General features: G+C 37.0%; 94 protein-coding genes, 3 tRNA genes and 3 rRNA genes (2 of these 100 cut by a window edge). 65 read left to right on the top strand and 35 right to left on the bottom strand.

Annotated features, from left to right (window positions below):
* Positions 1 to 934: the 5' portion of an ABC transporter ATP-binding protein gene (locus KUI_RS03460; protein WP_013522458.1), read on the bottom strand. It extends 806 nt beyond the left edge of the window; 934 of the gene's 1,740 nt are visible here — the first part of the coding sequence; its start codon is at positions 932 to 934; its stop codon lies off the left edge, out of view.
* A 585-nt stretch (positions 935 to 1,519) separates the two neighbouring features.
* Here KUI_RS03460 and KUI_RS03465 point away from each other — a divergent pair.
* Positions 1,520 to 2,725 carry a sodium/glutamate symporter gene (locus KUI_RS03465; RefSeq protein WP_013522460.1) on the top strand — a complete coding sequence of 402 codons (1,206 nt, stop codon included), beginning with the start codon at positions 1,520 to 1,522 and terminating at the stop codon, positions 2,723 to 2,725.
* Between the two features lie 82 nt (positions 2,726 to 2,807).
* On the opposite strand, the gene KUI_RS03470 is transcribed toward KUI_RS03465, so the two are convergent.
* The 3 genes from KUI_RS03470 to KUI_RS03480 form a co-directional block, all read right to left on the bottom strand.
* Positions 2,808 to 3,281, bottom strand: a complete 474-nt coding sequence (locus tag KUI_RS03470; RefSeq protein WP_013522461.1) for a type VI secretion system amidase immunity protein Tai4 — start codon at positions 3,279 to 3,281, stop codon at positions 2,808 to 2,810.
* A 116-nt stretch (positions 3,282 to 3,397) separates the two neighbouring features.
* Positions 3,398 to 3,793 carry a T6SS effector amidase Tae4 family protein gene (locus tag KUI_RS03475; RefSeq protein ID WP_014840321.1) on the bottom strand — a complete coding sequence of 132 codons (396 nt, stop codon included), beginning with the start codon at positions 3,791 to 3,793 and terminating at the stop codon, positions 3,398 to 3,400.
* A gap of 123 nt (positions 3,794 to 3,916) precedes the next feature.
* Entirely contained in the window at positions 3,917 to 6,193 is a 2,277-nt protein-coding gene (locus KUI_RS03480) for an NADP-dependent malic enzyme (RefSeq protein ID WP_013522463.1), read from the bottom strand.
* 167 nt (positions 6,194 to 6,360) lie between these two features.
* Between KUI_RS03480 and KUI_RS03485 the strand changes: the two genes are divergently transcribed.
* The 7 genes from KUI_RS03485 to KUI_RS03515 all read left to right on the top strand — a co-directional run bounded on the left by KUI_RS03485 (position 6,361) and on the right by KUI_RS03515 (position 17,115).
* Positions 6,361 to 9,204 carry a 2-oxoglutarate dehydrogenase E1 component gene (locus KUI_RS03485; RefSeq protein WP_014840322.1) on the top strand — a complete coding sequence of 948 codons (2,844 nt, stop codon included), beginning with the start codon at positions 6,361 to 6,363 and terminating at the stop codon, positions 9,202 to 9,204.
* 27 nt (positions 9,205 to 9,231) lie between these two features.
* Positions 9,232 to 10,476, top strand: a complete 1,245-nt coding sequence (gene odhB, locus KUI_RS03490; protein WP_014840323.1) for a 2-oxoglutarate dehydrogenase complex dihydrolipoyllysine-residue succinyltransferase — start codon at positions 9,232 to 9,234, stop codon at positions 10,474 to 10,476.
* A gap of 18 nt (positions 10,477 to 10,494) precedes the next feature.
* Positions 10,495 to 11,922 carry a dihydrolipoyl dehydrogenase gene (lpdA, locus tag KUI_RS03495; protein WP_014840324.1) on the top strand — a complete coding sequence of 476 codons (1,428 nt, stop codon included), beginning with the start codon at positions 10,495 to 10,497 and terminating at the stop codon, positions 11,920 to 11,922.
* A gap of 51 nt (positions 11,923 to 11,973) precedes the next feature.
* Positions 11,974 to 13,095 carry a cell division protein ZapE gene (gene zapE, locus KUI_RS03500; protein WP_013522467.1) on the top strand — a complete coding sequence of 374 codons (1,122 nt, stop codon included), beginning with the start codon at positions 11,974 to 11,976 and terminating at the stop codon, positions 13,093 to 13,095.
* A gap of 76 nt (positions 13,096 to 13,171) precedes the next feature.
* Positions 13,172 to 14,653: a YifB family Mg chelatase-like AAA ATPase gene (locus tag KUI_RS03505; protein WP_014840325.1), complete on the top strand. Its 1,482-nt coding sequence runs from the start codon at positions 13,172 to 13,174 to the stop codon at positions 14,651 to 14,653.
* A gap of 125 nt (positions 14,654 to 14,778) precedes the next feature.
* Positions 14,779 to 15,570, top strand: coding sequence for a MetQ/NlpA family ABC transporter substrate-binding protein (locus KUI_RS03510; protein WP_013522469.1), 792 nt, complete (start codon positions 14,779 to 14,781; stop codon positions 15,568 to 15,570).
* 93 nt (positions 15,571 to 15,663) lie between these two features.
* Complete coding sequence (locus KUI_RS03515) at positions 15,664 to 17,115, top strand: hypothetical protein (protein ID WP_014840326.1); 1,452 nt, start codon at positions 15,664 to 15,666, stop codon at positions 17,113 to 17,115.
* On the opposite strand, the gene KUI_RS03520 is transcribed toward KUI_RS03515, so the two are convergent.
* Genes KUI_RS03520 through KUI_RS03545 form a run of 6 tightly spaced genes read right to left on the bottom strand, consistent with a single transcriptional unit; the run spans position 17,105 to position 22,835 of the window.
* Positions 17,105 to 19,360 (bottom strand): RelA/SpoT family protein, encoded by a 2,256-nt coding sequence (locus KUI_RS03520; protein ID WP_014840327.1) that lies wholly within the window; start codon positions 19,358 to 19,360, stop codon positions 17,105 to 17,107. The genes KUI_RS03515 and KUI_RS03520 overlap by 11 nt on opposite strands.
* A gap of 15 nt (positions 19,361 to 19,375) precedes the next feature.
* Positions 19,376 to 19,582 carry a DNA-directed RNA polymerase subunit omega gene (gene rpoZ / locus KUI_RS03525; RefSeq protein ID WP_013522472.1) on the bottom strand — a complete coding sequence of 69 codons (207 nt, stop codon included), beginning with the start codon at positions 19,580 to 19,582 and terminating at the stop codon, positions 19,376 to 19,378.
* A 15-nt stretch (positions 19,583 to 19,597) separates the two neighbouring features.
* Entirely contained in the window at positions 19,598 to 20,230 is a 633-nt protein-coding gene (gene gmk, locus KUI_RS03530; protein ID WP_013522473.1) for a guanylate kinase, read from the bottom strand.
* A gap of 9 nt (positions 20,231 to 20,239) precedes the next feature.
* Positions 20,240 to 21,877, bottom strand: coding sequence for a PhoH family protein (locus KUI_RS03535; RefSeq protein ID WP_013522474.1), 1,638 nt, complete (start codon positions 21,875 to 21,877; stop codon positions 20,240 to 20,242).
* Positions 21,878 to 21,897: 20 nt separating this feature from the next.
* Entirely contained in the window at positions 21,898 to 22,392 is a 495-nt protein-coding gene (locus KUI_RS03540; protein ID WP_014840328.1) for a peroxiredoxin, read from the bottom strand.
* The gene (locus tag KUI_RS03545) at positions 22,392 to 22,835 is read right to left on the bottom strand and encodes an Mth938-like domain-containing protein (protein ID WP_013522476.1); all 444 of its coding nucleotides are present in this window, start codon (positions 22,833 to 22,835) and stop codon (positions 22,392 to 22,394) included. The genes KUI_RS03540 and KUI_RS03545 overlap by 1 nt, the downstream gene beginning before the upstream one ends.
* Positions 22,836 to 22,950: 115 nt before the next feature.
* Between KUI_RS03545 and KUI_RS03550 the strand changes: the two genes are divergently transcribed.
* Positions 22,951 to 24,264 (top strand): homoserine dehydrogenase, encoded by a 1,314-nt coding sequence (locus KUI_RS03550; RefSeq protein ID WP_013522477.1) that lies wholly within the window; start codon positions 22,951 to 22,953, stop codon positions 24,262 to 24,264.
* A gap of 15 nt (positions 24,265 to 24,279) precedes the next feature.
* Complete coding sequence (gene thrC / locus KUI_RS03555) at positions 24,280 to 25,770, top strand: threonine synthase (protein WP_014840329.1); 1,491 nt, start codon at positions 24,280 to 24,282, stop codon at positions 25,768 to 25,770.
* Here the strand turns inward: thrC and KUI_RS03560 are convergent.
* Complete coding sequence (locus tag KUI_RS03560; protein ID WP_013522479.1) at positions 25,765 to 26,625, bottom strand: phytoene/squalene synthase family protein; 861 nt, start codon at positions 26,623 to 26,625, stop codon at positions 25,765 to 25,767. The two genes, thrC and KUI_RS03560, sit on opposite strands and share 6 nt — an antisense overlap.
* 63 nt (positions 26,626 to 26,688) lie before the next feature.
* Here KUI_RS03560 and alr point away from each other — a divergent pair, with 63 nt between their 5' ends.
* From alr to phoU, 8 genes are all read left to right on the top strand, one after another.
* Positions 26,689 to 27,870, top strand: coding sequence for an alanine racemase (gene alr, locus KUI_RS03565; RefSeq protein ID WP_014840330.1), 1,182 nt, complete (start codon positions 26,689 to 26,691; stop codon positions 27,868 to 27,870).
* On the top strand, positions 27,857 to 29,224 hold the full coding sequence (radA, locus tag KUI_RS03570) for a DNA repair protein RadA (RefSeq protein WP_013522481.1): 1,368 nt from the start codon (positions 27,857 to 27,859) through the stop codon (positions 29,222 to 29,224). Before alr ends, radA begins: the two co-directional genes overlap by 14 nt.
* 184 nt (positions 29,225 to 29,408) lie before the next feature.
* Positions 29,409 to 30,512, top strand: a complete 1,104-nt coding sequence (locus KUI_RS03575) for a polyamine ABC transporter substrate-binding protein (protein ID WP_014840331.1) — start codon at positions 29,409 to 29,411, stop codon at positions 30,510 to 30,512.
* 37 nt (positions 30,513 to 30,549) lie between these two features.
* Positions 30,550 to 31,668, top strand: coding sequence for an ABC transporter ATP-binding protein (locus KUI_RS03580; RefSeq protein ID WP_013522483.1), 1,119 nt, complete (start codon positions 30,550 to 30,552; stop codon positions 31,666 to 31,668).
* A complete protein-coding gene (locus KUI_RS03585; protein WP_014840332.1) occupies positions 31,665 to 32,576 on the top strand; it encodes an ABC transporter permease subunit in 912 nt (303 codons plus the stop codon). Before KUI_RS03580 ends, KUI_RS03585 begins: the two co-directional genes overlap by 4 nt.
* Positions 32,576 to 33,382 (top strand): ABC transporter permease subunit, encoded by an 807-nt coding sequence (locus tag KUI_RS03590; protein WP_013522485.1) that lies wholly within the window; start codon positions 32,576 to 32,578, stop codon positions 33,380 to 33,382. Before KUI_RS03585 ends, KUI_RS03590 begins: the two co-directional genes overlap by 1 nt.
* Before the next feature lie 3 nt (positions 33,383 to 33,385).
* Positions 33,386 to 34,066, top strand: coding sequence for a ribose-5-phosphate isomerase RpiA (rpiA, locus tag KUI_RS03595; RefSeq protein ID WP_013522486.1), 681 nt, complete (start codon positions 33,386 to 33,388; stop codon positions 34,064 to 34,066).
* Between the two features lie 19 nt (positions 34,067 to 34,085).
* Positions 34,086 to 34,799 carry a phosphate signaling complex protein PhoU gene (gene phoU / locus KUI_RS03600; protein ID WP_013522487.1) on the top strand — a complete coding sequence of 238 codons (714 nt, stop codon included), beginning with the start codon at positions 34,086 to 34,088 and terminating at the stop codon, positions 34,797 to 34,799.
* An 81-nt stretch (positions 34,800 to 34,880) separates the two neighbouring features.
* Here the strand turns inward: phoU and KUI_RS03605 are convergent, their stop codons facing one another.
* A complete protein-coding gene (locus tag KUI_RS03605) occupies positions 34,881 to 35,153 on the bottom strand; it encodes an oxidative damage protection protein (RefSeq protein WP_013522488.1) in 273 nt (90 codons plus the stop codon).
* Between the two features lie 55 nt (positions 35,154 to 35,208).
* On the opposite strand from KUI_RS03605, the gene hrpA reads away from it, so the two are divergent.
* Complete coding sequence (gene hrpA / locus KUI_RS03610; protein ID WP_014840333.1) at positions 35,209 to 39,030, top strand: ATP-dependent RNA helicase HrpA; 3,822 nt, start codon at positions 35,209 to 35,211, stop codon at positions 39,028 to 39,030.
* Positions 39,031 to 39,033: 3 nt separating this feature from the next.
* A complete protein-coding gene (gene dnaE / locus KUI_RS03615) occupies positions 39,034 to 42,570 on the top strand; it encodes a DNA polymerase III subunit alpha (protein WP_013522490.1) in 3,537 nt (1,178 codons plus the stop codon).
* 10 nt (positions 42,571 to 42,580) lie between these two features.
* On the opposite strand, the gene KUI_RS03620 is transcribed toward dnaE, so the two are convergent.
* Positions 42,581 to 43,534: a glycosyltransferase family 9 protein gene (locus KUI_RS03620; RefSeq protein WP_013522491.1), complete on the bottom strand. Its 954-nt coding sequence runs from the start codon at positions 43,532 to 43,534 to the stop codon at positions 42,581 to 42,583.
* 54 nt (positions 43,535 to 43,588) lie between these two features.
* Here KUI_RS03620 and msbA point away from each other — a divergent pair, with 54 nt between their 5' ends.
* Complete coding sequence (msbA, locus tag KUI_RS03625) at positions 43,589 to 45,376, top strand: lipid A export permease/ATP-binding protein MsbA (RefSeq protein ID WP_013522492.1); 1,788 nt, start codon at positions 43,589 to 43,591, stop codon at positions 45,374 to 45,376.
* On the opposite strand, the gene KUI_RS03630 is transcribed toward msbA, so the two are convergent.
* Positions 45,373 to 46,836, bottom strand: coding sequence for an Rne/Rng family ribonuclease (locus tag KUI_RS03630; RefSeq protein WP_014840334.1), 1,464 nt, complete (start codon positions 46,834 to 46,836; stop codon positions 45,373 to 45,375). The genes msbA and KUI_RS03630 overlap by 4 nt on opposite strands.
* A 56-nt stretch (positions 46,837 to 46,892) precedes the next feature.
* On the opposite strand from KUI_RS03630, the gene folE reads away from it, so the two are divergent.
* The 11 genes from folE to KUI_RS03685 all read left to right on the top strand — a co-directional run bounded on the left by folE (position 46,893) and on the right by KUI_RS03685 (position 57,530).
* Positions 46,893 to 47,573: a GTP cyclohydrolase I gene (gene folE, locus KUI_RS03635; RefSeq protein ID WP_013522494.1), complete on the top strand. Its 681-nt coding sequence runs from the start codon at positions 46,893 to 46,895 to the stop codon at positions 47,571 to 47,573.
* Positions 47,574 to 47,967: 394 nt separating this feature from the next.
* Positions 47,968 to 49,511 (top strand): 16S ribosomal RNA (locus tag KUI_RS03640).
* A 69-nt stretch (positions 49,512 to 49,580) separates the two neighbouring features.
* Positions 49,581 to 49,657 (top strand) — tRNA-Ile (locus KUI_RS03645).
* A 29-nt stretch (positions 49,658 to 49,686) separates the two neighbouring features.
* Positions 49,687 to 49,762: transfer RNA gene (locus tag KUI_RS03650), tRNA-Ala, on the top strand.
* Positions 49,763 to 50,339: 577 nt separating this feature from the next.
* A 23S ribosomal RNA gene (locus KUI_RS03655) occupies positions 50,340 to 53,280 on the top strand.
* 178 nt (positions 53,281 to 53,458) lie between these two features.
* A 5S ribosomal RNA gene (gene rrf, locus KUI_RS03660) occupies positions 53,459 to 53,571 on the top strand.
* Together the 16S, 23S and 5S rRNA genes with 2 tRNA genes alongside form the textbook arrangement of a ribosomal RNA operon.
* 603 nt (positions 53,572 to 54,174) lie before the next feature.
* Positions 54,175 to 54,645: a thermonuclease family protein gene (locus KUI_RS03665; RefSeq protein ID WP_013522495.1), complete on the top strand. Its 471-nt coding sequence runs from the start codon at positions 54,175 to 54,177 to the stop codon at positions 54,643 to 54,645.
* A 47-nt stretch (positions 54,646 to 54,692) separates the two neighbouring features.
* On the top strand, positions 54,693 to 55,307 hold the full coding sequence (locus tag KUI_RS03670; RefSeq protein ID WP_013522496.1) for a nitroreductase family protein: 615 nt from the start codon (positions 54,693 to 54,695) through the stop codon (positions 55,305 to 55,307).
* 92 nt (positions 55,308 to 55,399) lie between these two features.
* Positions 55,400 to 56,329, top strand: a complete 930-nt coding sequence (locus KUI_RS03675; RefSeq protein ID WP_013522497.1) for an energy transducer TonB — start codon at positions 55,400 to 55,402, stop codon at positions 56,327 to 56,329.
* A gap of 18 nt (positions 56,330 to 56,347) precedes the next feature.
* Positions 56,348 to 57,067, top strand: coding sequence for a MotA/TolQ/ExbB proton channel family protein (locus tag KUI_RS03680; protein ID WP_014840336.1), 720 nt, complete (start codon positions 56,348 to 56,350; stop codon positions 57,065 to 57,067).
* Position 57,068: 1 nt separating this feature from the next.
* Positions 57,069 to 57,530 carry an ExbD/TolR family protein gene (locus tag KUI_RS03685; RefSeq protein WP_013522499.1) on the top strand — a complete coding sequence of 154 codons (462 nt, stop codon included), beginning with the start codon at positions 57,069 to 57,071 and terminating at the stop codon, positions 57,528 to 57,530.
* Here KUI_RS03685 and KUI_RS03690 read toward each other — a convergent pair.
* Positions 57,527 to 58,015: a TM2 domain-containing protein gene (locus KUI_RS03690; RefSeq protein ID WP_013522500.1), complete on the bottom strand. Its 489-nt coding sequence runs from the start codon at positions 58,013 to 58,015 to the stop codon at positions 57,527 to 57,529. The genes KUI_RS03685 and KUI_RS03690 overlap by 4 nt on opposite strands.
* A gap of 8 nt (positions 58,016 to 58,023) precedes the next feature.
* Positions 58,024 to 58,806, bottom strand: coding sequence for a ferritin-like domain-containing protein (locus KUI_RS03695; protein ID WP_013522501.1), 783 nt, complete (start codon positions 58,804 to 58,806; stop codon positions 58,024 to 58,026).
* 129 nt (positions 58,807 to 58,935) lie between these two features.
* Here KUI_RS03695 and KUI_RS03700 point away from each other — a divergent pair, with 129 nt between their 5' ends.
* Together KUI_RS03700 and KUI_RS03705 are read left to right on the top strand one after the other, a co-directional pair.
* Positions 58,936 to 60,747, top strand: a complete 1,812-nt coding sequence (locus KUI_RS03700; RefSeq protein ID WP_013522502.1) for an ABC transporter ATP-binding protein/permease — start codon at positions 58,936 to 58,938, stop codon at positions 60,745 to 60,747.
* A complete protein-coding gene (locus tag KUI_RS03705; RefSeq protein WP_013522503.1) occupies positions 60,714 to 61,166 on the top strand; it encodes a GNAT family N-acetyltransferase in 453 nt (150 codons plus the stop codon). Before KUI_RS03700 ends, KUI_RS03705 begins: the two co-directional genes overlap by 34 nt.
* On the opposite strand, the gene KUI_RS03710 is transcribed toward KUI_RS03705, so the two are convergent.
* Complete coding sequence (locus KUI_RS03710; protein WP_013522504.1) at positions 61,167 to 61,553, bottom strand: SirB2 family protein; 387 nt, start codon at positions 61,551 to 61,553, stop codon at positions 61,167 to 61,169.
* A 96-nt stretch (positions 61,554 to 61,649) separates the two neighbouring features.
* Here KUI_RS03710 and KUI_RS03715 point away from each other — a divergent pair, with 96 nt between their 5' ends.
* From KUI_RS03715 to KUI_RS03760, 10 genes are all read left to right on the top strand, one after another.
* The gene (locus tag KUI_RS03715; protein ID WP_225972114.1) at positions 61,650 to 62,393 is read left to right on the top strand and encodes a TSUP family transporter; all 744 of its coding nucleotides are present in this window, start codon (positions 61,650 to 61,652) and stop codon (positions 62,391 to 62,393) included.
* Positions 62,394 to 62,457: 64 nt separating this feature from the next.
* Complete coding sequence (gene rnr, locus KUI_RS03720) at positions 62,458 to 64,929, top strand: ribonuclease R (protein ID WP_014840337.1); 2,472 nt, start codon at positions 62,458 to 62,460, stop codon at positions 64,927 to 64,929.
* Positions 64,929 to 65,666, top strand: a complete 738-nt coding sequence (gene rlmB / locus KUI_RS03725) for a 23S rRNA (guanosine(2251)-2'-O)-methyltransferase RlmB (protein ID WP_014840338.1) — start codon at positions 64,929 to 64,931, stop codon at positions 65,664 to 65,666. The genes rnr and rlmB overlap by 1 nt, the downstream gene beginning before the upstream one ends.
* Positions 65,667 to 66,923, top strand: a complete 1,257-nt coding sequence (locus KUI_RS03730) for a cystathionine gamma-synthase family protein (RefSeq protein ID WP_014840339.1) — start codon at positions 65,667 to 65,669, stop codon at positions 66,921 to 66,923.
* A 58-nt stretch (positions 66,924 to 66,981) separates the two neighbouring features.
* Positions 66,982 to 67,263, top strand: coding sequence for an HU family DNA-binding protein (locus tag KUI_RS03735; protein ID WP_013522509.1), 282 nt, complete (start codon positions 66,982 to 66,984; stop codon positions 67,261 to 67,263).
* 75 nt (positions 67,264 to 67,338) lie between these two features.
* Positions 67,339 to 68,319 carry an HlyD family secretion protein gene (locus KUI_RS03740; RefSeq protein ID WP_014840340.1) on the top strand — a complete coding sequence of 327 codons (981 nt, stop codon included), beginning with the start codon at positions 67,339 to 67,341 and terminating at the stop codon, positions 68,317 to 68,319.
* Positions 68,320 to 68,331: 12 nt separating this feature from the next.
* Positions 68,332 to 71,064, top strand: a complete 2,733-nt coding sequence (gene rbbA, locus KUI_RS03745) for a ribosome-associated ATPase/putative transporter RbbA (protein ID WP_013522511.1) — start codon at positions 68,332 to 68,334, stop codon at positions 71,062 to 71,064.
* Positions 71,065 to 72,186, top strand: coding sequence for an ABC transporter permease (locus tag KUI_RS03750; RefSeq protein WP_044953954.1), 1,122 nt, complete (start codon positions 71,065 to 71,067; stop codon positions 72,184 to 72,186). It begins immediately after the preceding gene.
* Between the two features lie 4 nt (positions 72,187 to 72,190).
* The gene (locus KUI_RS03755; RefSeq protein ID WP_013522513.1) at positions 72,191 to 73,627 is read left to right on the top strand and encodes an efflux transporter outer membrane subunit; all 1,437 of its coding nucleotides are present in this window, start codon (positions 72,191 to 72,193) and stop codon (positions 73,625 to 73,627) included.
* A 132-nt stretch (positions 73,628 to 73,759) separates the two neighbouring features.
* Positions 73,760 to 73,835 (top strand) — tRNA-Val (locus KUI_RS03760).
* A gap of 221 nt (positions 73,836 to 74,056) precedes the next feature.
* Here the strand turns inward: KUI_RS03760 and KUI_RS03765 are convergent.
* Both KUI_RS03765 and argF read right to left on the bottom strand, forming a co-directional pair.
* A complete protein-coding gene (locus tag KUI_RS03765) occupies positions 74,057 to 75,277 on the bottom strand; it encodes an argininosuccinate synthase (protein WP_013522514.1) in 1,221 nt (406 codons plus the stop codon).
* 3 nt (positions 75,278 to 75,280) lie between these two features.
* Positions 75,281 to 76,216 (bottom strand): ornithine carbamoyltransferase, encoded by a 936-nt coding sequence (argF, locus tag KUI_RS03770; RefSeq protein WP_013522515.1) that lies wholly within the window; start codon positions 76,214 to 76,216, stop codon positions 75,281 to 75,283.
* A gap of 99 nt (positions 76,217 to 76,315) precedes the next feature.
* Between argF and KUI_RS03775 the strand changes: the two genes are divergently transcribed.
* Complete coding sequence (locus tag KUI_RS03775; RefSeq protein ID WP_014840341.1) at positions 76,316 to 76,624, top strand: DUF3579 domain-containing protein; 309 nt, start codon at positions 76,316 to 76,318, stop codon at positions 76,622 to 76,624.
* A 62-nt stretch (positions 76,625 to 76,686) separates the two neighbouring features.
* Here the strand turns inward: KUI_RS03775 and rpsT are convergent, their stop codons facing one another.
* From rpsT to lpxK, 6 genes are all read right to left on the bottom strand, one after another.
* The gene (gene rpsT / locus KUI_RS03780; protein ID WP_013522517.1) at positions 76,687 to 76,959 is read right to left on the bottom strand and encodes a 30S ribosomal protein S20; all 273 of its coding nucleotides are present in this window, start codon (positions 76,957 to 76,959) and stop codon (positions 76,687 to 76,689) included.
* Between the two features lie 93 nt (positions 76,960 to 77,052).
* The gene (gene murJ, locus KUI_RS03785; RefSeq protein ID WP_013522518.1) at positions 77,053 to 78,684 is read right to left on the bottom strand and encodes a murein biosynthesis integral membrane protein MurJ; all 1,632 of its coding nucleotides are present in this window, start codon (positions 78,682 to 78,684) and stop codon (positions 77,053 to 77,055) included.
* Entirely contained in the window at positions 78,681 to 79,331 is a 651-nt protein-coding gene (gene adk / locus KUI_RS03790; RefSeq protein WP_013522519.1) for an adenylate kinase, read from the bottom strand. Before adk ends, murJ begins: the two co-directional genes overlap by 4 nt.
* Positions 79,332 to 79,361: 30 nt before the next feature.
* The gene (gene kdsB, locus KUI_RS03795) at positions 79,362 to 80,123 is read right to left on the bottom strand and encodes a 3-deoxy-manno-octulosonate cytidylyltransferase (protein ID WP_013522520.1); all 762 of its coding nucleotides are present in this window, start codon (positions 80,121 to 80,123) and stop codon (positions 79,362 to 79,364) included.
* Positions 80,124 to 80,294, bottom strand: coding sequence for a Trm112 family protein (locus KUI_RS08120; protein ID WP_014840342.1), 171 nt, complete (start codon positions 80,292 to 80,294; stop codon positions 80,124 to 80,126).
* Positions 80,281 to 81,333, bottom strand: a complete 1,053-nt coding sequence (gene lpxK, locus KUI_RS03800) for a tetraacyldisaccharide 4'-kinase (RefSeq protein ID WP_225972115.1) — start codon at positions 81,331 to 81,333, stop codon at positions 80,281 to 80,283. Before lpxK ends, KUI_RS08120 begins: the two co-directional genes overlap by 14 nt.
* A 350-nt stretch (positions 81,334 to 81,683) precedes the next feature.
* Here lpxK and xseA point away from each other — a divergent pair, with 350 nt between their 5' ends.
* The 8 genes from xseA (at position 81,684) to KUI_RS03840 (ending at position 89,545) form a co-directional block, all read left to right on the top strand.
* On the top strand, positions 81,684 to 83,000 hold the full coding sequence (xseA, locus tag KUI_RS03805; RefSeq protein WP_014840344.1) for an exodeoxyribonuclease VII large subunit: 1,317 nt from the start codon (positions 81,684 to 81,686) through the stop codon (positions 82,998 to 83,000).
* A gap of 53 nt (positions 83,001 to 83,053) precedes the next feature.
* The gene (locus tag KUI_RS03810; RefSeq protein ID WP_044953957.1) at positions 83,054 to 83,638 is read left to right on the top strand and encodes a superoxide dismutase; all 585 of its coding nucleotides are present in this window, start codon (positions 83,054 to 83,056) and stop codon (positions 83,636 to 83,638) included.
* Positions 83,639 to 83,910: 272 nt separating this feature from the next.
* A complete protein-coding gene (locus KUI_RS03815; protein WP_014840346.1) occupies positions 83,911 to 85,017 on the top strand; it encodes a high-affinity branched-chain amino acid ABC transporter substrate-binding protein in 1,107 nt (368 codons plus the stop codon).
* Between the two features lie 97 nt (positions 85,018 to 85,114).
* Positions 85,115 to 85,921, top strand: a complete 807-nt coding sequence (gene proC, locus KUI_RS03820) for a pyrroline-5-carboxylate reductase (RefSeq protein ID WP_014840347.1) — start codon at positions 85,115 to 85,117, stop codon at positions 85,919 to 85,921.
* Positions 85,922 to 86,848, top strand: coding sequence for a high-affinity branched-chain amino acid ABC transporter permease LivH (gene livH, locus KUI_RS03825; RefSeq protein ID WP_013522527.1), 927 nt, complete (start codon positions 85,922 to 85,924; stop codon positions 86,846 to 86,848).
* Positions 86,845 to 88,077, top strand: a complete 1,233-nt coding sequence (gene livM, locus KUI_RS03830) for a high-affinity branched-chain amino acid ABC transporter permease LivM (protein ID WP_014840348.1) — start codon at positions 86,845 to 86,847, stop codon at positions 88,075 to 88,077. The genes livH and livM overlap by 4 nt, the downstream gene beginning before the upstream one ends.
* Positions 88,074 to 88,841: a high-affinity branched-chain amino acid ABC transporter ATP-binding protein LivG gene (gene livG, locus KUI_RS03835; protein WP_013522529.1), complete on the top strand. Its 768-nt coding sequence runs from the start codon at positions 88,074 to 88,076 to the stop codon at positions 88,839 to 88,841. Before livM ends, livG begins: the two co-directional genes overlap by 4 nt.
* A gap of 2 nt (positions 88,842 to 88,843) precedes the next feature.
* Positions 88,844 to 89,545 (top strand): ABC transporter ATP-binding protein, encoded by a 702-nt coding sequence (locus KUI_RS03840; protein WP_013522530.1) that lies wholly within the window; start codon positions 88,844 to 88,846, stop codon positions 89,543 to 89,545.
* Here the strand turns inward: KUI_RS03840 and KUI_RS03845 are convergent.
* From KUI_RS03845 to KUI_RS03865, 5 genes are read right to left on the bottom strand one after another with little or no spacing between them, the layout of a single operon-like run.
* Complete coding sequence (locus KUI_RS03845) at positions 89,542 to 90,162, bottom strand: SCO family protein (protein ID WP_225972116.1); 621 nt, start codon at positions 90,160 to 90,162, stop codon at positions 89,542 to 89,544. The two genes, KUI_RS03840 and KUI_RS03845, sit on opposite strands and share 4 nt — an antisense overlap.
* Before the next feature lie 5 nt (positions 90,163 to 90,167).
* Positions 90,168 to 92,234, bottom strand: coding sequence for a M3 family metallopeptidase (locus KUI_RS03850; protein ID WP_014840349.1), 2,067 nt, complete (start codon positions 92,232 to 92,234; stop codon positions 90,168 to 90,170).
* Positions 92,234 to 93,109 carry a bifunctional methylenetetrahydrofolate dehydrogenase/methenyltetrahydrofolate cyclohydrolase FolD gene (gene folD, locus KUI_RS03855; protein ID WP_013522533.1) on the bottom strand — a complete coding sequence of 292 codons (876 nt, stop codon included), beginning with the start codon at positions 93,107 to 93,109 and terminating at the stop codon, positions 92,234 to 92,236. Before folD ends, KUI_RS03850 begins: the two co-directional genes overlap by 1 nt.
* A gap of 2 nt (positions 93,110 to 93,111) precedes the next feature.
* On the bottom strand, positions 93,112 to 93,732 hold the full coding sequence (locus tag KUI_RS03860; RefSeq protein ID WP_013522534.1) for a response regulator transcription factor: 621 nt from the start codon (positions 93,730 to 93,732) through the stop codon (positions 93,112 to 93,114).
* A 3-nt stretch (positions 93,733 to 93,735) separates the two neighbouring features.
* Positions 93,736 to 95,400, bottom strand: a complete 1,665-nt coding sequence (locus tag KUI_RS03865) for a PAS domain-containing sensor histidine kinase (RefSeq protein WP_014840350.1) — start codon at positions 95,398 to 95,400, stop codon at positions 93,736 to 93,738.
* 232 nt (positions 95,401 to 95,632) lie between these two features.
* Between KUI_RS03865 and aceE the strand changes: the two genes are divergently transcribed.
* The 8 genes from aceE to purF are packed head-to-tail and all read left to right on the top strand — an operon-like array spanning position 95,633 to position 106,285.
* Positions 95,633 to 98,317, top strand: coding sequence for a pyruvate dehydrogenase (acetyl-transferring), homodimeric type (gene aceE / locus KUI_RS03870; RefSeq protein WP_013522536.1), 2,685 nt, complete (start codon positions 95,633 to 95,635; stop codon positions 98,315 to 98,317).
* A gap of 11 nt (positions 98,318 to 98,328) precedes the next feature.
* Entirely contained in the window at positions 98,329 to 99,774 is a 1,446-nt protein-coding gene (locus KUI_RS03875; protein WP_013522537.1) for a dihydrolipoyllysine-residue acetyltransferase, read from the top strand.
* Between the two features lie 9 nt (positions 99,775 to 99,783).
* Positions 99,784 to 101,571: a dihydrolipoyl dehydrogenase gene (gene lpdA / locus KUI_RS03880; RefSeq protein WP_014840351.1), complete on the top strand. Its 1,788-nt coding sequence runs from the start codon at positions 99,784 to 99,786 to the stop codon at positions 101,569 to 101,571.
* A gap of 47 nt (positions 101,572 to 101,618) precedes the next feature.
* A complete protein-coding gene (locus KUI_RS03885) occupies positions 101,619 to 102,182 on the top strand; it encodes a cytochrome b (RefSeq protein WP_013522539.1) in 564 nt (187 codons plus the stop codon).
* A gap of 34 nt (positions 102,183 to 102,216) precedes the next feature.
* Positions 102,217 to 103,497 carry a bifunctional tetrahydrofolate synthase/dihydrofolate synthase gene (gene folC, locus KUI_RS03890; RefSeq protein WP_013522540.1) on the top strand — a complete coding sequence of 427 codons (1,281 nt, stop codon included), beginning with the start codon at positions 102,217 to 102,219 and terminating at the stop codon, positions 103,495 to 103,497.
* 5 nt (positions 103,498 to 103,502) lie between these two features.
* The gene (locus tag KUI_RS03895) at positions 103,503 to 104,312 is read left to right on the top strand and encodes an SPOR domain-containing protein (RefSeq protein WP_014840352.1); all 810 of its coding nucleotides are present in this window, start codon (positions 103,503 to 103,505) and stop codon (positions 104,310 to 104,312) included.
* Entirely contained in the window at positions 104,312 to 104,821 is a 510-nt protein-coding gene (locus KUI_RS03900; RefSeq protein ID WP_013522542.1) for a CvpA family protein, read from the top strand. Before KUI_RS03895 ends, KUI_RS03900 begins: the two co-directional genes overlap by 1 nt.
* A gap of 6 nt (positions 104,822 to 104,827) precedes the next feature.
* Complete coding sequence (gene purF / locus KUI_RS03905) at positions 104,828 to 106,285, top strand: amidophosphoribosyltransferase (protein WP_013522543.1); 1,458 nt, start codon at positions 104,828 to 104,830, stop codon at positions 106,283 to 106,285.
* A gap of 80 nt (positions 106,286 to 106,365) precedes the next feature.
* Here purF and KUI_RS03910 read toward each other — a convergent pair whose 3' ends face one another.
* The 5 genes from KUI_RS03910 to map form a co-directional block, all read right to left on the bottom strand.
* Positions 106,366 to 107,460: an ornithine cyclodeaminase gene (locus tag KUI_RS03910; protein ID WP_013522544.1), complete on the bottom strand. Its 1,095-nt coding sequence runs from the start codon at positions 107,458 to 107,460 to the stop codon at positions 106,366 to 106,368.
* 112 nt (positions 107,461 to 107,572) lie between these two features.
* Positions 107,573 to 108,073 (bottom strand): disulfide bond formation protein B, encoded by a 501-nt coding sequence (locus tag KUI_RS03915; protein WP_014840353.1) that lies wholly within the window; start codon positions 108,071 to 108,073, stop codon positions 107,573 to 107,575.
* Positions 108,074 to 108,101: 28 nt separating this feature from the next.
* Positions 108,102 to 108,779, bottom strand: a complete 678-nt coding sequence (locus KUI_RS03920) for a MarC family protein (RefSeq protein WP_013522546.1) — start codon at positions 108,777 to 108,779, stop codon at positions 108,102 to 108,104.
* 16 nt (positions 108,780 to 108,795) lie between these two features.
* Positions 108,796 to 111,348: a [protein-PII] uridylyltransferase gene (gene glnD, locus KUI_RS03925; RefSeq protein WP_014840354.1), complete on the bottom strand. Its 2,553-nt coding sequence runs from the start codon at positions 111,346 to 111,348 to the stop codon at positions 108,796 to 108,798.
* Positions 111,349 to 111,351: 3 nt separating this feature from the next.
* Positions 111,352 to 112,152 (bottom strand): type I methionyl aminopeptidase, encoded by an 801-nt coding sequence (gene map / locus KUI_RS03930; RefSeq protein ID WP_013522548.1) that lies wholly within the window; start codon positions 112,150 to 112,152, stop codon positions 111,352 to 111,354.
* A 172-nt stretch (positions 112,153 to 112,324) separates the two neighbouring features.
* Here map and rpsB point away from each other — a divergent pair, with 172 nt between their 5' ends.
* The 4 genes from rpsB to frr form a co-directional block, all read left to right on the top strand.
* On the top strand, positions 112,325 to 113,107 hold the full coding sequence (rpsB, locus tag KUI_RS03935) for a 30S ribosomal protein S2 (protein ID WP_014840355.1): 783 nt from the start codon (positions 112,325 to 112,327) through the stop codon (positions 113,105 to 113,107).
* Positions 113,108 to 113,195: 88 nt separating this feature from the next.
* Positions 113,196 to 114,074, top strand: a complete 879-nt coding sequence (tsf, locus tag KUI_RS03940; RefSeq protein ID WP_013522550.1) for a translation elongation factor Ts — start codon at positions 113,196 to 113,198, stop codon at positions 114,072 to 114,074.
* Positions 114,075 to 114,179: 105 nt separating this feature from the next.
* Positions 114,180 to 114,893: a UMP kinase gene (gene pyrH, locus KUI_RS03945; protein ID WP_013522551.1), complete on the top strand. Its 714-nt coding sequence runs from the start codon at positions 114,180 to 114,182 to the stop codon at positions 114,891 to 114,893.
* Between the two features lie 12 nt (positions 114,894 to 114,905).
* Positions 114,906 to 115,343, top strand: the 5' portion of a protein-coding gene (frr, locus tag KUI_RS03950; protein WP_013522552.1) for a ribosome recycling factor. 123 nt of this gene lie beyond the right edge of the window; 438 of the gene's 561 nt are visible here — the first part of the coding sequence; the start codon lies at positions 114,906 to 114,908; the stop codon falls past the right edge of the window.

The raw sequence follows: 115,343 nt of genomic DNA on the forward strand, positions 1-115,343 counted from the left end.
CAAGAGAATCAAGGGCAAATTTTGCGTTGAACAGATGCATGTTCATCCACATGATTTTCATAAAAGAGACCATGATCACACCACTTAGAAATGTGATCATTATTAAATCAACAGCAATTTGAAGAGGGTTTGAAATATCATCAATAAATATAGATATGGGAATAATTAAAATTGCTACTAAACCCATTAATATAAGTTGATAGACTGTATAAGGAGTTTTGCAACTTTCTGAGTAGCTATATGCATAATTTGAATAATCAGTTATTGATTTATGTAAATCCTTAAGTGTATCTAGTTGAACAGAAAATATTTTAATAACAGGTATACCACGAACGAATTCAGTGGTTTCAGCACTCATTTTTTGAAGGGAGTCTTGGTATAGTTTCATGAAATGTCCGTCACCCATCATAAATTTGAGTAATAATCCGATAGTAATAGTTAAACCTAGAATTACTAATCCAGTTTCAAGGCTTACATAAAAAGCCAAAACTATGCTTGATATAGGAATGAGTAAAGCTTGAGATGTGTCAGGAATTAGATGGGCAACAGCATTGTGAGTATTACTAGCGTTATCGTCGATAGTTTTCCTAATTGTTCCAGATGGGTTCAAGTCAAAAAATCTAAAACTAGCATCAGTTAAATTTTCCAACCCCTTTTTGCGAAGATTGGACTCAAGTCTAAACCCTAGTTTATGTGAATAAAAACCAGAACCAAAATACGTAAATCCAGCAATAACAAGGGCAATTAAAAAATAGATGGCATATGTTTGTGCAACACTATATTCTGAATGAATAATAACTGAGTCTAGGAATTTATAAATATATAAATATCCAATAACCGTTATACATGCAGAGAGAATAGATAAAAAGATAGAGATATAGAGAAATAATTTATATTCTTGAACGTATCCAATCAGCCTTTTGTAAATACCCATTTTTGTCCTTTTAATCCATCCTGCTTTCTAAAAGTAGGGTAATAGTGATTTAAATGAAAATGATAATCATTCTCATTATAGCAAATAATTCAAATGTACATGACTTAAGTTATTGAGTTGTATATTTGATGCGTATTAACAGAGGGATAAATGAGAGCTTGAGATTGTATTATTTCTTATTAATCGGTATGAGTAGGTTTTGGTGGATAAGTTTTAAATTTATATGCGACTGTAAATAAGAGACTGTAAATAATTTTGTATTTTTTTTACTAACGCAATCCAAATTTTTCTTGATAATACTTAAATCAAATAAAGCTTCTTTAAGACTACTTTTCATAACGTTAGTATTTGCGTGCTTTTCAAGATCGTTTTCAATTATGTGATATTCGTTTTCAAGAATTAAATTGATATTTTCTCATCTATGCATGAGAGTAATTTATTAATGATAAATCTTCTAAAAAAGTTTAATTTTAAAAGAAAACAAGTCGTGTAAATTTGTCTAGTAAATTATCTAGGGAAATTACGAACTTAGTTTCCTGATTTGCTTTGATATCATTCCTCTATTAAAACTAAAGAGAAAATAATATGAACACATTAAATGTAGGGGTTTTTCAAACTTTAGCACTCGCTGTGATAAGTATTTATTTGGGTGAGTATCTACTTAAAAAATTTCCGATTTTTAGAAAATATTGTATTCCTGCGGCGGTGGTTGGTGGCACGATTATTGCCATCATTACTACAATTTTGCACTCACTTAATATTGTAAATTTTAATTTTGATTACAAAGCTATGAATACGTTTTTTTACAATGTGTTCTTTGCAGCTATGGGTTTGGCTGCTAGTTTATCTTTACTCAAAAAGGGAGGGAAGCTTGTACTGATATTTGCCATCTTAGCTGCTGTTTTGGCTATTCTACAAAATGTGCTTGCCCTATACGTGGGTGATGCCATGGGTATGAACCCAATTGTCGCTCTTATGGCTGGATCGACACCGCTAACTGGCGGTCACGGTAACTCCGCTAGTTTCGGTCCTGTAGCTGAAAGCATGGGTGGAGTTGGTGCCGTTGAGGTTGCGGTAGCAGCAGCTACTTTTGGCTTGGTTGCTGGATGTATAATGGGAGGTCCTATTGGGCGTCGTTTAATTGAGAAGAACGGATTGAAATCTTCAGATACTGCGATTATTACTCATACAGAAGCAGTGCAAAATTTTGTAAATTCTAAGAGAGCACATACGGCATTTTTTGCCCTTTTGATAGCCTGCGGTATTGGACAAACTTTGTTTTTTATATTTAAGGAATTATTGCCAGATGTAAAACTTCCTATTCACGTTATGTGTATGTTTGGGGGGATTATCGTGCGTTTCGTGCTCGATGCTAGAAAAGGTGACCATCAAGCATTGTATGAGAGCATAGACATAGTTGGAGCTATTGCACTTTCTGTATTCGTTTCTCTTTCTATTATCACGATGAAGCTATGGCAACTCGCAGATCTTGCCATACCACTAATTACGATTTTGGCTCTGCAACTAGTTTTGATTTATTTCTTTGTTATGTTTGTTACTTACAGAATGTGCGGTAAAAACTACGACAGTGCTATCATTTCCGTTGGGCATGTAGGTTTCGGTTTAGGTGCGGTTCCTGTATCTATGGCTACCATGACATCAGTCTGCTCTAAATATGGTAATTCTAAGATTGCTTATTTTATAGTTCCACTTATTGGTGGTTTTATTAGTAATATCACAAACGCAATTGCGATTACATTCTTCCTTAATGTAGCTAAAGGCATGATGTAAAAGTGATATCAAAATAAGTACCAAAATAAAAACCCAGTTCTTTCGTAGAGCTGGGTTTTTTATCACTTGTTATGCGTTAAATTTAAGGGTTTTGCTTTTTAGCTTCATCTAATAATGTATTTTCCTCTCTAAATGTTTTGTTTGGATGTATAACAAATTTTTTAGTCATTTCTTCTAAATCATTGCTATGATAAAGGTCAAGACATTTGAAAAAATTCCACTCAATACCTGGGGATTCAGTATCTGCAAATAAATTTGAGTAGTCAAGTGCAAGATATTTTTCAACAAGCTTAGTAGTTTCGATGGGAGCTTTTTCTAGATCAAAATAAGTCCATTCTATTAACGCATGATAACTACTAGCAATATCCCTTGTATATATAGGATTTTTTGGAAATGCTTTTACTAAACATTCAGCTAAAACCATATCTTTAAAATTTTGAGCATATGTACGACTGCCAGCTTTTGGTCCAGTTTTAAGGGTTTCCTGTGAGAATCCATTAGGAATTAATGTCAATTGAAAAAGAAATAGAGTTACTATAGATTGAATAGATTTCATTCAAGTTCCCAAAAGTAAACATAATCAACTATTCGATTGCTTAATGGGTCATGAAAGTAACATTTGTCATAACATGTCTCTCCATCAAAGAGAGTAATGTGACCCCTAGCATCCACCTAATTAGATACAATGAATAAAATAATTCCTTTTTTATTTTTTAAATCCAAAGCAGAAAGTGAAGCTCCTTTATAGGATTTAGGTGTACCAAGATTATCTTTCAAAAAATTATATAGATCGAGAATTCTAAAAAAATAATTGTTACCATCTGCTCCAGTTACTGTTTTACCAGCAACGGCTGGAATTTTCATTCCAGAATAGTTGATTATATAACTCATTCTAACTGCACAAGTATTTTTCCATCTATATTTTTCCTCAACCTTATTGATGTTGTAGTCAACTAGCCCTCCAATTAACATAGCAACAAATTTTTGAGGAAATACAGGGTTATAAATTATTTTTGAAAAAATAATAGCTTTACTAAAATCTAATTTTTTTTCATAAACGTCTCTCAAATAACCAATATTATGAGTGATTAATATTAAACTGTAATGAAAAGTGATATCAAAATAAGTTCCAAAATAAAAACCCAGTTCTTAATTAGAGCTGGGTTTTTTATCACTTGTTATGCGTTAAATTCAACTAGCTTTTTGGGCATCAATAACTGCTAGTGCCGATAAATTCACAATCCTTCGTGTAGTTGAGCTAGTAGTCATAATATGTACGGGCTTGCGTGCACCTAAAAGAATAGGTCCCATAGTGATACCATTACCACTAGTCATTTTGAGCAGGTTATAAGAGATATTTCCCGATTCTAAATTTGGCATAATCAGCAGATTAGCTGAACCTTTCAAAGTACTTTCAGGGCAAGCTTCTAACCGTATTCGCTGGCTTAGTGCTGCATCAGCATGCATCTCGCCGTCAATCTCAAGGTCAGGATTTTTAGTACGGACAATCTCAAGAGCTTCAGCCATTTTGCGAGCATTTTTGTTTGTGCGGCTTCCGAAGTTAGAAGTAGCAAGAAGGGCGACTTTAGGCACAATCCCAAATCGACGCATTTCTTCTGAAGCCATCAATGTAATCTCAGCCACAGTCTCTGCATCAGGATCAACGTTTACCTGAGTGTCAGCAAGGAATAGGGTGTCGTTTGGCATGATAATCACGTTCATGGTCGCAAAATGCTTACATCCATCTCGCAAACCAATAATATCGCGTACGTATGCTAGCTGGTTATCCCATCGTGACGATATACCGCAAATCATAGCATCAACTACTCCGAGATCTAGTAATAGAGTGCCTAGCAACGTATTATGCTTGCGTACAATTGCCTTAGCTATAGCTGGAGTCACACCTTTGCGATTATTAAGTTCTAAATATTTTTTCCATGCATCTTCATAATATGGATGATCATCAGGATTCACGATATGGAAGTTTTTACCATCCTCTAGTCGCAATCCGAGCTTGTCTATCTGTTCTTGAATTTTGTGAGGACGACCCACAATATATGGGATGGCAATGCCCTCATCAACAACAGTTTGAGCTGCACGAATCACTCTGTGATCTTCGCCGTCAGCATATACAATTTTTTTAGGTTCATCTTTTGCAAGTTTAAATAAAGGTTGCATTAAATGACCTGATCGATAAACATGCTCTAGCAATTTATCGCGATACTCTTCAAGATTGTCTATAGGCTTACGTGCAACGCCTGAATCCATGGCGGCCTTAGCTACAGCAGGGGCGACTTTAACAATAAGTCGTGGATCAAAGGGTTTAGGAATGATGTACTCGGGTCCGAAATTAAGATCCTGACCCTCGTAAGCAGTTGCAACCTCATCGCTTAGTTCAGCTTGTGCAAGGTCAGCAATTGCATGTACGCAGGCTAATTTCATCTCTTCGTTAATTGTAGTAGCCCCTACATCCAATGCACCGCGGAAAATAAATGGGAAACAAAGAACATTATTTACTTGATTGGGATAATCTGATCTACCTGTGGCAATAATCACATCTGATCGTGCTGCTTTAGCTTCTTCGGGAGTGATTTCAGGGTCTGGATTTGCTAATGCAAGTATTAGTGGGTTTTCAGCCATGGCTTTAACCATTTCAGGTTTGAGAACACCTTTAGCAGAACATCCCAAGAAGGCATCAGCACCTACAATTACATCCGCAAGAGTGCGTGCATCGGTAACTTGAGCATACCGTTGTTTTGAAGGATCCATTTTTTCATCACGACCTTCATATATAACACCTTTAGAATCGCACACGAAAATGTTTTCGCGTGTTAGACCAAGATTTACCATAAGGTCTAGACATGCTATGGCAGCAGCTCCAGCCCCAGAAACGACCATTTTAATTTTAGAAATGTCTTTGTTAACTAGTTTTAATCCATTAATAAGTGCAGCTGATGAAATAATGGCAGTACCATGTTGGTCATCGTGGAACACTGGTATCTTCATGCGTTCGCGGAGTTTCTTCTCTATGTAGAAACACTCTGGAGCTTTGATATCTTCTAGATTAACACCGCCTAGCGTAGGTTCTAGTGCCGCAATAATATCAACTAATTTATCAGGGTCATTTTCAGCAAGTTCAATGTCGAAAACATCAATATTAGCGAATTTCTTAAATAAACAACCTTTGCCTTCCATAACTGGTTTAGAAGCTAGAGGACCAATATTTCCCAAACCTAAAACAGCAGTCCCATTCGAAATTACACCAACTAAATTTGCTCTAGAAGTGTATTTTGCTGCAGCAGATTCCCCCTGATCAAATATCTCCATACATGCGTGTGCTACACCTGGAGAGTATGCAAGGGAAAGATCGTCCTGGTTGGCCATGCTTTTAGTAGGTACAACAGATATTTTTCCTGGGGTCGGAAATTCATGATAGAGTAGGGCTAATTTTTTTGAATCGGTCGACATTAATGGATCCTATGAATTTAAATTTTCATTGTCATAAATTACATGTATTTTAATTCTAAAATTACGTTGTTATGTAATTAGTAATATGTGTGAAGTATACTAATCGCAATTATTAGGGTTTTCCTTAGGGTATCCCTTCTTTTTAGTAACTAAATGTATGGTGTGATATGAAAACGATGAGTGAAAAACGAGAAAACTCGTATTTATTCGGCGGGAATATGTCTTATGTAGAAGAGCAATATGAGATGTACCTCGAGGATCCTTCTTCAGTTGATGAAAGTTGGAAGCAATATTTTGACAAACTATCAAAAGAACCTGCGGTAGACGGCAGCACAAGTTCTAAAGATCAAAACCACACTGCAGTTATTGAAAATCTGGCTCTTATGGCTAGAAATAATACTTTATATTCTCCAGCTCCATCGACAGGAGCTTCAAATTCTAAGCAACACTTAGTTGAAAGATTGATTTCAGCTTATCGCAGGCTTGGTGCTCTTCATGCTCAAGTTGATCCACTTAAACTTCAAGAGCACATGGATGTCCCTGAATTAGATCCTAAATATCATGGTTTAACAGAAGCGGACATGAATCAGACATTCTCGACTGGTGATACTTCATTCGGCAAAGACACTATGACACTTAAGGAATTGATTGATTCACTTAAGGCTACTTACTCAGGAACTGTTGGTGTTGAGTACATGTACATTGCCAACCATGAAGCTAAAAAATGGCTTCAAGATAAATTGGAATCAATTCAATCTAAACCAAGCTATAACAAAGCAGAAAAATTAAATATCCTACAACAACTCACAGAGGCGGAAGGATTAGAAAAATATCTTCATACAAAATATACAGGTCAAAAGCGTTTCTCACTTGAGGGAGGCGAAAGCTTTGTAGTTGGTATGGATGCTGTTGTTCAGCATGCAGCTAAGTTAGGCGTCAAGGAAGTTATAGTAGGCATGGCACACCGCGGTCGTCTAAATATGTTGATCAATATTATGGGTAAATCCCCTGCGATTTTATTTGATGAATTCGAAGGAAAATATGCTACTGACTTAAAAGCAGGTGACGTTAAATACCACAATGGTTTTAATTCTACTATTGATACTGAACACGGTCCTATATTTATCGATTTAGCATACAACCCTTCACACCTCGAAGTGGTAAACCCTGTAGTTGCAGGTACAGCATATGCTCGTCAAGTTCGCTACAACAGCAAAGCTGAAATATTGCCAGTGCTAGTTCATGGTGATGCTGCTGTTATCGGTCAGGGTGTAGTTCAAGAAACACTTAACCTATCACTAGCAAAACACTATAGTAATGCTGGTACTGTTCATATCATTATTAATAACCAGATTGGTTTCACAACTTCACTTAAAGAGGAAGCACGTTCTTCACAATTTTGTACTGATATTGCGAAGATGGTTGATTGTCCTATATTTCACGTAAATGCAGATGATCCAGAGGGCGTAGCATTTGTATGCCAATTAGCGGTAGATTACAGAGCAAAATTTGGCAATGATGTTTTTGTGGACATCGTGTGCTATCGTAAGCTTGGACACAATGAACAAGATACTCCTGCACTAACACAACCTGAAATGTATCGTGCGGTAGCTGCTCATCCTGGTTCTCGCAAAGTTTACGCTGATGCTCTTGCGGCTGAAGGTACATTTACCGCTCAAGAAAGTGACGAATTAGTTGCTAAGTATCGTGCCCTAATGGATAAGGGTGAAAATAATGAAAAAGTTAACAAAGATTATGAAATTGAAAATGCTCCTGATTGGAGTGCATATCAAGGTAATCCGTATATAGATTCTGCTGACACTAAAGTTTCTGCGGAAATTGTTAAAGAGCTAGCACAAAAAATCACTACATTGCCAAAAGATTTCCAACCTCATAAATTAGTTGAAAAACTCATGGCAGACCGCTCTGCTATGGGTAAAGGTGAAATGAACCTAGACTGGGGTATGGGTGAACATCTAGCTTATGCAACACTTGTAAATGAGGGCTATCCAGTTCGTCTAACAGGTGAGGATGCAGGTCGTGGTACATTTACGCACAGACATGCAATTCTACATGACCAAAATCCTGAAAAACATAACGAAGTTTATGTGCCTCTTAATAATCTATCTGATAAGCAAGCAAGATTTGAGGCTAATAACTCAGTGTTATCAGAAGAAGGTGCTTTGGGTTTTGAATACGGTTATGCAAGTTCTGAACCTAACGGTTTAACTCTATGGGAAGGTCAATTCGGAGACTTTGTAAATGGAGCCCAAGTCATTATCGACCAATTTATAGCATCTGGTGAAGCTAAGTGGGGCGTGCAGTGTGGTTTAGTTATGCTTTTACCACATGGCCAAGAAGGTCAAGGACCTGAACACTCATCAGCACGTATAGAGCGCTTTTTACAATTATGTGCTGATGAAAATATGGAGTGCATTCAACCTACAAATGGTGGTCAAATGTTCCATGCTTTACGTCGCCAAGTTTTACGTAATATACGTAAACCTCTAATTGTATTTACACCTAAATCTTTATTACGTAACAAGGATGCATCATTCCCACTATCTGATTTATCTGAAGGCTCATTTAAAACAGTAATTGGTGAAGTTGATCCTGAAATTAAAGCTGAAAATGTTAAACGTGTTTTAGTTTGCTCGGGTAAGGTTTACTATGACTTAGTAAATGGACGCAAAGAGCATAATAGAAAAGATGTAGCAATTCTACGTGTTGAGCAGTTATACCCATTCCCTAACGATGCATTCGCTGCTGAAATGGATAAGTATTCAAGTGCACCAGAAGTTGTTTGGGTTCAAGATGAGCCTCAAAACCAAGGTCCTTGGAATTATATTCTTCACCATGTTATCGATAATATGACTGAGAACCAAACTCTTTCTTATGCTGGTCGTGAGGCTTCTTCATCTCCAGCTACTGGTTATGCAGGTGTACACAAAGCTCAGCAAAAAGCTCTTGTTGAACAAGCATTTGCTGAAAAACTTGAAAACGTATTTTAAGATTTAAAAAATTATTAGGAGATTTAAATGTCAATTGTTAATGTTGTAGTACCTCAGCTTTCTGAGTCAGTGTCAGAGGGCACTCTTATTGAATGGAAATTTAAAGTAGGTGATCAAGTTTCTGTTGATGAAATTTTGGTTGAGATTGAAACTGATAAAGTTCTTCTTGAAGTTCCATCTCCATCTGCAGGTGTAATTACTGAGATTTTAGAGCAAGACGGTGCAACCGTAACTCCTGATCAAGTTTTAGCGAAAATTGATACTGAAGCTAAAGCTGAGGCTAAAGCTGAGGATACATCAAAACAATCAGAACCTAAGGAAGTTGCTCAATCTTCTAAAGAAACTACTGTAGAATCTGCTAAATCAGATAATTCATTAGCTCAAAAATCTGGTTCAAAAGGTGATGTAGCTTCTCCAGCTGCTCGTAATATTCTTGCTGAAAAAGATATGAAAGCCTCTGATGTTGCCGGTTCAGGTCGCGATGGTCGCGTAACTAAAGCTGATGCTCAAAAAGCATCTAAAGGCTCTTCTGTTTCTAAACCATCTGCACCTATGGCTACTAACACTGAAGGTCGTATCGAAGAACGTATTCCTATGACTCGTTTACGTGCTCGTGTCGCAGAAAGATTAATTCAATCACAACAACAAAACGCAATACTTACTACATTTAACGAAGTGAACATGAAACCTGTTATGGACCTTCGTAATAAGTACAAGGAGTCATTCGAAAAAGAACATGGAATTAAATTAGGCTTTATGTCTTTCTTTGTGAAAGCTGCTGTTCATGGACTTAAAAAATATCCAATTCTTAATGCTTCTGTTGATGGCAATGATATCGTTTACCACGGTTATTTTGATATTGGTGTTGCGGTTTCAAGCCCACGTGGTCTAGTAGTTCCTGTAATCCGTAATGCTGATCAACTAAGCTTTGCTGATATTGAAAAAACAATTGCTGAATTTGGTCAAAAAGCTAAAGAGGGTAAATTAGGTTTGGACGAATTAACAGGTGGTACTTTCACAGTTTCTAACGGTGGTGTATTCGGTTCTATGATGTCTACCCCAATCATCAATCCTCCACAATCAGCAATACTAGGTATCCATGCAACTCGCGAACGTGCAGTAGTTGAAAACGGTGAAATCGTTATTCGTCCTATGAACTACTTTGCACTTTCTTATGATCATAGAATTATCGACGGACGTGAGGCTGTACTTGGATTAGTTGCTATGAAAGAAGCACTTGAAGATCCACAACGTCTTCTTTTAAATCTGTAATAATCTTGGATAAAAATTATGGAAAATAAATTTGATGTTGTAGTTATCGGTGCTGGTCCTGGAGGCTATATCGCAGCGATTCGTGCTGCACAACTTGGTAAAAAAGTTGCCTGCGTTGATATGTGGACTGATGATGTAGGAAAACCAAAACCAGGTGGTACTTGCACTAATGTTGGATGCATACCTTCCAAAGCCCTTCTTCAGTCATCCGAACACTTTGAACAAGCTAACCATCATTTTGCTGAACATGGTATTTCTGTGTCAGACGTTAAGATGGATGTATCTAAAATGCTTTCTCGTAAAGAGACAGTTGTTAAGCAAAACAATGAAGGCATTCTTTTCTTATTTAAGAAAAATAAAGTCTCTTTCTTTTCTGGAAAAGCATCCTTTGCTGATAAGTCCGATAAAGGTTTCAAGATTAAAGTCGAAGGAAAAGATGCTACTGAACTTTTAGGTGACCAAGTAATTATCGCTACAGGTTCTGATCCTAGACCATTGCCAAACTTAGAATTTGATGAGAAAGTTGTCTTATCTAATGATGGGGCTTTAAGCATAGCTGAGGTACCAGCAAAATTAGGTGTAATAGGTGCAGGTGTTATCGGACTTGAAATGGGTAGCGTTTGGAGAAGACTAGGCTCAGAAGTAACTATCTTAGAAGCTGCTTCTGAATTCTTAGCCGCTGCAGACGAATCTATTGCCAAAGAAGCAAAAAAAGTTTTCGATAAACAGGGCCTTAAAATTGAAGTTGGAGTAAAAATTACTCAAACCACAAATAAGGGCGACTCTGTTCAAATTTCCTATGAAAATTCAAAAGGCGAGAAGCAAGAGCTAACGGTTGATAAATTAATCGTATCAATTGGTCGAGTTCCATTTACTAAGGGCCTTAATCTTGAAGCTGTTGGTGTTAAAGTTACTGATCGTGGCTTTATCGAAGTGGATGATGAATGCAAAACTTCTGTACCAAATATTTGGGCAATAGGTGATGTAGTTCGTGGTCCTATGCTTGCTCACAAGGCTGAAGAAGAGGGCGTTGCGGTTGCTGAAAGAATCGCTGGTATGCACGGGCATGTAGATTTTGCTACCATTCCATATGTAATTTATACCAGCCCAGAAATCTCATGGGTTGGCAAAACTGAAAAACAACTTAAAGACGAAGGTCGTAAAGTTAAAACAGGGCAATTCCCGTTTATGGCAAATGGTCGTGCACGTGCTATGGGTGATACTACTGGATTTGCAAAAATTATCGCTGATGCAGAAACCGATGAAGTGTTAGGTGCTCATATTATTGGACCTATGGCTTCTGAGCTTATATCTGAATTAGTGACTATTATGGAATTCAAAGGGGCGGCCGAGGATATAGCTCGTATCTGCCATGCACATCCTACATTATCAGAAACTGTAAAAGAAGCAGCTCTTGCAGTAGATAAGCGCACACTTAATCTATAATTAACAGTCATTTTGATTTGATGGCGGGCTAGAAGCCCGCCTATTTTTTGTATGAACGTAAAAGAACACTACATAAATGCTCTTGCAAAAAAAGGTTATAAAGCTGATGCATCTCAATTAAATGCCATCAGTAAACTTCAAAATTTAGCCGTGCAATTAAATTCCTACAGTATCAAAGAACCTAATGTATCCAGTGGTTTATTTTCGGGATTGCTTAAATCCTTTAAGACTAAACCTGTTAAGCCTACGCCAAAAGGACTATATATGTGGGGTGGGGTTGGTCGTGGCAAAAGCTTTGTTATGGATTCATTTTATGCCTGCATAAATATGGAAAATAAAACTCGTGTTCATTTTCATGAATTTATGCGAAGTATTCATAATAGGCTTCAGGAGATTAGTAAACAGGCCGATCCGTTAGATATTATTGCCACGAACATTGCCAATAAATATACGCTTATTTGCTTTGATGAATTTCATGTGTCCGATATCGCCGATGCCATGATACTTTATAGATTACTAAATAAATTTTTTGAAAAAGGTGTTGTTTTTGTTATGACTTCTAATTATGAACCTACAACACTATATCCAGATGGGTTACATAGGGATAGGTTGATACCAGCCATAAATCTTATTCTTGAGAGGATGGAAGTTATAAATGTGGATGTGGGAGTTGATTATAGGCTTCGTGAATTAGAGCAACTTGAGACTTATTACACACCTATCGACAGTGATACAAACTCTAAACTTCAAAATTGTTTTAGTAGGCTTAGTAGTGGGCAAGTAGATAAGGATTCTATTTCTGTACAAAATCGTGAACTAAAAGTTGTATGCAAGTCGGCTAATGTGTTGTGGGTGGACTTTTACGATATGTGTGTACTGCCTAGATCGCAAATTGATTACCTAGAAATAGCAAACGAATATCACACAATAATTCTTTCAAATGTCCCTAAAATGACCCCTCAAGATGCCTCTGCCGCTCGAAGATTTACGTGGATGGTAGATGTGTTTTATGACCATAAAGTAAAACTTGTAATTTCCGCACAAGTGCCTGCCGAAGAATTATTTATGGAAGGCATATTTGCAAACGAATTTTCTCGCACTGTATCTCGAATGATTGAAATGCGTTCTACTGAGTATATGCAGGATAAAACTAGAAAATCAGTTGATGTTTAAGTAGGATTAATTTATCCACCCCCGTTTAAAATTCTTTCTGATTTTGCCATACTAAATAAAATTATTTGGATTAAGTATGGCTATAACAATTACAAAAACCCTTTCAATTATTGCTCTTGAAGCTTATGAAGTTAACATTGAAGTTCATTCAAGCAAGGGCTTACCAACCTTTAAGGTAGTGGGTGTTCAGGATTCACTTGCACGTGAGAGCAGAGAGCGTGTTAGGTCGGCATTGCTAAATCAGGGATTTAAGTTTTCAGCCAGTAGATATACTGTGAACTTAGGTTTAAGTATGCAAAATAAGATAGAGGGTAATTATGATTTGGGAATAGCGATTGGATTGCTATTTAGTACTTCGCAAATAAACTTACATCCAAATTTAAAACTTCAAAATATTTATTTTGTTTCTGATTTGTCTCTTTCAGGAGAGTTAAATTCTATTAATCACTTAGAAGTTTTAGCCCTAAAAATTCATAGTATTAATCCAAATCCTACGTTAGTTATTTCTGCATCCCTTTCATGGATAGTAGAGTATGCACCGAATATAAATTTTGTTTTTGCGAAAAACCTTAAGCAAGTAGTTGAATATCTACAAACTGGTGAGCCTCCTAACTATGAAAAAAATATATCTTCGTATTTTTGTATACCTTCAAATGCAAATTGTCTTTCAGAAGTGGAGGGATTGCATGAGGCTTGTTACGCCCTAGAGGTTGCTTCTTCGGGTGGTCATAATATGGTCGTTGGAGGGGCAACTGGTATAGGAAAGACTATGTTATGTAGGCGAGCTACGGGAATATTGCCCCCATTTAATAATAGGGAGTTTTTGGAAGTTTTGTCTATTTATAAGCTTGCCCAAGTTAATCCACCTAATGATATACCATATAGAAATCCATTATCTACTATGAGTGTTTCTGTTTTAAGTGGTAATAATCAACAAAATTATGTGGGAGAATTTTCTCTTGCACATAATGGTGTCCTGCATATTGATGATCTTCAAAATGCAAATCTTGAATTTATGGAAACTATAAGGATGGCAACGATGCATAGGATAGTAAATCAATTCAGATCTAAGCAAAAAGTGGTGTTGCCAGCTAATTTTTTATTTCTCGGAACCTATCAGCCATGTGATTGTTCTTATCTTTACTCAAATAAATGTAGATGCACAAAAACTATCTTGATGAAATATGAAAAAAAGATGGAGACTCTTTTTAGGGAAGTTTTTGATATTCACGTAAGAATTAATGGTGGACTTGAAAGCATAATCCAACCGAACAATACTTCTGAAGAGGTGCGAAAAAGGGTGATTAAAGCTAGAGAGAGTCAAATTCAAAGGCAGGGTAGGTTAAATGCACATCTAGATGAAGAGGAATTACCTAAATATGCATATATCGATTCCAATTCTAATGAACTTATATTAAAACTAAAACAGGGTCGCAATATTTCTCAAAAATCCCTAATGCGAATTTTAAGAGTTGCCCGAACAATTGCCGATTTAGAAGAAAATAGACACATTAGCCCTTCAAATTTAAGCAAGGCAATTTATTTATATGGATATTAGTTATCGATTTAAATAACTGGCAGTTATAAAGAAATAAATATTTTGTATTGTTTCAGTATATGCAATATGTTCCTTCTTTGCTAATATTATTTAAACAAACATTTAAACAAAAGTGAGGATTCATTATGAAAAAATTTATAACTTCTACAGCTTTTGCTTTGGTCGCATCTGTTGCGAGCATTGCATCTGCAGAAAATTTAAAACTTTCGGTTGCGGCTACTCCAGTTCCTGCCGCAGAAGTATTAGAATTTATGAAACCTGCACTTGCTAAAAAAGGTGTTGATTTAACGGTTCATGTGTTTACTGACTATATCCAGCCTAATCAGCAAGTAGCTGATGGTGACATTGATATGAACTGTTTTCAGCACGTTCCACATTTAGATTCTTTTAATAAACGTAAAAATACTAATCTTGTACCAGTTGGTGGTATGTACCTTCCTCCTATGGCCGCTTACTCTAAAAAGATTAAAAACCTATCTGAATTAAAAGATGGGGCTAGAGTTTCTATACCAAATGACACTACCAACAGTACTCGTGCTCTTCTGATTCTTCAACAAGCAGGATTAATCAAGCTTAAAGACCCTAAAAATTTATTTTCAACAGCTAAAGATATAGCCGAGAATCCTAAAAAACTAAAATTTATAGAATTGGAAGCAGCTGGAGTGCCACGTTCATTGCCAGATGTGGACCTAGCGGTTATTAATACTAATTATGCACTTGAGGTTGGATTAAATCCTAAGTCAGACTCTATAATTCTAGAAGACGTTAATTCTCCATACGCTAATGTATGTGCCGCTCCTGAAAGTTTTAAAGATAATAAAGCACTTAAAATCTTAGTAGCTGAGTGGGGTAGTGAAGAAACTAAGAAATTCATTTTAGATAAGTACAAAGGAACCGTAATTCCACGTAAAGACTAAGCTTTATTTTGCATGTAACCTCTTTGAAACATATATTTTTTTGTAAAATTGTAAAATTGTTAGATTGTCATTTAAAGACGCAAGGGGGTTTACATGCGACTAGGACTTTTAGCATCCACTACAAATTTTAAAACAGCTACTTGGACATTAGTCGAAGGGCTAAGCAGTGGGGCTAATTATTTTGAGATTCCACAAGAATTTCTAACAGCACTTCCTCCTTCAGATTCTCCCGATACTTTTGATAACCCTATTATTTGTTTATCTAGAGAAAAACAAAAGTCCAATACAGACCATAAAACTAGGTATTCTATTGGTCTAACTTTGTATGTTTCTACTAGACAAATCGATAGTAACAAAAGCGGGATGTATTATGGAGCATTTTGGGAGGGACAGGAAGAGCAATTTTTTAGTCCTAAAAGATTGCCCATAGCTATAGAAACCCTTAAATCGATGGCAGCATATGTAAGAGATGCATATGTAGAATCTAACTCAAATAGTTTTTCAGAAAAACCATTTATCAAAGAGTTTCCTGATGAAATAGGAGATGATCTCAAGACCATGGATTCTAGGTTTCTTGAGTCCATTAAGTTTAGCGAATCTATATCTCCTAAAGATGCAGACCGCACATGTGTTATCGGATGCTCGAAAAAATCAAACATACCTGATGCTATTGAAACCATCATAGACTACAAGATGCTTGCTTTGTATAAAAGAATTTATTTTGTATCTAATCAGATTTTCGATAGATTTAAAAGAATTCAAAATTATTTCGAAAGTAAAAATTTTGAAGCAACTGTTGGTACGAATTTAACTTTACTTAGATATGAGGATCTAAAAGCAGTTAAAAATATTTACTTAGATAGCATAGGGTCAGTAGAGGCGGTTATAAGTACTTATACAAAAAGACTTCGTCAAAAAGATGAAGCATACCAGCTTCTTAAAAACAACCAAACTCAGCAGATTTCAAACCTTACTTCAGAATATGAATCCAAAATTAAGAATTTGGAATCTGACCTTGAAGCTTCAAAACAGGCTTTAGCAGACTCAGTTCCAGCCACTTCCAGCTCTAATATATCAGAAGATTCAGCTTGTGAGCTTACTTCTAATACGTCAGAAGATTCAGCTTGTGAATTAACTTCAAACATAAGCTCAACTGATTATTCTACTGGGGATTCAACCGTATCGGTACCAGATATTCATTCAGATACAGTTAGGGGACGGGAGCTTGAAGAGCATTTGTCCAGTGAGCAATGGAATCAATTGAGAAATTTATTTGGTTTAGAGCCGACGGATTCTTGTCAGGTACTTCATCAAAAGCTTATTAACTTTTCAAATGAATCAAATAAACATATTGATGAAATGGATGTAAAAATGTCAGAACTGTCTACAAAACTAGCAGACAGAGAATCTAGACTTCTTGAATTGGAAAATGCTCCCGCACCAGATCATATAGTTCAATCAGCACGTAGAGGATTTAATATATCAACGTTTTTACTAATGCTTTTAGTAATTGCATTAGTGGCTTATATTTTGATTAATCGCTAGATTGGGTGAGGTTAGGTCTAGTAACTGACATAACCTCAGGTATTCTTCTTATATCCGACATGATGGCTCTTAATTGAGCCAGGTCTTCAAGCTGAAGCGTTATATTGATATTAGCTGAATCACTATCTTCATCAATCATTGATAAATTCGAGATATTGGAATCATGTTTTGAAGCTTCGAGGGCTATAGAACCTAATACACCTTTGCTGTTCATAACTGAAATTAAAACTTTAGCTTTAAAACTTGCTTCTGAAGTGCTGTCCCAAACAACATTTACATATTTACTTTGATCTTTAGTTTTATAGGCTTCAAGTGTTGTGCAATTTTTGTGGTGAACAATTAAACCTGACCCAGGCTGAAGAACTCCAACTATAGGGTCTCCGTGTAATGGAGTACAACATCTAGCATACTGTATTGCCTGACCTTCATTTCCTCTAATAATCAAGTCAGTACGTTTCGCAGACACTAAGGTGTCGTAATCATTTGCACTTGTGTGGATAATAGGATTTTCTGCCATAAACCTTCTAGCTACTACAGAGGCGATGCGATTTCCAATTCCAATATCCATAAGAATCTCTTCAATTGAGTTCGCTCCAGATTCTAAAAGAATTTTTTGCCATTTAGGATCATTTGGCTCTGGCAATGTTAACTCCAACTCATCCAAAGACTGTACGAGTAATTTACGCCCCAAGTCTGTGGACTCCTTGCTTTTAACATTTTTAAGGTAGTGTCTAATGGCCGCCCTAGATCTACCTGTGCGTGCATAGTTAAGCCAACTTACATTAGGTTCAGTATTTGGATTAGAAACAATATCAACTGTATCTCCGCTAGAAATCACATGATTCATAGGAACAGCAACACCGTTTATTGTCGCACTAACTGCATGTAGACCAATATCAGTGTGTATCGCAAATGCAAAATCCAAAGCCGTAGCTTTACTAGGAAGAGAAATAATTTTTCCTTTTGGTGTAAGTGCATATACAGAATCTGGGAAAAGGTCAATCTTAATATCATCTATAAACTCTTCGGAATTTTTATTTATAGATTGAATTTCAACCAAGGATTGAAGCCAGTTGTGGGATTGCTCATCGAAATTAACAACACCAATATCCTGATCACGATTTCTCCAATGAGCAATAATCCCATATTCGTTATAGGCTTTCATAGATTCTGTATAGATGGCAACGTCGATATGGGTTCCAACAGGTCCTACCATTATCGTGTGCAAAGCACGGTACCCATTTACTTTAGGAATAGCGATGTAATCTGCAAAAGTCCCAGGAACTGGTCTGTAAATTTGATGTAAAGCACCAAGGACAATGTACGCATCTTTTAAAGTAGGTACTGTAATGTCGATATATTTCGTATCGTTAAAATTTGAAAAACTCTTTTTTTGAGCTTTCATCATCTCATGTACTTTGTAGGTACTAAAGACGGTCCAATTAAATTTAGCTTCCGAAGGAATAGCTTTAACTATATTGTTATGGATTGTTTTTTCAATTTTGCGATTAGATTTGCGCTCAGTTTCAATAGAATTTTTAAGCACACTATATCTATGTGGATAATTGATACTAAATGCTAAATCCTCAAATTCAGCTACTAGCTTAGTAAATCCCAGTCTATTTGCTATCGCTGCGTAAATTTCAAGTGTCTCTTTGGCAATGCGTCTAGCCTTCGATGCTTCAAGCCCTTCAAGAGTACGCATATTGTGCAATCGATCGGCTAGTTTAATCAAGATCACCCGAACATCCTTAGTTGTAGCAAGCAACATCTTTCTAAAACTCTCTGCTTGTTGCTGTGCTTTACTAGCAAATTGAATCCTCTCTAATTTAGTTAGCCCATCAACTAATTCTGCAACTGTAGGATTTATTTCGGTGGCAATTGTTTCTTTTGAAACTTGTTGATCCTCAATCACATCATGCAACAATGCAGCCATAATGGCATCGCAGTCAAGCTTCCAATCAGCACAAATAATTGCCGCTTCCACTGGATGGGTAATATAAGGATCACCACTTGATCTCATCTGACCATAATGTGCATTATCTGCAAAGGAATAAGCCACTTTAACCATATGTAGCTCAGATGGATTTAGATACTTAAGTTTGCTTAAAAGGGAAGGTAGATACTTTGGGTGAGGTGAAGACTTAATATCAGGTAATTCTGAATTATGAGGTTCAGCAACCCTTTTTTTTGAAGGAAAAGGATTTAAGTTAGAAAAGAGAGAGGATAAATTACTGAACCTCATAAAATCGCAAGAAAACTATGAAGGGATTTTTTTAAGCATCTCAATGCCAGTTTTGCCCTCTGCAATTTCACGTAAAGCTAATACTGTAGGCTTGTCGTTTTGAAGATCCACTTTAGGTGTATGACCAGTAGCAATTTCACGTGCTCTATAAGTAGCAACCAAAGTTAAATCAAAACGATTAGGGATATATTCTAAACAATCATCTATGGTAATACGAGCCATAAGTAACCTATATTTTTATTTTGGTAAGTACGAAATACCTAGATCTGCAAACAATGCTTGATGCTTATTTGCTTGACTTGCATACTTAAGTTTAGCGGCTTTTACTAAGGTATCAAGTTGATCTAAAGCACTCTCAAAGCAATCATTTATTATAACATAAGAGTACTCATCAGCATGACCAATTTCACTGCTAACTGTAAGCATTCTTTTGCGAATTACATCAGCTGTATCTTGACCTCGTTTTATAAGCCTTTTTTCTAATTCTTCTATAGAGGGTGGCAATATAAAAATATCTATGATTTCAGGAAATTTTTTGCGAATTTGACGGGCTCCTTGATAGTCAATTTCAAGCAATACATCCTGACCAGTTTCTATAACTGCTTCAACTTGAGACTTAGCAGTGCCATAGAAATTACCGTAAACTTCAGCCCATTCAAGCATATTTCCCTGTTCACGCCATTGAGAAAATTGCTCTTTTGAGATGAAATGATACTCGCGACCATCAATTTCTCCCTCACGAGGAGCTCTAGTCGTGTATGAAATAGATAAGTTTATAAATGGATTTTTTTCAATAAGAGCACTTACTAAACTCGATTTTCCTGCACCAGTAGGGGCGGAAACTAAAAAAACATTTCCAGGGAATTCCATATTTAAATATTACAAAGCATCACTTGCGTAATCTGATAATCTAGAGCGCTCGCCTTTTTGTAAAGTTACATGTCCTGAGTGTGGCCAACCCTTAAACCTGTCCACGACATATGTTAGACCAGAACTGCCCTCAGTCAAATAAGGAGTGTCTATTTGGGCAATATTCCCCAAACACACGATTTTAGTACCAGGACCTGCACGTGTAACCAATGTCTTCATTTGTTTTGGTGTAAGGTTTTGAGCTTCATCAATAATGATAAATTTATTCAAAAAAGTTCGACCGCGCATAAAGTTTAAGGATTTTACCTTAATGTGAGACTGAATTATCTCTTTACTTAAACTTCGCTCCCATTGAGCTCCACTATCTTGACGTGCCTTAGTGTTTAAAAACTCAAGATTATCTTCTAAGGCACCCATCCAAGGTTGCATTTTTTCTTCCTCTGTCCCTGGTAGAAATCCGATATCTTCACCTACAGGCACAGTTACACGGGTCATTATGATTTCTGTATATCTCTTTGTTTCAAGTACCTGCGTTAGACCAGAGGCTAGGGCTAGCAATGTTTTACCTGTACCAGCTTGCCCAAGTAATGACACAAAGTCTATTTCTGGATTCATTAAAAGGTTAAGTGCAAAATTTTGTTCACGATTTCTAGCTGTCACACCCCAAACATTATTTTTGGGGTGCGTGTAGTCACGTATGGTTGCTAGTACGGCATATTTACCAGAAACTTCTTTAACTTGAGCAAATAATGGTGAGTCTCCCTCTAAGTAAACGAATTCATTTACTAAGAATTCATTTACTAATGGACCGCGAACTTTATAATACGTGGTCCCTGCTTGTGTCCAAGATTCCATATCTTTTGAGTGTCTTTCCCAGAAATTATCGGGAAGTTGGATATTTCCGTCATATATTAAATCGGAATCCTCGACAGAATGGTCATTTAGATAATCTTCAGCGGCAAGACCTAAAGCCCTAGCTTTTAAGCGCATGTTTATATCTTTGGAAACAAGAACAACTTCGCGGTCAGGGTAGAGGTTAACCAAAGATTGAACCACACTTAATATTTGATTATCAGCCTTAAGGGTAGGGAGTTGTATTTTTAGTTCCGCATTTAACTCTTTAGTTTGAAAATACAAAATGCCAGTAGCTTCTTTGTTACCCAAACTATTAAGTGGCATGCCCTGAAGTAGATCTGGAGATTCTGCACAAAGATCATCTAAAGATCTACTTACTTGACGTGCATGTCGAGCAACTTCTGTAAGTCCCTTTTTATGGTGGTCAAGCTCTTCCAAAGTCATCATGGGTAAGAAAATATCGTGCTCTTCAAACCTAAATAAGCATGTAGGGTCGTGCAACATTACGTTAGTGTCTAGAACAAAGAGCTTACTTTTGCCAGTTGATTCTTTGGTTTTGTTTGTTATTGTTGATTCCTTACCTTGAACTTTTTTAGTAGCTTTAGATCTCTGCGTTTTCGATGTGGCTTGAGCATCTCTAGTTTCAATGGTCTGAGTAGATTTAGCCTCAAAAGATATCCCAGATTGTGTATTCTGTTCTTGATGAGTAATTTTTTTAGGAGCCCTTGGTTTGGGAGCAGTGTCCATATCAAGAAGATTTGCACGTTTAGTGGGAAGTTTAGGAAGAGGCATAAAAACTCCGTTTTGGTTAATTAATTTTGTGATTCAATAACATTAAGAACTTCTTCGATGTGGCCAGGAACTTTAACTCCTCTCCACTCTTTTATAAGTTTCCCTTTATCATCGAATATAAATGTTGATCTTTCGATACCATGAACTTGCTTTCCGTACATCATTTTTTGTTTCATAACTCCGAATAAGTTGCAGATTTCTTCTTCAGGGTCGGCAATAAGAGGGAAATTAAGTTCTTGTTTATCGATAAATTTTTTGTGCGAGTTAATGGTATCTCTGGAAATGCCTATGACTACGGCTTCTTGAGATTCAAACCTATCAAGTGCATCTCTAAAATCTTGTGATTCTGTAGTGCAACCTGGGGTGTTATCGCGTGGGTAAAAATAAAGTACAAATGATTTACCTTTTAGGTCAGAGGGGAATTTAAGGTTTTTTTCTATAAATTCATCACCTTCTTTATAAACTAAGTTTGCTGTAAATGCAGGACATTTTTTTAATTCAAGATTTTCTGCCATTAGGACTCCTTAAATTCTAAAATTAAACCTAATGCAACTTTACGACCTTCGGCCATTAATACATTATATGTACGAGCAGCTGCATCAGTTTTCATAAATTCAACTCCAATATTTGCTTTAATCAGAGGAGTTATTAAGGAAGGGTCAGGTAAATGTTGCTTTAAACCTGTTCCGATAATTATAAGTTCAGGTGCATTTTTATAGTTACAAGAGGAACTGTTAAGAAAGTCAATTGCGGAACTAGCTGCTTTTTCCAACATGCCTACAAGTTCCAATTGATTGATATCAATATCTTCAAATGATTTGATATCCCATGTGTGGATAGGACTTTCTGGCGTAAAGTAAACCGATTGAAAATATCTCTCTTTATTGATTTCGATGTAGGATTCATCGTAAGCAGTTACTGTGTTTAGTGTAGAGGTATTTTGTAAGTGTAATTTCACAATTACTCCGAAAACTTTGTTTATATTAAGTCAAATATATTACAAGTTCGTGATTTTAAAAAAGGTAAAATTGTGAATACTTATAACAATTTCTAAAGTTTTTTGTGGGTTTTAAATGAGTCAATTACAAGCTTTGAGAGTAGGATTGCTTGGTTTTGGTGTTGTTGGTAGTGGCACTTGGAATGTACTTAAGAGGAATTCCAACGAAATTGCTCGTCGAGCTGGGAGGCGTATTGAGATTGTGCGTATTGCCACCCGTACTATTTCTAAAGCTACTGATATAGTCGGGGATGCCGTTCCTGTTACTGCTAATCTTATGGATGTAGTTGACGATCCGTCTATAGATATTGTTGTAGAGCTTATTGGAGGCACAACTTTAGCTAAAGAGGTGGTTATTAGAGCCTTGAATAATGGGAAGCATGTAGTAACCGCTAATAAGGCTTTGCTTGCACATCATGGAAACGAAATTTTTAAAATTGCAAGTGATCATAAAGTTATGGTCGCCTTTGAAGCAGCTGTGGCTGGTGGAATTCCTATAATTAAATCTGTCCGAGAAGGGCTAACCGCAAATCGAATTCAAAGTTTGGCAGGAATTATTAATGGAACTAGTAATTTCATTCTCTCTGAGATGCGTAGCAAGGCACTTACATTTGATGTTGTTTTAAAAGATGCACAGAAACTAGGTTATGCAGAAGCAGATCCTACATTTGATATCGAGGGTGTGGATGTTGCTCACAAACTTACAATCTTAGCTTCCACTGCGTTTGGTATACCGATTCAATTTGACCGTGTCTACTCTGAGGGTATTACCAAAATAGAACAAGAAGATGTTGTTCAAGCCGAGAGATTGGGCTATAGGTTGAAATTATTAGGTATTGCCACTCGTAGAGATGAGGGGATTGAGTTACGCGTACATCCCACTTTGATACCAGCTACTAAGATGTTGGCAAATGTTGAAGGTGCTATGAATGCAGTGATGGTCAGAGGAGATGCTGTAGGAGAAACTTTGTTTTATGGTCCTGGAGCAGGTTCTGAACCTACGGCATCTGCAGTTGTTGCTGATTTGGTAGATGTTACACGTCTGCATACAGCAGATCCTGAACATCGTGTTCCGCACCTAGCATTTCAGGCTGATGCTCTAGAGGATTATCGCATTCTGCCTATCGATGAGGCGAGGACTGGGTACTATCTACGTATGACAGTGAGAGACCAAAAAGGTGTGCTGGCAGATGTTTCTCGAATTTTTGCAAATCATGAGATTTCAATTAATTCAATGATTCAGGATAATAAGGGAAATAATCTTGCATCTTTAATTTTCTTAATTCATCAAACCATTGAGTCCTCTATGCAAAAAGCCATTAAAGAGATTGAAGCACTTGATTCCGTGCAGTCAGATATTAAACTTATTAGATTGGAAAATCTTTGTTAATTTAGGGACAAGTTTATGAAGTATGTATCAACCAGAGGTGGAGTCGAACCAGCTGAATTTTGCGATATTTTAATTGAAGGTTTGGCTGCAGATGGTGGATTATATGTGCCAGAGTCTATTCCATATATAGATATAGAAGTGCTTGAAGGTTGGAGAAATCTTACATATAAGCAAGTAGCTCTACAGGTTTTAAGTTTATTAATAACTGATATTCCATATAACGACCTTAAAAACATTATCGATAAAACATACACATTAGATAATTTTGAAAGTAGTGAAATAGTTCCTCTTAAAAAATTTAAATTCGGACATGCAAAAGAATTTTATCTATTAGGATTGTCAGAGGGGCCGACTTTAGCTTTCAAGGATCTTCCTTTGCAGTTTTTGGGAAACCTTTATGAATATGTCCTAAATAAGAACCAAACATATGTAAATGTTTTGGGATCTACATCAGGAGATACTGGGTCTGCAGCTGAATATGCATTAAAAGGAAAAAAAGGCGTAAATGTCTTTATGCTCTCACCGCATGGTCGTATGAGTGATTTTCAGAAAGCCCAGATGTACACTTTAGATAATCCAAACATTCACAATTTAGCAGTCAAAGGTGTATTTGATGAATGTCAGGATATAGTAAAGGCTATTAATGGCGATTTAGAGTTTAAGAGAAAGCATCATATAGCGGCAGTGAATTCAATTAATTTTGCACGCATTGCAGCACAAGTTGTGTACTACTTTTGGGCTTGGTTACAGGTTAGTAAGCCAGTTGAGTCAAAATATAGAGATAGCAAAATTAATGATAATTTGAAGCACAAAAACATTGCCACTTACAAAGCTGAAGTTATAGACGTAACCGTACCTACAGGTAATTTTGGCAATATTCTGGCAGCCTTAATTGCATCTATGATGGGATGTCCTTTGGGTGATTTGATTGTAGCTACAAATGAAAATAACGTACTTGAAGAATTTTTTAAAACTGGCGTCTATAAACCACGTATTCCTGCTGAAACCATTGCCACATCAAGTCCATCTATGGATATTTCTAAGGCCTCAAATTTTGAGCGTTTCGTATATTTCTTATATGATTGTGATGCCTCTAAGGTTAAAGATCTTTGGAGCCGTTTAGCTGAAGATGGAAGTTTTGATCTTTCTGAGAGACTAAGTGAAATTGAGGGAACTGATCACTTCTTTACTTTTAAAGCGGGTCGTAGTACTCATGAAGATCGAATTAAAACAATCAAAGATTTCTACGATAAAACCGAATATATCCTAGATCCACATACTGCTGACGGTGTAAAAGTTTCATCTGAATTTCAATCAGAAAATAAGATTATGGTAGTCGCAGAAACAGCTCTATCTACTAAGTTTGCTATTACAGTTAAAGAATCTTTAGGATTTGAGCCTAAAGTTCCTGAGCGATTTAATGAAATGCTCAATAAACCTCGTCATGAAGTAGTTACGGAAAACTCAGTGGAAGAGGTGAAGGACTATATCCAAAAGCATTCATAACCATACACGGCTTGAAATCATAAGCATATGTAGTGGTGTCAGGGCGATTTCATTTTTAAATGGGTCGCCTTTTTTTATTTTTTTAAGTTTCGCTTCCCCCATTAATCTTAATGCCTTAAGAGGTCTTAAGTTTTTTTTCTCTTCTGGTGGCAATGCTTCATAAAGCTTTAAAACTTCATTTGATTTTGCACTGGCTTCTAAAATTAAAAAATCTTTTAATGGACTGTTAATAACTTTTGGTGTCGCTTTAAGAAAATCGCTGGCAGTAATTTCATGTTTTCTTAGGTATTCCATGGGTACATATATGCGACCTTGAGAAGCATCTATGCCCATCTCAGAAATCATATCCACGAAATGAAGAAATTCTCCTAAATTTTGAGCATGCTTAATAACATCTGGTTTAGTTGATCCTAATATTTGTGAAACGGCTGAGAAAATAGATCCGCTTTGTAAGGCATGAAATTTATTTAAACTTCTGAATTCTAGATAACGGTTATGTGTTAAATCCATCTCAACAGATTCAATAACATTAAGTAGAAATTGTAGATTGATGTTGTGTTTATTCTTAATAGAATTAAATGCGAAAAGTAATGGATGGTTAACTGAATTTGATTTTTCTAGATATAGCTTTTCAATCGCATCCTTCCACCAGGATAGTTTTATCCTAGCTATGTTGCTATCGGATTGCGTATAGAGTATGTTTTTTATATCGTTAAAAAGTGCATATAAAGTTCGAACTGAATTTTTTTTATCCTCAGCTAAATAAAGATAAGCAAAATGTTCGGGGCTTGAGGTGCTATAAGTCTTTTCATTTATGACTTGTTCAGAAGGCGTAAGACTAGGGTTTTTAGCCATTATTAGCGATTTAGTAAGATATATAATTATTAATTTTAAAGTTTAATATTAAAGGATTAAATCTTGGGACGTCCAATCAAAGCCATTTTACACACTAATAATTTGGCTAGTAATCTACATCAAATCACTTCAAGTGTTAGAAATTATCCAAAAAACACTAATAAAACTATAAAAACTCTTGCAGTAGTAAAGGCTAATGCATATGGTCATGGTTTAGGTGCGGCGATAGAAGGGTTCGCAGATGCTGATGGACTGGGTTTAATTGACTTAGTAGATGCAGAAGTATTAAGAAAAAAAGGAAATACTCAAGAAATTTTGTTGCTAGAGGGTTTTTTTCATAAGCAGGATATAGATGTATTGCTTGAAGGGGGTATATCTACTGCTTTGCATAGTCCCTATCAGATTGCCTACTTAAAGGAAAGATTGTCTGAAGTGGCAAAAGAAAGCATTGCCAAAGATTTAAAGAAAATAAATCTTTTTATTAAGTTTAATACTGGCATGAACCGACTAGGATTTAAACCATCTGAAGCTCACGAAATTTATGATCAGATAAAAACTTTGAAATCTACAGGATTGATTGGTACTGTCGGTACTATGATGCATTTTGCAAATGCAGATAGTGATGATCACGAAGTTCAAGTTCATACGATAGTAGATGATTTCAAAAAGAATTGTCTTGAATTTGAGGGACGTAAAGTTCCAGTAAGCATTTGTAATTCAGCGGCCTGCATGAGATTTCCAGAGTTAGCATCCATATCAGGAACTAACTGGATAAGACCTGGTTGCGTGTTATATGGTAGTCAATACTTTGACTACAGGGATTCAGAATTTACTAAGCTAGATTTGAAGCCTGGAATGTCTTTAGTTGCGGATGTTATTGCTATTCAAAATCTTAAAGTAGGCGATTCTGTAGGATATGGTTCTAAGTTTACTGCTACTAAACCTAGCAAAATCGCGATAATTGCCTGTGGTTATGCGGACGGATACCCTAGAAGTGCTGATAATAATACTGAGGTAGGCGTATTGGGAAAAAGGGCGAAACTTGCAGGTAGGGTGTCTATGGATATGATTGCCATTGATGTAACGCACATTCCTGAGGTTAATATTGGCACACCTGTTGTTTTGTGGGGCGAGGGAGGTCCATCTATAGATGAGGTCGCAAAGATGAGTGGTCGAATTGCATATGAGCTTATGTGCGGAATTGCACCTCGTGTCCCTAAGGGTATAGCAAATGGCCAAGCCTAAGACTCAGTATGTATGCCAGGAGTGTGGTGGAACCAGTATTCGTTGGCAGGGGCAGTGTCCGCATTGCCACATGTGGAATACGATGGTGGAATTTAAAGAGTCACCTGTTTCAAATTCATCTAACAGATACACTCATCTTGCCGGATTTGATGGTGTATCCAAAGTGCAGAATTTATCTGAAGTTGCTACTACTGATATTGTTCGTTATTCAACTGGAATATCTGAGTTTGATCGTGTTCTAGGCGGGGGGTTGGTGCCTGGTGGAGTTGTGTTGTTGGGCGGTGACCCTGGGATAGGTAAATCTACGCTTCTTATTCAAGCCGTTGCTAATTTATCAAGTAAGCAAAATGTTCTATATGTAAGCGGAGAGGAGTCCGCAGAGCAAGTTGCAATGCGGGCAAACAGACTTGAGTTACCTACGGAAAATATATCATTACTACCTGAAATTCAGCTTGAGCGTATAGTTGGAACTATAGAAAATAACAAGCCCACAGTTGTTGTTATAGATTCAATTCAGACTATTTTTTCCGCTGAACTAAATTCAGCTCCAGGGTCCGTTTCGCAAGTTAGAGAGTGTGCTGCTCAATTAACTAGGGTAGCAAAACAGGCGGGCATTGCTATGGTTCTTATTGGGCACGTTACAAAGGATGGCACATTAGCTGGTCCTAGAGTGCTTGAGCATATTGTTGATTCCGTTCTATATTTTGAAGGTGAGGCTGACTCTACTCATCGTTTGATTAGGGCTTTTAAAAATCGTTATGGTGCCGTCAATGAATTGGGTGTATTTGCTATGACGGATAAGGGGTTACGTGGTATATCCAATCCATCAGCTATATTTTTATCTCAACATAGTTCTGATGTGCCTGGATCGTGCGTTATGGTGACCCAAGAAGGTACGAGACCACTTTTAGTTGAAATTCAATCTCTTGTTAATACTGCTCATATTCCAAATCCGAGAAGACTTACGATTGGGTTAGATAGCAATCGCATTGCCATGTTATTGGCTATCTTAGCTCGTCATGCAAATATACCGACATACGACCAAGATGTATTTGTAAATGTTGTGGGGGGAGTTCGAATCAAGGAGACAGCTTCAGATTTGGCTGTAGTACTAGCGATAATTTCCTCAATGCGTAATAAGTCACTGCCAGAGGGCTTGGTCACATTCGGAGAAATTGGACTTGGTGGCGAGATTCGACCCGCTTCAAGAGGTCAGGAACGTCTAAAAGAAGCGGCTAAGCTTGGGTTTAGGGTGGCCATAATTCCTAAACATAATGAGCCCAAAAAAGAGATAAAAGGTATCAAAGTGTATCCTATGTCCCGACTATCTGAAGTGCTGGAATTTATTCGGTAATCGTTGATTTTTGTATACCCTAATTCCCTCAAGATATTGTAGGCATGCATATTAGAAAGAAATGTCTATTTGTGGTAAAAAAGACTAAAAAGGGCAATTAATTCAAAAAAAGGGTAGGGATTTCAGGTATTTGCCTTATTATTATGTTTCTTTTTACTAATCACTATTTTGGAGGGGTCACCCAATGAAAAAGAATTTCCTTGGCAAAATAGCGGTATCAGCGGCACTAGTAGTAGGTGCAATTGCTCCAGTCGCTGCGCAAAATAAAGTCGTAAACGTATATAACTGGGCTGAGTATTTGGCTGAAGATACATTACCTGGATTTGAGCGTACTACAGGTATTAAAGTTAGATACGACACCTTTGATACAAATGATATTGTTCAGGCTAAACTACTAGCAGGTAATTCTGGATACGACGTAGTTACTCCTTCAACTCACTATGCAGCTCGATATATTGAGGGTAAGCTATTACAACCATTTGATAAATCTAAAATCCCTAATTTTAAGCATTTAGATCCAGATATTATGGCTGTTGTTGCTCAAGTTGACCCTGGTAACAATTATTTGATTCCATGGGGCTTCGGCACAAATGGATTAGGTTATAACGTTACTAAGGTTAAAGAAATATTTGGTGCAGATGCGGATATTGCTAACTGGGACATGTTATTTAAACCAGAAAATGCTTCTAAGTTAAAAGAATGTGGTATTTCTTTACTAGATGAGCCTGCACAAGTATTGCCAGCTGTACTTCACTATATTGGGAAAGATCCAAATAGTAGTGATGAAAAAGATATTCGTGCAGCCTTTGATGTACTTAAAAAAATACGACCTTTTATTCGCCAATTTAGCTCTTCTGGATATATCAATGAGCTAGCAGCTGGGGACCTATGCATGGTGTATGGTTTCAATGGGGATGTGATGATTGCAGCTGACCGTGCAAAAGAAGCAAAAAAATCTTTCGAAGTAAATTACTTTATCCCTAAAGGTGGTGCTCCCGTATGGTTTGACACTATGGCTATACCAGCGGATGCTAAAAATGTAGATGAAGCTCATGCATTTATCAACTATATAGAAATGCCTGAAGTTCATGCGGCCATTACAAATAAAATGTTCTATCCAAATGCAAATAAATCAGCTAGGGAGTTTGTAAAAAAAGAAATTGCCGAAAATAAACAACTTTATCCTGATGAAGCTGTAAGCAAAACTTTATTTGTAATTAAACCTCAACCCCTAAAAATTCTTAGACTTGAAACTAGGTTGTGGGCTGATCTTAAAGCTGGTAAATAATCCTAAATAATTGTTTTTATAGGAGTTGGAACATTATATGGAAGATGGGCGTAATGTACCCGTTGATCAGGATGAGTTTGTAAAACTTGTAGATGTAGTAAAAATTTTTGGTGAAACTGTTGCCGTTCAATCTGTAAATCTTTCGGTCAAACGTCAAGAAATTTTTGCACTCTTAGGAAGTTCTGGAAGCGGAAAATCTACAATTCTTAGAATGCTTGCAGGATTTGAGCAGCCAACATCAGGTCAAATATATGTTGATGGGGTGGACATTTCTAATGTCCCACCTTATAAGCGTCCAGTTAATATGATGTTTCAATCATATGCATTGTTCCCGCATATGACAGTTGAGCAAAATGTTGCTTTTGGTTTGAAACAAGAAAAAGTCCCTAGAAATGAAATTCATGATAGAGTTTTTGAGGCTTTAGATTTGGTTCAAATGGCTAGTTTTGCTAGACGTAAACCAGCTCAACTTTCTGGTGGTCAGCAACAGAGGGTTGCTCTTGCTAGAAGTCTAGTAAAAAGACCTAAGCTTCTACTATTAGATGAGCCTATGTCTGCACTAGATAAAAAGATCCGCGAAAAGACTCAAATTGAATTAGTAAAAATTCTTGAAGAAGTGGGTGTGACTTGTATTATGGTTACTCACGATCAAGAAGAAGCTATGACTATGGCTCACAGAATTGCTGTGATGACTGATGGTTATATAGTTCAATCTGGAACACCACACGATGTTTATACATTCCCTAACTCTCAATTCGTAGCTAGCTTTATTGGATCTACAAATATATTTACAGGCGTGATTACAGTTGATGAACCAGATCATGTGGTTATAGAGTCTGAAGATTTGATGAAACCTATGTACGTTAGTCATGGTATTTCAGAGCCATTGGGTATGGAAGTTTTTGTGTCGGTTCGCCCAGAAAATATTCGCATCTTAGTTGAACATCCAGAAGATGACGTTAATGTGGGTCATGGAATTGTTAATCACGTAGCTTGGATGGGTTCATACTTACGGTATCAAATTCGATTAGACACAGGAAAAATGATTGACGTTAATATGCCTAATTCTCGTATTGGCAATGAGGAGCCACCAGGCATAGATGATGAGGTGTATGTTACTTGGGGACCAGATAGCGGTACGGTACTTCCATCATGAAAAAGAAATCTAAATATTCTATAAGTAAGCCTAAAAAGGACTACATTGCCATCATACCTCCATATGCTTGGCTTATTCTTTTTTTGCTTGTGCCATTTTTTATAGTGTTAAAGATTTCCTTTGCGGAATCGTTATTTGGACAGCCCCCATATTCTCCATTAATTAAATTTGAAGATTGGATATTAAATTTAACTCTCCATCTTGAGAGTTATAAAACTATTTTCACCGACAGTTTGTTTATAAGGGCTTATCTTAGTTCCTTAAAAATGGCTGCTATTACAACTGTTTTGTGTGTGTTGATTGGCTATCCTATGGCCTATTACATCGCACGCTCAAAAGAAAGTGTACGCAATGTTCTGATGCTACTTGTTATATTGCCATTTTGGACTTCGCTATTATTGCGAGTATATGCGTGGATTGGTATTTTGCGAAATGAAGGGCTACTAAATAATTTTTTAATTTGGTTGGGCGTTATTGATACTCCTTTGGAGATATATAGAACAGACATAGCGGTATATGTTGGTTTGGTTTATACGTATTTGCCTTTCTTTATTTTGCCTTTGTACACTAATTTATTAAAGCTTGATCAGAATCTTCTCGATGCTGCTTCAGATCTTGGTGCAAAACCATTTAATACGTTTTTAAATGTTACATTGCCTCTGTCCATGCCAGGAGTTATCTCAGGGGCGATGCTTGTGTTCATACCAACAGTAGGTGAATATGTAATACCAGAGCTTCTAGGTGGTACTGATACTTATATGATAGGTCGGGTTATGTGGGATCAGTACTTTACAGATGCAAATTGGCCAGCGGCCGCAGCGATTGCTGTAGTTATGATTTTGATACTTTTGATTCCTCTAGTTATTTATCAAATGAATCAAAACAAACTCTTTAAGGAGGCAAATTAATGTTTCCTTATAGATTATTTAAATGGATAGCTTTGGGATTAGGATTTGCTTTTTTGTATATCCCAATTGTTAGCCTAATTGTTTATTCGTTTAATGATTCAGCTTTAACTTCATCATGGGTGGGTTTTTCTCTTAGATGGTATAAAGACTTATATCACGATGAAGCATTACTAAGAGCTGCATGGTTATCAATAAAAATAGCTGTTTTTTCTGCAACCATGGCTACTTTGATAGGTACATGGGCAGGATATGTATTAGTACGCAAAGGTCCTTTTAAAGGTTTTGCACTTTATATTGGCATGCTTAATTTGCCGTTAGTTATACCTGATGTTATTTTGGGTATATCTGTATTGTTGATGGTTATAGAGTTGCGTAACTTAGTTGGCTTTCCAGAAGCAAATGGAGTATTTACAATATGGCTTGGTCACGTGACACTGTGTATAGCCTATGTTTCTGTGGTTATTTCTACTAGGGTGCGTGAGCTCGATACGTCTATAGAATATGCGGCTTTGGATTTAGGTGCGACTCCATTAAAAGTATTTTTTACTATTACATTACCTATGATTGCACCAGCGGTAGTGTCGGCATGGCTTTTGGCTTTTACACTTTCTCTTGATGATGTTGTGATTGCCTCATTCCTAAATGGACCAGGATATACAACTTTGCCTATTGAAATTTTTTCACGTGTGAGACTTGGTGTTAAACCTGAGGTTAATGCCTTAGCTACAATTTTAGTAGTTGGAATCGGGGCTATAGTAATTATTGCCAACCGAATTCAAATTAAAAAATCCTCTGCATTGGAGTAGATGATGGTAAAAACCCAAGACGAGTTAAAAAAAGAAGTTGCTACTGAGGCTATTAAGTATGTTTTAGAAATGGTGGGACCTAATGATACGATTGGTGTCGGTACGGGTTCTACGGCAAATTTTTTTATTGAATTATTATCTAATCATAAAGATAAATTTCGTGATACTGTTGCTAGTTCTGTAAAAAGCGAGGAGCTACTTACTAAATTCGGCATACCTGTAGTTGATTTAAATATGCGTGAAACAATAAAAGTGTATGTTGATGGTGCTGATGAAATTAATCCGAACTTACATCTTATTAAGGGTGGTGGTGGAGCTTTGCTACGTGAAAAAGTCGTGGCTTCAGCTTCAGATTATTTTATCTGCATAGCTGATGAGTCTAAATTAGTAGAAAAGCTTGGGGCTTTTAAATTACCCATAGAGGTAATTCCTATGGCAGTCTCTGTTGTATCTCGTAAGATTAAAGAGCTTGGAGGAGATGCTTTTTTACGTGAAGGCTTTTTAACTGATAATGGTAACCAAATTATCGATGTAGCTGGTTTTTCTGTATCTGATGCACGTGAGCTAGAAACTCAAATAAATCAGATACCAGGGGTAGTCTGTTGCGGTTTTTTTGCACTGAGACCACCAGAGTTGGCACTTGTTTCTAGTCAAAATGGTGTCCGAACTATAAAACTTAAATAAGTTTACTTAGGAGTTAAATATGACTGAGCATACTCTCAAAAAATTCGATCAAGACATCGAATCAATCCGTACTGGTTTTATCCGTATGGGCGGAATAGTTGAATCCATCGTCAAAGATGCATTAGTAGTAATTGATTCTGGAGATTTAGAAACTATTGAGCGCGTTTTACAATCAGAAAAAGAAGTTAACGCTCTTGAAAAACAATTAGACAAACAAATTGCAGAGGGCATTGCTGTTCATCAGCCTACAGCAATCGATTTACGTTTTATGGTTTCAAATCTTAAGATGATTACTGACTTAGAACGTATCGGAGATGAGGGCGAAAAAATCGTAAAAATTGCCCGCAAACTTCATGAAAGTGGTGTGAGATATGAACCGCTTGTAGATATGCGTCACATGGGAATACTAGTTCTTCAGATGATAGACAATGCATTTGAAGCATACTCTCGTAGTGATGTAGTTAAAGCTGCAGAAGTAGTACGTGCAGACAAAATGGTAGATAAAGAGTGGAAGAACTTACTTCGTACATTAAGTAGTTTCTTAATTGAAGACCCTCGTCGCACGACTGAGTTTATAGACCATATCTTTATTGCTCGTTCTCTTGAAAGAATTGGTGATCACGTTAAAAATATCGCTGAAAGAGTAATTTATCTAGTTCAAGGCGAAGACGTTCGTCATGAAGGTGCAAAATACGCAGAACTAGTAGCTAAAGGCGAAGCAGAGCAAGAGTAATTCTTTGCTTAGGCTTTTAATTTATATATTTGGGCTCATAATTGTGATTGCAATTGTGAGCCTACAATTTATATATCCAGCTTAAATGGGTGGAGCCACATATCCTTGTGCTTCTACATCAGCATCTTCAAATAAGTAACTTTCCATTTGAGCTTGTAGATATTTGCGAGCCCTAGCATCCGCTAGGTTTAGCCGGTTTTCGTTTACCAATCTAGTTTGAACATCCATCCAAGACTTCCAAGCATCAACAGATATCTCTTTATAAATACGTTTGCCAATTTCACCAGGATACGGTGGATAATCAAGTCCAGGGAGTTCCTGCTTTAATTTCACGCAATAAACAGTTCTACTCATATCGAAACCTCTATAATCTCTTATGAAAGAAACATTTTAATTCATATAGTTTTTAATGGATAATTCCCCTCAAGATATTGTGCTTAATGGGATTAAATTTAATTCCTCATTGCCAGTTAATCAAAAGCTAGAAGAACTATCAAAGCTTATAAAAAATCATCAAGTAATAATTGTTAGCGGAGAAACTGGGTCTGGTAAAACTACTCAATTACCAAAACTATGTTTAGCATTAGGACGTGGACGTAAGGGATTAATTGGGCATACGCAACCTAGGAGAATTGCAGCAATTTCTGTAGCTAAGCGAATATCCGAGGAGCTTGGACCTCAAAGAGCACCAGAGGTTGCATATCAAGTAAGGTTTCAAGATAAAAGTACTTCCAATACAAAAATAAAGTTAATGACCGATGGAATTTTGCTAGCCGAAACTCAATCGGACAAACTCCTTAAAAAATACGACACAATCATAATAGATGAGGCTCATGAGAGAAGCTTAAATATAGATTTTCTTCTAGGTTTATTAAAATCAATACTTCCAAAAAGACCTAATTTAAAGGTAATAATTACTTCTGCGACCATAGATGCAGTTAAATTTTCTGAGCACTTTAAAGCATTAAACGGAGTACCTGCACCAGTAATAGAAGTGTCAGGAAGGCTTTTCCCTGTTGAGATTAGATATAAACCATTAGGGGCAGATGAGGAAAATAATTCACAATTAGATTCATTGACAGATGGTGTAGTTAAGGCAGTTCACGATTTTACGTTTGAGGGAAGTGGAGATGTTTTAGTTTTCCTTCCTGGAGAGCGTGAAATTCGTGAATGTTCTGATGCATTATTAGATGCCGTAACACGTCGAGAAGTTGAAAGACTTGAAGTGCTTCCACTTTTCTCTAGACTGTCTCAGAATGATCAGGAGAAAATATTTAAACCTTCATCTTCATTAAGACGCGTAATATTAGCTACGAATGTTGCTGAAACATCATTAACTGTTCCAGGTATTAGATATGTTGTGGATTCTGGACTAGCACGTGTTAAACGATATTCTTGGCGCAATAAGGTTGAACAGTTACACATAGAGAAAATTTCTAAAGCATCTGCAAATCAAAGGGCTGGACGTTGTGGACGTGTTGCCTCTGGTGTATGTGTTAGGCTATATGATGAGGAGGATTTTGCACGACGTTCTGAATATACAGACCCCGAAATCTTGCGTTCATCGTTAGCCTCTGTGATATTGCAGATGAAGTCTTTGCGTATTGGAGATGTGGCAGCATTTCCTTTTCTAGAAAGTCCAACCTCCCGTGCAATAGCAGACGGATATCAAATACTACATGAATTAGGTGCGATTTCTGGTCAATACTCAGATAAAACTCATCTAACACGCATAGGTCAATCTCTCGCTCAGCTACCTCTTGATCCTAAAATTGCAAGAATAATATTGGCTGGTCATCAAAATAACTGCTTAAAAGAAATTTTAATTATCGCATCAGCGTTGAGTGTGGCTGATCCAAGAGAAAGGCCATTTGACCAAAAAAACAAAAGCGATCAGCTTCACGCAAAATTCAAAGATGAAAAATCTGAGTTCATATCTTATTTAAAACTGTGGCAATGGTACTGGGAGCTCTACTCTAAAAAAGTATCCAATCGTAAGTTTAACGATGAACTTAAGAAAAATATGATTTCTGTTCTTCGCATGAGAGAGTGGATTGATATTCATAATCAACTCACTTCAATTGTGAATGAAAAAAAATGGTCAATTCTTGAATCAGAAGCTACATATGAGCAAATACATAAATCATTACTTACTGGGCTTCTTGGTAATGTGGGTTCTAAAAGTGAGACAGAGCCTAATTTCTATCAAGGTACAAGAAATATTAAATTTTTGATTCATCCGCTTTCTGGTATGCAAAAGAAGGCAGGTAGATGGGTGATGGCGGCAGAGCTTGTTAATACAAGCAAGATATATGCGAGAGTGGTTGCACAAATTGATCCAAGATGGATTGAGAGCATTGCCACCCATTTAATTCAAAAAAATTGGAGTGATCCACGATGGGATGTTAAACGAGGTCAGGTCGTAGCAAATGAAAGAGCTACTTTGTATGGGCTACAAATTTATCAGGGACGGAAGGTGCATTATGGTCCAATAAATCCTGAGCATTCACGGGAGATTTTTATAAGAGAAGCCTTGGTATCCGGCGATTTAAATGTGGATCTGCCTTTTGTAGATCATAATTTGAAATTAATTGAGCAAATTGAACACATGGAACATAAATCTCGTAGAAGAGATATTCTAGTTGACGATGCCTTAATCTTTGCATTTTATTCGTCATTAATTCCTAATGACATTTGCCAAACCGCAAGCTTAGAAGCTTGGTATAAGAGGCTTTCTGAAGAAGTACGAAAAAAATTGCTTCTAAATAAAGATGGCTTAATGAAGCATAGTGCAGAAGGGATTACTACGGACTATTTTCCTAGAAAGGTACATAATTCAGGGCTTGAACTTGTTGCTTCTTATCATTTTGAACCTGGCTCTCCAAAGGATGGTGTTACTGTAACTGTTCCTGATTATGCACTAAGTCAAATCAATCCCTGCACGGTACAGTGGCTGGTACCTGGAATGTTAAAAGAGAAGGTTCAAGCACTTGTAAGGTCATTGCCACAGAAAATTAGGAGGCATTTAGTACCGATTCCTGATTATGCACGTGAATTTTATTTGGATCACGAGGCTGATTTAAAAGAGCCTAAAAAGGATTTAATTGAAGCCATTATCGATCATGCTTATAGTAGTCACAATGTAAAAATTGCTCGTGAAGATTTTAAAACGGAAAATCTTCCAGTCCATATGAGTATGATTTTTAAGGTGGTGGATTCTTATGGACGTATGCTATCTGCAGGTCGTAATTTAGCTCAATTGAAAGCAGAGCATGCGGATCAGTCTTTACATAGTTTTCAGAAATTGGCTCAACAGAATTTGTCTAAAATCAGCTTAAATACTGAGGATAAAATAACCGACTGGTCGTTTGGAGAACTTCCTGAAATAATGGAGATTCGTAAAAGTAACCAATCCTTAGTGGGTTATCCAGCTTTAGTTGATTCAAATACGTATTGTTCTATAGATGTTTTTGATACACCTGAGATGGCCTTAGATGTACATAGAAAAGGGCTTATGCGCCTATTTTATTTGGGCTTAAATGAGCAAATTAAGTATTGGAAAAAAAATATACCTGGCATTGAAAAATTAGGTCTTATGTATATGAATTTGGGTACACAGACCGAGTTAATTGAACAACTGATTGAGGGGGCTATAAATCAAAGTGCGATGCAGGAACCATTGCCACAGAATAAGGAAGAGTTTGAGGTTAGAAAGAATCAAGCAAAAGAGAAGTTGGGACTTATTATTAATGAAATAGTGCAATTGTCTTTACAGATTTTGGATTTGTACAAACAGCTTGATAAAAAACTTCAAGGACTTAAAAGTTCTATTAAAAAAAGTGTGAGCAATAATGATCAAAGGTATATTGATGAAGCATATTCTGATCTAAAGAATAACTTGGAATTTTTAATTCCTCCTAAATTTATAACTAAGCATAGTTTTAAAAATTTACAGAATTTTCCTCGCTACATTAAGTCGTCCATAGCTAGGATTGATAAGCTTCTTAGAGATATTGGTCGTGATGAAAAAAACTTAAATGAAATCCGAAAATTTCAGACTAAAATTAATAAAAAGTTGACCGAACTTCGTGGGCAACCTGATCCAAAACTAGATGAATTTATCTGGATGGTACAGGAGCTTCGAGTTGCATTGTTTTCTCAGGAACTCAAAACTCCGTATCCAGTATCTTCAAAACGCCTTGAAAAATCTTGGTCACAATTTAATTTATAAGCAATGACTACACTTAATCCTAAACAATTTGTACACCTAAGATGTCATACAGAGTTTTCTGTGTTTGACGGAACTATAAGAATCGAAGAGTTAATCAGCAAAGTGCAATCTGTTGGCATGCCAGCCATTGCTATTTCTGACTTAGCTAATCTTTTTGGCTTTGTTAAATTTTATAAGGGTGCACGTAAATTAGGTATTAAACCCATAGCTGCATGTGATTTTGTGCTTGATACACAGGGTGTCTCGGGAGAGGCACATAGAATAGAGATTATTGCTACAAACAATAAGGGCTATCTTAGATTGTGTGAGATTATCTCCAAAGTTTGGCTTGAAAATGAAGGATTAGATGTTGCTCGACTAAAAAAAGAGTGGCTAACTGACACTAGCGGATTGATCGCTTTATCAGGTGGTATCTACGGAGATATAGGACAAGCACTTTTTAATAAGCCCATTGAAGCTCCAAAATTACTTGAGGATTGGGTTGAGCGATTCCCCGATGGATTTTATATAGAACTTCAACGCGAACTACCTGACCAACATGGTAGGTATTCAAAATTTGGTCAACTGAGTAATGAATATTCTGAGATGGCTGTTCAATTAGCAGCCAAATTTGGTGTGCCTGTAGTTGCTACACATCCAATTCAGTTTTTGGAATCTGATGGTTTTGATTCACACGATGTACGTGTGTGCATTGCCGAAGGAGAGTTTTTAAGTGATCCTAAGCGAAAGCAGAGATTCTCTCGTGAGCAGTATTTTTATTCTCCTGAGCAAATGTGCAAATTGTTTGAGGATATACCATCTGCCATAACAAATACTTTTGAAATCGCTAAGCGATGCAATATAACTTTAAAGCTAGGAAAGCCTCAGCTTCCTATTTTTCCTACACCTGAGGGGGTTTCCGTAGATGAATATTTCGCTTATTTAGCAAAAGAAGGATTAGCAAAACGATTAGAATTTCTATTTCCTGATGAAGCTATCCGAAAGGAGAAGGCTCCCATTTATCAGGCTAGGCTCAATAAGGAGATTGAAGTCATTGAGTCTATGGGGTTTACAGGTTATTTCCTAATAGTCCAAGACTTTATTAACTGGGGTAAAAATAATGGTGTTCCTGTCGGTCCTGGTAGGGGATCGGGTGCAGGTTCCTTAGTGGCGTACTCGCTTGGTATTACTGGCTTAGACCCACTACAGTATGATTTGCTATTTGAGAGGTTCTTAAATCCTGAAAGGGTATCAATGCCCGATTTTGATGTTGACTTCTGTCAGGACAATCGTGAAAAAGTTATTGATTACGTTATCGATAAGTACGGCGAAGATTCAGTTAGTCAAATTGTGACCTTTGGTACATTGGGTGCTAGGGCTGTTGTAAAAGATGTGGGACGTGTTATGCAAGTTCCATATGCTGTATGCGATGAGCTATCAAAATTAATTCCAAACTCTCCAGTAGATCCCTATACCTTACAAAGGGCTTTAAATGAAATTAAAGATATTCAGGACCTTTATAACAACTCAGAAGGTGATAGTTCTGATATCAAGACCGTAGTTGACTACTCTTTAAAAATTGAGGGACTAACTAGAAACACAGGCACCCATGCAGGAGGCGTACTTATTGCCCCTGGAAAATTAACCGATTTTACACCTCTACATCGTCTGCCAGGTAGTACTACTGCGGTTTCACAATATGATAAAAATGATATTGAAGACGTAGGTTTAGTTAAGTTTGACTTTTTGGGTCTTCGAAATTTAACTATTTTGGATTGGACTGTGAGATATGTTAAGGAATTTAATGAGGCACAAAAAGATTTTGATTTAGATAGATTGCCATTAGACGATAAAGCCACTTACAAACTTCTTTCTGATGGCAATACCACCGCAGTTTTTCAACTCGAATCGGATGGTATGAAAAATCTTCTTATGAAACTTAAGCCTAGTACATTTGAAGACATTGTGGCTGTTCTTGCCTTGTATCGACCAGGTCCATTGAACTCTGGGATGGTTGATGATTTTGTAGATAGAAAGCACGGAAGGGCTAAAGTGGATTATTTCCACAAAGATCTTGAGTCTGTTCTTAAACCTACGTATGGCGTTATTGTTTATCAAGAACAGGTTATGCTTATCTCGCAAATTATAGGGGGATATTCATTAGGTGGAGCAGACATCTTACGTCGTGCCATGGGTAAGAAAAAATTAGAAGAGATGGCTAGACAGAGGGAGATTTTTCAAAAGGGTGCTATGGAGCGGGGTTATGATCCTAACTTAGCTACGAATTTATTTGATTTAATGGAGATGTTTGCTAGCTATGGATTTAATAAATCTCACTCTGTAGCGTACGCACTCATTGCCTATCAGACAGCATGGCTTAAGGCGTATCATCCAGCTGAATTTATGGCAGCGACTATGACTTCAGATATGAATGATACAGATAAAGTTCAGATATTTTGGGAGGACTGTATACATAACGGTCTTAAGCTTTTAGCACCAAATATCAACACATCATATTACAGATTCGAACCCGTAAAAGATGAGCAGTCGAATCTGGGATTGCCACCAAAAACAATTGGTTATGGACTAGGAGCTATTAAGGGTGTAGGGCAAAATGTTGTTGAAGAAATTGTTAAAGCACGTAACGAGGGTGGAGACTTTATTAGTCTTCAGGATTTAATTAAACGCGTAGATAGGACAATTGTCACTAAAAGATCTATTGAAGCACTTATTAAATCTGGTGCAATGGATGTACTAGATAAGAATAGAGCCTTACTTATGGCAATGGTAGACGATTGTTATATTGCTGCAAATCAAGCTGAAGAGAGTAAGGATCAATGGGATTTGTTTGCTGATGATGAGGGTGGTGCTATTGAGGTTTCAGTCCCTGAGGGAATTGAAGCATGGACTTTAAAAGAAGTGCTCGATGCTGAAAGGGAATCTATAGGTTTTTATTTTAGTAATGATTTGTTTGGTGTTTGGAGATCTGAAGTTAGGAAATTTATAAAAACTCCTATCAAAAATTTAGGTAGCAACCAGGGAGCACTTTCTATTGCAGGAGTTTTGACTAACTTAAGGATTAATATAAGTAAAAATTCAGATAAGGGAGATAACCGTTTAATCTTTTTAACTCTAGATGATGGTTCTGAAACTGTAGAAGTTTTTTGCCCCCCATCTATTTACGAAAGATATAAATCAAGGATAAAAAAAGACTCACTATTAGTAGTTCAGGTTCAAGCCAAATTTAACTCTTATATGAATAAAATGAGGTACACAGCTGAATGTTTATACGATTATCAAACAGCACGAGAAAGATGGGCTAGAACTTTCGAAGTTGATATTTCAAAAGACATTAATTTTGATGTTTTTAAATCTATATTTGCCCCATATAGGGGTGCCCCAGAAAATAATCTTCCAGGAGTAAGTGTTCAGTTAAATCTTTCACATGATGAAGATTACACCTGCAGTTTTAGGCTTGGAGATGACTGGTCTGTCCGTTTGGATGATGCACTATTTAAAAAATTAGAACAGGCTCAACTAAATTATAAAATTGTTTATTAATATGCAATTGTTAAGTACATAACTTGTCAACTGCACTTCTAACTTGCATAATTGATGGCCATTGACCTACTGTACCAAGTTTTATGGCTTCTTCAGACCAAGGACCTCCAACTGCTGGGTCCGTTACACCAAATAAAGAAATTTGTTTGTTAGTAGCTAAACTTGCAAGATGGGATGAGCCTGAATCGTTTGCGATTACACAATCTACCATTGAGCATAAAGCTACATATTCTGAAAGTTTGAGAGGTTCTAAAATTTCAGCAGAAGGTGCTGATTCGATAGCCTGATTTTTTTCAGATTCGGGAGGAGTCATAACTACTCTAAAGCCCAATTTTTGTAGTTCTTTAGTTAACTCTTCATAATGTGGCCAAACCTTTGGTTTACCGTTTATAAGACCAACTGCAGTAGGAGAAATTAAAATTACCTTTTGATTTTTGGCTCCCAAAACATCGCATGCTTTAGAAAGAGAAGAATCAGGTATTGAATAACTGATTTTGCTTGGAGGGTTTTTACAATCCGAAGTTAACCCCCATTTTCTGAGTGCATCTACAGTTAGATACCACCATTTCTGTACAAAATGAACATGGTGCGGATTTGGATGAAATTTCCACTTAAGTAATAGACTACGAGCATCGCCTGTATATCCTGCACTCCTAATTCCAGCCAACGAGAATGAAAGAGCACTACTTATCGACCTAGGATAAATCAAACCATAAATTTGTTTATGCTTAAACTGTTTTTTATGCTCGTTTACCTTTTTAGATTCGTCCTGCCATTTGCCTTCATAATCGATAAAATCAAAAATATCATATCCCTGCAACAAATCTTTTGCCCAAGGTCTTGCACATATAACTACCTGACATCCAGTACTAAGAAGCAAATCTAATGATGGTAGACACATGCATACATCGCCTACCCAATTTGGTAGACGCACATAAATAACTTCAGGTGGCAATGCCTTCATATTTCAACAGCTAAGAATATAATAAGGAAATATTTTATATTTGCGAGTAGGCTATTGGCATTTTTTAACAATAAAAAAGATATAAAAGATGGCTCACAAGCCGTAGACAAAACTCTCTGGGTGCGTTTATATAAGAGAGTGGGATTGTATTGGGGCTATTGGGTCACTGGTTTGATACTAATGCTCATAGGTTCAGGTACTCAACCCGTAATGGCTTACCTTATGAAACCACTTCTTGACGAAGGCTTTCTTGGGCACGAAGATGACTACATGGTTTTGATACCAGTTGCAGTAGTTGTATTAATGCTAATTCGAGGTGTAGCTAATTTCGGTGGTGGATATCTGATGGCTTATGTTGCAAACAAAGTCCTATTTAAACTCAGAAAAGATATGTTTAGTAGTCTGGTTTTATTGCCAGACACAGAGTTTAATAAGGGTGATACGGGACGGCTATTAAATAGATTCACAGTAGATGCGACACAAGTCACTCAGAATGCTACCGAGGTAATCACAACTTTTGTAAAAGAAATTTCTGTAATCGTAGGTATACTTTTCCTTCTTTTATTTCTATCTTGGAAGCTTACATTAATTATTATCGTGGTTTTTCCTCCATCAGTGCTTGTTGGTAGGTTTTTTGCTAGACGATTACGAAAAATCAACAGGCAAAATATTGATATCAATGCGGTGTTGACTCAAATTATCAGAGAGGGCATAGACGGTTCGCGTGTAATCAAGCTTTTTAATGGAGTTAAATCAGAAAATGAAAGGTTTGATCGTGTTAATTCAAGTCTTAGGCACCAGGCTATGAAGATAGCAACTGCTGAGGTTGCTATGTCTCCCTTAACGCAGTGGATACTTTCTATATCTGTTGCGTTTGTTATTGCCTTAGCCTTAAGTCAAAGTAAGGAGGGTAGTCTTACAGTTGGCACGTTTATCGCCTACATAACTGCCCTGGCTCAGGTTTTCGACCCAATTAAAAGGCTTACGCATATAACCGCAAAAGCACAACGCATGATGATGGCTACTGAAAGTGTGTTTAAGCTTATCGATTCACCTAAAGAGGTTTCAAATTCAAATAGGGAACTAATATTTACTCCTAATTCTAAAATTCAATTTCAAGATGTTAGCTTTAAATTCCCAGACTCAGAAAACAACACACTTGATGGTATAAATTTTGAAGTGAAATCAGGCCAAACAGTAGCTTTTGTAGGTCGCTCAGGGGCTGGCAAAACCACCTTGATGAATCTTATTCCACGTTTTATTGAACCTTCTAAAGGGCACGTAAAAATCGATGACATAGAACTGCCTGACTACAGTATTGAAAGTCTTCGTAGTCAAATGGCATTGGTAGGGCAGAACGTATTTTTGTTTGATGGAACCTTGGCTGAAAATATTGCCTACGGTAGTAATTCCAACGCTTCGATTGAAGATATTGAGAGAGTAGTAAAAGCTGCAAATTTAGATACCTTTGTTTCAAGCTTGCCCGTCGGATTACATACTATGATAGGGGAGAACGGTGCGTGGATTTCTGGGGGGCAACGACAACGCATTGCCATAGCAAGAGCCTTACTGAAAAATGTACCGATTTTACTTTTGGATGAAGCGACTTCCGCTTTAGATAATGAGTCTGAAAAACTTGTGCAAGCATCACTCGATTCGTTAATGCATGGGCGTACAACTTTAGTTATTGCTCATAGGCTATCTACAATAAAAAATGCGGATATTATTTACGTAATGGACAAGGGTCGCATAGTAGAATCAGGTACACATGAAGAGCTAATGGTCGCAGGCGGGGTGTATTCAAGTTTGGCTTCTCATGCTATGCTTACAAGCCCTAACTAGCACAGTATGATATCGTACATTTCTTGAGAATAGTGGTCATCAACTTCTAGTGATATTGGTTTACCTATTGCATCGCTTAGAGCTGTGAAGTATTGAGATTCCTCATCGAGAAACAAGTCTAAAACTTGAGAAGATAAGATTAAACGAAATTCCGTTGGGTTAAATAATTTCGCTTCTCTTTGAATTTCTCTCATAATTTGGTAGACGATAGTTTTTGCTGTTTTAACAGAGCCACGACCTTCGCAGGTAGGGCATTTTTCCATAAGCATGGAAGCAAGCGAACTATGAGCTCTTTTGCGAGTCATTTCAACTAGACCAAAACATGAAAAATCATTAACCGTAGTGCGAACACGGTCTCGAGAAAGAGCGTTTTTCAATGAGCACATTACCTGCTCTTTGTGTCCATTATCTACCATATCAATAAAATCAATAATAATTATTCCGCCAACATTTCTAAGCCTAAGTTGGCGGGCTATTTCTAATGAAGCCTCCAAATTTGTCTTCAGAATTGTGTCATTAAAATTTCTAGAACCTAGAAAACTTCCAGTGTTTACGTCAATCGATGTCAAGGCTTCAGTAGAATCAAATATCAGATACCCACCCGATGGTAGATTAACTCTTTGCGATAGAGCAATTTCAATATCCTCTTCAATATTATTAAGATCAAAAATAGGTCGGCTTGCTTTATATAAATTTAGTTTTTCCGTAACGGCTGGTGTATATTCAGTAGACCATGCCTTCATTCGCTCTAATTCTGGTTCCGAGTCAATTTCTATGTTTGTTGTGTTTGCATTTGCAAAATCCCTTAAAACTCTATGTGTTAGGCTTAATTCTTCATAAACAAGTTTAGGGGCTTTGGAATTTTTGGCACGCTTTTGTATTGCCTCCCATTGCAAGCGTAAATAATCCATATCCCGCTTTAGGTCGGACTCTTCGCAGGTTTCCGCAAAGGTCCTAATAATATATCCACCTACGTCATCAGAACCTCTCAAATTTTGAACCCAATCTCTTAACTTTTCACGTTCCTCTTCAATCTCAATACGCTGAGATATACCAATATGCTCATTAAACGGCATATATACCATAATCCTTCCAGCAATATTAATTTGATTGCTTAATCGAGCCCCTTTGTCATTTACTGGGTTCTTTATAACTTGAACGAGAAGCGTTTGCCCTTCGAAGAAAAGCTTTTCTATTTTTGGCAATGCTTCCGAATTCTGCCTTGCTACTCGACTTTCATACAAATCACCAACATGCATGAAGGCGTTTCTTTCTAGTCCAATATTGATAAACGCACTTTGAAGGTTTGGAAGTATGCGAGTAATTTTGCCTAGGTAAATATTGCCAACGACCCCTTTTTGGCTGTCGCGTTCTATATGCAACTCCTGCAAAACACCTTGATCAACCAGGGCTACTCGAGTTTCGAAATCGCTAGTATTGATAAAAATCTGTTCACTCATGGGGATGTATTAGTTCATAGCGTACAATTAATCAATTATAAGCATAAGGTCAAACAATGAGCGAAGAAAGCAAATACATTTCTGCAGTAATAAAAAAGCGTATACAGGCTGCAGGACAGCGTTTTCACGCCAATGACAATATTTCAGAATTTATTCTTGATGGAGAATTGGATTTGCTTCAGAAAGAAGTTGAGTCAAAGTTGAAAGAGGTTCTTGAAAGCCTTGTTATAGATATAGATTCTGACCACAATACGCTTGAGACGGCCAAACGTGTTTCTAAGATGTATATTCGAGAGATATTTTCAGGACGCTATGAGCCTATTCCTGATGTTACTGAGTTTCCAAATATAGAAAGCGTAAATGAACTTATTGTCGTAGGTCCAATTACTATTAGGAGTGCGTGTTCTCATCATTTGTGTCCAATTATGGGGCATTGTTATATTGGAGTTATGCCACATAAGGAATCTAATTTAATTGGGCTTTCTAAGTATGCGCGCATTGCACATTGGATTATGCAACGACCGCAAATTCAGGAAGAGGCTATTATGCAATTGGCAAATATTCTTGAGCAGAAATTAAAACCAAAGGGTATTGCAGTTATTATGAAAGCCGATCACTACTGCATGAAGTGGCGCGGCGTAAAAGACAACGACAGCAAGATGATAAATAGTGTTATGCGAGGTTGTTTTTTGACTGATTCAGATTTACGTAGAGAGTTTCTAGCTTTGATTTCTTAGTTCTGAAATTCGTCTAAAAAAAACTACAAATTATCTCGATTTTGGGGTGGCAATATTTCTTTTTTATTTTCTTATTGACAGGGTATAAATTTTTTTGCAATAATAGCAATCTTTCAGTTTTGCAGTGAAATTTACTGATTAAATTGAAATTGTTCTTTAAAAATATATACAGCCGATAAGTGTGGGTACTTGATGTAGTCTAAATGGGATTCACATTAAGTCTTACACTTATTTAGAAAGTGAAGTTTAAGTACAAGTAGATATGGTTTTTAAGTATTACGAAAGTGGTGTAATAAGAAATACAAAAGCGCTATTTGAGTAAGAGTGAAAAAACAGTGCATATCAGTAGTTAATTTACTTTGAATATATGTAAGCGATTTATTAAGCAGGAATTGAACTGAAGAGTTTGATCCTGGCTCAGATTGAACGCTAGCGGAATGCCTTACACATGCAAGTCGAACGGCAGCATAAGGAGAGCTTGCTTTTCTTGATGGCGAGTGGCGAACGGGTGAGTAAAGTATCGGAACGTGCCCAGTAGCGGGGGATAACTACGCGAAAGCGTAGCTAATACCGCATACGCCCTGAGGGGGAAAGAGGGGGATCAGAGATGACCTTTTACTATTGGAGCGGCCGATATCGGATTAGCTAGTTGGTGGGGTAAAGGCCTACCAAGGCGACGATCCGTAGCTGGTTTGAGAGGACGACCAGCCACACTGGGACTGAGACACGGCCCAGACTCCTACGGGAGGCAGCAGTGGGGAATTTTGGACATGGGGGCACCCTGATCCAGCCATTCCGCGTGTGCGATTGAAGGCCTTCGAGGTTGTAAAGCACTTTTGTCAGGGAAGAAAAGGTTTGTGTTAATACCATGGACTGCTGACGGTACCTGAAGAATAAGCACCGGCAAACTACGTGCCAGCAGCCGCGGTAATACGTAGGGTGCGAGCGTTAATCGGAATTACTGGGCGTAAAGCGTGCGCAGGCGGTTCGGAAAGAGAGATGTGAAATCCCAGGGCTCAACCTTGGAACTGCATTTCTAACTGTCGAGCTAGAGTATGTTAGAGGGGGGTAGAATTCCACGTGTAGCAGTGAAATGCGTAGAGATGTGGAGGAATACCGATGGCGAAGGCAGCCCCCTGGGATAATACTGACGCTGATGCACGAAAGCGTGGGGAGCAAACAGGATTAGATACCCTGGTAGTCCACGCCCTAAACGATGTCAACTAGCTGTTGGGACTTACGGGTCTTGGTAGCGAAGCCAACGCGTGAAGTTGACCGCCTGGGGAGTACGGTCGCAAGATTAAAACTCAAAGGAATTGACGGGGACCCGCACAAGCGGTGGATGATGTGGATTAATTCGATGCAACGCGAAAAACCTTACCTACCCTTGACATGTTTGGAATCCTGAAGAGATTTAGGAGTGCTCGCAAGAGAACCGAAACACAGGTGCTGCATGGCTGTCGTCAGCTCGTGTCGTGAGATGTTGGGTTAAGTCCCGCAACGAGCGCAACCCTTGTCATTAGTTGCTACAAGTAAGATGGGCACTCTAATGAGACTGCCGGTGATAAACCGGAGGAAGGTGGGGATGACGTCAAGTCCTCATGGCCCTTATGGGTAGGGCTTCACACGTCATACAATGGTCAGGACAGAGGGAAGCCAAACCGCGAGGGGAGCTAATCTCACAACCTGATCGTAGTCCGGATTGCAGGCTGCAACTCGCCTGCATGAAGTCGGAATCGCTAGTAATCGCGGATCAGCATGTCGCGGTGAATACGTTCCCGGGTCTTGTACACACCGCCCGTCACACCATGGGAGTGGGTTTTACCAGAAGTAGTTAGTCTAACCGCAAGGAGGGCGATTACCACGGTAGGATTCATGACTGGGGTGAAGTCGTAACAAGGTAGCCGTAGCGGAAGCTGTGGCTGGATCACCTCCTTTAAGAGAAATAATCCTATATTTAACTTCGTTACGTATCCACGCTTATCGGTTGTTGAACAGTTTCCATTAGGGTCAGTAGCTCAGTCGGTTAGAGCACCGTCTTGATAAGGCGGGGGTCGCTGGTTCGATTCCAGCTTGACCCACCATGAGATGACTTTGATCAATTAAGTATATGGGGGGATTAGCTCAGTTGGGAGAGCGCCTGCTTTGCACGCAGGAGGCCGTCGGTTCGATCCCGTCATCCTCCACCAACACTTTAAACTGATAGGACTCTGAAGGGTGTTTTATTAATCGTTCTCTTTAACTTAAAAGAGAGTGATTTAATAAAGTATCTTTAAGATGCTTTAAGGCTGTTCTTTAACAATTTGGAAGAAGCACAACAAGTAAAACAACGAAAAAGAGGTTGTGTAAGTGTGTGAAAGTGCCACTATATGGTGCTTGATAGTACTTACAATTACCCTTTTAAATTTTATGGGTTGTGATTGCATAATTAAGAAAACACAAACGAAAAATAAGCTTTTAATAAAAAGCTTAAGTGAGTTTTTTTAAGAAAGAAGAAAGTTCTCAAGTTTTAGAAATATTCTAAAAAGTGATGAGCGGCGTAAAAAAATAAATAAGACGCGATACTCAAAAAGAAGAAGATTACTGGAGAAGCTCTTGCTTTAATAAAAAGGTAGGGTGAGGGTTTTAAAGAAGGTAGTCGGTGTATCAGTTTTTTTGATAAAGCTGATATAAAGCGATAGTCAAATGAAAGAGGCTATAAGTAGTAGTTCGGTGTACATAAAGAGGTAGAGATACTTAATGAAAGAGACACTGATGAAGTTATAGGATCAAGTGACTAAGTGCACATGGTGGATGCCTTGGCGATCACAGGCGAAGAAGGACGTAATAGCTTGCGAAAAGCTGCGGGGAGTTGGCAAATGAGCATTGATCCGCAGATATCCGAATGGGGAAACCCACCTCTTAGGAGGTATCCTTATCTGAATACATAGGGTGAGGAGGCGAACCGAGTGAACTGAAACATCTAAGTAACTCGAGGAAAAGAAATCAACCGAGATTCTGAAAGTAGTGGCGAGCGAAATTGGAGTAGCCGCAACGAGATAGTAGTTGTAGTAGTCGAACGCATTGGGAAGTGCGACCGTAGGGGGTGATAGTCCTGTAGACGAAACTATGATTATGGTACTAGGCGTTGCAACAAGTAGGGCGGGACACGTGTAATCCTGTTCGAATATGGGGGGACCATCCTCCAAGGCTAAATACTCGTGATCGACCGATAGTGAACCAGTACCGTGAGGGAAAGGCGAAAAGAACCCCGGGAGGGGAGTGAAATAGAACCTGAAACCGTGTGCATACAAACAGTCGGAGCCGAGAGGTGACGGCGTACCTTTTGTATAATGGGTCAGCGACTTACATTCAGTGGCAAGCTTAACCGAGTAGGGAAGGCGAAGCGAAAGCGAGTCCGAATAGGGCGAATATAGTCGCTGGGTGTAGACCCGAAACCAGATGATCTATCCATGGCCAGGTTGAAGGTGCCGTAACAGGTACTGGAGGACCCAACCCACTAATGTTGAAAAATTAGGGGATGAGCTGTGGATAGGGGTGAAAGGCTAAACAAATCTGGAAATAGCTGGTTCTCTCCGAAAACTATTTAGGTAGTGCCTCATGAATAACTGTTGGGGGTAGAGCACTGTTATGGCTAGGGGGTCATGGCGACTTACCAAACCATGGCAAACTCCGAATACTGACAAGTTTAATCATGGGAGACAGAGCACTGGGTGCTAACGTCCAGACTCAAGAGGGAAACAACCCAGACCGCCAGCTAAGGTCCCTAAAATTGGCTAAGTGGGAAACGAAGTGGGAAGGCATAGACAGTCAGGAGGTTGGCTTAGAAGCAGCCACCCTTTAAAGAAAGCGTAATAGCTCACTGATCGAGTCGTCCTGCGCGGAAGATGTAACGGGGCTAAGCCAGTTACCGAAGCTGCGGATGCATCCGCTCTTTTAATTTGTTTATGTAGAGTTAAGAAGAAGTAGAAAAAGAAGTAAGTGGATAGACGAATTAAGAGAGCGGATGTGTGGTAGGAGAGCGTTCTGTAAGCCTGAGAAGGTGAATCGAGAGGTTTGCTGGAGGTATCAGAAGTGCGAATGCTGACATGAGTAGCGATAAAGGGAGTGAAAGGCTCCCTCGCCGTAAGTCCAAGGATTCCTGCGCAACGTTCATCGGCGCAGGGTTAGTCGGCCCCTAAGGTGAGGCAGAGATGCGTAGCTGATGGGAAGTGGGTTAATATTCCTACACCGATATGTGAAGTGAAGGGGGGACGGATTGCGAAATGTGAACGAGCTGATGGAAGTGCTCGGTATTGTAGCTAAGAAGTTGATTAGGCAAATCCGGTCAAAGGATTCAAGGCTATGATTCGAAGAAGACGTAATGTTTTTGAAGTCACAGGAAGTGGTTCCAAGAAAAGCCTCTAAGCGATAATTTACATATTGACCGTACCGCAAACCGACACAGGTGGACGGGATGAATATTCCAAGGCGCTTGAGAGAACTCAGGAGAAGGAACTCGGCAAATTGATACCGTAACTTCGGGAGAAGGTATGCCTTTGTATGGTGAATAGCCAGAAGAGGCCGCAGAGAATAGGTGGCTGCGACTGTTTATTAAAAACATAGCACTCTGCAAACACGAAAGTGGAAGTATAGGGTGTGACGCCTGCCCGGTGCTGGAAGGTTAATTGATGTGGTGCAAGCTATTGATCGAAGCCCCAGTAAACGGCGGCCGTAACTATAACGGTCCTAAGGTAGCGAAATTCCTTGTCGGGTAAGTTCCGACCTGCACGAATGGCGTAACGATGGCCACACTGTCTCCTCCTGAGACTCAGCGAAGTTGAAGTGTTTGTGATGATGCAATCTCCCCGCGGCTAGACGGAAAGACCCCATGAACCTTTACTGTAGCTTTACATTGGATCGTGAACCGGCCTGTGTAGGATAGGTGGGAGGCGAAGAAGGTGGGACGCTAGTTCTACTGGAGCCGACCTTGAAATACCACCCTGGTTTGTTTGTGGTTCTAACCTTGGCCCATGATCTGGGTTGGGGACAGTGTATGGTGGGCAGTTTGACTGGGGCGGTCTCCTCCCAAAGTGTAACGGAGGAGTTCGAAGGTACGCTAGGTACGGTCGGAAATCGTGCTGATAGTGCATTGGCAAAAGCGTGCTTGACTGTGAGACAGACAAGTCGAACAGGTGCGAAAGCAGGACAAAGTGATCCGGTGGTTCTGAATGGAAGGGCCATCGCTCAACGGATAAAAGGTACTCTGGGGATAACAGGCTGATACCGCCCAAGAGTTCATATCGACGGCGGTGTTTGGCACCTCGATGTCGGCTCATCTCATCCTGGGGCTGTAGCCGGTCCCAAGGGTATGGCTGTTCGCCATTTAAAGAGGTACGTGAGCTGGGTTTAAAACGTCGTGAGACAGTTTGGTCCCTATCTGCCGTGGGCGTTGGATACTTGACGGAGGCTGCTCCTAGTACGAGAGGACCGGAGTGGACGTACCGCTGGTGTATCGGTTGTCATGCCAATGGCATTGCCGAGTAGCTACGTACGGAAGAGATAACCGCTGAAGGCATCTAAGCGGGAAACTCGTCTGAAGATAAGGTATCCCTGAGCGTTAAGCTCCAATAAGGGTCGTTCGAGACTAGAACGTTGATAGGCTGGGTGTATAAGTGCAGTAATGCATGTAGCTAACCAGTACTAATTGCCCGTGAGGCTTGATCCTATAACTTTATCAGTGTTATAGACTAAAGTGACTAAAACAATAATACAATGCTCATTTCACTAAAATGAGAACTTGTTAATTCAATCAACAACCCCTCTAAATAATAACCCACACACAAAACCTTGTAGTGCTTCTTCCAAATGGCTAAAGATATACTAAGCCATAACAAGTCAGTCAGCTTGATGAACATAGCAAGGTGGTCCCACTCCTTCCCATCCCGAACAGGACAGTGAAACACCTTAGCGCCGATGATAGTGGGTGGACACCTGTGAAAGTAGGTCATCGTCAAGCTCTTTTTTTTCTTACTCATATATAACCCTCCTAAAAAAACAACCCTCACAGATCCTTTTTACTCTGTGAGGGCTTTTTTGTTGTATTTTGATAAATCTTTTACCCACATTTGTAATATTCATATTTTGATGCTATGAATGTAGCACAATAAAAGTTGTATATTCTACTGGTAATACAAATATGAATATTATTGCTACCAACACTAAAAATATAAGCAATAATATTAATCAGATTGCAGAAGATACATAGAATATTAGTAATGTTAAAATTAAAGAAGATTATAACGAAGGTAGAATCTATAGGTTAGATGGAACTATGCATAAATACTTAGCACATAGGCTTGGCTGAAACTAATTTCCAACAATCATACGTGGCTGTTGGGTTTTTACTATCCCTGATGGAGGAAAGTAGGTCATAAAAGGAAATGTCTCTGGCAGTATTCGTGGAGATATCGGAGCTGGTATTAGTGCGGGATACTTTTGGTAATTGCGAATTCATATGTTAAAAGGGAGTTTAGCTCCCGTTTTTTTTATATGATAAAAATGTCCACCCTCATTGCCATCATTTAAAATTTAATCTACATTCTCGATAAGGAGAATGTTTATGCAAAAAATTTTATGGATTTTCTTATTTTTTACTCCCTTCGTAGCTCAAGCCGAAACTATTGTCTGCAATGTGGTTGGGGTTTTTGATGGAGATACTTTTAAATGCTTGACTAAAAATAAAGTAGAGGAAGTTATAAGATTAAAAGGTATAGATGCTCCTGAAAAAAAGCAACCATTTGGCAATAAAGCTAAGAAACAATTATCTGATTTAATATTTGGTAAAGATGTACTTGTTAACTATAGTGAAGAGGATATTTATAAACGGCTTGTAGGAGATGTTCTTTTTGAGGGCAGGCTTATTAATCAGGATATGGTAGCTTCAGGATATGCTTGGGTTTTCCGAAAATATAATAGGGATAAGAAATATTTAGAAATAGAAGCTGAGGCTAGGAAGAATCATCTAGGTATTTGGTCACAAAAAAATCCAACTTATCCAAGTAAATTTAGAAGATCTACTAGAAAATATTAATTTAACAACTGTTTTATATAATTAACGTTTTAATTTTAGGTGAACTTATGAATTTTCTTGAAATTGCTCAAACTAGATATACCACGAAAGTCTATGATCCAACTAAAAAAGTTTCCGATTCGGATATCGAGACTTTAAAGGAAATTTTAAGACTCACTCCATCATCTATTAATAGCCAGCCTTGGCATTTTACCTTTATTTCAAATGAAGAGATAAAAAAAGAACTTTCTCCTAGATCGTATCACAATGATCAGAAAGTTTTAGATTGTAGCCATGTATTGGTTATGTCTGTATATAAAAACATTGAAGATCTAGAAAGTAAGATGCCAGAGTATTTATCGCCAACTGCGATTGAATATTATGAAAAAAGGGGAAAACCTAGAGGTAAGCAATTGCTTGAGTTATGGATGGCTTCACAGGCATATATTGCGTTGGGTTTTATATTGCCAGCTATAGCATCTTTAGGTATTGATAGTACGGCTATAGAAGGAATAGAGCACGAAGCTTATAAAGTTATTCTCGATAAGCATTTGGGTACAGATAAATTTGTACCTGTAGTTGCCGTTTTGCTAGGATATAGAGCAGAGAACGATTTCAATCAATTGTCTTTAAAACCAAAATCTCGTTTACCATTAGAACAAATTATCACTGAGCTTAAATAATTTATATTTTTGTACAAAGCTCTAAAAATTCTGATAGAATTGCAAACGTTAATGGGAATTATTATCATTAACGGGATATTGATAATTTAATAATGAAAAAATATAAAAAAAATAATTTATTAACTGGTGTGGTCGCTGGTTTAGTTACGGCGACTCACATAGCTGGATTCTCAGGGTTTTTAAGCATATCTCCCCCTAAATTAGATTTAAGTGTAGACAGTTTGGCATATGTGGACTTGTCAGGTATGTCTATGGAAGGAGCTTCTTCAGGGGCAGATGAGAGTGCTGATTTGCCTGAGGTTAAGGGTGAGATTAATGAACCAGAACCAGAACCTGAGCCAGAACCAGAACCAGAACCTGAGCCAGAACCTATTCCAGATCCTGTCGAAATTCCACCATTGCCTGAGCCTATTCCTGACCCTGCGGTAATACCACCATTGCCACAGCCAGAGCCAATTAAGGAAGAAGTAAAGCCTGACATTGTCGAGCAGCCAAAAGTGGAACCGAAGCCAGAGCCAAAACCTGAGCCCAAGCCCAAACCGAAACCCAAACCTAAACCGAAGCCAAAACCAAAAGTTGAGCCCAAACCGAAACCTACTCAACCAGTTAGTTCAATTAAGAAAACAATTGGTGATTCAACATCTCAAAATACTGGAGCAAAAGGTGCTTCAGATAAAGGCGAGGGTTCTGGTGTAGGCACTGCACAAAAAGAGGGCGGAAATTCTGAAGGGGCAGTAGTTCCTGCTACTCATATTGGTGGTCATCTAAATAATCCTAAACCTCCTTATCCTCAACAATCAAAAATGAGAGGTGAAGAGGGTTCCGTAGGGTTAAGAGTTAAGGTAACAGCCGACGGACGAGCAGCAAGTGTAGAGGTTGTTAAAAGTAGTGGATATTCTAGGTTAGATAACTCTGCTAAAAAAGCAGTTGAAAACTATAGGTTCTCTCCTGCAAGACAAGGTGGAAGGGCTATACCTTTTACTTATACATTTTCAATTAATTTTAAGCTTAATAAAAGATAATTTTTAGAGGAAGATATTATGGATTTATCATTGGTTTTTAAACAAGGAGACCCAGTTCTTATTGCGGTTTTCCTGATTCTTATTCTCATGAGTGTAATAACATGGACTGTTATTATCGTGAGAGCTCTAAAATTATTTGTTGTAAAAGGAAAGAACAAAAAGGCACTTTCTCGCATTTGGGCTTCTAAGGATATGAGCGAGGTTGAAGCATTTGTACGAAAAGACACTTCAACCATCTCTAATGTAGCTGAGGACGGTATAGATGCGATGAAAAAGCACACAAGTACGGATGGAAACTTCTTGGGTCGTGAGATTTCACTAGATGAATTCGTAGGTCGTGGGCTTAGAAATAGTATTAAGCAAACTATGCGCAGGTTTGAGGGTGGTCTCACAGCATTGGCTTCCATAGGTGCTACAGCTCCTTTTATTGGGCTTTTTGGTACAGTTTGGGGAATCTATCACGCACTAATAAATATCAGTGCTGAGGGTCAAATGAGCATTGCCGCAGTAGCTGGTCCAATCGGTGAGGCTTTGGTAGCAACAGCTGCAGGTCTATTTGTGGCGATACCAGCCGTTTTAGTTTATAACGCACTAGTTAGATCAAACAAAACACTGCAACAGGATTTAGATGCATTTGCTCATGATTTTTATCCACAAATAATATCTAGTGCACCAAAACATTGCCATCCTAATGAAGTGGTATATGCATCAGAAGTAGCAAATAATCAGGAGAATTGATATGGCTTTTGGATCTATGGGCTCAGGAGATGGAGACGATTCAGCTCCTTTAGCGGATATTAATGTAACTCCGTTGGTGGACGTTATGTTAGTTTTGTTGATTGTTTTTATGATTACAATGCCAGTACTAACGCATTCAATTCCACTTCAGCTACCAGTTGTTTCTTCTAAATCTGATGTGCAACCTAAGGACCCATTACGTCTTTCAATTGATAAAGATGGTAATTACGCTTTAGGTGAAACGACTTTGAATTCAAAGGAAGAGCTGGAATCTAAGCTACTAGAAGCAAAACAAGACAACCCAGAAGTGATTCTAGCTATAGCGGCTGATAAAGAGGTTCCTTATGAGCATGTAGCTATAGCTTTAAGTATTGCGAAAGATGCAGGTTTATCAAAAGTTGGATTTGTAACTCAACAGGAAGATAGAAAACCTGCAACACCTAACGAAAACAAAACAAATTAATGGGCAGGGTATTTTTTATCAAATTCTACTTCACTCATTAGACCGAATCTGAAAGCATCTATAAGGCTTATAATTACGGTAAATGGGGCAAAGATAATAGTACATACCAAATATAAAACACCATAACCGGCTTGGCGTAGATAAAACCTATGTGCTCCAAGCCATCCAATTAATATCGCTAAAATTATAGCCATACGCTTGCGGTTTACTCTTGTAGAAAAATTAGAATTAGGATATCTTGAACTAGATTGTCTTCGTACAATCCACAATGTACCAAATACTGCGATTAAGCCAGCTATCAATAACTTCCATGGGTTATCTGCAATAAAGTTGTAAAGTGCTCTGTAGTAGTGCTCTAGAAAATCTACGAGTCCACCAAATAGATAATCAAATAGATTAACAATATCAGCTAATAGCTCCTCCCCGCGATAAAGTGCAAGAATGGCTGCTATGAATAAAATAATCCCAATAAAAATAGCTGGCATAATAACTCCTAATTATTCAACCAATTCAAAGTGGCTTCTGTAAAACCTGCATCCTTACGACCATTAATATTAAATGGACCCTTAGGTTTTTTCATGCCATAAGTATCCAGAAGCTTTTTATAAGTTTCTAAAGGGTCTAACCCTTCAACCTCGCAAGCATAATTAAACCACTTTGTACCGAATCTAACATGCCCAATTTCATCTCTCAAAATAATTTCTAAAATCTCTACAGCTTTGATGTCTCCCGCTTGTTTTAATTTATCCTGCATACCAGGGTTAACATCAAGACCACGTGCTTCAAGTGTAACTGGTACTAAAGCCAATCTTGCTTTAATATCATTTGAGGTTTTCGAACATATATCCCACAGTCCACTATGAGCTGGCAAATCCCCATACTGCATATTTAGTGTTTTTAAATGTGTACTAACTAAATTAAAGTGGAAAACTTCCTCTTTAGCTACCTGAAGCCAATCTAAATAAAACTGTTTAGGCATGCCAGCAAAACGCCATACTATATCAAGTGCTAAATTAATAGCATTAAATTCAATATGTGCAATAGAATGCAGAAGACTAGCTCTACCAGCAACTGAACCAGCAGATCTATGCATAACCTCTTTAGGGTCGATTAGTTCCGGTTTATCTGGTTTGCCTGGAATATCATACTCAGGAATTAAAATTTCAGATATTTCTAGGGTGGCAATGTCCTCTTTAATAGCTAATGTAAGCTCGCATTTATTTTCTATGTTCCGTTCCTCTAAAGCTTTAAGTGCAAGCCTACGTAAAGAAGACATTTACTTTCCTTTCAGTTTTATGACGTTTTGACTTCAAAAACGTTTCATTAATCTTAATAATATATATAATACAGATTCTTTATATCTCAAGATAGAAAATTGAGGCAGTATTTCGCTTAATTTCAAACAATGAATTGGTCAAAAGAACTTTTAGATAGTGCAATTTGGATAGCAAAATCATATGTATTTTGTATCGTATTCCTCGCCATAGTTGGTGCAATTATAGTTAAAACAACAACATGGGGCAGACAGTTTTGGTTTCTTGCTAGGAAATTCTTTGACCCTAAAGTTACTAATTACAAATATAAATATTATCCGATTATTGGATTTGCAGTTATTTTGTTAATTGATCTTATGGGTGTTCGGCTAGGGGTTCTTTTCTCCTATTGGTACAAAAATATGTATGATGCACTCCAAAAAGTAGACGAAAACATATTTTGGGTTCAAATGGTCGTCTTCTCTATACTAGCAGGCATACACATTTTTAGAGCCTTACTAGCATATTATTTAAATAATCGTTTTAAGATTAGGTGGAGAGAAAATCTCAATGACGACTTGTTGAGTAAGTGGCTTAATAAGAGAAGTTATTTGAGAAGTTATTACCTTAATGAACCTATAGACAATCCCGATCAAAGGATACAACAAGATATTCAATCTTTTGTAGGTTACGCAACAGATTTAACATTAGGACTTTTAACATCAGTTATTTCTATAATCGCCTACACGGCAATTCTATGGAATTTATCAGGACCAATAGAATTTCATAGTTTCACTATTCCTAAAGCGATGGTATTTATCATATTCTTATACGTGATCTTGACTACTGTCCTCGCATTTAAAATTGGTCATCCATTAATTAAATTAAATTTTATTAGCGAAAAAGTTAATGCAAACTATCGTTATTCTCTGATACGAATTAGGGAGTATGCCGAAAGCATTGCTTTTTATGCAGGTGAAAAACTAGAACTTAGTAAGCTTAAAAATAAATTTGAACAAGTTATTAAAATCTTTTGGGATATTATTTTCAGAAATTTGAAATTCCAAGGATTTAATCTAATAGTTTCTCAAGCATCAGTAGTTATTCCATTTATTATCCAAGCCCCACGCTTTTTTAGTGGCAAAATCCTCCTTGGAGACATGATTCAAACTTCTCAGTCTTTTTCTGCTTTAAGTGGGTCTTTATCATTCTTTAGAGAAAGCTATGACACGTACGCAGCTTTTAAAGCAGTTCTCGATCGTCTTACAGGTTTCTATGAAAACATAAATAAAGCAGAGAAACTTCCAGAGCCAAATCTTGTTTATGATGATCAGAAATTAAAACTTCAAAATGTAGATATTTATACACCTTCGAATAAGCTTTTAGTTAAGGATTTAAATTTTGAAGTAAATAATGGTGAAGCTTATCTTATACAGGGTGCTTCAGGCTCAGGTAAAACGACTCTTTTTAGATGCATCTCAGGACTTTGGCCATATAGTTCGGGTCAAATTACTGTTCCTAAAGACGGTGTTCTCTTTCTATCTCAAAAACCTTACTTGCCTGAAGGTTCACTTATAGACACGTTTTTCTATCCCAACCCATCTAAAGATTCAGATAATTCTATGATGGATAAGATTTTGGATATGGTGGCATTGCCACACTTAAAGGGTAGGTTAAATGAAGTCGCAAACTGGTCTCATACTTTGTCTTTAGGTGAGCAACAAAGAATAGCACTTGCTAGGATTCTGATAAATAAACCCAAAGTTATATTTTTGGATGAAGCTACTTCTGCTATGGATGAGGGGCTTGAATTCAACATGTATAAGATGATTATCGAGAAGATGTCTGATTCTAAGATAATTAGTGTTGGTCATAGGTCAACTTTAGTTCAACATCATACGCACTTATTAACTCTTCTTGGAGACGGTAATTGGTCCTTAAAAGAATTGAATCGAACGGTCTAAATATTCAAGTAGGAGACTGGGATCTTTTAAAGGCTCCTGCATACTCCATACGGAATGTGGTTTTTGTAGAAGAGCAAAAGGTGCCAGTAGAAATTGAACTAGACGATATGGATGAAAAAAGCACTCACGTTGTTGCTTTTGATGACAATGAAAGACCTATAGCTACTGCTAGACTTACACCTGAAGGTCTTATAGGACGTATGGCAGTTCTAAAAGAGTATCGCGGTAAAGGTATCGGGGCCGTAGTTTTAAATTTGATTATCGATGCCGCCAAAGATGTTGGATTTAAAAAAGTTAGTCTAGCCGCCCAATTGCAAGCAATTGGATTTTATGAAAATGCAGGATTCGAACTAGAAAAAGATGCACAAGTTTTCTATGATGCTAATATCCCTCATAAGATGATGTTTAAGTACATATAATCAAAATACTAAAAACCATCCCAAAGGTGATTTGTATTTTGCCATTCCAATAATCCATACAAATACGAAAATTGAAGCAATAGCATAAACAGTTTTTTCTGATTGGGACTTGGATTTTTTGAGTGCCTTATGCCCAAGTAAAATGTACAAACCTAAGCATAAAATTTTGCAAATTATAAATAAATGATTAAAGCCGTAAACCCAAACTAGCATCAATGCACACACAAATAGTACAGAATCAATTAAATGTGGTAAATACTTAGCCCAGTTTTGAAGCAGGATTTCTGGTTTAAAGTATGAAATTAAAATTCTAATTACGAATAATGAAATACTCATATAAGCTGCATGCTCATGAACAAATTTTATATTTTGGTAATGCTCAATCATATTATTCGCAAAATTAAAATATCATATTACTTTTTATTCAAACAGTAATAGAAGCCTTTTTAAATATAGGGATTTATGGAACTCGATTTTAGTTTAATGCAATTAGTATTACTTTTCTCCGTCGGATTGATTGCTGGTTTTATCGATTCAATTGCTGGAGGTGGGGGTCTAATAACAATTCCTGTCCTTATGCTTTCTAATGTTCCCTTAATTTCTATGTTAGCAGTAAACAAAATTCAAGGTGTAGCTGGATCTTCTACTGCTACTTTGACTATGATAAAGAAAAGGGTGATTAAGTTTGAAGATGTGTGGAAGCCGTTTTTAGCTTCATTTGTAGGAGCTGCTATAGGCGCCATTGCCATACAATTTTTTAATGAAAAGGCTTTGAGTATTATTATCCCGATTGTGTTATTAGGGATCGGTTTTTATTATTTGCTCACACCATCAATCGGCAGTGTTGAGGTAGAACCTAGGCTTTCAGAATCAAAATTCAATTACGGTGTTGTGCCAGGGATTGGGTTTTATGATGGAGCTTTTGGACCTGGAACAGGATCTTTCTTTTCTCTCTCATATATACTTCTTAGAGGTAAAAAAATAATAGAGGCCACAGGTTCAGCAAAAGCTTTAAATTTTGCTAGTAATATCGGATCCATGCTTGTTTTTGTGATCGGAGGGCATGCCATTTGGAGTATCGCAATTGTAATGGCTATTGGGCAAATCTTAGGTGCGTTTTTGGGATCCCTTGTAGTCATAAGCAAAGGAGCTACTTGGATACGTCCCATGGTTGTAGTAATGTGTTTTTTGATGGTTGCAAAATATTTGTACGAGCAATTTTCTTAAATTCTGTATAAACGTAAATCTTTTTAAAGTTAAAATGTTCTTATTGCATATCTTGGAGTCATAAATGGTATCAAAGAAGAAAATCTCTACTCCTTTGGATGTGCCCAATTCTCTAGCTTTAGAGTCTGGTATTCAATTCGATCCAGATGTGCCTAGTCGCGAAGACATCCTGAAATTTATGCGTGAGCATAAAAAACAAATTGGCTTGGATGCATTATCTAGACATTTCAACTTAACTCGTGAGTCTGCTATACAGGGACTAGCTAAAAGGCTCTCTGCTATGCTTCGGGATACTCAACTTATATCTGTTCGACAGGGTTATAAAATTAACGATAATCTTGATGACCTTATCACGGGCACAGTTCAAGGTCATAGAGATGGGTATGGTTTTTTAATATCCGATGACTCGGAGGAGGATATTTATCTACCAGAAAGAGAGATGCTTAAGGTGCTTCATGGGGATATAGTCACCGTCAGAGTAGTTGGTGATAATCGTGGACGACCAGAAGGTGCTATTTTTGAGGTTCTTGAAAGGGGTACTACAAAATTAGTAGGTAGGATTCTTCATGAACAAGGACAATGGGTTGTTGTACCAGAAGATACACGTATTAAGCATGACATTATCATTCCTAATAGTGACATTTCGAAAGCAAAACACGGAAATGTGGTGGTCACTGAAATCGTTAGGCAGCCAACTAGGTATTCACAACCCTTAGGAAAAGTAATAGAAGTTTTAGGTGATATTGACGATCCTGGCATGGAGATTGAAATTGCAATTCGCAAATTTGATGTGCCTGTTTTGTTTTCTGATGCTACTCAAAAGTTAGCAAAAACCTTCCCTAAAGAACTTCGTCCTTCTGATTATAAAGACAGGGTCGATCTTAGAGATGTGCCATTTATTACTATAGATGGTGAGGACGCTCGAGATTTCGACGATGCGGTGTACGCAGAACTTGTTAATATAGGCTCTGAAAAACGTAAACGTATGGCATGGCGATTATTAGTTGCTATTGCCGATGTTTCTCATTATGTAAAACCAGAGGATGCTTTAGATAAAGATGCCCAAGAGCGTGGGACTTCAGTTTATTTTCCAAGACGTGTTATTCCTATGCTTCCAGAGGTGCTATCTAATGGGCTTTGTTCATTAAACCCTAATGTAGATCGTCTTGTGTTAGTGTGCGACATGATCATATCAGAGTCTGGTGCTAAAGCAGGGGAGATCTCAGCTTATCAATTTTATAATGCTGTAATTCACTCTCATGCACGAACTACATATACGCAAGTTTGGGATATGATTCAAAATGAAAGTGGTCCAAATTCGCAGAAATTTAAGCATGTTCGTCCTCATATTCTAGATTTATATCAGTTGTTTAATACCCTATATAAACAAAGACAAGACCGTGGCGCGATAGATTTCGATACTATTGAAACTAAAATCATAAGTAATGAGATGGGCAAAATTGAACAAATAGTTCCTTTTATCAGAAATAACGCCCATAAGCTAATTGAAGAATGCATGCTAGCCGCAAATACATGTGCCGCTGATTTTATTATTGCCAAAAAGCAGCAGGCCCTGTTTCGCATACATGAAGGTCCTACTACAGAGAAACTGCAATCTCTTAGAGATTTCCTGAAGAATATTGGGCTTACTCTTGAAGGTGGAGCCGAACCAGAAAGTAAACATTACGCCAAGATGATAGAGTTAGCTAAAGCTAGACCAGACTTTCAAGTTATTCAAACTCTTGCTCTTCGCTCAATGCAACAAGCAATATATAGTCCTGATAATGTCGGACATTTTGGTTTAGCTTATGATGCTTATACACATTTCACATCACCTATAAGACGTTATCCCGATTTGTTAGTTCATAGAGTTATTAAAGGGATACTGTCAAAACAAAAATATAGCCCAAAAATTGAAGGGTATGAAAGAGTTAAAGGTGAACCTATTAAAGCATACGAACATGGCGTATGGGAGAGGCTTGGAATCCAAATGTCGGCTATGGAACGTAGGGCAGATGAAGCTTCTAAAGATGTTGAATCATGGCTTAAGTGTTGGTTTATTAGAGAACGTACTGGTGAAATTTTTAGTGGCAAAGTATCTTCGGTTACGTCCTTTGGGCTTTTTGTCACCCTTGATACTTTATATGTGGATGGTCTTATTCATATCTCTGAACTTGGAGCTGATTTTTTCCAATTTAATGAATCGACTCATGAATTAATAGGAGAAAGAACTGGAAAACGATATAAACTCGGTGACACTGTTCATGTTCAAGTTGCTAGTGTAAATCTGGAAGCTAGAAAAATAGATTTTCTCCCAGTTAAAGGATTAAGCTATTCAAATGTCCAAAAAGAATTAATGGGCATGGAAGAGGGCATTGCCACCCAAAAAAGTTTTAGAAAAAAGGCGGCAAAAACTAAACCCCAAGAACTTAAGGGAATGACATCACAACAAAGACGTGCAAAACTTAAACGCGAACAAAGAGAAGAGTTTAAAAAAACTAATTCAAAAAAATCTTCCCGTAAAAGAAAAAGATAATGTCAAATACACAAATTCTTGCTGGCTTTCATGCGGTTAATGCCCGAATAAAACTAGCACCAGATTCAATTAAGGAAATTTATTTTGAATCTAATAGAAAAGATTCCCGTATGCGAACGCTACTTGAACGTGCAACGGAACTTAAGATAAAAACATATGCAGTTGATAGTCAAAGATTAGATGCATTGGCAAAAGGTATAAAACATCAAGGCGTTTTGGCAATAGCCTCTATGCAACAATTAGCAGTTTCTATAGATGACGTACTTGATGTTATAAATAAACCTGCTTTGCTTTTGATTTTAGATGGCGTTACGGACCCACATAATTTGGGAGCCTGCCTAAGAACCGCAGATGCGGCTGGTGTGCATGCAGTTATCGCACCAAAAGATAGATCGGTGGGTTTAAATAGTACCGTTCAACGTGTCGCATGTGGTGCTGCAGATACTGTTCCATATATTATGGTTACAAATCTAGCACGGACATTACGTTCTCTAAAAGAAAGAGGAATCTGGATTATAGGAACTACTGATGCTACGGAGAAAAGTGTTTATGATATAGATGCTAAACTTCCAACCGCTTGGGTTATGGGGGCTGAGGGCGATGGTATGCGCAGACTAACGTCCGAGTCTTGTGACCAACTAGTGCGTATTCCTATGTTGGGTTCAGTTGAAAGTCTAAATGTTAGTGTTGCTAGTGCTGTTTGTCTATATGAGAGTCTAAGGCAGAGGTCAATTTAAATGTCTGAAAATTCATTTACTACTGAAATTCTTCACTCGGATAGAAAATTAAAAATTGAAACCAATCCCGTTCAGTTTCCTATTCATGCTACGTTGCATTACGCATTTGATAAAGTAGAAGATTTAATTGCAACTTTTCAAGGAAAATCTGGCTATGCGTACACTAGACAAGGGACTCCGACTACAACTGCATTAGAAACTAAAATCAACACTATGGAAGGTGGAGTTGGTACAGTTTGTTTTTCCTCTGGTATGGCAGCTATCGCAGGGGTGTTTCTAACTCTATTGAGGGCAGGTGATCACTTTATAAGTTCTCACTTTATCTTTGGCAATACTAATAGTTTTTTCAGTACCTTAGAACGTCTAGGTATAGAAATTACCTACGTAGATACTACGAACATGGAGGATGTCGAGGCAGCTATTAAACCAAATACAAAATTAGTGTTTTGCGAGAGCATTGCCAACCCTATGACCCAAGTTAGCGATTTAAGTAGCATAGGTGATCTGTGCGATAGCAAAGGTTTAATCTTCTTTTTGGATAATACTATGCTTACGCCAATTATTTTTAAGGGGCGTGATGTAAGGGCTTCACTTGTGATGCATTCATTATCTAAATCTATGGGTGGACATGCGAATGCACTTGGAGGTTCTGTTACGGATACAGGTCTTTTTGATTGGTCTCGTTATCCAAATATACATGAACGTTATCGAAAAGGGGATAGTAAAAAATGGGCTATTACGCAAATAAAAAAGAAATTTTTGCGCGATATGGGTGCCACAATGTCTGCGGATTCTGCTCACAAAATATCTGTTGGCCTCGAGACGCTTGAATTGAGAATTAAAAAAACGCATGAAAATGCTTTAGGATTGGCTCGCTACTTGGAAGAGAGTCCTTATTTTAAAAACGTATCCTACCCTGGTCTTGAATCACATCCACAACATGATCAAGCTATAACCTTAACAGGTGGCAGTGGTTTTGGATTCCTTGTATCAGCTGAGCTTTCAGAAGAATTAGATATGTTTACAGTTTTGAATAGCTTTAAAACTATCATTCTTGCATCTCATTTGGGTGATAATCGTACATTATGCATTCCAGTAGCTCACACTATTTTTCATGAAATGTCTCTTGAAACCCTCAATAATATGGGTATCAGCCCTAATACTTTACGTTTTTCAGTTGGAATCGAGGCATTATTAGATATAATAAAAGACATAGAGCAAGCAGTAGTGGCTCGCAAGAACCCAAGCCCAGTTTGATGTTGGCTTATTTTCAGGTATATTTATATTATTTTTCTTTAGTAAAATAGGGGTCCAAATGAATAAAACCGAATTAATCGAAAAAATTGCAGAAAAGACTGATCTATCTAAAGCAGCTGCTGGTCGTGCTCTTGATGCAACTATCGAAGCAATCAAAGCTTCTATGAAAAAAGGTCAACCAGTTACTTTAGTTGGTTTCGGTACTTTCCGCGTTAACGTTAGAGCAGCTCGTAAGGGTCGCAATCCTCGTACTAAAGAAGTTATTCAAATCAAAAAAGCTAAGGTGCCTAAATTTGTTCCAGGTAAGGCTCTTAAAGAAATCGTTAACGGCGGTAAGTAAGTTAACCTTATCTAGTTATTTCAATTAAATAAAGCCTGTTAACAACAGGCTTTATTGTTTTTATAATACTAGGCTATGAAAAAAATTATTATTATCTTAATTTTGGTAGCAATAGCAGGTGGTTCCTATTGGTATTTCACTCGACAAAATGAATCATTGCCAGAAGGGATTGTCTCTACTAACGGACGATTAGTTATGAATCGTTTGGACTTAGCTAGTTTATATCCTGGTAGAATCCATGAGATCCATGTGAAAGAAGGTGATGATATAAAGAAAGATCAAGTCTTAGTATCACTTTCTTCTGATCAGTCTAAGTCCCAATTAGCAGCTACCGAGGCAGCACAAAACAGGGCCAAAGTTGCAACTGAAAGAGTTCAGTCAGAAATTGATGCTAGAAATCAGCAGATGAAAGTTGCTGAATTAGAGTATTCAAACGCAAAAAAACTTTACAACCAAAGGTTGATATCATCTGTAGAACTATCACGTAGAAAACTAGACTACGAGACAGCTAAAGCGGCTGTAGATGCTGCTACTGCTGGGCTGGCTGAAGCTGAAGCTGGTGTTGAGCAAGCTAACGCTCAAGTAAATGCAGTTAAATCTGCGGACAGCGATTTAGAGGTTAAATCCCCTATTGACGGTAGAGTTGAATTTGTTATTGTTCAAAAGGGTAATGTAATAGGCCCAGGCAGTAAGGTTGTATCTTTGTTGGATCCAACTGATATTTATATGAATGTGTTCTTGCCTACACAGGATATTGCCAAACTTAAGCTTAATTCAGAGGCCCGTATAGTTTTAGATGGGGTAGATGCAGTATTTCCAGCTAAAGTTGTGTTTATTTCTTCAAAAGCTCAATTTACTCCAAAATATGTTGAGACAAAAACTGAACGAGATAAGCTTATGTATAAAGTTAAGCTCCAAATTCCACCTGAGTTATCTATCAAATACAATGCATATTTAAAAGGTGGTTTAACAGGTGTTGCATACTTTAACTTTACTGATGAAGGAACATGGCCTTCTATTCTAGAAATTAAGAATCCGCCTTCAGAAATTAAATAAGGGACGTGAGTCATGGAATATTCCGTCTCGATTAGAAACTTAGTTCATAATTACGGAAAGACTAAGGCACTTCGAGGCATCAACCTAGATATCCCATCTAATTGTACAGTTGGTCTTATCGGTCCAGATGGCGTAGGAAAATCTACACTATTAGGGGTTATAGTTGGAGTTAAAAAACTCCAGTCGGGTTCTGTTCGTGTTCTAGGAAAAAACATTGCTCAAAGTTTCTCTAGGGATCATTTATCTCACGAGATTGCGTTTATGCCTCAGGGACTTGGACATAATCTTTATCCTACCCTTTCTATATACGAGAATATAGATTTTCATGCTCGATTATATGGCTTAAGAGGTAAGTATAAGCATCAAAGAATTATGCAATTGATGCAAGCGACTAACTTAGCTTCTTTTTCAGATAGGCCAGCTGGGAAATTGTCAGGAGGTATGAAGCAAAAACTAAGTCTTTGCTGTGCACTTGTGCATTCTCCTAAACTTCTAGTTCTCGATGAACCTACCACGGGTGTGGACCCACTTTCTAGGCAGCAGTTCTGGGATCTCGTTGAAAATATTCGTGCGACTTCAGGAGATATGACCGTAATCGTTTCTACTGCATATATTGATGAGGCAGAGCAATTTGATTTTTTAATTGCAATGGATGATGGACGAGTCTTAGTTGCTGATAAAACTGCAGATGTTTTGGCAAATAGCGGTTTTGAAACCCTTGAAGAGACATATATAAGTTTATTGCCAAAAGAAAAACAAACCAATCCAAATGGCATATACAAAGCACCTCTTGTTATTAATCCCAAAGAACCTTTTGTTATGGAAGCAAAGGATTTATGTAAAAAATTTGGAGATTTTACTGCTGTTCGAGATGTTGATTTCGAAATCCACAAGGGTGAGATTTTTGGTTTTTTAGGGGCAAACGGCTGCGGAAAATCTACCACCATGAAGATGCTTACTGGTTTGGTAGAACCTACGAGCGGGAAAGCGTGGCTTTTAGGGCATGATATAGACCCTAATGATATTTCTACTAGAAAACGTGTTGGCTATATGTCCCAATCGTTTTCACTATATGAAGAGCTCACAGTTTATGAAAATCTTCTTCTACATGCCCGTTTATATGAAATGGGAGTCAAAGAAAGGAAAGTTGCCATTGAACAGGCGATGAAAGACTATGAGCTTACTGACGTGGCAAAAGTTAAGCCCTCAAATTTACCCTTAGGTATTCGTCAGAGGCTTCAGTTAGCTGCTGCGATTTTGCATTCTCCCGATGTGTTAATTTTAGATGAGCCGACATCAGGTGTAGATCCTGCGGCTAGAGATATGTTTTGGGAGCAGTTAATTCATTTATCGCGTGATAAGCAAATGACCATATTTGTATCTACTCACTTTATGAATGAAGCTGAGCGTTGCGATAGAATATCTCTTATGAATCAAGGTGAAGTTCTTGCCGTTGGGACACCGCAAGAACTAGTTGAAGCCAAAGGTGCGGAAAACTTAGAGCAAGCTTTTATCGCATATTTGATTGATGCACAGGCGTCCAATGAAAAGGATTCCGTAGCCCACGCAGAGAATTTCTCAGAAAACCAAGAGCCTAAGGAAGTTATAAAATCAAATCATCCATTTGGATTTTTATCCTTAATCAAAACCTTTGCAATTAGAGAGGGCAAGGAGCTTTTGAGAGATAAGATTAGACTGTTTTTTGCAGTATTTGGTCCTATATTCCTTATGCTTGGGGCTTCTCTTGGTATTTCATTTGACATACACGATATTAAATTTTCAGTTTTAGATCAGGATAGAACTTCTGAAAGTAGGTCATTGATTGAAAAATTTGAAGGTTCTCCTTATTTTTTAGCACTTCCAGAAATTAATGAACCCTCGCAAATTCCTAAACTAATTCAGTCTGGTAAAGTACGTGTTGTGGTCACCATCTCCGAAGGGTTTGGTAGATCTTTATTAAGGTCTGAAAGACCAGAGGTTCATTTTATTCTTGACGGTGCAGTTCCTTTTTTTGCAAGCAATATTCAAGGCTATATTGAAGGAATGGTTAATGATTATGTGCAGGAGCGCCTCTCGCATTTACCAGTTGATTTGACATTGCCATTTAGTATTGAACCTCGATATGTTTACAATCAGGATTTTAAAAGCTTGTTTTCTATCACACCAGGTATGATTATGATGGCACTTATGATGGTGCCTGCCATTATGACAGCCTTAGGTGTAGTTCGCGAAAAGGAAATCGGTTCAATTATGAATTTATACGGTTCTCCAGCCACAAAATTAGAATTTCTTATAGGTAAACAGCTTCCGTATGTATTTGTTTCCTTTTTAAGCTACTTAGCTATGATATTTTTGGCAGTCTTTATTTTGCGAGTTCCAATTAAGGGTAGCTTTTTGGCAATGAGTTTGGGTGCGATTCTTATGATTTGTGCATCTACTTCATTTGGATTGTTAGTATCAAGTTTTGTAAATTCACAAGTCGCAGCTATTTTTGCAACAGCCATAACTGGTTTGATTCCTGCACTTAATTATTCAGGTCTTTTGTTCCCCGTGTCTAACTTGACTGGTTTAGATGTTGTTGTTGCGTGGGGTTTTCCAACAGCTTGGTACCAGTTGATTAGTATTGGAGCTTTTACTAAAGGATTAGATTTTTTTAGTTTTATTGAACCCTATATGGCTTTACTGGGATTTACTGCCTTTTATCTTTTATTAGCAAGCTTTATTCTTAAGAAGCAGGAGAAATAGATGTCTCTTAGGAATATTTGGTACTTGATTATTAAGGAGATAAAAAGTGTAAGTAGTGATTTAATTCTTATGGCTTTAGTAGGTGTGGTGTTTACAGTTGCTGTCTACTCTGTGTCTAAAGGGGTTACTACAGAGGTTAAGAATGCCTCAATTGCAGTAATAGATAATGATAACTCAACTTTATCTTACAAAATAAGAGACTCCTTTCTATATCCTTATTTTAAACCTGCTCAGGTCATTAGCTATTCAGAAAGAGATAGTTTAATGGATCAGGGTAAATTTGTATTTGTAATCGATATACCTCCTGATTTTCAAAAAGACTTACTAGCCGGTAAAAAGCCACAGATTCAACTTCTAGTAGATGCAACGGCTGCTACTTTAGCTGGTGTGGGTTCAATTTATGTGCAGAAAATTATCACTAAAGAGGTGCTTGATTTTCTGAATGTTGACTACTCGGTCACTAATCCATTTTTTGAGTTAGTTATAAATTCTTTATTTAATCAAAATCAGGACACACTTTGGTTTATTGGTGTCACTCAGGTAGTGGCTAATGTGACTTTGCTAGTTATGATTTTGGTTGGTGCTGCCATCATAAGAGAGCGTGAGCATGGCACTATTGAACACTTGCTGGTTATGCCAGTTAAAGCTAGCGAAATTGCACTTTCTAAAATTGTGACTAATGGTGGAATTATTGCTATAGCTTCATTGCTTTCAATGTATTTTGTAGTTCATCTTTTATTGAAGATACCGATTAACGGAAGTGTACCATTATATATTTTGGGGCTAATAATTTATATTTATACTATTGCGTCTTTGGCTTTATGGCTCTCAACTCTAGCACCTACAATGCCTCAGTTTGGATTACTTTGCATACCGATTTATATCGTAAGTAGGTTGCTTTCGGGTTTAGAGACTCCTCTAGATAGCATGGACCCTATAATTCAAAAGCTTACCTATTTGTCACCAGTTACTCAATTTAGTATTTTTTCTCAAGCTGTATTATTTAGGGATGCGGGATTTGAAATAATATGGCCTCAGTTAGTAATTCTTTTTATTACTGGTTCTCTATTTTTTGTATTCGCCTTATCGAAATTCCGTTCCATGCTTGCAAGGCAAGGCTAGTATTATGATTAAACATTCAAAACAATTCATACTTTTAGCTACATGTTTAATATCAGCATGTTCACCAATTAAAGTTGATATACCTGAATCTAAAGTCGATTTAGATAATCTTGAGTTTGAGCAAACTAAAAAGGCTAAGGCAATTGTGTCACTTGATAAATGGTGGGAGGATTGGAACGACCCAATACTAACAACATTAATTGAAGAAGGACTGAGAGAAAATTTTGATATAGCCATAGCCAAAGCTAAGCTTTTGGAATCTAGGGCAAATGCTAATTTAGCAAATGCTGATATGGGTCCTACTTTTGGTCTCACAGCCAATGGTGGTTTTCACTCAACATCAGTGTCTAATCCGATAGAGCCAGCATTAAGTAAAGTTGGATTTAATGTATCCGATGATTTTCAAACAACTGGTTTAACAGGGTTTGCTGGAGCTGTTGCATCTTGGGAACCAGATTTTTTTGGTTCAAAATTAAGTGATGCTAAAGCCGCTGAGTATGGTGCGTCAGCACAGGAAGAGGGTGTGCATGGAGCTTCACTTTTAACAAGTAGTGAAATTGCACTTAATTATTTATATTACCGATACTATCAGAAAAAAATTTTTTACGCTCAACGCACACTTTCATATATGCAAGAGATGCGTAGATACCTTAAGGGTAGATATGATGTAGGTCATGTTGGAATTGAGCTTGTAACAGATTTGGATTCTAAAATACTGGCTCACAAAGCTAGGACTAAAACATTGCCAGCACAAAGGGATAAGCACCTAAGGGCTATAGCTGTTTTGTTAGGAAAAAAACCTCAAGGCTTTACTATTTCTAATTCAAACAGAGATTTGTTTGAGCATATACCTCAAGCACCGTCTGGTCAGTATCCAATTTCTGTGATTGAGCGCAGACCCGATTTGAGAGCTGCACTTTTAAATATAAATGCCAGAGCTTCTCAGGTAGCAAGTGCTAAGGCGGATTTATATCCAAGGGTAAAAATTAATTTTCTAGGACATAACGGTGTGGTAGAAATTAATTCAGATTATTTAGCAAACCCTTCGGCATTTGGTGGACTTTTTAATGTTGGAATTTCTATACCTATATTCACTAACGGTCGCATTCAAAGAAATATTGAAGTCAAGGATGCAAAACTTAAGCAAGCCGTGATTGAATATGATCAGAAAGTTTTGAAATCATTAAGTGAAGTAGATTCTGTGTATCAGGCTCAGTTTGCTATAAATGAACAAAATAATTTACTCAGCTCATCTCTAGTTGTGCAGAATAAGAAAACAAGACAACTTAATCAAATGTATAAGCTGGGTAATAAAACCCTAGATGATGTATTGAAATCTAAAATAGAAGCTAGCGAATTTAAAGATAAGATATTGGAATCCTCGCTTGCTGAAGCAGAAAACCTTATACGTTTATATAAAGCTTTAGGTGGTGGTTGGTAGTTTTTAAAAGTTTTATTATGCTAAAGCATGAGTTTTGTTTTATGAAAGCAACAAAAATATAAAAAATAAAGTTTATTCATTGTATGAGACATAAAAGATTAATATAATAATAGCTTAATCCCAAGATTTCTTGGGTGCTTAGCTCAGTTGGTAGAGCGGCGCCCTTACAAGGCGTAGGTCACAGGTTCGACCCCTGTAGCACCCACCAGGTTCATCTTACTTACCTCCTATAGATGATTTAAAAGCCCATAAATTTATGGGCTTTTTTTGTTTTTTAGGTTTTAATTAGTTGATAATTATTAAATTAGTCATAGCTTTCATAACAAAGCCTCACAAAATAATTATGTGAGGCTTTAAATTTAAAAAATTCTACCTACTTTAAGTTAAAGCTCCACAATATGTTTATGTGGAACTTTAATAATAAATAAATTATCTGTTGGCTTTAGCTCCAATCCGCATTCTTAATGCATTAAGCTTAATAAAACCCTCTGCATCAGCTTGATTATATGCACCACCATCATCATCAAAAGTAGCAATAGTTTTATCAAATAGGCTGTCAGTTGAAGAGTCGCGTGAAACTACAATAACGTTTCCTTTATAAAGTTTGAGTCTTACTGTACCATTAACATTTTGCTGAGTATGATCAATTAATACCTGTAAGGCCTTACGTTCTGGTGACCACCAGTAACCGTTATAAATAAGACTCGCATATCTAGGCATTAAATCATCTTTTAGGTGAGCAACTTCTCGGTCAAGTGTAATTGACTCAATCGCTCTATGTGCTTTTAGAATAATTGTGCCTCCTGGGGTTTCATAGCAACCTCTAGACTTCATGCCTACATATCGGTTTTCAACCAAATCGAGTCTTCCAATTCCGTGTTTTGAACCTAATCTATTTAGTTCGGTGAGAACCTCAGCGGGAGACATACTCTTCGAATTTAAAGCTACTATATCACCAGCTTTAAATTCGATGTCTAGGTATTCGGCTTCGTCTGGTGCTTCTTCAGGGGATACGGTCCAACGCCACATGGAGGCTTCAGCTTCGGCTTCTGGGTTTTCTAGGTGGCGCCCCTCGTAGCTTATATGAAGTAAGTTTGCGTCCATAGAATATGGTGCTCCACCTTGCTTATGCTTCATGTCAATTTCTATACCAGCCTTTTCTGCATATGCAAGTAGTTTCTCTCTAGATAACAAATCCCATTCACGCCATGGTGCAATAACCTTAATGTCGGGATTCAGTGCATAATAGCCTAATTCAAACCTAACCTGATCATTGCCTTTGCCAGTCGCTCCATGAGAAACAGCATCTGCACCAACTTGTTTAGCAATTTCAATTTGTCGTTTGGCAATAAGCGGGCGGGCAATAGATGTACCTAAAAGATATTCACCTTCATAAATAGTATTTGCCCTAAACATAGGAAATACAAAGTCTTTTACAAATTCTTCTTTTAAATCATCTATAAAAATATGCTCAGGCTTAATTCCAAATTTCAATGCTTTAGCCCTGGCTGGCTCAAGCTCTTCGCCTTGACCAATATCAGCAGTAAATGTAATAACTTCACAGTTATATGTATCCTGTAGCCATTTAAGAATTACAGAAGTATCAAGTCCACCTGAATAGGCAAGAACTACTTTTTTGTATTCACTCATTTTTTATTGTTTACCTGTTAATAAAAATTCCATAACCGCTTTTTGAACATGCATACGGTTTTCCGCCTCATCCCAAACAACACTTTGCGGACCGTCAATAACTTCTGCTGTAACTTCTTCACCTCTATGGGCAGGAAGGCAATGCATGAAGATAGCATCCTTAGCAGCAACACTCATCAACTCTTGATTTACCTGCCAATTTGCAAATGCAGATTTACGCTTAGCATTTTCCTCCTCATAGCCCATGCTGGTCCAAACATCAGTAGTTATAAGGTCGGATCCACGGGCTGCTTCAATTGGGTCATCAAAAACTTTAAGATGCTTTTCTGAGACACCAGCAATGCGATCAGCTTTTAGTTGATAATCTTTGGGAGCACTAAAATTCAATGTGAAATCAAGTAGTTCAGCAGCTTGAATCCATGTGTAAGACATATTGTTTTCGTCTCCAATCCAAGTAACAGTCTTACCCTTAATTGGGCCACGATACTCAATATATGTAAGTAAATCGGCTAAGATTTGGCATGGATGGAATTCATTCGTAAGGCCATTGATTACAGGAACTCTAGAATATTCGGCAAATTTTTCTAGCCGAGCTTGTTCAAAAGTTCTAATCATAACTATATCCACCATTCGGGAAACTACTCGAGCTGTATCCTCGATTGGTTCAGAACGACCAAGTTGTGAATCGTTAGAAGTTAGATTAATCACAAACCCACCCATTTGATACATCCCAGCTTCAAAAGAAACTCTAGTCCTAGTGCTAGCTTTCTCAAAAACCATTGCTAAAGTTCTATCTAGTAGAGGTGTGTGGGGTTCGTAGTTTTTGAATTTCTTTTTTAAAAGAATCGCCCTATCTAAAATATAGAGAATTTCTTCTGTAGAAAAGTCTTTAAGCTGAAGAAAGTGCCTTTTGGCAATGGGCTTATTATTTTGAGTCATGATTATTCTTCTGAAACTAATTTTAAATTATAGCTAATGATTTAATTTTATTTAGTATAAGTTAAAATACACGCAACTATATTGTTACTATATTTTCAGATGCAACATTTAATTATTTATGGATTAACAAAGAGTGGTCAAAAGTTCAGACCAAGTGATTGGGCTGAGAGGTTAGCAGGTGTGATGGCACACTTTAAACCTAAAGGTTTTAGAGGAGACCACTTGTGTTATTCTCCATATGTTGTACCAAATATAATTAACGGAAATAAGTGTGTGATAGTAGACACACGACTTGAGAAGCTTGAGCCTAAAGGTTGGAAGTTTGTAAATGATTTTGCAGCAGATAATAACCTTCAGATTGAACTTATGGATAACTCCTGCGATTTAAAAGATAGACCAGAAAAATAACAGAAAAAGCACAACCAAAGGTTGTGCTTTTTTTATGGCATCAAGATCTCAGAAGAGAATAATTAGTTAGTAGCCTTAATAGCCTTAATTGCAGCTGAAAGACGACTTTTGTGACGAGCAGCTTTGTTTTTATGAATGATTTTTTTATCGGCTACACGATCGATTACGCTACTAGCACTATTTAAAGCTTCGTTTGCTTTTTCTTTATCACCAGCTTCGATTGCTTGACGCACGCGTTTGATTGATGTGCGAAGTAATGAACGAAGGCTTGAATTATGTTTATTTAAAGCAATTGCTTGACGTGCACGCTTACGAGCTTGACTTGTATTTGCCATATATTTTATTAAATCCTAGTTTTCTTAAAAAAAGACTTCCATTTTAAAAAGTATTAGGTGCCATTTCAAGTACTTTTGATGCTAAAGCAACAATTAAGCATTGTTTTTATTGAGGTTTTTGATTTTAAATCCACTGGAGTACAAAGCCACAAAATAAACTACAATACTTATTACGATTATGAACAGCAGACTCAAAGCTCTAGCTAAAATGTGTGCGTTTCCTCTTGTATTTAAATTGAAGCCAAAATTATCATGTAACCACGAAGCTAGATAGTAGTTCCAGCTTGAAGTTGAATTCATAGTCCAGTCCACATTGCCACTAGAAAAATAAAGCCATAAGCTAAGCAAAACTACTGCAGGCACAACCCTTATGAAAAATCTAGGCCAGATTCCTTTTTTATGAAGTAGAAGAGGGAATCGACGTCTTAGGCCAATATATAGGAGGGTTGAATTTAAAATCGCACCCATGCCGATAGATAGAGCAAGACCAGCGTGATTAAATATAGGTACTAACAATAAATTAAAAAATTGAGTTACGATAAGTACAGCAATAGCGACTTTTACAGGAGTTTTAATATTTTGCTGTGCGTAATAACCAGGTGCCAAAATCTTAACGCATAGTATACCTAGTAATCCTACAGCATATGCGATTACAGCATACTTAGTCATGCGTACATCATCATGCCCAAAAGCCCCGTAATTAAATAGGGTAGAGATTAAACCGTCGCCTAGCAAAGCCATACCTACAATGCATGGTATACCTAGTAAAAATGTAAGTTTCAGACCCCAATTTAAAAGCCTAACATAGCTTTCCTTGTCCCCTTTGGCAATGGTCTCGCTTAAACTTGGAAGAAGCACTGTTCCTAAAGCTACACCTAGTAATGCAGTTGGGAATTCCATTATCCTATCAGCAAAGGATAGCCAAGAAACGCTACCAGGAGTTAGCCATGAAGCAATGTTTGTATTTATTAAAATGGAAATTTGAGCTACAGAAACTCCCAAGATTGCAGGACCCATTAAATGAATTATTCTTCTAACATTTGGATCTCGCCACGCTTTACGGACACTCTTCCTAATGTCAGGAAGTAACCCTATCTTAGATAATGCTATAAGTTGCATACTTAGCTGAGCAATTCCACCCATCATCACCCCAACAGCTAATGCATATATAGGAGGTGTGAAATACTTAATCAAATAAAAGCATGCAAAAATCATGCATAAATTTAAAAGCACAGGAGTAAATGCTGGGATTGCAAACTTTTTCCATGTGTTTAATACACCTGAAGCCAAGGCTACAAGGGACATGCAAACGATGTAAGGGAACATCATGCGTGTCATCCACACTGCATCCCTCATTAATTCAGGGTCATCATGAAATCCGCTAGCAATAAGGTATACAACTACTGGAGCACTGATAACCCCAATGACGCTAGTTATAATTAGGGATAAGAATAAAATAATAGCGACATTATCTATAAGAGATTTTACGGTTTTGTGGTCTGACTTAGCTTTCTGTTCACCTAAAATTGGTACAAATGCTTGTGAAAATGCCCCTTCAGCAAATAATCTACGTAATAAATTTGGAATTCTAAATGCAACCCAAAAGGCATCCGTAAGTCCAGATGCCCCAAAGGTTCTAGCGATTAGAATGTCTCGAATGAGACCAGTTATTCTAGATAATAAAGTCAGCCCTGAAATCGTAGAGGCGGATTTGAGTAAACTCATAAAGAGTCTACTATAAGCTTAGAAATAGAATCAACGTCTCCGACACCATTTATTTTTATATATTTCGGAGCTTTTGAATCTCCAGATTCAGCCCACTTCGAATAGAAATCAACTAGTGGACGAGTTTGATTTTCATAAACATCAAGACGCTTGCGTACAGTTTCTTCCTTGTCGTCGTCGCGCTGGATTAATTCCTCTCCAGTTTCATCATCTTTCCCGTCTATTTTAGGGGGGTTAAATTTTATGTGGTAAGTGCGACCACTGGCAGGATGGGTTCTACGACCACTCATACGCTCAATAATCGCATCATGTGGTACATCAATTTCAATAACGTAGTCAAGGTCAACTCCCGCATCTTTAAGTGCTTCAGCTTGAGGAATAGTTCTTGGGAATCCATCAAACAAATATCCTTTTTTACAGTCATCCTCTTTGAGTCGCTCTTTAACTAAATTGATAATAATATCATCAGAAACCAAGCCACCAGATTCCATAATTGATTTAACTTGAAGTCCTAATGGAGTCCCAGCTTTTACAGTAGCACGAAGCATATCTCCAGTAGAAATTTGCGGAATATTGTATTTATTTTTAATGAAGTTGGCTTGTGTGCCTTTGCCTGCTCCAGGAGGTCCAAGAAGAATTAGACGCATATTTAACCTTGAATATGAATGAGTGAATAATTATAAAGTAGAAATTAAATCTCTTAAGATTTGAAGGTCCTCTTGAGTATCAATTCCTTTGTGGCAATGCCCCTCCCACCTAAGAACTTTAATCTTATGACCGTTATAAATTGCTCTCAACTGCTCTAGTGCTTCCATATGTTCTAAAGAACATGAATCTAAGCTAGAGTAACCTTTTAAATAGCTAACTCGATAAGCATATATACCAATGTGATGAAGAGAGTGATTGATATTCGGGTTTGCGATTTTATAAATGTCAGAATTTTTTTCACGATCCCAAGGAATAGGTGCTCTTGAAAAATAAATCGCTTCATTAAATTTATTAAGCACAATTTTTACATTATTCGGATTTAAAAAATCCTCAGTGCTTTTAAATGTCGATCCACACGTGGCGATAGAGCAATCAGGGTTTTCATCTAATAGATTAGCAACTTCAGAAATCATATTGGTATCAATTAGAGGCTCATCTCCTTGAACATTTACAACAATATCAGTATCGTTTAAGTCTAAAGTTTCGACAGCTTCTGTCAGCCTCTCTGTGCCTGAGATGTGATTCTCTCTAGTCAAAATGGTTCTAAACCCATTTTTTTTGCAAACTTCATCTATTTCAGAACTGTCTGTGGCAATGGTTAATGATGCTGGATTTGCCTTCAAAGCATTTTGTGCAGTCATCACAACCAAAGGAATACCGTCCACATCAAGAAGCATTTTTCTAGGGAGTCGGGTTGATTTAAGCCTAGCTGGAATGATTATGTGGAACATTTAGTCTTTTGAATTTTCTTTTAATGGGGTTGCTTCTGATTCAAGCAAGACTGGTATGCCGTCTCTAATAGGAAACTCTAATTTAGCTTTTTCGGAAATTAAAACACCTCTTTTTGCATCATACTTTAATGGGGTTTTTGTGAGTGGGCATACAAGATTATCGTATTTCATAGTTCTCCTTAATTTCTTTTATCTTTTTTGTAAGCTCTTCTAAAAATCCAGCTGGCTCAAATACAGGTTCCACATGAACGCAAAAAAAATTAGATTTTAATGGTTCAAGCCTTATTAGCCTTTCAATTTTTGTTGCATCCTTAGAAGTCACAAAATAGTTAGCAATTTCAAGTTTACGCAAATAGTTTAAATCATAGTCAAAATGATCGGGTAAGTGAATGTTTTGTTTTGCTTTAATCCCAAATTCATTCAAAGTATTAAAAAACTTATTTGGGTTTCCAATTCCTGCCATGGCAATAATCTTTCCGTCAAGATTAGATAAATCCTTAAGATTCAAAGACACTTTGTCTTTTAAATTTTCTAATTTAATTATTCTCATGTTGGATGAAATAATCTTTGCGTTGGAATGGATAGGAATATCAAAATTACCTGAGCTATTACAAATAATGTACTCTACTGATTGTAGTTTTGACAGTGGCTCTCTGAGAGGTCCTGCAGGTAGTACCTTCGCATTGCCAACTAGTCTGTCATCAAAAACCACAATTTCAATGTCTCTATAGAGTTGGGTATTTTGCAATCCGTCATCAGAGAGTATTACATCTAAATCGGGGTTTTTTTCTGTGAGAAGATCAATATCAGCATTTCTATCTGGACCTACAGCAATAGGTGCAATTTTCGATAGTTCAGACGGCTCGTCTCCTATAAAGGAGCTTAATTCAAGATTATTACTATCAGGAGAAGCATATCGGGGCTGATTTTTTGGAATTTTAATCCCATAACCTCGACTTATTAGTCCAGTTTTTAAACCATTAGAAATTAAATAGGTGGCAATGCTTTTTGTAATCGGGGTTTTGCCTGTACCGCCCACATAAACATTGCCAATTACAACTACAGGGATTTTCGAACGGTGTGGTTGATTTGATATTTTACGTCTTTTAATAATAAATTCGTATATATGTGAAAGGGGGAGGAGAAGATAATAAACAAACCCTTTTTTTTGCCAATTTTTAATGAAAAAAGATTCTAAAAATTTACGCAATTGTGCACTCGTTGAAATTAACAAAATATATACTAAATAGGTATTTTATATGAATGTTGGACCATACCATTTTATAAAACATGTCATTTGTAACGATTTGTAGTTATCCAAAATTTTGGGGGATAAACCTGTGGATAACTTTGCTCGAGTATGTGTTTTTGGGTTTCTTACTGGTTATGTCTAAATTTTGTGCAATTTCCTTGTAATATAAATACTTCTTTAAAATCAATGGGTTGGAATGATTTTTAAAACAAGTTTTTCATATTTTGCATATAACGTATAGATTTTTCCTTAGGACCTACTGATTTTTTTGATTTTGGATAAATATTTTTTAATTTAGAGATTTTTTTATGAATTCTGACTTGTTTTCCTCTGTTTATGAGGGTTTTGAAACAATTTCTAATACAGAGCCATTGCCAAAGGTATATAGTGTTTCTGAATTATTGATGGACCTCAAATCTACACTTAAGAATTTTTTTACAGACATTAAAGTAGTTGGTGAGATTTCAGGATTCAAAATTTCTTCTGTTGGTCATGCTTACTTTAATTTAAAAGATGAAAACGGAGAAGTAGTTAAATGTTCAAGATTTAATTACACTAGAATACCGCAAAAAACTAATTTAAGGGATGGGCTACTTGTTGAAATTACAGGTAGTCTAAGTGTTTACACTAAAAACGGCGATGTTCAACTAATCATTTCAAAAATAGAGGAACAGGGAAAGGGTACGCTACATGAACAGCTTGAGGCTTTAAAAAGAAAATTAAGCGAAGAGGGCATTTTCAACAAGAAAAATGATTTAAATCCACCTAAATTTGTTAAATCAGTTGGAATAGTGTCTTCTCTTGGTGCCGCTGCTTTGAAGGATGTATTGACTACATTAAATAGAAGAACTCCATTTATAGATGTGGTTATATATCCTAGTTTAGTTCAAGGTGAGCAAGCTCCAGGACAAATGATTACAGCCCTTGAGAAGGCGGATTCTATGGAGCATGATGCGATACTTTTAGTTAGAGGTGGTGGAAGTATTGAAGACCTATGGGCATTTAATGACGAGAGTTTAGCTAGAAAAATTTCTGAATTAAAAACTTATATTATTTGTGGTGTTGGTCATGAGATTGATTTTTCTCTTGCAGATTTAGCATCAAACCATAGAGCACCCACTCCTACGGCGGCTGCTGAGATATTGAGTAAATCAAAGGATGAGCTTAATAAAGATCTTGTAAGTAAATCAGATTTGTTAATTAAACTTATCGAAAATTATATAAACAATTTAGGTCAAACTTTAGACTACAAAATGGAGATGCTAATATCACCTCAAAACCATATAAAAATTCAACTTTCACAGGTTGATGGGTATAAAACAAGTTTAAATTTTGCATTAGATAAGAAACTAACTAAGGCTCAAAATTATCTAAATAATATACATTCAGAACTGAGAAGTTTATTTAAATTTAGGTTTATGGAATTTAGAAGTATTGCCAAAAATTTAATCACATCATTAAAGGCTTATAACCCAAAAGGAGTTTTAGAAAGGGGCTTTGCTCTTGTTTACGATAGTAAAGGGAAGTTAGTTAAAACTGCACGTGATGTTGGTGACGGTGAATTACTTAAAATTGAATTTGCTGATTCTGCTATTAGAGCCCAAGTACCAGTAAGTCAAGATTAATATATTTAAGTTTTTAAACTAAAATGGAATTAGTATTTAGAAAGGAGATAATTATGGAACATAAATTACCAGATCTACCATATGCTAAAGATGCCTTAGAGCCTCACATATCAGCTGAGACAATCGAGTACCATTATGGTAAACATCATAAAACATACGTTGACAACCTTAATAAGGAAATAAAAGGTACTGAATACGAAGACATGGAGCTTGAAGATATTATTAAAAAAGCTGAAGGCGGTCTATTTAATAATGCAGCTCAGGTTTGGAATCACACATTCTATTGGGAGGGCTTCTCACCTGAAGCCCAAAAAGAACCTGAAGGTGATTTTGCTAAAGCTTTAAAAGATAAGTATGAATCCTTGGACGCATTCAAAGAGGAGTTTACTAAGAAAGCTACAGGTAATTTTGGATCTGGTTGGACTTGGCTTGTTAAAAAAAGTGATGGATCACTTGATATTGTTAATACTAGCAATGCAGAAAATCCTTTATCTAAAAACTGTGGTACTCCGCTTTTAACCTGTGATGTATGGGAGCATGCGTACTATATTGATTACCGAAACTCTCGCCCCAATTATCTAAAAGGTTTTTGGGAAATAGTTGATTGGAAGGTGGTTTCTGCACGATTCAGCAAATAATCTTAAATTTTGTTACATATGTCCTGGCTATTGTATTTCTCTAGTCGGGGCATTTTGTTTGTTTAAATACAACACTTGAAAACTATTAAAAACGGCGAAAATTTACATATTTTTAATTTAAAAAAAAGAAATTTTCTAGGAGATTTTCTGAAACAGTAACGTATAGTTACAATCAACTCTTACAATTAAGTATAATCCCCATGCACTAATTTCTTTTGTATATACGTATATTGGATTATCCTAAACCTAATAATTAAAAATCGGAGTTTTCTATGAAACGTTCTCTTATAGCTCTAGCATTGGGTATGCAGGTGTTTTCTGCTACCGCTTTTGCAGACTCAATCAAATTTGGATTGGTTACACCTACTACCGGCCCTAATACACAGTATGGCGATATGGTTAAAGAAGGTGCTATTTCTGCTGCGGAAATTATTAATTCAAAAGGCGGTATATTAGGTGGAAAACAAATTGAATTCGTAGTTGTTGATGATGGTTGTGAGCCTAAGCAAGGTCCTATCGCCGCAAATTCAATTGTTAATCAAAACATTAAATTCGTTGTTGGACCTACTTGCTCTGGTCCCATTAATGGTGCAGCTCCAATCCTTGATGAAGAGGGTGTAGTAGCTATTACTCCTTCAGGTACTTCCCCATCAATCACTGAGGGTAAAGACTACCACTTCTTCTTCAGGGCCATTGGACGTGACGACCAGCAAGGTCCTCCAGCTGCTAAATTTATTCAATCTAAGGCACCTAAAAAAATCGCTTTGGTTAATGATAAACAAGCCTACGGTAAGGGTTTAACTACTTCGGTTAAAGCTGAATTAGAAAAACTAGGTGTTCCAGTTGCTTTTGATGAATCAATTAATGCAGGAGACACAGATTATTCTGCATTGATTACTAAATTTAAATCAGCAGGTGTGGATTTTGTCTATTTTGGTGGATACTATCCTGAATTGGGTCTTTTATTAAGACAATCTAGAGAGCAAGGTTTCAATGCTCAATATATGGGACCTGAGGGTTCAGGAAATCCTGAGCTTGTTGCAATAGCAGGTGATGCGGTTGATGGTCTTTATATGACATTCCCACCAAATTACTCAACTCTTCCAGGAAACGAAGAAGTTGTTAAATACTTCAAAGACAAAAAACGTGATGCTGGCGGTGCATTCCAATTGTTGTCTTATGCAGCTACACAAGCATTAGTGGCAGGTATTGAAGCAACTAAAAGTGATGACCCAGAAAAAGTTGCAGATTGGTTGCACGCAAATTCAGTTAAAACTGTAGTTGGTGACCTTTCTTGGAAGGATTCAGGAGATCTTAAGTCTTTTGACTTCGAAATAGTTCAATGGAAAAAAGACGGATCTAGAACATCAGTTAAGTAGTATTTGAGTTTGACTCCCATAAAAATTTGTATTTTTTCAAAATGGAAACATTTTGTTAAGAATGCCGTTAAAATGGGAGTCTTTTATTGGTTGAAAAATGAGTGATATTGCGTTTTTAGGTGGCGGAAACATGGCTTCTGCCATTGCACATGGCATTACAAATTCACTACGAGATCTTAGCCTTTCTGTATACGATAAAAACACGGAAAAATTAAATTACTGGACCTCAAAAGGGGTTTTAGGTTTTTTAATGCCTAATGAAGAATTATCTGAATCGAGACTTTGGATTTTGGCGGTAAAACCTCAGAATATGAAGGAATTGTGTGAGTCAATTACTCCTTTTATTCAACCAGATACCTTAATACTTAGTGTTGCAGCAGGTATTACAACAAGTTCTATTTCAAAGTGGCTTTGCGACCATACTAGTATTATAAGATGTATGCCAAACACACCATCTACGATTGGAATAGGTGCAACTGCGGTATATGCTAGGGAGTCTGTATCAAAGCGAGACTTGGACTTTGTTTTATCTTTATTAAGTACTATAGGTACAACTGAAGTTTTAAATGATGAAGGGCTACTAGATGCTGTGACTGGGCTTTCTGGAAGTGGTCCGGCTTACGTTTACTATTTCTTAGAATCATTGATAGAAGGAGGAATTGGGCTAGGACTTACTAAGGAGACAGCTAAATCACTAGCAATTCAAACTGTTATTGGTGCGACACAGCTTGCTCAGACTTCTGAAGATAGCATAGCTCGTCTTAGAGAAAATGTAACTTCTAAAGGTGGAACTACTAAAGCAGCACTAGATATATTAGAAAAAAATAATTATAAAAACATTGTTATTGAAGCTATGAAAGCCGCCAAAGATAGAGCAGCTGAACTTTCAAAAGAATTTAAGTAGATGTCTGATTTTTTACCTCAATTTATTCAACAGCTCTTTAACGGTTTGTCGTTAGGGGCTATTTACGCACTTATTGCCATTGGTTATACCATGGTGTATGGCATTATAGGCATGATTAATTTTGCTCATGGTGAAATTTACATGATAGGTGCATATGTAGGATTGATTACCCTCGCAGTATTGGGAGTTGATGGATCCATCCCCGTGCCTGTTTTGATTGGTTGTATGCTTTTAGTTTCGGTTATAGTGACGGGTGTATACGGATATGCTGTTGAGAGAGTTGCATACCGACCATTACGCAATAGTCCTAGATTAATATCCCTTATCTCTGCCATTGCTATGTCTATTTTTTTGCAAAATTGGGTAGCATTAGGTCAGGGAGCAAAAGATGTTGCCGTACCCAATATTTTGCCAGGCTCTTTTGTATTCACGTTTTCAAATGACTTTACTATTGTTATTTCATACTCACGAATTTTAATTATTGCAGTGGTTTTTGTTTTAATGGTTGCATTGACATTATTCATAAAAAAATCACGTATGGGTAGGGCTTCTAGGGCATGTTCGCAAGATATACAAATGGCAAATATGCTTGGAATAGATACTAATAAAGTTATATCGGTCATTTTTATTTTAGGTGCAGTGCTGGCGGCTGTAGGTGGAGTTCTTATTGCCATAACAATAGGGAAGCTGAATCCGTTCATCGGATTTATTGCTGGCATCAAAGCCTTTACAGCTGCTGTGCTTGGCGGTATAGGAAGTGTTCCTGGTGCGATTTTGGGTGGGCTTATTATTGGCGTGACTGAAACTATGGCTGCTGCTTACATTGCATCTGAGTATAAAGATATTGTGGCTTTTGGTTTGTTAGTTTTGATTTTATTATTTAAACCGAGTGGTTTATTAGGCAAGCCGGAGGTAGAGAAAGTATGATGCAAGCATTAGGTAATGCCGTATTTTCCGCTGTACTTACGGCTTTTTTAGCTGTCCCTATTTTAGGTTTACAGCTTACTCGAGTAAATGGAACTATATCAGTTAATCCTGATTTCAAAACTGCCTTGTGGGGTTGTTTAGCAGTTTTTCTCGCTCAGTTATTTGTAGTACCTTTATTTAAAAAGACAAATATTAAAAAAGGTGTAGTCAAACCGATTAAATTAAATTTAAAACCCTTGCAGATGAATATCCTGCTTTTGCTAATTGTGGTTACTTTATTTGTTTGGCCATTCTTCGGAAATAGGGTATCGGTAGATATTGCCACATTAGTACTTATTTATGTGATGCTGGGATTAGGGCTTAATATTGTCGTCGGATTTGCAGGTTTATTAGATTTAGGTTTCGTGGGCTTTTATGCTGTAGGTGCCTATACTTATGCACTTCTTTTTTATTATTTTGACTGGTCTTTTTGGCAGGCTTTGCCGTTGGCAGGAGTGTTTGCTGCGGGGTTTGGATTTTTATTGGGCTTTCCAGTTTTAAGGTTAAGAGGAGATTATCTAGCGATTGTTACTCTTGGATTTGGAGAAATAATTCGTTTACTACTAATTAATCTTGTAAGCATTACGCGTGGACCTGACGGTATTTCTAGCATTCCTAAACCTAGCGTTTTTGGATATCCTATGCTTCGTAGAGCTCCTGAGGGACAACAAACATTTCACCAACTTATGGGGTGGAAGTTCGATTCAATGGATCCCGTAATTTATTTGTATCTTTTGGCTTTGGTTTTAGCTATTTTGACTCTTCTTCTATCTAATCGATTGCTTAGGATGCCTGTTGGTAGGGCTTGGGAGGCCTTACGTGAAGATGAAATTGCATGTAAATCATTAGGATTGAATCCTACGAAAATTAAATTGTCAGCATTTACATTGGGTGCCATGTGTGCTGGTTTTGCAGGTGCTTTCTTTGCGGCTAGACAGGGACTTGTAAATCCAGAGGCATTTACATTTATGGAATCGGCTATGATTCTAGCTATTGTTGTGCTCGGAGGAATGGGCTCACAGATTGGTGTTATTTTTGCGGCCATTATATTGACTGTGTTGCCAGAGCTTGCTCGTCAATTTGCTGAATATCGTATGCTGATTTTCGGACTGGTTATGGTTTTGATGATGATTTGGAGACCTCAAGGCTTATTTCCAGTAAAAAGACCGCATGTGGAGGTTTCTCCATGAAAAGTCAAATAGTCTTATCTGTAAAAGACCTAGTTATGCGTTTCGGAGGGCTTTTAGCTGTTGATCGTGTAAGTTTTGATGTTTATAAAAATGAGGTTTTTTCTATAATTGGGCCTAATGGGGCGGGCAAAACCACTGTATTTAATTGTGTAAGCGGGTTTTATACACCTACAGAGGGCGTTGTTCAATTATTTGGTGAAGATATAACAGGTAAATCTAGTCATCAAGTAGCTAATTACGGATTAGTTAGAACATTTCAAAACGTGAGACTATTTAAAAACCTTACGGTGTTAGAGAATTTGCTTGTTGCTCAGCATAATAAGCTTACTGCTAGCTTTCTGTCTGGAATACTAAGGCTGCCATCATTTAAGAGAAGTGAAAAAATTGCATTAGATAATGCTATGAAATGGCTAGATTTCATGGGGCTTAGAGCTTATGCAAACAGAGAGGCAGGTAATTTAGCATACGGGCATCAAAGAAGATTAGAAATAGCTAGATGTATGATCACTCAACCTAAATTGCTACTTCTAGATGAACCTGCTGCTGGCTTAAATCCCCAAGAGAAAAAAGAACTTGCTTCTATGATTAATAAATTACGTGAGGATTTTGATTTGTCTGTATTGCTTATCGAACATGATATGAGTTTGATTATGGATATATCTGATCGCATTATGGTTATGGAGATGGGTAAGCCATTAATTACAGGTCTTCCAGATGAAGTCAGAAACGATCCCGAAGTAATTAAGGCATATCTAGGAGAGTAAAAATGCTAGTATTGAAAAATATTTTTACTCATTACGGTGCGATTGAAGCTTTGCATGGTGTATCTTTACATATTAAAGAAGGGGAGATTGTCACACTAATTGGAGCTAATGGTGCAGGCAAAACAACCATACTCAAAACAGTTTGTGGTGATCCCCATGCTTCTTCAGGTGAAGTTCTTTTTCAAAAAGAAAATATAACAAATTTAAAAACTCACGAAATCATGAGAAAGGGTATTGCCATCTCACCTGAAGGTAGGCGAGTGTTCTCCGCACTTACTGTAATTGAGAATCTTCAAATGGGAGCTTTTTTCAAGGATTCTCGGGAAGTTGAAGAGGGAATAAATTATGTATTTAATCTATTCCCTAGATTAAAAGAAAGAGCTCAACAAAGGGCTGGTACTATGTCAGGAGGTGAGCAACAAATGCTCGCCATAGGGCGTGCACTTATGAGCAAGCCTAAGTTATTGTTGCTTGATGAACCTACTCTTGGGCTTGCACCCCTAATTATCGCTCAGATATTTGAGATAATTCAAACTATCCGTGATGGCGGAGTTACTGTGTTCCTTGTTGAGCAAAACGCAAATAAAGCCCTTCAGGTCGCCGATCGTGGCTACGTATTGGAGACCGGAAAGGTAGTACTTGAGGATTCTGGTAAAAACCTTCTAACTAACGATGAAGTTAGGAAGGCGTATTTAGGTCACTAATTTTTATCTATTAACTTTACGACCGAATCGCGTAGCTTTTCGGTCTCAATCGCATTAGTAGCTAAAAACCTAGCCTCTCCATGCTGATCGAATATATAGATACCTCGTGCATGCATAACTTCATAATACGCATGCGGATCATTATTTTTTGGCTTTTCTATTTGGTATGCAACTCTGTAGCGCTTAGCTATTTTTGAAATGGTATTTTCATCGGAGGTAAGCCCCAAAATTTTATCGCTAAATACGCTTACATAGTTTTTTAGAAGTTCAGGCGTATCTCTATAGGGGTCAACTGATATAAAAATAACCCTGGTACGGTTAGCCTGATCTGGAGTAAGAGATTTCAAAAGAATATTAAGTTCTGCTAACGTTGTAGGACAAATATCAGGACACGAAGCATAGCCGAATGTAATTAATGTCACGTAGCCTTCAAAATCTTTTTCAGAGTAGGTTTTATCTGCCGAATTTAACTGAAATTTAAGGTCAGGTAAATTGCCTTTGATTGGATATATTTTCGTGTCAGTTTGTGCTAACTGTGCAGTATTAACACCAGCAGTTGCAGGCGTTAATAAACCTAAAATATAAATAATAAAAATTTTGTATAGTATATTTTTCATATTTATCATATCAGTCCTTGATGGCGAAGCATGGCATCAGGTTTTGGATTACGTCCTCTAAAATCACGGAAAAATTCCTCTGCTGGTTTTGAACCTCCAACTTCTAGAATTTTCTTTCTATATTGAGCCCCGACTTCAGGGTTAACTGTTGAACCGTTTGGTAAACGATTCTCTTCAAATAGGCTATAAACATCAGAGGAGAGAACCTCTGCCCATTTATAACTGTAATATCCAGCAGAATAACCACCCGCAAAAATATGAGAAAAATTGTGTGGAAAACGAGCCCATTCGGGAGGCATAATTACAGCTACTTTTGTCCTGACTTCATTTAGTATTCGAAGTACATCTGCTATTTTAAGTTCCTTCATTCCCATATGAAGTTGCATATCGAATAAGGCAAATTCTAGTTGTCTTACGTTAAAGAAACCGCTTTGAAAGTTTTTTGCCCGAATTAGTTTTTCAAATAGTTCATCTGGCAATTTTTCCTTAGTTTCAAAATGAGAACTCAATTGATTAACTACATCACGTTCCCATACAAAATTTTCCATCATTTGCGATGGCAATTCTATAGCATCCCATTCGACGGAATGAAAGGCAGAAGCATCAACTTCATCAACCTTTGTTAATAAGGCATGCAATGCATGACCAGTTTCATGAAACAATGTGACCACATCATCATGCGTTAAAAGAGATGGCTTTCCATCCACTGGTGGCATGAAATTGCAAGTTAAATAAACTATTGGAGTAGTTCTTAAAGATTCTGTTACCATGCGGTCACGTTCAAGATTAACCCAAGCACCGCTTTGTTTCCCGTTTCGGGCATATAAATCTACATAAAGATGTCCGAGAACCTCTTCATTATCACCATCAGTAATTTCAAAGCTAACAACATCATCATGCCATTTATGCAGTTCCTTAGGGATAAGTTGCACATTAAACAATTTTGAGATTATGCTTTTCCAACCTTCAAATACAGAGTTAACTGGAAGATATTTTTTTATCTCAGAATCCGAATAAGAATATTTAGATTGTCTTAACTTTTCTGAATAATATGGATAATCCCAAGGATTTAATTCATCTTTATTAAATTCAGTTTTTACAAACTCCTTAAGCTCTTTTAAGTCCTTTTCTGCAAATGGTTTAGATTTTTCGGATAAATCGTTAAGAAAATTCATAACAGTATCTGAATTTTTTGCCATACGGGTTTGAAGTTGATAATCTGCAAAATCCTTGTAATCTAAAATTTTTGCAAGTTCATTTTTGTAGTGCAAAATCTCTTCTATAACAGCAGAATTGTCAAATTCCGAGATGCCATTTTCAGAAGCGATTGTGTTATAGCCTCTATATAACCTTTCTCGAAGTGCTTCTGAATCTGCATATTTCATTACTGGCAGGTAAACAGGGATTTGCAAAACTAATTTCCATTCATCTGGTCTGTTTTCAGCTTTAGCTAATTCTTTGCTTAAACTAATTACATCTTCAGGTAGCCCTTTCAGTTCATTTAAATCTGATACGAAGTAAGACCATTTATCAACAGAATCAAGACAATTTTCAGAAAACTTTTGTGATAGTTGAGCAAGTTTTTCCGAAATCTCTATAAATTTTTGCTTTTTCTCGCCCTCAAGCTCAACGCCACTTTGCTTAAATGAATGCAGAGCAAGTTTTAAAATTCTTTTTTGTACATCGCTATATGAAGAGTATTCAGGATTTGCAGATTCATCCGCAAGAGCCTTGTAGTGTTTATATAAGTTGCGGTTTAGACCTAGCATTGTTGTATGTAATGATATAAGTGGCAATGTTTTTGTATATGCCTCTCTTAACTCAGGACTATTTATCACAGCATTTAAATGCCCTACAACTTGCCACGCCCTAAATAAAACCGCAGATTTTTGGTTAAGTGCGTGTATAAAAGTATTCCATGTAAGAGGTGCTTCTTTTGAAACTAATTCATCTATAAACTTTTGATTCTCTTCAATAAGGTAAGTTATAGCAGGTTCTACATGTTGAGGTTCTATAGACTTATAGTCAATAAACTCATTGATATCAACAAGTAACGGATTGTATGTAAGCATTATATTACCCCTTTTCGAATAGGCTCTAAACCAGCCTTTCTTTCAGCAGCTTCAACAGTATTAACTAACAGCATAACTATAGTCATGGGACCTACACCACCAGGCACAGGGGTTATGTAAGATGCTTTATCTCTTACAGACTCAAAATCAACGTCCCCACATAGCTTGCCATCATCTGTTCTATGAATGCCAACATCTATAACAACAGCTCCATCCTTAACCATATCACCTTTAATCAAAAGTGGTTTACCAGCAGCTGCTACAAGAATATCTGCTCTTTTTGTTTGTGCGGCTAAATCACGTGTTTTGGAATTGCAAATAGTCACAGTAGCTCCTGCCATCTGTAATAGCAAAGCCATCGGTTTACCCACGATATTACTTGCCCCTACTACTACAGCCTCTGATGAGCGGATTGGAATATTCTTAGATTCCAACATACGCATAACTCCGTAAGGTGTGCATGGAATAAATCTAGGATTTCCTGTCATCAAAGCACCCGCATTTTCAATATGAAATCCATCTACATCCTTTGATGGATCTATAGAAGAAATAGCAATTTGACTATTTAAATGGGGTGGCAATGGTAACTGAATCAGAATTCCATGAACTGTTTCATCATTATTTAGCTTTTGGATTTGCTCAATTAGTTGCTCCTGAGAGGTGTCCTCAGGCATATTAATAACTTCACTAACCAAGCCAAGTTTTATAAATGTTTGATGTTTATTTTTTACGTAAACGGCGGATGCAGGATCATCACCAACTAAAACTACGGTAAGAGAGGGGATAATTCCTTTTAATTTTAGATTTTCTATTCTAGGTAAAAGTTCTTCTTTAATCTGAGCGGCAAGTGCTTTGCCATCAATAATTTCTGTCATATTTATTTTGGTATGTTAGAGGATTTAAGTGCAACTTTAATTAAATCAGCGACATTAGATACTTCCAATTTTTCCATAATGTTAGCTCTATGTGCTTCTACAGTTTTAATACTAATGCTTAGATCATCAGCAATTTGTTTATTAAGTCTACCAGCTACGATACGCTCTAATACTTGCTGTTCACGACTTGTAAGTTTTCCAAGTAATGCATCGTTAGCTTTTTGACTTTTTGTTTTTTCTGCTCTGTCTTGAGCAACGTTTATAAGACGTGAGATAACTTCCTGAATGTGAGTGAGATTAAATGGCTTCTCAATAAAATCTACAGCTCCACGTTGCATGGTTGATACAGCCATAGGAACCGTCCCATGCCCAGTGATAAATACAATAGGAATATCAATTTTTCTGTTGTTCATTTCTTCTTGGAGTTGAAGCCCAGACATGCCAGGCATGCGCACATCAGTTATTAAAATACTTACGGAATCAGGTTTATATGAATCTAAAAACAATTCACCACTTGGAAAAGTTTCTACGATATATCCATTAGTCTCAAGCAAAAATCTTAGTGAATCTCTAACTGCATTATCGTCATCCACAATGTAAATAGTAGTTTGTGAGCTGGACATAAATTACTCCTCTGATTGTAAAAATGAATTTGCGTATGGCAATGTAAACTGAAATATAGTCCCACCTTTAGGATTTTGCATGGCAATAAGTTTGCTGTGGTGTGCCTCAACAATAGTTCGACATATATTAAGCCCCATACCTAAGCCTTTTTCTTTTGTACTAAAAAAAGGTTCAAAAACTCTACTTGGATTTTTTAAACCACTTCCATGGTCAATAACTTGAATTTGAATATCTTTTTCAAATTTTTTTACTACAACTTGTATTAATTTTTCTTTGCAATTTTGCATGGCTTCAATGCCATTTTTAATTAAATTTAATATTACTTGCTGTACCAAAATAGGGTCTGCTAAAACTTTTGGTATATCTTTATCAATATTTACTTCTAATATAGCCCCATTTTTCTTAGCTTCAATCTCAGCTAGATCGCACACAGATTCTATTATATTTGCAATGTCAGAAGTCTGATGTCTAGCCTCATGTCGTTTAACAAAGGACCTAATATGACTAATTATCCTACCAGCTCGCTCAGCTTGAAGGGCTGATTTTTCAAGTGCTTCAATTATCTTAGGATGAGTGTGTTCATCCTCCTTCAAAATAGTAAGTATTGCAGAATTGTAATTAACAATTGCTGTTAGAGGCTGATTCAGTTCATGTGCCAACATAGAAGCCATCTCACCCATAGTTGTGAGGCGGCTTGTTAATTCAATTTTTTCTTGTTGCATACGGTAAGCTTCTTCATTTTTAAGCTTTTGTGTAACATCCCGTGCAACTTGAAGAGTAACTCTACGACCATCAGTCCATGTTAAGTTACGAGAGTTGACTTCAAACCATGAGTTTAATGAAGGAGATTTGTAAAGATTAGTTTGCTCAAAATTTATATTTTTCGGATCAGACAATTCTTGATGCCCATGAGAATTATTACCAAAAAATGAACGATACTTTTGATTTGCGAATAATAATTCAAGCCCCTTTGACCCTTTAAAGCAAACTGAAATTGCATCGTCCATACTCTCCAATACAGTCATAAAGCGCTCATGTGCAGCAGAGAGAGCTAAGCGTGATCGCTTGGACTCAGTAATATCAGTCATGGAGGTCATCCAGCCAATTTGTTCACCATCAGGGCTTCTTAGAGGTGATACATAAAGACATGTAGTGAACTGTGAACCATCACGTCTTTGAACATCAATTTCAATACCAGAACTTGGAGTTCTACCGCTTAAAACTATATCCATGGAGCGGATATGCTCTTTGTGATTGCCTGGTATCCAGTAAGCATAAGGTGGAGAAGTTCCAACTAAAGAACTTTCGTCCCAACCAATCAAACGACAGAATGCAGGATTAACATATAGAATTTGACCTTTTAAATCAATTACACGCATTCCAGTGGACATTGAATTTTCCATGGCTCTTCGAAATAATATTTCATTTTCTAGTTTTTGTTCTGTCCTATAACGCTTACGGGCATCTCTCCACATCATTGTGAAGATTACTAAAATAAATATTGCAAGCAAAAGGATAATGAAAAATAAAACGTTATGACGAGTTTTAGATGCTTCTTGGAAGGAATATGGTGATAAATGTTTTGAAAATTCCAAATACCCTAGTGCCGATAGAATAATAAAAATCAAAAGAATAACTATCGCAAAAAGCACCACCCATGGCAACATTCTAGAATGCTTTTTAGGTGTGAAGGACTGACTTAATAATTGAGTGTTATCGTACATTTCAAACTTTAATTTTTATCCTACAGATTTTACTCAATTCTTTGTTCGAATGTGACGTATTACTTCATTATTCAGGGTGTGGACATATGTGTAATATTTATCGGAAAGTAAAATAGTAAAATCCGTTAAAATTATTCAAATTTTTTAATCTCAATCTAAAGGAGATGTGTTTTATATGACAAACAATCAAAACGATATAGATAAAACAGAAACAAAAGAATGGCTAGAAGCCCTTGAATCAGTATTAGATCGCGATGGTCCTGAGAGAGCACATTTCCTAATTGAACAACTTACTGATTTAGCTAGACGTTCGGGTTCGAATATTCCATTTAACCCCCAAACGGCATATCTAAACACTATCCCTCCAGGTCTTCAACCTACATATCCAGGTAATTTGGAATTAGAAGCTAGGATTAGGGCTTATGTAAGATGGAATTCTATGGCCATGGTTATTAGAGCAAACAGACAGGATCCAGGAGATGGGGGTACGTTAGGTGGACACCTCGCATCCTTTGCCTCTTTAGCTACTATGATTAGTTGTGGTCAGAATCACTTTTGGCATGCTGAAACTGAAGATCACGGAGGTGATTTGGTTTATTTCCAAGGACATTCTTCACCTGGTATTTATTCCCGTGCTTTTCTTGAAGGTCGCATTACCGAAGAACAATTGGAAAATTTCCGCCAAGAAGTAGATGGTAATGGACTTCCCTCATATCCTCATCCAAAATTACTTCCTGAATTTTGGCAGTTTCCAACTGTTTCTATGGGTCTTGGACCTATGATGGCTATTTATCAAGCTCGTTTCCTTAAATACCTCCAAGCGAGGGGTATTGCTGATACATCAAAACGTAAAGTTTGGTGCTTCTGCGGTGATGGTGAAATGGATGAGCCAGAATCTATGGGTGCTATTGGTTTAGCTTCTAGAGAGAATTTAGATAATTTAATTTTTGTAGTTAACTGCAATCTACAAAGGTTAGATGGTCCAGTTCGGGGTAATGGCAAAATAATTCAAGAACTTGAAGGTGAATTCCGTGGTTCAGGTTGGAATGTTATCAAGTTAATTTGGGGTAGCTATTGGGATCCATTAATAGCTCGCGATAAGGATGGTGCTCTACTAAAAATTATGGAAGAGACTGTTGATGGGGAGTATCAAGCTTATAAAGCTAACGATGGTGCATATGTAAGAGAGCATTTCTTTGGTAAGGATCCAAAAACTCTTGAGATGGTTAGCCGCATGAGCGATGAGGCTATTTGGAGGCTAAATAGAGGCGGCCATGACCCTAATAAAGTATATGCAGCTTTTGATGCTGCTATGAAGACTGTTGGGCAACCTACAGTTATATTAGCTAAAACAATTAAAGGATATGGTCTTGGCCATGTAGCTCAAGGCAAAAATCCAGCTCATCAACAGAAAAAACTTGGTGCTGAGGATGTGCGTGGGTTTAGAGATAGATTTAACATACCAATCCCAGATGATAAAGTCGATGATGTACCTTATTTCAAACCATCTGAAGATTCGCCTGAAATGAAATATCTACGAGAGCATAGAGAAGCTTTGGGTGGTTACTATCCTAAACGTAGAATTAATTCAGATGAAAAATTCAAAGCGCCGACTTTGGAAACTTTTAAAGCTATTTGTGAGCCAACTACTGAAGGAAGAAATATTTCTACAACCCAGGCTTTTGTTCGTTTCTTAAATCAATTATTAAGAGATAAGCAATTAGGGGAAAGGGTAGTACCTATTCTTTCTGATGAATCTCGTACATTTGGTATGGAAGGCTTGTTTAGGCAAATTGGTATTTACGCGAATGAAGGTCAAAAATACATTCCTGTCGATAAAGCACAGGTTATGTATTACCGTGAGGAAAAAAACGGTCAACTTTTACAAGAGGGGATTAATGAAGCTGGGGCTCTATGCTCCTGGATTTCAGCGGCCACATCATATTCTACTAATAACAGAATTATGATTCCGTTTTTCATATTCTACTCAATGTTTGGTTTCCAAAGGGTTGGTGACTTAATTTATGCTGCAGGAGACATGCAAGCAAGAGGTTTCTTACTTGGTGGAACTGCAGGTAGAACTACTCTTAATGGCGAAGGTTTACAACATGAGGATGGTCATAGCCATTTGGTTGCTTCAACTGTTCCAAATTGTGTATCCTACGATCCAACTTATGCACATGAAGTTGCAGTAATAATGCAAAGAGGCCTTAAACGCATGGTTGAAGATCAAGAAAACGTGTTTTATTACATAACTTTGATGAATGAAAACTATGCACATCCTGGGCTAAATGAAGATGATATTGAAGGTATTTTAAAAGGCATGTATCTTCTTAAAAAATCAGATAAATCTTCAAAATTAAAAGTTCAGCTTTTGGGTTCTGGAACAATTTTAAGAGAAGTAGAGGCTGCTAAGGATTTGCTGGAACAGGACTGGGGTGTTTCTGCTGATGTATGGTCTTGCCCTAGCTTTACAGAGTTAAGAAGAGATGGTTTAGATGTTAATCGCTATAATTTACTAAATCCTACTAGCAAAGCTAAAAAGCCTTATGTAACTCAATTATTAGAAAATACTCAGGGTCCAATTATTGCCTCATCAGACTACATGAAGACTTTTGCTGACCAAATTCGTGAGTTTATTCCATCTAACAGATCATATCGTGTTTTAGGAACTGATGGTTTTGGACGTTCCGATTTTAGACACAAGTTAAGGCATTTCTTCGAAGTCGATCGCTATTTTGTAACTTTATCTGCTCTAAAAGCCCTTGCAGACGAAGGTTTAATAGATAACAAAAAAGTTGCTGAGGCTATCAAAAAATACAAAATTGATATTAACAAAGTTAACCCTCAACGCTCTTGATAGGATTAAGTATGAGTCAATTAATTGAAGTAAAAGTTCCTGATATAGGCGATTTTGATGATGTATCTGTTATTGAAGTGCTTGTTAAAGAGGGGGATAAAATTTCTGTAGACCAAAGTATTATTACTGTTGAGTCCGATAAAGCCTCTATGGAGATTCCAAGTAGTGCTTCTGGAATCATTAAAAAACTATCAGTTAAATTGGGAGACAAAGTTAAAGAAGGAGTGGTGCTGTTAACTGTTGAATCAACTGATGGCGACTCTAAGGGTCAATCTTCTGAAATTTCACAAATTGATGATTCTAAAGCGGCTGATAATTCTGTTAATGAGAAAAATGTTTCCAAAGAGCAGGGAGCTGGAGGGGATTCAGGAATTTATGATATTAAAGCATCTCAATTAACACAAGAAAAACAAAATACAGTTGAAGATAATGCGTCTTCTATGACATTTGTTGCTCAATCTTCTGATGCTGGAGATAAGGTTGGCAAAAGTAAAGAATCACCTACTGCTGCTTATGCTTTAACTGCAAACGAAATACGTAATCTTCCACATGCATCTCCATCTGTAAGGCAATTTGCTCGTTCCTTAGGTGTAGATTTAAATCAAGTAAAAGGCACAGGTCGTAAAAATAGAATTGTGCTTGATGATGTTAGGTCTTTCGTAAAATCCGCACTATCAGCACCTGGCGGAGTTACAACTGGATCTTCTACTTTAGGCGGTTCAGGATTATCAGTTCTTGATTGGCCTAAAGTTGATTTTTCTAAATTTGGTGAGATCGACAGTAAACCGCTTTCTCGTATTAAGAAAATTTCGGGAGCAAACCTTCATAGAAATTGGGTAATGATTCCACACGTAACCAATAACGATGAAGCTGATATTACTGATTTAGAAGCTTTCAGAGTTCAACTTAATAAAGAACATGAGAAAGCTGGTATTAAATTTACAATGCTTGCTTTTATCTTTAAGGCTGTTGTTCAAGCTTTGAAAAAATACCCAGAGTTTAATTCATCTATTGATGGTGAAAATATTGTGTATAAAAAATATTTTCATCTTGGGTTTGCTGCAGATACACCTAATGGATTAGTAGTGCCTGTAATAAGAGATGCTGATAAAAAATCCATTTCGGATATAGCCAAAGAAACCTCAGAACTTGCTAAATTAGCACGTGATGGAAAATTGAGCCCATCTCAAATGCAAGGTGGATGCTTCACAATATCATCTTTAGGAGGTATTGGGGGTACTCATTTCACACCTATTATTAATGCACCTGAAGTGGCTATATTGGGCGTTAGTCGCTCATACCAGAAACCAGTTTGGAATGGCAAAGAATTCCAGCCTCGTCTTACATTGCCACTATCCTTGTCATATGATCACAGGATTATTGATGGTGCAGCTGCAGCTAGGTTTAATGTATGTCTATGTCAAATTTTGTCTGATTTCAGAAGGGCTATGATTTAAGGAATTACTATGTCACAAATTATTAAAATCCCTGACATCGGTGATTTCAAAGATGTCACTGTAATTGAGGTTCTAGTCAAATCTGGCGATAGAATTGAAGAAAACCAAAGCTTGCTTACTGTTGAATCAGATAAGGCTTCGATGGAAATCCCGTCTAATAAGTCTGGTGTTGTGAAATCTGTACTTATTAAACTAGGTGATAAAGTTAATCAAGGTGATGATATTCTTGAAATAGAGTCAGACTCGGCATCTTCAGCTATTTCTGATAATATTTCTAAAAAACCTGAAGAGACCACTGCCCAGTCACAAACCAAAGAAAATGTTTCTGAATCAATAATGGCAGATGAAACAAGGTCTAAAGGAGACAGCATAGGAAAAAGTTCTTCGTTTGACTATGACTTAATTGTATTAGGTGCTGGACCAGGTGGATATTCAGCAGCATTTAGGGCTGCAGATTTAGGTCTTAAGACAGCTATTATTGAAAGAAATCCTACGCTTGGTGGTGTATGTTTAAATGTAGGGTGCATACCTTCAAAAGCGTTACTTCATAATGTTGGGGTCCTTGAAGAAGCCAAACACTTAGCTTCAAATGGTATAACTTTCTCTAAGCCTAAAATTGATATAGAAAAGCTAAGGGATTACAAAAACTCAGTAGTGAAAAAATTAACAACTGGTTTGGCTAGTATGGCTAAAGCACGTAAGGTTGAAATTTTAAAAGGTACTGGAAAATTTAAAGACAGTCACACTTTCACTGTTTTAGATGAAAGTGGTTTGTCTAAAGACTATTCATTTAAAAATTGTATTATTGCTGCGGGTAGTGAGTCCATAAACCTACCTTTCCTTCCTAAGGATGAACGTATTGTTGATTCTACAGGTGCTTTAGAATTGCCTTTTATCCCAAAAAGAATGCTAATAATTGGTGCAGGGATTATTGGTCTAGAAATGGGTACAGTTTATTCTTCTTTAGGTGCCAAAGTTGATGTAGTTGAAATGGGTGATGTGGTCATGAGAGGTGCCGACAAAGATATAGTAAAAGTATGGGAAAAATTCAATGTTGGTAGATTTGAAAATATTTTCCTAAATACTAAAACTGTATCTGCTGAAGCCAAAAAGGACGGAATCCATGTAAGTTTTGAAGGAGATAAAGCCCCAACAAAACCACAAGTTTACGATTTGGTTTTGCAAGCGGTAGGACGTTCGCCTAACGGCAAATTAATAGCAGTGGAGAATGCGGGTATTAGGGTCGATGAAAAAGGCTTTATCCCAGTATCTGATCATATGCGAACAAACGTTGATCATATATTTGCTATTGGTGATATAGTAGGGCAACCAATGCTTGCTCATAAAGCCGTTCATGAGGGTCATGTAGCCGCTGAAGTTATTTCTGGTCAAAAAGTCGCTTTTGAAGCTAGGGTTATACCAAGTGTGGCTTATACAAATCCTGAGGTTGCTTGGGTAGGCATTACAGAATCAAAGGCTAAAGAAGAGGGTATAGATATAGAAGTTGGACTGTTCCCTTGGGTGGCATCTGGTCGTGCAATTGCCAATGGTCGAGATGAGGGATTAACCAAGTTAATATTTGATGCTCAGACACATAAAATATTAGGTGCAAGTATTGTTGGAACTAATGCAGGAGACTTAATTTGTGAGCCTGCCTTAGCTATTGAAATGGGTGCTGATGTGGTTGACATTGCCAAAACAATACATCCACATCCAACTTTGGGTGAATCCATAGGAATGGCAGCTGAAGTTGCACATGGAAGTTGTACAGATTTACCCCCTAAACGCAAAAAATAGTAATATGCCCTAGCCGCGTTTCTAGGGCTTTTTTTTAAAGGATTGATATGAATAGAGTTCACATTTCAGCTTTCTCTCGGACTATGCATTGGCTAATTGCTATCTTGTTTCTTTTTGTTTTCTGTATTCCGTTGTTTCTAAATGATCTGGGTGTGCCTTTTCCGTATCACAAAATTTTAGGCTCTTTAGTACTATTATTATCTTTAGTCCGTGTAACTAATAGGTTCATAGAAGGCTGGCCAAAGGATGTTTCAACCAATCCTGTTCCAATTTTAATTATTCTTTCTAAAATAGTTCACTGGATACTGTTGCTCTCTACACTGATATTTCCATTATCTGGTTTACTTATGGGATATTACGGTGGAAGAGGGTTAGATTTAGTGGGCTTTCACATTATTGCTCCTGAACCTATGGGTTCTAACGGAAAACCAATACCAATTGATGGTGAACTGGCTGGTACTTTTCATTCAATTCATACTTCGATGTTATTAATTTTTGGTATATCCTTTATTCTTCATGTTATTGGTGCTTACTATCATCACTATATTCAAAAAGATTCCACTCTTACTAGAATGTTACGTAGCATCAAAGACTCTGAAATACATAATTAAATCCAATTCCCTCTATTTATTGAGGGACTAATCTATGAAATTTAAAAATTTAAATGAATGGCTCTCATACATTGAGGGCCTTCATAGTAAATCTATTGATTTAGGTCTAGACAGAATTAAAAATGTTTACGAAAGGCTGTGCTTAAATCTATCTAATACCAAGGTAATTACTGTTGCTGGTACAAATGGCAAAGGTTCAACTTGCTCTTACCTAGAATCTATTTATTATCAAGCTGGTTATAAAGTTGGCAAATACACCTCTCCACATCTATTAAATTTTAATGAGAGGATACGTATAAATAATAAAGAGGTTACAGATAAAGAGATAGTTGAGGCCTTCGAATTTATAGAGGAAATAAGGGGTTCTATAAGTCTTAGTTATTTTGAATACACAACATTAGCAGCGTTTTATATTTTTAATAAAAACTGTTTGGATGTTTGGGTTTTGGAAGTTGGACTAGGGGGCAGATTAGATGCTGTTAATTTAGTCGATTCTGATGCGAGCATAATTACAAGCATTGACATAGATCACACTGAATTTCTCGGAGATACACGCGAAAAAATTGGATTTGAAAAAGCTGGAGTATTTAGAGCAAATAAGCCTGCAATAATTGCTGATCCATTGCCACCACAAAGCATCATTAATTATGCAAATAAAATAGGGGCTGATTTATGGCTTTTTTCGAGAGACTTTAATTACTCGGCTGATAAACAGCAATGGTCGTTTGCCTCTAGAATAGGAAAGAAACATGCACTTTCGCATCCATCATTAAGGGGGGCAAATCAACTGCTTAATGCATCAGCTGCATTAGCTTGTATAGATGCTTTAAAAACATTTTTGCCTGTTCCAATTCAAAGCATTAAGATTGGTTTGGTTGATGTGCATTTATCTGGAAGATTTGAAATACTACCAGGGCAACCAACTGTCGTATTGGATGTCGCACATAATCCTCATTCTGCAGCGACACTTGCACACAATCTTAAAAGTATGTCTTTTTTTCCATATACATATGCGGTTTTTGGAGTTTTAAAGGATAAGGATTTAGAGGGTATAGTATTGCCACTTAAAGGTATAGTAGACTATTGGTATGTATGTGATTTACCTGGACCTAGGGGAAGTAAATCTAGTGAAGTAGTTGAAAAATTAAAAGAATTATTGCCACCAGATTCAGAAGGATTACCTAAATTTAATATGTGTTTATCACCTACAGAAGCATATAAAGAAGTAAAATCTAAGGCAAAAAAAGAAGATAGAATTATAGTGTTCGGATCGTTTTTGACAGTTGCGGCTATCAAAGAATCATTACTTAAGTGAGAGTTATGGGTATATTTAAAGCATCGGGAAACCAAAGAAATCCAATTCAAAAATCGAAAATCGCTCAGCAGCAGTCTAATGATTTAAAACATCGGGCTAGAAGTAAGCTGATTGGTGCTTTAGTGTTAGCTATTGTAGCCATCATACTTTTACCACTTATATTTGATAATGATAAGCCCATAAAAGGCACTAATAACACTGCACCGCTTGAAGCTCCTATTAAAACAAATCCTAAAGATCCAGTTCAGGTGGTTATTTCACCTACAACTCCCAGTGATGAGCCTAGCACAGATGTTAAACCTATAGTTAAAAACCAAAATAATAATGGTCAATCTATTGCACAAGGTACTATTAGTAACGAGCCTGTTGAAGAAGAGTCTGCAATAGAGCCATCTAAGCCTGCTGAGGAACCTAAACCCGTAGTTACTAATAAAGAACCTAAACAGGATAAAAAAAATAATTCACGTACAGATGATGGTTCTAAAGCTAGAGCTATACTACAGGGCAAACAACCTACTAAGGATATTGCTAAAAATGAAACTAAAGAGACATCAAACAGCAATGCTTCAAATCCAACTAGTGGAAAATTTTCTGTTCAAGTGGCTTCTTTAAATAATATGTCTGAAGCCAGAAAATTAAGGGATAAACTAACTCAATCTGGGGTTAGTAATACGTTTATTCAAACTGCTACTGTAAATGGTAAGCAGGCATTTCGATTAAGAGTTGGACCTTTTGGTACTAAAGAATCTGCTCAAGCGGCGTTAGCTAGACTAAGAGCCTTAGGTTATTCTGACGGTTTTATTTCTAACAAATAATGACTGAATTTGATTACATAGCTATTGCTTTAGTAGTTCTATCTGCTATTTTTGGATACTTTCGCGGTTTTGTAAGAGAAGTTTTTTCCTTATTAACTTATCTTATAGCTGCTTACGGCACATTGACTTTCGCCCCAACGTTGCTCCCGTATGCATACGATATTTTCAATAATTATTATGCTTCTTATGTTGCGACATATGTGTTTTTATTTATTATTTTATTAATAATTATTGGCTTTATAAATCGGTTTATTAGCTCTATGATTTCATACACAGGTTTAGGTGGAGCTGATAGTTTTGTTGGTTTATTGTTTGGAGTTATTCGAGGGATAGCAATAGTAATTCTACTAGTTATTGTTGCAGGATATACTGATCTACCTAAGGAACCTTGGTGGGTTAATTCCAAATTTTCATCTAAAGCGGTAAATGCTGTAATTGAACTTAAGAAAATGCTTCCAGAAAAATATGCGAAATCACTTCCATATGGTGATTCTTTAACAGCGAGTTAGATTTATATGTGCGGAATTGTGGCTATACATGGACTAAGTCCAGTTAATCAAAGGGTTTATGATGCTTTACTACTGCTTCAACACAGAGGGCAGGATGCAGCGGGCATTGCCACCCTAGATAATAAAAGATTTAATGTTCACAAAGAGCAAGGGTATGTGCGAGATATTTTTCACACCAAAAATATGCTCTCTTTAAATGGTCTCTCTGGTATAGGTCAAGTTAGATATCCTACGTCAGGTTCTAGCACAAGCCTCGAGGAAGCTCAACCTCTTTACGTTAATGCACCTTTTGGTATTACGTTTGCTCATAACGGTAATTTAACTAATCCAGATTCCTTGCGTGAAGAGCTTTTTAGAGTCGATCGCAGACACATAAATACGAATTCTGATTCCGAGGTGCTTTTGAATGTGTTTGCACATGAATTGCAAAATGCCATTCCGAGTGCTTCATCAAATAGTGATATGGTTTTTAAAGCAGTCAGCGCTCTTCATAACAGAGTTCGTGGAGCTTATGCCGTCGTTGCTGAAATTTCTGGTATAGGTATGCTTGCATTCAGGGATCCTAACGGTATAAGACCACTATGTATGGGTAAATATGAGGGCGAGAAAGGAACTGAGTGGATGTTTGCATCCGAATCTGTAGCCTTAGAGGGTATTGGTTTTACATTTGTCAGAGATGTAGAGCCTGGGGAGGCGGTTTTTATAGATGAAAATCATAATGTTATAAGTCAAATATGTTCGGACCAAGCGAAGTTTACGCCTTGCATATTTGAATATATATATTTTGCAAGACCTGACTCAACAATTAATGGGATAAATGTATATAACGCTCGTTTAAATATGGGCGAGTATTTAGCGAATAAAGTTAAATCTGAAATTGATATAAGTAAAATTGATGTAGTTATGCCTATACCTGATACATCAAGACCTGTTGCAATGCAACTCGCATCCAAATTGGGTTTGGTATATAGAGAAGGATTTATTAAGAACAGATATGTTGGAAGAACCTTTATTATGCCTGGTCAGGCTGTAAGGAGAAAGTCTGTTCGTCAAAAACTCAACCCTATGGGTGTAGAGTTTAAGGGTAAAAATGTTCTTTTGGTTGACGATTCAATCGTTCGAGGTACAACTAGCCGAGAAATTGTTGAACTTGCTAGGGGAGCAGGAGCAAATAAAGTATTTTTCGCCTCCGCAGCCCCACCCGTTAGATATCCTAATGTTTATGGTATTGATATGCCTACTCAAGCTGAGCTTATTGCTCATAACAGAACTATTGAAGAAATTAGAGACGATATTGGGGCAGATGCATTAGTCTATCAAGATCTTGAAGATGTTAAGTCAGCCTTAACCGATATAAACCCAAATATTGAACACTTTGATGCCTCTTGTTTTGATGGTGTTTATATAACAGGTGATATTGATGATGAGTATCTAAGGAAACTTAGTGAAAGTAGATCTAGCTAAAGGCTAGTAGAGGATAAAAAAACCGTCCCATAAATTAACTTAATCTTTGGGACGGTCTAGGAGCAAAAACCAATAAAAATTTAAGCTTTAAGAAATCCAAATAAATCTTTTGGATCTTCTAAATCTGGGACTACAGCAAGTGGCTTAGCGATACCCAATTTCATAGCAACATCTTTCATATATCTAATTGCAGAGTAGTCTTCGATAGCGAACCCTACAGAATCAAAAAGAGTAATTTCGTCATCAGACTTTCGTGCATACTCATCGTTTTTGAAAAGTTCTGCTACGTAATTAACTTTATAATCCTCACCTTTGTTTTGTATCTCGCCCTCTACACGAGTTTGAGGTTCAAATTCAACATATGTAGTTGTGCGATCTAAAATTGCAGGATCCAATTCTGTTTTACCAGGACTGTCACCTCCAACAGCATTTATGTGCATACCTGGCTCTATCATATCGTTAGTCAATATATGAGCTTTTGAGTATTCAGCAGTAACAGTAGTTACGATATCAGCCCCTTTAACGCATTCAGCAACACTATCAAAAATTTCAACTTTAAGTCCATATTTTTCTAAGTTACGTGCTAATTTCTCACTTGCAGCTCTATCAATGTCAAATACAGCAACTTCTGAAATACCTAAAATATAGTGGAAAGCTAATATTTGGAAATCGCTTTGGCAACCGTTTCCTATAATTGCAAGTCTCTTACTATTTTTTCTTGCTAAATATTTTGCAACTAACACTGACATAGTTGCAGTTCTAAATGCAGTTGTAAGTGTGAATTCACTAATAACTTCTGGCTGACCAGTCTCAGCATTTACTAAAGCACCAAATGCTAATACGGTAGATAACCCCTTAGCTGGATTTGTAGGATGGCAATTTACATATTTAAAACTATACTGCTCATTATTCGCTATAGGCATAAGTTCTAAAACTCCATTTTTAGAATAATTTCCTACGCGAGCTATTTTGTCAAATTCTTCCCATTTGAGGTAGTCTTCGTGCATATATTTCAACATACCTTCAAAAGTCTCTTTTAAACCCTGAGCTTTAATTATCTGAGCAATATCTTGCGGACTAATGTGATAGCTAGGCAAGCTACCTTCTATAGCAGATTTTTCAACTTGAGGGTTCATAAGAACTTTTGCAGTTTCTGTAATTGTTTGATTAGACATAAAACACCAATAGAAAATAAATCTTGGAGATTTTAAAAAAAGTATAGACAAATAAACATTAGTATTTGTCTTGATTAGACAAGATTGATTTAAAACTAATTATATAGTAGTGCTATTTAAATAATGCCCGGTTAGAAAGTTTAGGTTTGCTGAATAATCCAACTAGGGAAAGCAGAGTTAAAAATACAAATAAAATCAATGCCCACAAGACATAGTCTAAACCAAAGAGAGAAACAACTGCATCCATACAGGTAGCTTTAATTCCAAACACTTGGGGCAATAAGGCATCCAACCCGAGCCACTTTGAAATTATTTTATCTGCTAAAGTAAGTTCGCAAGTAAAAGTCTTATTTGCAACCGTGTATTGGTAATAAGATGTGGCAATACCCAATATCGACACAATCAAAGAGAAAAAAGCTCCTATCTTTTTAATTGAATGGTTGTAAAAGAAATTAAATAATACTGAAAATATTATTAAGAGCACTAATAAAAATCTGCTCAATACACACCATGCACATGGAAGCATACCCCAATAATATTGAGAAAATAGTGCAAATGATAATGATAGGATACTGAGTAACGTAATAGTATTAAGGATACTTCGAAGTCTCATTATTATCTTTTCTTATTATGTAATTAGTTTATTTTATATCATTATTAAGAATTAGGATAAATTCGTGCATACCAGTCCAAAAGATTTGAACTCCAATACAGAGCAGTATAAATGCACTTAATCGCATGAAAATTACTGTACCTTGGTTTCCAAGTTTATGTAAAAGCTCAGCCGCAAAATATAAGCTTATGAATATAGCTAAACCCACACCCATTGCCCCCAAAACTGTACCTATGATGTTTGAAAGTAATTCCAAGTTTAAATTTGAGTATGAAAAAGTTGTACCCAAAGTAATAGATGCGGCTACAGTGCCTGGTCCACAGGTAATAGGAAAGGTAAGAGGGTAAAACGCACTACTTTTAGCTTTGTCTAATGTATAAGTCTCAGCTGAAATATCATGCATACCAGTATCTGGGTCTTCTGCATTTAACAATTTCCATGCAGCTCCGATTACAAGCAAACCACCAGCTACCCGCACTGCAGGAATAGAAATACCTAGTGCAAAAAGAACTAACTTCCCTAAAAATGTAGCTACAATAACAATAAAAATTGCATTCAAAGCCACACGTTTAGCTAGAATTTTTCGGGTTTTATTGCTAGCACCTGTTGTGAGTGACCAGAAAATAGGTGCTACTCCTGGAGGGTTAACAATAGGTAGAATGGTACCCAATACAAGTAAAAAACTGCCTAAAATAATACTAAACATTTACTAATAATCTCACTCAAGGAATTATGCTTTTTAAATAGTTATAGATATCATCTATTAAATTATTTTTAAAAAGTCCGTCGTTTAATTTTTCACTTTCAATCAAAAATACGTCTTCAACCCTCTGGCCCAAAGTTAATATTTTTGCCATAATCAGGTCAATTTCATAGCAATCTAGAATTTTCGCAATATGATACAAAATTCCTGGCCTGTCATTTGAAATAATAGTCATAACAAAAGAAGAACTTTTATCTTTTTTCTCTATATTAACTTCAGGTCGAATTGGAAATACTTTCATTCTCCTAAATTCTCTATTTATTGGAACCCCAAAATCTCTTATTAGAATATTTTGTGGATTAGAGATATATTCTTTCAAACTATTCCTTATAAAGCCTAATCTGTCATGATGCATCTCACTGTATGGACCAAACTCGCAAATAATAGTATCTAAAGCATAATGAGAGAGGGTGGTATGAATTTTAGCCTCAACAATATTTATCTTATTTATGTAGAAAAAACTTAATATATCTAAAAACAGCTTCGACCTATCCTTGGCCCAAATACCAACACGAACATGCGTATCATTTAACTCATTACAAAAAACATTAGGATCAGTTTCAAATCCTACTTTCAATATTGAATATGCATGCCATGCAATTGTCTCAGCATCATTACGAAGATAGTAATCTGCCCCCAACAATGACCAGAATTCACCTATATTCCTTAAACTTTCTAATTCTGGGTTCTTTTTACTTAAAATTTCTAAAGCCTCTTGTTTTCTGTTGGCAATGCTACCGCTAATTTTCTTTTCAGCTTTTTGACTTAATAGGTCTAATGTTTGTCTAAACAAACCATCTAAAAGTTTTGCTTTCCAATCGTTCCAATGTTTTGGATTCGTTCCCTTGATGTCAGCTATAGTCAACAAATATAAAGCTTTTAAGTTTCTAGCCGTTCCTACTAATTTTGCAAATTCTGTCGCTATTTCAGGATGATGAAAGTCTTTTTTTTGAGCATATATTGACATTAAAAGATGATTCTTTACTAGAAATATTAATAACTCTTTATGTTCTTTCTCAAGCCCCAATCTATCGGAAAAAACAGAAACATCTTGAGCTCCTAATTCAGAATGATCTCCATTCCTTCCTTTGGCAATATCATGATAAAGAGCCGCTATATATAACAACCAACTATCTGAGAACTCACGTATTGTTTCTGATGCCAATGGGTTTTCATTATCGTATTCAGGCATAGTAAATCTACGCAAGTATTTAATAACTTGTAGATTATGCTGATCAACCGTGTAAGCATGATATAAGTCATATTGCATTTGACCAGATATCAGGTTCCATTCTGGCAATAATTGATGCAAAACCTTGAATTTATCTAATCTTCTGAAGGTTCTTACTATACCCTCAGGGTGTTTTAGTATTTGGATAAATAATTTATTTAGTGAATCTTTTTGAAGTATCAGAGCGTCAATAAGTTTTCGATTTGTCCAAATTTGACGCTGTAAGTCTAGGGAAAAATCGTTAACTTCATTTAGTGTTTGTAAATAATAGAAAGCTTGTAATATAAGTTCTGGATTTTTCTTAAAAGCTTCAGAATCATTTAATTCCAAAAGTTGATTATTTATAGAAAAATAATCGTCAATTCTAGTTCTATTATCTTCAACCACATTATTAAGACTTGCTTCAAGAGTCTTTAAGAAAAATTCCTCTATTAGTAAAACTTGAGACGACACCTTGTAAAAAGATTGCATAAACGGCTCAGACGGACGCTTATCATTGCTCAGTTTATCAAAAAACATTGCCACTTCATCTTGAATATGAAATAGTAAACGCTCATCTGCTTTTTTATGCAATAAATGCAAAAGTATACGCAGTTTAAAAAAATCCTGTTCGCAAATTTTAATTACTTTGGCTTCTTTTGACGTAAGAATTTTAGCGTCTGCCATATCATCCCAAGTTGGATTGATTCCATTGGACAGAGCAAGCCATTTCATAAGATCTAGGTCTCTTAGTGCTCCAGGATTCTCTTTGCAATTGGGCTCTAAGGAGTAAGGGTTGTTATCGTATTTTTCATGCCTACGATTTCTCTCAATAACTTTTGAATAAAAGAATTTTTTCTGATTATGAACCTGTTTTAATGTTGTGGTGGCAACATCAAACAACTCTTTAGAGCCGTAAATATATCTAGCTGTAAGCAGACTTGATTCGAATTTATGGTCGTTTTCAATAGCATCTTTTAAGGTTTTAAGGTCATGCACAAGAAAAGATATTTTTAAACCTAAATCCCAAGATTTGGAACTAAAGTCCTCAATAATATCTTTTAAAAATTCCGTATCTTTACTAAATAAAAAAATATCTATATCTGAATAGGGAAATAGTTGGGATTGGCCATATCTTCCTAAAGCCATCAGACATACTTCTTTGTCTTTAAAAACTCCAGCACATAAATCCTGTAAAGCACAATCAACGATACATGACCACTTAGAAAGATAATCGGATGGCGAAATGGTCTTATTGAGAAATTGCTCGTCTAACTCTTGACGAATTCCAATAAAGTCCATCAGTTAAGAGTTGATGAAAGCTGGAGGCGGACGTACTCCATCAGATAGTGTAAGCACCTCATATCCGTCACTTGTAACTCTTAATGTGTGCTCCCACTGAGCAGATAAGCTTCTATCCTTGGTAACAACTGTCCACCCATCTGATAAAACCTTGCAAGGATAGGCACCAGCATTAATCATAGGTTCAATGGTAAACGTCAAACCTTCAAATAACTCAATACCAGTACCAGCCTTTCCGTAGTGAAGTACCATAGGGTCATCGTGAAAAACTTTTCCAACACCATGACCACAATAATCACGAACCACACTAAAACCTTTTTTCTGTGCATAGGTTTGAATAGCATGACCTATGTCACCTAATCGTGCTCCTGGCTTGACTTTTGAAATACCAAGCCACATAGCTTCAAATGCGGTCTCAGATAAAACTTTAGCCCTAACAGAAGGTTCTCCAATAAGAAACATCCTACTAGTATCCCCAAAATAACCGTCTTTAATTATAGTAACGTCGATATTCATAATATCTCCGTCTTTTAAAGGTTTATCATTAGGGATTCCATGGCAAACAACATGATTTATTGAAGTACAAATACTTGACGGAAATGGTGGGTGACCTTTAGGACCATAACCTATGGTAGCTGATTTGACGTGTAATACATCATTTAAAAACTCAATGGTTATTTTGTCTAAATAAGCAGTGGTTACACCTTCTTTTACATGCGGTGTTAAAAAATCGAGAACTTTTGCCGCATCCTCGCAAGCTGCTTTCATAGCAGATATTTCAGTTGGGTCAAGAAAAATTTGCATTAAGTTATTGAAATCTTAGTAAAAATATGAGAGAATTATAGTCTTTAATTTTAAAAAATTAAATTAAATATTTTTATAAACCATATATGAGGTCTACTTAATAAAAGGGTGTTTGATATAAAAATAAAAATCCAAACCTTAAGTAGTCCTATAACCCTTTAGGAGAAAACTTATGTCACTTATGCGTGATATGCTTGAAGCTGGTGTGCACTTTGGACACCAAACTCGTTATTGGAATCCAAAGATGGCTCCTTATATCTTTGGTCAGCGTAACAAAATCCACATAATTAACCTAGAAAAAACTATTGAAAAATATCTTGAAGCTTTAGCTTTTATTCGTAAAACCGCTTCAAGAGGTGAGGATATTCTTTTTGTAGGCACTAAGCGTTCAGCACGTGAAATCATTGCAGAAGAAGCCTCCCGTGCTGGTATGCCATACGTTAATAACCGTTGGTTAGGCGGTATGATGACCAACTTTAAGACTGTTCGTAGCTCTATTAAGCGTCTTAAAGATATGGAAGCAGCTCAAAATGATGGTTCGTTAGAGAGGCTTACAAAAAAAGAAGCCCTTGATTTTACCCGTGATTTAGAAAAACTTAATAAATCAATCGGCGGTATCAAAGACATGAATAGATTGCCATCAGCATTGTTTATTGTGGATGTTGGTTATCACAAGATTGCTATTCAAGAAGCACGCACTCTAGGTATTCCAGTTGTGGCTGTAGTTGACACAAACCACTCTCCTGAGGGTATAGACTATATTATCCCTGGAAATGACGACTCATCTCGTGCAGTTCAAATTTATGCGGAAGGTGTGGCTAATGCGATCCTAGAAGGTCGTGAGCAACGATTAAATGGTGTTGTTGAAGAAATTCAATCTGAAGACTTTGTGTCAGATGAGGATGAAATTTTAGAAGAAGAAAGTCCTAACCTAGAATCTGAACAGTCTGAATAAGATATTTCTAACACTAAAAAGTAATATTAATCGGCTATCATTGGTAGCCGATATTTTTAAGAATCACTAAAAACTATTTGGAGTTTATATGGCTGAAATTACTGCAGGTATGGTTAAAGACCTAAGAGAAAAAACTGATGCACCTATGATGGAATGCAAAAAGGCTCTTACTGAAGCTGAAGGAGATATGGCTAGAGCTGAAGAAATTCTTCGCGTTAAATTAGGTAATAAAGCTACTAAGGCGGCTTCTCGCGTTACAGCAGAGGGCTTGATTGGAGAATATGTGACTGAAGGTCAAAATGGTCAAGTTGCTGCTCAAGTAGAAGTTAATTGCGAAACTGATTTTGTGGCTAAAAATCCTGAATTTATTTCTTTTGTTCAAGAATTAGCAAAATTGGTTGCTACAGAAAATCCTGCTGATATTCAGGCTCTTAGTGAGCTTAAGCTTGGTGACGGTACAGTTGAATCAACTCGCAAAGACTTAGTAGGAAAAATCGGCGAAAACATGACTATTCGCCGTTTCCACAGAGTTGAAACAAGTGGAAAAATCGCAACTTACAATCATGGAGGTCGTATCGGTGTATTAGTTGATTTCAATGGAGAAGACTCTGTTGGAAAAGATTTGGCTATGCACATTGCAGCTACAAAACCTAAGGCTTTAGATCAATCAGGCATAAATGAAGCTGACATTGAATCAGAACGTAAAGTTGCTACTGAAAAAGCTCAAGAATCAGGCAAGCCTGCTGAAATAGTAGAAAAAATGGTTTTAGGAACTATTGCTAAGTTCCTAAAAGAAAATACTCTATTGGGTCAACCATTTGTTAAAAATGATAAGCAAACAGTTGAGCAAATGCTAAAAGAAAAAGGTGCTTCAATTAAGTCATACAATATTTTTATCGTTGGAGAAGGCATAGAAAAAGCACAATCTAATTTTGCTGAAGAAGTGGCTTCTATGACTAGATCTTAGTGTGATCTTTAAAGCATGTATCCCCCAGTTATATGGGGGATTTTTTTATGCACATATAGGTCATTACTGTTAAAATGTCAGTTAATTTTTTTGGATTAAACACATATGGCGGATAAATTTAAACGTGTTCTATTAAAGCTGTCTGGTGAGGCTTTAATGGGCGAGGATTCATTTGGTATAAATCGATCCACCATTTCTCGCATGGCAGAGGAGATAGCTGAGGTTTCCAAATTAGGCGTCGAATTAGCCATCGTGATTGGCGGGGGTAATATTTTTAGAGGAATTGCTCCAGGTGCACAGGGTATGGATAGAGCTACTGCCGATTATATGGGTATGTTAGCCACTGTTATGAATGCCCTTGCACTTCAAGATGCTTTAAAGACATACGGAGTGGTTTCTCGAGTTCAGTCAGCCCTAAATATTGAACAAGTTGTCGAACCTTACATACGTCCAAAAGCATTAAGATATCTTGAAGAGAAAAAAGTTGTGATTTTTGCGGCTGGTACTGGTAACCCTTTTTTTACAACAGACACCGCAGCTGCCCTAAGAGGGGCAGAAATTGGTGCTGAAATTGTATTAAAAGCAACCAAAGTTGATGGCATTTATACAGCTGACCCAAACAAGGACCCTTCAGCTTCTAGGTATTCAAACATTACTTTTGACGAAGCCTTAACAAAGCGACTTGAAATCATGGATGCTACTGCATTTGCATTATGTCGTGATCAAAAATTACCTATAAAGGTATTTTCAATTAACAAAACTGGTGCCCTTCAAAGAGTGGTTCTTGGAGAAGATGAGGGCACTTTAGTTCATATTTAATTAGAGGAATTTATGAGCATAACTTCTATTACGGCATCTGCCGAATCTAGAATGAATAAGTCTATTGAAAGTCTTAAAACTAATCTTTCAAAAATTCGTACTGGTCGTGCACATGCAGGGATATTAGACCATGTTACTGTGGATTACTACGGATCCTTAGTTCCTGTTTCTCAAGTTGCAAATGTTTCTGTTGTAGATGCTCGAACTTTAAGCGTACAACCATGGGAAAAAAACATGGCTGGTCCTATAGATAAGGCTATTAGAGAATCTGATTTAGGATTAAATCCTATAACGCTGGGAGAGGCAATTAGAGTTCCCATGCCAGCTTTAACCGAAGAGCGCCGTCGCGATTTAACTAAAGTTGTAAGAGCGGAGGGCGAAGATGCTAAGGTTGCGATTCGAAACCTTAGACGAGATAGTAACGATACATTAAAAAAACTTCTTAAGGAT

The sequence above is a fragment of the Taylorella equigenitalis ATCC 35865 genome, assembly GCF_000276685.1.
In the GTDB taxonomy this organism is placed as follows: Bacteria; Pseudomonadota; Gammaproteobacteria; order Burkholderiales; family Burkholderiaceae_B; genus Taylorella; species Taylorella equigenitalis.

Coding starts and splice junctions, on each gene's coding strand:
- KUI_RS03465 (WP_013522460.1), top strand. CDS start 1,520: ATGAACACATTAAATGTAGGGGTTTTTCAAACTTTAGCACTCGCTGTG.
- KUI_RS03470 (WP_013522461.1), bottom strand. CDS start 3,281: ATGAAATCTATTCAATCTATAGTAACTCTATTTCTTTTTCAATTGACA.
- KUI_RS03480 (WP_013522463.1), bottom strand. CDS start 6,193: ATGTCGACCGATTCAAAAAAATTAGCCCTACTCTATCATGAATTTCCG.
- KUI_RS03485 (WP_014840322.1), top strand. CDS start 6,361: ATGAAAACGATGAGTGAAAAACGAGAAAACTCGTATTTATTCGGCGGG.
- odhB (WP_014840323.1), top strand. CDS start 9,232: ATGTCAATTGTTAATGTTGTAGTACCTCAGCTTTCTGAGTCAGTGTCA.
- lpdA (WP_014840324.1), top strand. CDS start 10,495: ATGGAAAATAAATTTGATGTTGTAGTTATCGGTGCTGGTCCTGGAGGC.
- zapE (WP_013522467.1), top strand. CDS start 11,974: ATGAACGTAAAAGAACACTACATAAATGCTCTTGCAAAAAAAGGTTAT.
- KUI_RS03505 (WP_014840325.1), top strand. CDS start 13,172: ATGGCTATAACAATTACAAAAACCCTTTCAATTATTGCTCTTGAAGCT.
- KUI_RS03510 (WP_013522469.1), top strand. CDS start 14,779: ATGAAAAAATTTATAACTTCTACAGCTTTTGCTTTGGTCGCATCTGTT.
- KUI_RS03515 (WP_014840326.1), top strand. CDS start 15,664: ATGCGACTAGGACTTTTAGCATCCACTACAAATTTTAAAACAGCTACT.
- KUI_RS03520 (WP_014840327.1), bottom strand. CDS start 19,360: ATGAGGTTCAGTAATTTATCCTCTCTCTTTTCTAACTTAAATCCTTTT.
- rpoZ (WP_013522472.1), bottom strand. CDS start 19,582: ATGGCTCGTATTACCATAGATGATTGTTTAGAATATATCCCTAATCGT.
- gmk (WP_013522473.1), bottom strand. CDS start 20,230: ATGGAATTCCCTGGAAATGTTTTTTTAGTTTCCGCCCCTACTGGTGCA.
- KUI_RS03535 (WP_013522474.1), bottom strand. CDS start 21,877: ATGCCTCTTCCTAAACTTCCCACTAAACGTGCAAATCTTCTTGATATG.
- KUI_RS03540 (WP_014840328.1), bottom strand. CDS start 22,392: ATGGCAGAAAATCTTGAATTAAAAAAATGTCCTGCATTTACAGCAAAC.
- KUI_RS03550 (WP_013522477.1), top strand. CDS start 22,951: ATGAGTCAATTACAAGCTTTGAGAGTAGGATTGCTTGGTTTTGGTGTT.
- thrC (WP_014840329.1), top strand. CDS start 24,280: ATGAAGTATGTATCAACCAGAGGTGGAGTCGAACCAGCTGAATTTTGC.
- KUI_RS03560 (WP_013522479.1), bottom strand. CDS start 26,625: ATGGCTAAAAACCCTAGTCTTACGCCTTCTGAACAAGTCATAAATGAA.
- radA (WP_013522481.1), top strand. CDS start 27,857: ATGGCCAAGCCTAAGACTCAGTATGTATGCCAGGAGTGTGGTGGAACC.
- KUI_RS03575 (WP_014840331.1), top strand. CDS start 29,409: ATGAAAAAGAATTTCCTTGGCAAAATAGCGGTATCAGCGGCACTAGTA.
- KUI_RS03580 (WP_013522483.1), top strand. CDS start 30,550: ATGGAAGATGGGCGTAATGTACCCGTTGATCAGGATGAGTTTGTAAAA.
- KUI_RS03585 (WP_014840332.1), top strand. CDS start 31,665: ATGAAAAAGAAATCTAAATATTCTATAAGTAAGCCTAAAAAGGACTAC.
- KUI_RS03590 (WP_013522485.1), top strand. CDS start 32,576: ATGTTTCCTTATAGATTATTTAAATGGATAGCTTTGGGATTAGGATTT.
- rpiA (WP_013522486.1), top strand. CDS start 33,386: ATGGTAAAAACCCAAGACGAGTTAAAAAAAGAAGTTGCTACTGAGGCT.
- phoU (WP_013522487.1), top strand. CDS start 34,086: ATGACTGAGCATACTCTCAAAAAATTCGATCAAGACATCGAATCAATC.
- KUI_RS03605 (WP_013522488.1), bottom strand. CDS start 35,153: ATGAGTAGAACTGTTTATTGCGTGAAATTAAAGCAGGAACTCCCTGGA.
- hrpA (WP_014840333.1), top strand. CDS start 35,209: ATGGATAATTCCCCTCAAGATATTGTGCTTAATGGGATTAAATTTAAT.
- dnaE (WP_013522490.1), top strand. CDS start 39,034: ATGACTACACTTAATCCTAAACAATTTGTACACCTAAGATGTCATACA.
- KUI_RS03620 (WP_013522491.1), bottom strand. CDS start 43,534: ATGAAGGCATTGCCACCTGAAGTTATTTATGTGCGTCTACCAAATTGG.
- KUI_RS03630 (WP_014840334.1), bottom strand. CDS start 46,836: ATGAGTGAACAGATTTTTATCAATACTAGCGATTTCGAAACTCGAGTA.
- folE (WP_013522494.1), top strand. CDS start 46,893: ATGAGCGAAGAAAGCAAATACATTTCTGCAGTAATAAAAAAGCGTATA.
- KUI_RS03665 (WP_013522495.1), top strand. CDS start 54,175: ATGCAAAAAATTTTATGGATTTTCTTATTTTTTACTCCCTTCGTAGCT.
- KUI_RS03670 (WP_013522496.1), top strand. CDS start 54,693: ATGAATTTTCTTGAAATTGCTCAAACTAGATATACCACGAAAGTCTAT.
- KUI_RS03675 (WP_013522497.1), top strand. CDS start 55,400: ATGAAAAAATATAAAAAAAATAATTTATTAACTGGTGTGGTCGCTGGT.
- KUI_RS03680 (WP_014840336.1), top strand. CDS start 56,348: ATGGATTTATCATTGGTTTTTAAACAAGGAGACCCAGTTCTTATTGCG.
- KUI_RS03685 (WP_013522499.1), top strand. CDS start 57,069: ATGGCTTTTGGATCTATGGGCTCAGGAGATGGAGACGATTCAGCTCCT.
- KUI_RS03690 (WP_013522500.1), bottom strand. CDS start 58,015: ATGCCAGCTATTTTTATTGGGATTATTTTATTCATAGCAGCCATTCTT.
- KUI_RS03695 (WP_013522501.1), bottom strand. CDS start 58,806: ATGTCTTCTTTACGTAGGCTTGCACTTAAAGCTTTAGAGGAACGGAAC.
- KUI_RS03700 (WP_013522502.1), top strand. CDS start 58,936: ATGAATTGGTCAAAAGAACTTTTAGATAGTGCAATTTGGATAGCAAAA.
- KUI_RS03710 (WP_013522504.1), bottom strand. CDS start 61,553: ATGATTGAGCATTACCAAAATATAAAATTTGTTCATGAGCATGCAGCT.
- KUI_RS03715 (WP_225972114.1), top strand. CDS start 61,650: ATGCAATTAGTATTACTTTTCTCCGTCGGATTGATTGCTGGTTTTATC.
- rnr (WP_014840337.1), top strand. CDS start 62,458: ATGGTATCAAAGAAGAAAATCTCTACTCCTTTGGATGTGCCCAATTCT.
- rlmB (WP_014840338.1), top strand. CDS start 64,929: ATGTCAAATACACAAATTCTTGCTGGCTTTCATGCGGTTAATGCCCGA.
- KUI_RS03730 (WP_014840339.1), top strand. CDS start 65,667: ATGTCTGAAAATTCATTTACTACTGAAATTCTTCACTCGGATAGAAAA.
- KUI_RS03735 (WP_013522509.1), top strand. CDS start 66,982: ATGAATAAAACCGAATTAATCGAAAAAATTGCAGAAAAGACTGATCTA.
- KUI_RS03740 (WP_014840340.1), top strand. CDS start 67,339: ATGAAAAAAATTATTATTATCTTAATTTTGGTAGCAATAGCAGGTGGT.
- rbbA (WP_013522511.1), top strand. CDS start 68,332: ATGGAATATTCCGTCTCGATTAGAAACTTAGTTCATAATTACGGAAAG.
- KUI_RS03750 (WP_044953954.1), top strand. CDS start 71,065: ATGTCTCTTAGGAATATTTGGTACTTGATTATTAAGGAGATAAAAAGT.
- KUI_RS03755 (WP_013522513.1), top strand. CDS start 72,191: ATGATTAAACATTCAAAACAATTCATACTTTTAGCTACATGTTTAATA.
- KUI_RS03765 (WP_013522514.1), bottom strand. CDS start 75,277: ATGAGTGAATACAAAAAAGTAGTTCTTGCCTATTCAGGTGGACTTGAT.
- argF (WP_013522515.1), bottom strand. CDS start 76,216: ATGACTCAAAATAATAAGCCCATTGCCAAAAGGCACTTTCTTCAGCTT.
- KUI_RS03775 (WP_014840341.1), top strand. CDS start 76,316: ATGCAACATTTAATTATTTATGGATTAACAAAGAGTGGTCAAAAGTTC.
- rpsT (WP_013522517.1), bottom strand. CDS start 76,959: ATGGCAAATACAAGTCAAGCTCGTAAGCGTGCACGTCAAGCAATTGCT.
- murJ (WP_013522518.1), bottom strand. CDS start 78,684: ATGAGTTTACTCAAATCCGCCTCTACGATTTCAGGGCTGACTTTATTA.
- adk (WP_013522519.1), bottom strand. CDS start 79,331: ATGCGTCTAATTCTTCTTGGACCTCCTGGAGCAGGCAAAGGCACACAA.
- kdsB (WP_013522520.1), bottom strand. CDS start 80,123: ATGTTCCACATAATCATTCCAGCTAGGCTTAAATCAACCCGACTCCCT.
- KUI_RS08120 (WP_014840342.1), bottom strand. CDS start 80,294: ATGAAATACGATAATCTTGTATGCCCACTCACAAAAACCCCATTAAAG.
- xseA (WP_014840344.1), top strand. CDS start 81,684: ATGAATTCTGACTTGTTTTCCTCTGTTTATGAGGGTTTTGAAACAATT.
- KUI_RS03810 (WP_044953957.1), top strand. CDS start 83,054: ATGGAACATAAATTACCAGATCTACCATATGCTAAAGATGCCTTAGAG.
- KUI_RS03815 (WP_014840346.1), top strand. CDS start 83,911: ATGAAACGTTCTCTTATAGCTCTAGCATTGGGTATGCAGGTGTTTTCT.
- proC (WP_014840347.1), top strand. CDS start 85,115: ATGAGTGATATTGCGTTTTTAGGTGGCGGAAACATGGCTTCTGCCATT.
- livH (WP_013522527.1), top strand. CDS start 85,922: ATGTCTGATTTTTTACCTCAATTTATTCAACAGCTCTTTAACGGTTTG.
- livM (WP_014840348.1), top strand. CDS start 86,845: ATGATGCAAGCATTAGGTAATGCCGTATTTTCCGCTGTACTTACGGCT.
- livG (WP_013522529.1), top strand. CDS start 88,074: ATGAAAAGTCAAATAGTCTTATCTGTAAAAGACCTAGTTATGCGTTTC.
- KUI_RS03840 (WP_013522530.1), top strand. CDS start 88,844: ATGCTAGTATTGAAAAATATTTTTACTCATTACGGTGCGATTGAAGCT.
- KUI_RS03845 (WP_225972116.1), bottom strand. CDS start 90,162: ATGAAAAATATACTATACAAAATTTTTATTATTTATATTTTAGGTTTA.
- KUI_RS03850 (WP_014840349.1), bottom strand. CDS start 92,234: ATGCTTACATACAATCCGTTACTTGTTGATATCAATGAGTTTATTGAC.
- folD (WP_013522533.1), bottom strand. CDS start 93,109: ATGACAGAAATTATTGATGGCAAAGCACTTGCCGCTCAGATTAAAGAA.
- KUI_RS03860 (WP_013522534.1), bottom strand. CDS start 93,732: ATGTCCAGCTCACAAACTACTATTTACATTGTGGATGACGATAATGCA.
- KUI_RS03865 (WP_014840350.1), bottom strand. CDS start 95,400: ATGTTGCCATGGGTGGTGCTTTTTGCGATAGTTATTCTTTTGATTTTT.
- aceE (WP_013522536.1), top strand. CDS start 95,633: ATGACAAACAATCAAAACGATATAGATAAAACAGAAACAAAAGAATGG.
- KUI_RS03875 (WP_013522537.1), top strand. CDS start 98,329: ATGAGTCAATTAATTGAAGTAAAAGTTCCTGATATAGGCGATTTTGAT.
- lpdA (WP_014840351.1), top strand. CDS start 99,784: ATGTCACAAATTATTAAAATCCCTGACATCGGTGATTTCAAAGATGTC.
- KUI_RS03885 (WP_013522539.1), top strand. CDS start 101,619: ATGAATAGAGTTCACATTTCAGCTTTCTCTCGGACTATGCATTGGCTA.
- folC (WP_013522540.1), top strand. CDS start 102,217: ATGAAATTTAAAAATTTAAATGAATGGCTCTCATACATTGAGGGCCTT.
- KUI_RS03895 (WP_014840352.1), top strand. CDS start 103,503: ATGGGTATATTTAAAGCATCGGGAAACCAAAGAAATCCAATTCAAAAA.
- KUI_RS03900 (WP_013522542.1), top strand. CDS start 104,312: ATGACTGAATTTGATTACATAGCTATTGCTTTAGTAGTTCTATCTGCT.
- purF (WP_013522543.1), top strand. CDS start 104,828: ATGTGCGGAATTGTGGCTATACATGGACTAAGTCCAGTTAATCAAAGG.
- KUI_RS03910 (WP_013522544.1), bottom strand. CDS start 107,460: ATGTCTAATCAAACAATTACAGAAACTGCAAAAGTTCTTATGAACCCT.
- KUI_RS03915 (WP_014840353.1), bottom strand. CDS start 108,073: ATGAGACTTCGAAGTATCCTTAATACTATTACGTTACTCAGTATCCTA.
- KUI_RS03920 (WP_013522546.1), bottom strand. CDS start 108,779: ATGTTTAGTATTATTTTAGGCAGTTTTTTACTTGTATTGGGTACCATT.
- glnD (WP_014840354.1), bottom strand. CDS start 111,348: ATGGACTTTATTGGAATTCGTCAAGAGTTAGACGAGCAATTTCTCAAT.
- map (WP_013522548.1), bottom strand. CDS start 112,152: ATGCAAATTTTTCTTGACCCAACTGAAATATCTGCTATGAAAGCAGCT.
- rpsB (WP_014840355.1), top strand. CDS start 112,325: ATGTCACTTATGCGTGATATGCTTGAAGCTGGTGTGCACTTTGGACAC.
- tsf (WP_013522550.1), top strand. CDS start 113,196: ATGGCTGAAATTACTGCAGGTATGGTTAAAGACCTAAGAGAAAAAACT.
- pyrH (WP_013522551.1), top strand. CDS start 114,180: ATGGCGGATAAATTTAAACGTGTTCTATTAAAGCTGTCTGGTGAGGCT.